This window comes from Pseudomonas sp. DWP2-2 (assembly GCF_049897065.1).
GTDB classification, from domain to species: Bacteria; Pseudomonadota; Gammaproteobacteria; order Pseudomonadales; family Pseudomonadaceae; genus Aquipseudomonas; species Aquipseudomonas paracarnis.
Map to the genome: position 1 here is coordinate 337,887 of NZ_JAFCVN010000004.1, position 115,343 is coordinate 453,229.

The following is a 115,343-nucleotide window of genomic DNA, read 5'->3' on the forward strand; positions in this document are numbered from 1 at the left end:
CCTTCGATAGTATCCAGCTGATTGTTCGAGTTATTTGTAGCGCTGCTCAAACACCCCCACCTGCTCAGGCGTGATCAGCTCGAAAGGCACCCACACCTGCGCGTCAACTTGCTCGCCCTTGATCATCCGCACCGCCGCTTGCACGGCCTGGGCAGCCTGGGCCTTGGGGTCCTGGAACACTGAGCCCGCCAGCAGCCCGCGCTTGATCGCTGCCAGGCCATCGGGCAAGCCGTCGATGCCGACAATCGCAATCTCGCCCTTGGCCTTGCCCGCTTGCTGCAAGGCCATGGCCGCGCCAATCGCCATTTCATCGTTGTTGGCGACAATGGCATTGAACGGGGTGCCGGCCAGCAACCAGTTGCTGGTCAGGTCCATCCCCTTGCTGCGCTGCCATTCGGCGCTTTGTTGCTCGACGATCTTGATCCCAGGAAAGTCCTTGAGCACCTGTTTGACCCCCTCGGTGCGGGCATGGGTGGCGTTCTGCGCAAGGTCGCCCATGACGATCGCCACGTTGCCCTTGCCACCCAGTTTTTGGGCGAGGTAACGCATCTGCAATTGCCCCGCTTCGATGTCGTTGGAGGCCACGGTGACCACGCCCTCAGGCAGCGTACGCTCATCCGGGTGGCGGTTGACGTACACCAGCGGTGTCTTCGCCGCCACGGCAGCGCGGGTGATGTTGGCGGTGGCGGCGGTGTCGACCGGCAGCACGATCACCGCATCGACCTTCTGGTTGAGAAAGCCTTCGACCTGATTGAGCTGGCGCACTACATCGCCCTGGGCGTCTTCGAATTGGATCTGCACGTCCTGGTGTTTCGCTGCCGCCTCCAGGCCGGTGCGCACATAGGTCATGAAGTTATCGTCCACCCGGGCAATGCTCACGCCGATGCGATAGGCAGCGAAGGTCCACTGGCTGAACACCAACAACAGCGCGGCCACTAGTAATGAATAACGGTGCATGAGGCTGTTCCTTTTATTGTTATAGGGTGAATGCCTGGCGGAAACGCTCCAGGGCCGACTCGCTGTGGCCGCTGGCCCAGCCCTCCAGGCCGACCACGCCGGTGTAACCCATGGCGTGCAAGGCCCGGGCAATCGCCGGGTAGTGGATTTCGCCCGTGCCGGGCTCCTTGCGTCCAGGCACATCAGCGACCTGGATTTCGCCGATGGCGCTGCCAGCGCGCTGGATCAATTCGATCAGGTTACCTTCGCCAATCTGCGCGTGGTACAGGTCCAGGTTCATCTTCAAATGCGGGCTGCCGACGGCTTCGATCAGGGCCAGGGTGTCGTCGGCACGTGCGAACGGTGTACCTGGGTGATCGACGGCGGTGTTGAGGTTTTCCAGCAGGAACACGCGGCCGGCGTCTTCTCCCAGGCGCGCGATTTTTTCCAGGCTCTTGCAAGCGCTCAGCCACATGCGCCCGGTGGTGTGGCTGACGGGCTGCACGGGCAGGCCGCCTTCACCCAGGCCCGTGCCATGCAGATTGAGGCTGGGACAATTGAGGCGCTCGGCAATGCCCAGGGACTCACGGGCGCTGTCGAGCAATTGGCGGATGCCGTCGGGCTCGGTGAGGGTGCCGGTGAGGTAGCCGGTCATCGAGGTGAAGTCCGCGCCGGTCGCCGCCAAGGCGTTGATGTCCTTGTCGGCCCAACTCCAGATTTCGGCGCTGAAGCCCAAGGCATGAATACGTTTGACCCGTTCGATGAAGGGCAGGTCGAGGAACACCATTTCGGCACTGACGGCCAATTTGAACGGCATCATCAGCGGGCTCCTTGAACGGCCTCGGCCTTGCCGGTTTGGTACGACTCAATGCAGGCACGGGCAATTGCCAGGGCTGCACGCGCATCTTCACCGCTGGCCAGGGGCTTGGCGCCGCTGCGCAGGCAGTCGACAAAGTGGTTGAGCTCGGCAATGTAGGCGTCGCGCAGCAGGTCGGTGTCCATCCGCTGGGTGTCTGCCTGGATGCCCTCGGCCAGGTAGCGCACCAGGTCGCAGTCGTTAAGGCTGCCCATGCTCAGCATGCCCTTGCTGCCGAACACTTCGCCGCGCACGTCGTAGCCATACACGGCCTGGAAGCTGGCTTCGGCGGTGGCAATGGCGCCGTTGTCAAAGCGCAGGGTGACCACGGCGGTGTCGAGCAAACCTTGGCTTTTGAATTGCGGGGCAATCAGTGCGTCGGCCATCACCTGCACCTGTACCACTTCGGCCCCAGGGTTGAGGTAGCGCAAGGTGTCGAAGTCGTGGATCAGGGTTTCGAGGAAGATCACCCATTGCGGTGAGTTGGCCGGGTTGTTCAGCGCCGGGTCGCGGGTCAGCGAGCGTAGCAGCTGCGGCGTGCCAATACGTCCGGCGACGACGTCGAGGTGCGCCGTGCGAAAGCTCTTGGCGAAGCGCCGATTGAAGCCGACCTGCAAGGGCACCCGTGCATCGGCAGCGGCGGCGATGGCGCGGTCGGCTTCGTCCAGGGTAATCGCCATGGGCTTTTCGCAGAAGATACCCTTGCCGGCGCGTGCGGCGTTGATCACCAGCTCCGTGTGGCTACGGGCAGGGGCGGCGATGAGCACGCCGTCGATGTCCGGGTCGTCCAGCAGCTGTTGCGGGTCGGTGTAGGCCTTGTCCACCCCCAGTTCTGCTGCCAGGCGAGCGGCCTGGCCTGGGACGGGATCGGCGATGGCGGCGAGGCAGGCACCGGGGATGTGGCGTGCGGCGGTAAGGCCATGGAAGCTGCCCATGCGGCCGGCACCGATCAAGCCCAGGCGGATGTTCTGTGTACTCATGAAACGACCCCTCTTGTTGTTGTGGGCCCCCAGGACCGTCCTGGGTGACATGGGGGCAGGAGCAAGGCCTGTGCCAATTTATAACTAACTGATTTATATCGGGTTATTATTTTAATTAAACAAAAAGTGTTCATGTTTGTGACATGTCTATACTGACATGTCGAAAATATGAACATGGATAACCGCAATGACCCAGGCGTTCAGTGTGCAAGACCTCGAATACCTCACGAACCTGGGGCCTGCCGCGCTGAACGACGGGCCCATTGCCGCGTTGGAACAGGCGTGGCGCCAATGCCTGGCTGGCCAAGTCGTGCGTCCCGACGGCGTACGCCAGGTCATCTGGGATTCCTGGCGACGCAGTGTCGAGGCGGGTATCGAGCCCGGTAACAGCGACTACCGCTTTGTTGCGCCTCATGCGCTGGCGGCGACCCTGGCCCACCATCGCGCCCTGATCGCCGCCGCCGCGCAGGTCATGCATGGATTGCTGGCTTACAACCCGCGGGGGCATATCAACCTCACGGATGCCGAGGGCACGACTCTGTATTTTTGCGGGCTGGACATCACCCCGGTGGGCAGTCGCTTGCTCGAATCGGTGCAAGGCACCAACTGCACCGGCTTGGCCCTGGCCGAAGATCGCCTGGTGTATGTGCTGGCTGAAGAAAATTTCGCCAGCGGCCTGCGCCAGCGCCACATGCACTGCGCCGCCGCGCCGATCAAAGATGCCCAAGGCCAGACCCTGGCCATGCTCACCCTGACCGCCGAGCCCGGCTGGTTTCATTTCCATACCCTGGGCACCGTTCAAGCGGCGGCCGAGGCGGTGTCGCGGCAGATGGCGCTGCAGGTGTTGCTGGAAGAGCAACAGGCCGTACTCGAAGTGCTCAACGAAGGCTTGGTGGTGCTCGATGAGCGTGGCTGCATCAAGGCACTCAACCGTTATGCGCGGCAACTGTTCGGGGTGGGGCGCGAGTTGATCGGCAGTCCTTTCCAGCGTTTGGGCCGCAGCGAATTGAGCGACGCGCTGGGTGAGCCTGTGCGCGACCGCGATTGCACCTTCTACTTGCACGACGGCAGCCAACTCGCCTGCCTGGTTTCGGTATGCCCACTGGAGCAGGGTGGGGTGATTGTGTCGGTGCGCGAAAACCGCCGTATCCGCGAGATTACCCGGCGCATTATCGGCACCCAGGCCCGCTATACCTTCGAGACCATCCTGGGCACCTCGCGGGCCATACAAGACGCACTGCACTTGGGGCGTATCGCCAGTCGCAGCGAGTCCACCACCTTGATCCTCGGCGAAAGCGGCACCGGCAAGGAACTGTTTGCCCAGGCCATTCATAACGGCAGCGAGCGTTGCAACGGCCCGTTTGTGGCGGTCAACTGCGGCGCGATCCCACGGGACCTGGTGCAGAGCGAACTGTTCGGCCACGTCGAAGGCGCGTTCACCGGCTCGGCGCGGGGTGGGGCGGCAGGCAAGTTCGAACTGGCGGATGGCGGCACCATCTTCCTGGATGAAATCGGCGACATGTCCTTCGATGCCCAGGTCAGTCTGCTACGGGTTTTGCAGGAGGGTGAAATCACCCGCGTCGGGGCCAAGCAATCGCGGCAAGTCGACGTGCGCATCATCGCCGCCACCCATCGCAACCTGAGCCAGGCGGTGGCCGAGGGTGCGTTTCGTGAAGACCTTTACTACCGACTCAACGTGCTGAACCTGAGCGTGCCGCCACTGCGCATGCGCCGTGACGATATCCCATTGCTGGCGCGGCACTTCCTGCAGCGCTGTGCCCGCTCGCTACGTAAAGCGGTGCAAGGTTTCGCGCCGGATGCGTTGGCGTTGCTGTCAGCCCATGGCTGGCCGGGCAACGTGCGTGAACTGGAGAACGTCATTGAGCGGGCGACCAACCTGGCGATGGGCGAGCTGATTCAACCGACCGACTTGCCGCTGGAAACCCCGCAACGCACCACGTTGCGCGCCTACCAGCCCCAGCCCGCGCAGGATTTGAGCAGCCATGAAATGCACGCCATCGTCGCCGCGCTCACCAGCACCCGCGGCAACATTCGTCTGGCCGCACAGCAACTGGATGTGTCGCGGGGCGGTCTGTACAACAAGATGAGTCGGTTTGGCTTGAGCGCCGCCGATTTCCGTGAGTGCTGAAACCTCAAGCCAAACCGATCAGCTGCACAGGTTTTCCGGGGTCACTATCTGCGGCGGTATATGCACGCGGTGCCTCAATGGGTCAAACCCCTCATCACTCTGCAAGCGCACCAGCAACTCCACCAGCGCCACGGCCGTCTGCCGTGGCTGCGAGTCCATCACCACATCAATCAAGCCGTTGCTCAATGCCTGACGCGACAAGGGCGTGGACTCTTGCAGGATGCAGCACAGCGTCGGGCGCTTGGGCAGTTGCGCCAGGGCGTTGATCACACCGTCGCCACCACCGCCCACCACGCATAACCCACGCAAATCGGTATGGCGGCTGAGCAGGTCGAGCGTGGCTTCTTCGGTGATGTCGCAGTTGTCCAGGTTGATCAGCGGCTCCAACGGCTTGAGCCCCGGCGCGTGTTCGGCCAGGTAGCTGTGCAAGCCCTCGACCCGGGCCTGATGCCCGAGAAAACGATGGCCGCCCAACAGGATGCCCACGCTGCCTTTGCGTGCGCCGCAAGTGCGCGCCAACAGCCAGCCCATGGTGCGCCCGACCACGTGGTTGTCCTGGCCCACATAGGGTTCGGCGGCGTGTTCATGGATGTCCGAGAGCAGGGCCACCACCGGCACGCCCGCTGTGCGGATCTGCGCCAGGCAGGCGTTGATCAACGGATGGGCGAAGCTGACTACCGCGAGGGCGTCGCACTGCACGGCCAGTTGTTCGATTTGCGCGACGATGGCGGAGGGCGTGCGGTCGTTGATGTAGTCGAACTGGCAGCTCAGGTTGGCGGTGGCGTGATGCTGCGCTGCCTCGCTGATGGCGTGGGCCAACTGCGCATAAAAGGCTTGGGCTGTGCCCAGCAACAGCACGCCGAAACGGTAGGTGGGCCGACGTTCGCGAATGCGCTGGCCGATCAACCGTGCGGCGAAATAGCCCACCGCTTCGGCGGCCTGGAACACCTGTTCGGCCGTGCCGGGGTTGACCGGCGCGCGGGCGTTCAGCACGCGGTCGACGGTGGCTACGCTGAGCCCCGCATGGGCGGCAACGGTGGCGATGGTTGGGCGTTTGTTGTTGTGCATGGCAGGCCCCTTGAGCGTCTTGATAGAAAACTATCAAGCCCCGCTGGGCCTGGATGATAGCTTGATAGGGAATGGATTCAAGGCCTTGAGGGTGATTTAACCGCGCTCTATCGTGGGTTTCGCAAAGCCCCTGAAACCCACGCTTGCGGAGAACAATAACAATGCCTGGACACACCGCTCACCGCGCTCGGCGCGACTACAGCCTCACCGGCCCCGAAGCGGCCCGCGCCGCCGACAAGGGCCTGGTCTCGGCCCGTTGGTACCAGTCGCCCATCCCGCGCAATCGCATGAAAGCCCTGATGCAACGCCGTGACGGCCCGGCCTTGCGCGACACCGCCCTGTGGTTCTCGACGTTGCTGGCCACCGGTGTCGGCGGCTACTGGTTCTGGGGCACTTGGGCCTGCGTGCCATTCTTTATCGCCTACGGTGTGCTCTACGGTACGGCCTCCAACCCGCGCTGGCACGAAACCGGCCACGGAACCGCCTTCAAGACCCGCTGGATGAACGATGCGCTGTATCAGGTGGCGAGCTTCATGTGCCTCTTCGAACCCCACGTGTGGCGCTGGAGCCATGCTCGTCATCACACCGACACCATCGTCGTCGGCCGTGACCCGGAGATCGTCGAACCGCGCCCGCCAAGCTTATGGATGATGGCCCTCAGCCTGTTCAACCTGCCTCTGGCCTGGAAGACTTTCAGCGGCGTGGCCCGCCATGCGCTCGGGCGAATGAGCGCCCAGGAGCAGGACTTCATCCCCGAATCAGAGTGGCCCAAGGTGTACCGAGATGCACGTATCTGGGTCGGCCTCTACGCCCTGATCATCGGCACCGCGCTGTACCTGCACAGCTGGTTGCCGCTGATGCTGGTGGGCCTGCCCAGCCTCTATGGCGCCTGGCTCGGTTACCTGTTTGGAATCAGCCAACACGTGGGCCTGGCCGAAGATGTGCTCGACCACCGCAGTAACTGCCGCACCATCTACATGAACCGCGTGCTGCGCTTTATCTACATGAACATGAACTACCACCTCGAACACCACATGTACCCGATGGTGCCTTACCACGCGCTCAGTCAACTGCACGAAGAGATCCGCAGCGACTGCCCGCCGCCGTATGCCAACTTGTGGCAGGCCTACCAGGAAATCATTCCGACGATCTGGCGCCAGCGCAGCGACCCCGGCTATTTCGTCCAACGCCCCACCCGTGGCGAGGGAGCTTGCTCCCGCTGGGCTGCGCAGCAGCCCCAATAACCCTTCAGACCTACACCGTACAGACGAATCCAGGGCCGCTTCGCAGCCCAGCGCGAGCAAGCTCCCCCCACAGAGTAAGAGCCAGTCATTGGAGATAAATGTATGAACGATCAATGGATCGACGTCTGCGCCGTGGGCGAAATAGAAGCAGAAGACGTGCTGCGCTTCGACCACGGCGCGCAGACCTACGCGGTGTTCCGTTCAGCCGATAACGAATTCTTCGCCACCGCCGGCCTGTGCACCCACGAGAAAATCCACCTGGCCGACGGCCTGGTGATGGACCATGTGATCGAGTGCCCCAAGCACAACGGGCGCTTTGATTACCGCTCCGGCAAGGCCTTGGGCGCGCCGGTGTGCGTCAACCTCAAGACCTACCCCGTGCGGGTGGATGCGGGGCGGGTGCTGCTCGCCGTCACGGCCGAAGGATGAACGCCCCCCTGATCATCGTCGGCGCCGGCCATGCTGGTGGCCGTGCGGCACTGACCCTGCGTGAAGAAGGCTACAGCGGGCGCCTGATCCTGATCGGCGATGAAGCGCATCTGCCCTACGAACGGCCACCGTTGTCCAAGGGCTTGCTGCAAGGTTCGAGCGACCTGGCGCAATGCAGCCTGTGCGACAGCCAGCAGTTGGCGGTGCTCGGGGTCGAGCATATCGCCGCCAACCCGGTCAGCCGCCTGGAGCCCCAGCACCACCGGCTGCAATTGGCCGATGGCCAATGGTTGACCTATGCCGGCCTGCTGCTGGCCACCGGAGGCCGGGCGCGACGCTTACCCCAGGAGCAGGCCAACGTGTTTTACCTGCGCACCCATGACGACGCGTTGGTCTTGCGCAATGAATTAAAGCCTGGCGCCAGGCTGGTGGTGGTCGGCGGTGGTTTTATCGGCTTGGAGGTGGCGGCGACCGCACGGGGCCTGGGCTGCGAGGTGACGCTACTGGAAGCCGGGCCACGGCTGGCAGGGCGGGTTTTGCCGTCGGTGATCAGTGACGCGTTGCTGGCCTTGCACCGTGAGCAGGGTGTGGATGTGCGTTTGAACGTCGCGCTGGAGTGCATCCACGCCGACGCCGTGCAACTGGTCGACGGGCAACGGCTGCCCTGCGACCTAGTGGTGGTCGGCATTGGCATGCAGCCTAACATCGAGTTGGCCGCGGCGGCGGGCTTGGAAGTCGGGCAGGGCATTCGTGTCGACGCGCAGTTGCGCACCAGTGCGGCGGATATCTACGCGGCGGGGGATGTGTGCGAGTTTCGCCTGGCGGGCCTTTATCAGCGCCAGGAAACCTGGCGCAACGCCGAAGCCCAGGGCCGTCTCGCGGCGTTGAACCTGCTAGGGCAGGAGTTGGCGTTCGAGACGATCCCGGGTTTCTGGTCCGATCAATACGCGTGGGGCTTGCACACCGTCGGGGTGATGACGGCGCTGATGGTTCGCCGGGAATTGCCAGACGGCGGCCAGCTGCTGTTCTACCTGGACGGCCATCACCGTTTGCAGGGCGCCTGCAGTTGGGCCTTGGGTAACCGCGCAGCCAAGGACATCAAGCTGTGCGAGCACTTGATTACTGCCCGAATCCCGCTCAACCCGGCCAGCCTGGCCGACCCTGAGGTATCCCTGAAGCTGTTATTGCGAGGCTGACCATGCACCAGTTGTTAGTATTCCAATCGATGTGGGCCATGCAAACCGAGCCCGGCAGCCTCGAAGCGCAACTGGACCGCATCGCCGCCGCCGGTTATGACGGCATCACCGACCATTACTGGGCACCTGCATCGGTGCAGCGCCTGCACGCGGCGGCCACGGCCAGGGGCTTGCAGATTGAAGGGCAACTGTTCCCGCAATCGGTGGAAGATCTAGCCAGGGCATTGGAGGTGATCAGCCGTCACGGCTGTCACCACCTCACCTTGCAAGCCGACGTGCGCCCGCGTACCCAGGCCGAGGCGGCCAGGCTGATCGACGGCTGGCAACGCCTGGCCGAACAGGTGGACTTCCCGATCCTGCTGGAAACCCACCGTTACCGGCTCACCAACGACCTATTGTTCACCCTCGACCTGCTGGCACAGATGCCCGATCTGAAACTGCTCGCAGACCTTTCCCACTACGTGGTTGGCCGCGAGTTGCCCGAGCCCGGCAGTGTGGAAGACGACGAACAGATACGCACCATCCTGCGTCACAGCTGGGGCTTTCATGGCCGCATTGCTAGCAGCGAACAGGTGCAGGTTTGTCTGGATTTTCCCCAGCACCAACAGTGGGTCGAGCGGTTTACCGGCTGGTGGCGCTACGGGATCGAACACTGGCTGGGCCGCGCTGACAGTCCGCAGAGCTTGTCCTTCACTTGCGAGTTGGGCCCGCCACCCTATGCGATTACCGACGCACAGGGCCGCGAACTCACCGATCGCTGGGCCGAGGCGCTCAAGCTCAAAGCCCTGATTCGCCTGGTGTGGGCCAGTTGCCATCGATGATCTGCTAATCTGCGCGGGTTCACCGCCCTCAGCCTGTGGAATGCCCATGAAAACCTGCCCCGTCCGTCCCCCGCTCGAACCACAATCGGTGTGCCACCCGATCACCAGCAGCGCGATCTTCATGGTCGCCACCCTGGCGCCCGATGCGGTTGAAAACGTGCGGGCCTGGTGCGCCGACATCGCAGGCCTGGTGCGCTCGGTAGGCAAGCGCGTGCCCTCGGGCAACCTGACTTGCGTTTGCGGGTTTGGCTCGGATGCCTGGGACCGCCTGTTCGGCGCGCCGCGCCCGGCGGCCTTGCATCCGTTTCGCGAGTTCGGTGTGCAAGGGCGCAAGGCAGTGTCGACCCCCGGCGACATCCTGCTGCACATCCGTGCCGAGCAGATGGACCTGTGTTTCGAGCTGGCGACCCAGCTGATGGCGGCCCTGGGTGATAGCGTGAAGGTGGTCGATGAGGTCCAGGGCTTTCGCTACTTCGATATGCGCAGCATCATCGGTTTCGTCGACGGCACCGAGAACCCGGTGGGGCGCAAGGCCGAGGCGTTTACCCTGGTGGGCGATGAAGACCCTGAGTTCGAAGGCGGCAGCTATGTGCTGGTGCAGAAATACCTGCACAACATGACCGCGTGGAATGGCTTGACGGTGGAGGCTCAAGAGAAGGTGATCGGGCGCACCAAATTATCGGACATCGAACTGGACGAAGACGCCAAGCCGAGCAACTCCCACAGCGCCCTGACAGTGATCACTGACCAGGACGGTGAAGAAGTGAAGATCCTGCGCGACAACATGCCCTTCGGCCGCCCAGGCGCGGGCGAATTCGGCACTTATTTCATCGGCTACGCACGCTCGCCTCAGCCTCTGGAACAGATGCTGGAAAACATGTTCGTCGGCCGCCCGGCCGGCAATTACGACCGCTTGCTCGACTTCAGCACGGCGGTGACCGGCGGCCTGTTCTTCGTGCCCTCGGCCGACTTGCTCGAAGCACTGGCCGACCGCCAATAACCTGTAGGAGCGAGCTTGCTCGCGAAAAAACCAAGGCCACCGCGAACATACAGAATGCCCGCGTTATCGTTGACGTTTTTCGCGAGCAAGCTCGCTCCTACAAGCGTCAGGTAAGCAGGCCGGTGCTGACGGCCACGATCAAAAACACCCCCAGCAGCGCACGGTAGATCACGAACGGCCAGGTGGAGAACCGTTCCAGAAACTTCATCAGGCCCCAGATCGCGAAGAACGCCGAGACGCTGGCCACCACCAGCCCGAACATCAAATGGGGCCAGGCGTGGGCGGGCAGGTCGGCGTGCAGCAATACCCACAGCTCTTTCAAACCGGCCAGGGCGATGGCCGGCAGGCCCAGCAGGAAGGAAAACCGCGCCGCTTCTTCGCGTTTGAAATTCAGGAACAGCGCCGCGGTCAACGTGGAGCCCGAACGCGATACGCCCGGTATCAACGCGCCAATCTGCGCAACTCCCACAATCAAGGCATCGCGCAGGCGCATTTGGCTCACGTCGCGTGTATGCCGGGCACGCAGTTCGGCCACTGCCAGCAGCACCGCCATCACCACGCAGGAAATGCCGATCACCATCAGCCCGCGCAAGGGTGAGTTGCAGGCATTCAAGGTCGACGACAACGCCAGCCCGGCAATGCCAATCGGTACGGTTGCCAGCACAATCGCCACGGCGAGCTTGAACCAGCGGTCGTTGTAGTCGCCCCGGCGCACCGCACTGATGCTGCCGGTGGTGACCTGACGCACATCGCGCCAGAAATAGCTGACTACCGCCGCCAGCGCCGCCAATTGCATGGCCGCGGAAAACGCCGAGCCGGGGTCTTGCCAGCCGAGCAGGGCGGGCACAACGCGCATATGGGCGGTGGACGACACCGGCAGCAATTCAGTAATGCCCTGGATCACCCCAAGGATGAAGATTTGCAGGTAATCCAGGGAGGCAAAGCCCAGATCCAGGCCGGCGGTACAGACGTTGGTCAAAATACGTGTCCTTGAGCAATAGGGGGAAACCGGCGAAGTTTATTCTAAATGTTTCAGGATTTCGGCCAGGGCAACCGCTATTTGCAATCGGTTCAGCTAATAGAAAGGATTCGGCAGGCCATTGGCGTGGGCAGCACTTTTGTGAACAATGGCGCCCTGCGTTTTTCCACCGAGAGCCCCATGCCTGAAACCACCGTCGAATTGATCCAGACCGGCCCTGAAGAAGCTGAACTGATCCGCAATCTTTACCAGTACTACGCCTATGAGTCTTCGGACTGGGAACAGGAAGATGTCGAGGCCGATGGGCGTTACTACATCCATGACGAACACCTGGCCCGCTACTGGAGCGACCCGCAATGGAGCGCCAACCTGTTGCTGGTAGACGGCTATATCGCCGGTTTCCTGTTGATCGAAAGCAGCGAACTGCCGGGCATCGACGCCCTGGAACTGGCTGACCTGTTCATCCTCAAGCGCTACCGCCGCAAAGGCATCGGCCGTGCCATTGCCAGCCAGGTGCTGTGCAGCGGCGCGGCCAATTGGTTGGTGCGTTTCTATGATCAGGACGAGGTGTCCCAGGCGTTCTGGCGCACCGTGCTGGATAACTTGCCGCGTCCGGTGCAGATGATTGAACTGGAGGATGATCCGCAGTTGGTGAGTTACCTGATTACCCGGGCTTCGTTGCATTGAGGGGCTGGGGCTTTCTCTCGATGAGCATCGATATCCTGCGGTAACCACGATGCGAAGCGAGCCGCTCTTGATCTTGCTCTTGATCTGCTTTTGATCTTGATCTTAAGCGCCCCGTCAAACCACGCTGGCCGAACGCAGGCTTGAATTCGTGGGTAACCCGGCAGGACGCCGGGTTAGCCGCCCCGCGCCATGGATGGCGCGTGGCGGCGGCCCACGGATTCAAGCCTGTGTTCGGGCACACCGAGCCTAGGCGAGGTGCCGAGTGGTGGGGCAAGAGCCCTTTTGGTTACTTTTGGGGCTCTTTTCCAAAAGTGACCCGCTGTAAAAGCGGAACCATAAGCAGCCGTTACCCAAATAACGGATATGTACACGGTCTGATCCAAGATTCTGGTCGGCTGTCAGGCCGCCTTCGCGAGCAAGCCCGCTCCCACAGTTTGATCGCGGGGTGTCAGGTAGGTAAGTGTCGGCTGGTAGGCCGCCATCGCAGGCAAGCCAGCTCCCACATTTGGATCATGGCACTTCAGGTAGATAGGAGTCGGCTGTCAGGCCGTCACGGGCCTAGCCCGGGTTGAACAGCACCTGCTGCATCGCCTGGGGCGGCTGCCCGAAGGCCCTGAGGAACGCCTGGCGCATGCGCTCGCGATCACCAAACCCGGTTTCGCGCGCCACCACTTCCACCGGGTGCCGGCTGGTTTCCATCATTGCCCGCGCAGCTTCCACCCGCAGGGCCTCAATGGCCTTGGCCGGGGTCTGCCCGGTTTCTTCGCGAAACACCCGGCTGAACTGGCGTGGGCTGAGCCGGGCGACGTCGGCCAGTGCGTCCACCGACAAATCATGGGTGAGGTTTTCACGGGCATAGGCCAGGGCCAGCTGCACGCGGTCGGACTTGGGGTCCAGCTCCAACAAGGCGGACAGTTGCGACTGCTCGCTGCCACGGCGCTGGGCAATCACCAGTTTGCGTGCGATGCGACGGGCCAGGTCGCTGCCCAGGTCGTCCTCCACCATCGCCAGCGCCAGGTCGACCCCGGCACTCATGCCCGCACCGGTCCACACCTGGCCGTCGACAATGAACAACTTATCTTCTTCCAGGCGAATATCCGGGTAACGCTTGCGAAACGCGGGTGCGTGGATCCAGTGGGTGGTGGTGCGCTTGCCAGCCAGCAGGCCAGCCTCGGCCAGCACAAAGATACCCATGCATAACGACGCCACCCGGCGCGACTGCGCGGACGCGGCCTTGACCAGTTCCAGCAGGTTGGCTTCCGGCAGGCGAAACTCCAGGTAGCCGCTGACAATCAAGGTGTCATAGCCCTCTGGGCGCAGCGCGCTGGTGTTCACCGAAAAGCCCTGGGAGGTCATCACGGCGCCGCCGCTTTCCGACACCAGGTGAAACTCATAGGCCGGCTCGCCGCGCAGCAGGTTGGCACACTCGAACACCGAGCCCAGGCTGAGGCTCAACGACTGGAAATTCGGGTAAACCATCAGCGCAACGCTGTGCATTGCATCTCTCCAAGGGGCAGGGGAGAGGCGATTGTCGGCGTGTGCCGGGCAAACGGCAACCGACTTTCGTGCGTGTCCGGAATCCTTGCGGATATGACATTGTGAGCCAATGCCGCGCTGCCTAACATGAGCCCAACGCACTAGACGACTGGTCTAATCGCAGAGGGGCAAGCATGAGCAACGCAAGCAGCAGTGCGCGGCAAGCGATTCTTGAACGGGCGCAATCCATTGTCGGGGCCAAGGGGTTTTCGGCGGTGGGCTTGAACGAGATCCTTCAAGCGGCGCAAGTGCCCAAGGGCTCGTTTTATCACTACTTCAACTCCAAAGATGCCTTTGGCGTGGTGTTACTCGATACCTATTTCGACCACTACGTCGAGGGCATGCAGCAGCTGTTCGATCAGCCGGGATTGACCCACCACGCCAAGCTGATGCGTTATTGGCAAGGCTGGATCGACAACCACACCGGCTGCACCGACGCCGGCAAATGCCTGGCCGTGAAGCTTGGGGCGGAGGTCTCCGATCTGTCAGAACCCATGCGGCTGGCGCTGCAACGCGGTACTTCGCGCACCATCGACTTGCTTGCCGTGGCCCTTCAACGCGGCGTCGAAGACGGCTCGCTCAGGTTCGAGCAGGCCCCCGAAAGCCTGGCCAGGCGTTTGTATGCGCTATGGTTGGGAACCAGCGTCATGGGCAAGATCACCCGTACCACCGCGCCGTTCACCGAGGCGCTGCTGCTGACCCAACAGTTGTTGGGCAGCCCTGAAAACCCTGTTATTCACATCGATCGAGGCACTGGAAAATGAAAGTATTAATGGTACTGACCTCTCACGACCAGCTTGGCGATACCGGGCGCAAGACCGGCTTCTGGCTCGAAGAATTCGCCGCACCTTATTACGCGTTCAAGGACGCTGGCGCCGAAGTGGTGCTGGCTTCTCCGGCCGGCGGCCAGCCGCCGTTGGACCCCAAGAGCGATGAACCGGATGCGCAAACCGAGCAGACCGAGCGCTTCGGCAAAGACCCGGCTGCGCAGCAAGCCCTGGCGACCACCGTGAAGCTGGACTCGGTCAATGCCGCCGACTTCGACACCGTGTTCTACCCAGGCGGCCACGGTCCGCTGTGGGACCTGGCGGAGTCGCCGGTGTCCATCGCGCTGATCGAAGCTTTCGAGCGGGCCGGCAAGCCCGTTGGCTTTGTGTGCCATGCACCGGGTGCCTTGCGTCACGTCAAGGCAGTTAACGGTGAGCCGTTGATCAAGGGCCGCCGCGTCACCGGGTTCTCCAATTCGGAAGAGGCCGCTGTGCAGTTGACCGAGGTCGTGCCGTTCCTGATTGAAGATGAATTCCGTAAATTGGGCGGCCTGTATGAGAAGGGCGCCGACTGGCAATCCTTCGTCATTGTCGACGGTTTGCTGGTGACTGGGCAAAACCCAGGCAGCTCCAGCGAAGTGGCCAAGGCCCTGCTGACACTCTGCGCTTAAATTAATCAACCGATCTACGCGGTGGCGACTCCCAGGAGTCGCCACGGTTTTCGTTCGTCCTGAATTTGGAATATCGCCGTGCCTGACTGCATCTTGAACACCCCGATCAAGCTGGGGCATCACCGCTTGAACAACCGTGTGGTACTGCCACCGCTGACCCGCCAGCGCAGCGCCCAGCCGGGTAATATCGCCACCGGCCTGATGGCCGAGTATTACCGTCAGCGGGCCAGTGCCGGGTTCATGGTCAGCGAGGGTACGCAGATCGAACCTCGGGGCCAGGGCTACGCCTGGACGCCCGGCATTCATACACCGGCGCAAATCGAGGGTTGGCGCAAAGTCACTGCAGCGGTGCATGCCGAGGGTGGTGTAATCTTCGCCCAGCTATGGCACGTGGGGCGGGTGTCCCATAACGCGCTGCAACCTGACGGTGGAGCCCCGGTGGGCCCGTCTGCGCTGCCGGCGTTGCAAGCCAAAGCCTTCATTGAAACCGGGCCGGGTAGGGGGGAACTGGTGCAGCCACCCGTCCCGCGTGCCTTGACCACGCTGGAAATCGAAGAGCTGGTCGGGCACTACGCCCAGGCTGCGCGCAATGCCCTGGACGCCGGGTTCGACGGCGTGGAAATTCACGCGGCCAACGGCTACCTCGTTAACCAGTTCATCTCGGCCCATTCCAACCTCCGTGAGGATGAGTACGGCGGCTCGCTGGACAATCGCCTGCGCTTGCTGCGCGAGATTGTCGAAGCGGTGTGCAAAGTGGTGGGGCCGGAACGCCTGGGCGTGCGCTTTTCGCCGCTGTTCAGTGGCACCGATCAGGACCGGGTCTACATCGGCCTGGTGGAAGAAGACCCGCACCTTACCTATATCGAAGCGATCAAAGTGCTGGAAGCGTCGGGCCTCGCCTATGTGTCCATTGCCGAGGCCGACTGGGACAACGCCCCCGACCTGCCCGACACATTTCGCCAGGCCGTGCGCGCCACCTTCAGCGGCAGGATCATCTACGCCGGGCGCTACACCGCCGAGCGCGGCACACGGCTGGTAGAGGCCGGGTTGGCGGACTTGATCGCCTTTGGACGGCCCTTCATTGCCAACCCGGACTTGCCCCAGCGGCTGTTCAATGGCTGGCCGTTGAATGCGTTGAAGGCCGAAGGCTTGTATGGCGGGACACAGGCGGGGTATGTGGATTATCCGGTGTATGCCCAACAGCCGTGATAGCCCATGATGGCCTGTGTTTTATCCAGGGTGGGAGGAGGCTTGCCCTAACGCCGGTCAGTTAAACGAACGCTATGCTCGAAGTAATGAAGATCAAATGTGGGAGCTGGCTTGCCTGCGAAAGCGGTCGTGCAGTAACAGATACAGTGACTGACACACCACCTTCGCGGGCAAGTCGAATCGCCTCACTCCACCCGCAACACAATCTTGCCGATATGATCCCCACCTTCCATCCGCGCATGGGCCTGGGCGGCGTCGGTGTAGGCGTAGACCTGGTCGATAATCGGCAGGCAGCGCCCGGCACTGAGTACCGGCCACACGTGTTCGCGCAGTTGCTGGGCAATCTCGGCCTTTTCTTCCCGCGTGCGGGCCCGCAGCAGCGAGCCGGTGATCACCGCGCGTTTGCCGAGGATGGTCAGCAGGTCAACGTCGTTGGCCTTGGCGCCACCGAGGAAACCGAGGATCACCAGGTGGCCGTCCATGCCCAGGGCCTTGAGGTTATTGTTCAGGTACGAGGCGCCCATGATGTCGAGGATCACGTTGACGCCTTTGCCATCGGTCTGTTTGGCGATGACCTCGGCAAATGCCTGTTCGCGGTAGTTGATCGGCTCGGCACCGAGCTTGGCAATCGCCGCGCATTTGTCGGCGCTGCCCGCCGTGGCGAATGCCTGGATGCCGAACTCCTGGCAAAGCATCAACGCGGTGGTGCCGATGCCGCTGGTGCCGCCGTGGATCAAGGCGCGCTGGCCTTTGCGGGCACCGCCGAGACCGAACAGGTTGGCCCAGACCGTAAAGAACGTTTCCGGCACGGCAGCGGCCTGAATCCAGTCCATGCCTGCGGGGATCGGCAGCGCCTGGCTGGCCGGCACCGCGCAATACTGCGCATAGCCGCCGCCATTGGTCAGGGCGCAAACCTTGTCGCCCAGGCTGTATTCGTTCACGCCAGTGCCCAGCGCCACCACTTCACCGGCCACTTCCAACCCCGGAATCGGGCTCATGCCGGGCTTCATCGGGTATTTACCCGCGCGCTGCAAGGCGTCTGGGCGGTTGACCCCGGCGGCGTGCACGCGAATCAGAATCTCGCCCGGCCCGGCCACTGGCACGTCGGCGCTGCGCGGCTGCAAGACCTCGGGCCCGCCAGGGGTGGTGATTTCGATCAGGTTCATTTCTTGTGGAAGCGTCATGGAAAAGTTCCTGTAGCGATGAGCGTATGGGTTGGGACCGTAGCGCGGGGTCGGCAGTTCAGCAAGATCATGCCGGGTTCTTCGGGCAATGCAAACGCAGGCTTTCAGCACAAGCCTGCAAGTGCGTCGGCGTGGCTTCGGACACACTGGCTGCCGCTCATTTTTGACGGACACAGGTGGCGTATGAACGAAGCGAGAAATCAGGATATCGGGTTGTTGTTCCTGCGGGTCAGCGGGGCGTTGTTCCTGCTGTGGGTGCATGGGTTGCCCAAGTTGCTCCACTACAGCGAGCAATTGAAGCTGATCGAGGACCCGTTTCACTTGGGCGCCCATGTCACGTTGCTGCTGGCGATCTTTGCCGAGGTGCTGTGCCCGCTGCTGATCGTCGCGGGCGTGCTGGTGCGCCTGGCGTGCCTGCCGATCCTGGCGGTGCTGGTCATCGCGTTGCTGGTGGTGCACCCGGAGTGGACGCTGTTCGAAGGGCAGTTCGGCTGGCTGCTGTTGATCATCTTTACCAGCGTGCTGATCGCAGGGCCGGGGCGGCTGGTGCTGAGCCAGCGCTTTGCCTGAACAAAAAAGGCCGGGCTCGCCCGGCCTTCTGCCTTCTGTAGGAGCGAGCTTGCTCGCGAAAAACGCATAGGCGCCGCGTTCATTCAGCAAGCACGCGTTATCGTTGACGTTCTTCGCGAGCAAGCTCGCTCCTACAGGGGCATCAAGATGTCAACGGTTCAGGAATCCCAACAGGTCTTCATTGAGCTGTTGAGCGTGGGTCACGGCAAACCCGTGAGGTGCATCCTTGTACACCTTCAGTTGCGCGCCCTTGATCATTTCAGCAGCCACCTTGCCGGTGGTTTCGAACGGCACGATCTGGTCGCCGTCGCCATGGATCACCAGGGTCGGCACGTCGATTTTGGCCATGTCCGCGCGGAAGTCGGTTTGCGAAAACGCGGTGACGCAATCCACGGTGGATTTGAGCGACGCGAGCATGGCGATCTGCAGGGTTTGGCTGAGCACACCCTCCGAAACGTGCTGGCCTTTATTGAGACCGAAGAACGGCGTGTTGAAGTCGCTGATGAACTGCGCACGATCCTTCAACAGGCCGGCCTTGATGCCATCGAACACCTCGCCTGGCACGCCTTGGGGGTAGTCGGCTTGCTGGCCGAAGATCGGCGTGACCGCGCCCAACAACACCAGGCCGGCGACACGGGCACTGCCGTGGCGGGCGATGTAGCGCGCCACGTCACCGCCACCCATGGAGAAGCCCACCAGGGTCACGTCCTGTAGGTCAAGGTGTTCGATCAACTGGGCGATATCGTCAGCGAAGGTGTCGTAGTCGTTACCGGTCCATGGCTGGTCCGAGCGGCCAAAACCACGACGGTCAAAGGCAATGGTGCGAAAGCCGCGGCTGCTCAGGTATTCCATCTGGTATTCCCACATGTCCGCATCCAGCGGCCAGCCGTGGCTGAACAGCACGGGCTTACCGCTGCCCCAGTCCTTGAAGTAGATCTGGGTACCGTCTTTGGCAACGAATGTGCTCATCTGAAACTCCTTGCAGGGCTGAAAAAGGGCGGTGAAAAAACCGCATCACTATTGCCGTAAACCTGAGCCCAGGCTTGTATGGGTGTGCTTGTCTCACCAACTGAACTTGAGCTCCATGTCCAGGTAATTGCTGTCGTGCCCACCGGCATCGCGCAGGGTCTGGCCGATCGCGTAGTGCACGGCCTCGACCGCACCGCTGAGGTTGGGCGTAAAGGCGTAGTCGGTGCGCAGTTGGCCGTAGGCGCCGGTCCAGCGCTCACCTTGGCCCGCCGTGCCAGCCACGGGCAGGTTGGGCTGGGTGTAGACGGCGTCTGCGGTGGTCTGCCGCCACAGCAGGCCGACAGCGGTTTGCACGCTGAGCTTGGCGAGGGGCTTGACGGTAATCGACGGCTTGACGTGGATCAGGTTGCTGTAGCCGGTATAGCCCGCCAGGGAAAAGTAATAGCCATTGGGGAACAGCGGGTTGAAGGTGCCGACCCGGCCGTCACCGGCCTGGCAGTCACCGGAAGCGATATCCAGTTGCAGGCCGATACGCGGCTTCCAGGCCAGCGTGTCAAAGGTGTAGCCGGTGCGGCTGCCACCGGCCCAGGCGCGAATCGTCTTGCTGCCCACCGAGCCGCGTTGCAGCATGGCTTCGACGTCCCAGTCGAAACCCTGGGCTGCGCCACCGAGGCGGGCGTCCAGCAACTGGCGCGTCTCTTCGCCATCGGCGTCCAGGTAATGGGCGGCACTGCGCTCGTACACGCCGTAATAGGCCGACAGCTCATTGGTGCCGCCCACCAGTCGCTCGACCCGTAGCATGTGGAAGCGCGCGTCGCTGTTGGACTTATCGTCGAAATGCCGGCCATCCTGGTACTGCACCGGTTGGCTGGCGATCCCGATGAAGCGCCATTGCGGCGTTTCCCAGTCCGCCCACAACGCATCGAAGGACTGCCGCACATTCGGGCCGTCCCGTGACGAGATGAAACGCTGCAAGTCGAAGGCGAAATCCTGGCGGCCAGCCCGTGCCTTGAAGGTGCCAGCGCTGAAGGTCTTCACGTATTCGGCAAAGGCCAGGCGCAGGTCGACGCGGTTCTGGTCGGCACCGCCAATGGTGGTCTTGTCATAGGCCCGCACATCTTCCAACTGGGTGAACAGCCGCCAGTGTTCGTTCAGGTGCAAGTCGGCGTGCACCTGAAAGCGCTGGATCAGGTAGCGGTCACGCGGTACATCCCGCACGCCGAACCCGCTGGCGTCGTTCATCTCGAAACGTTCACGCAAGGTTGCGCCCAACGACAAGTAGGTGAACGGGTTGGCGGCGGACAGTGGGATGTACTTGAGGTTGTCCAGCGGTTGCGTGCGCAATGCCGGGTCCTTGAGCACAGACCAGTCTTCCTGCCAGCGGTTGGCCTTGATCGCCGGGCGTACCAGCTGGTCGTCGGCCTGCACGCTGCCAGCAAGCAACGGCCACAGCACAGCCAGGCTCCAGCCTGCGTGACGAATCATTTTGCCGCGCTGAGTTGGTGGATTTCTGCGACATAACCGCCCGGGAACTCCACCAACGCACTGCGCCGACCTTTGCTGTCGAACGCCGGCACCAGCACTGTGGCGCCAGAGCCAGTGGCCTTGCCCAGGGTGGCGGCGAGGTCGTTGACCTGGTAACCGGTGGTGTCGTGGCCGAACGGGTAGGGCAGTTGGCCGTTGGTGACCAGCACCGCCATGCGCCCGAACGGCGATTCGATCTCGACGCGGCGGTAGTGGCCGCCGGCCTGGCCGACATCAACCCCAGGGGCGTGCTTGTCGTCGCTCACTACCTTGCCGTGGGAGAAACCCAGGAATGCCTTGATAAACCGCTCGGCGCTGTCGTTGGACACATACACACGGTTTTCCGGCACGGTGTCGAAGGCGGCGTAATCCGGGGTCTTGGTGTGCCAGTAGAGCTGCATGTTCACACCGCCCGGCCATTGCACCACGGCATCACGGCCGATGGGGTCGGGGAAATCGCTGACGATTACGTCGGCGCCATTTTCACGCGCGGCCTTGAGGGCCACGTCCATGTCCTTGACCAGATAGCCGTTGCGTTCCTGGCCGAACGGGTGAGGCACGGGGGTGGTAAAGCCGAACAACGACACGGTGCCCGCCGGGGTCTGGAGCAATTGCGAGGTGGTGCTGCTCGGCACCGGCAGCACGTTGACCACGACCTGGGGCGTGCTTTTGCCGCCGAAGGTGGCGAGGAAACTCTGGGCAAAACGGTCCACATCGGCCGGTGCCACATACACATGGCTGGTGTCGTACTGCGGCGCCACGGCCACGTTCGGGGTGGCGGCAAACGCGTTGCTCATCATCGCACTTGCCAGCAGCGTCAATGCCAGCGATACCTTGGTTGCTGTGTTACCCATGCCCGTTCTCCAGCGCTTCTGAGGGTTCGAAAGCCGTGAGGTTAGGGGGGCAGGGCGGTGGGGAATTGTATGGACGTGCTCGGTTGAACGTTTCAGCTAAGCGGCCCAGAAAGCCGACGCCTGTCTACCTGACGCCCCTCAATCCAAATATGGAAGCTGGCTTGCCTGAGATGACGGCCTGCCAGCCGACGCTTCTCTAGCTGATACCCCACGATCAAACTGTGGGAGCTGGCTTGCCTGCGAAGGCGGCCTGAGAGCCGACCATAATCTTGGATCAGACCGTGTACATATCCATTATTTAGGTCATGGCTGCTTATGGTTCCGCTTTTACAGCGGCTCACTTTTGAAAAGCGCAAAAGTAAGCAAAACGCTCTTGCCCCACCACTCGGCACCTCGCTTAGGCTCGGTGTGCCCTCACTCCGGCTTGAATCCGTGGGCCGCCGTCATGGGCCATCCTTGGCCCAGGACGGCTAACCCGGCGTCCTGCCGGGTTACCCACGAATTCAAGCCTGCGTTCGGCCAGCGTGGTTTAACGGGGCGCCTGAGATCAAGATCAAAAGCAGATCAAGAGCGGCTCGCTTCGCATCGTAGTTACCGGTGGCTGCGGCGAACTGCACAGTTGTGTAGATACCTATGCTGCGATGACGACGTTTCAGTCACTGCATCTATCACTGCACGACCGCTTTCGCAGGCAAGCCAGCTCCCACATTTGATCTTCGTTGCGTTGGGCATTGCGTTCGCTTGACTGTTCGGCATTGGAGCTGCCCACACATTTGGATGGCGGGGCATCGGTTAAACAGCCTTTATCTGTCAGGCCACCATAATGATCTTCGACACCAACTCCACCACCGTCTTGGCCTGCAGTTTCTTCATCAACCGCGCCCGGTGCACCTCAACGGTGCGGTGGGAGATCGCCAGGCACAGGGCAATTTCTTTGGATTTGAACCCGTTGACGATGTGCATGGCGATTTCCCGCTCCCGGGGCGTGAGGTCGCCGGTGCCCTGGTGCATGCGGTCCAGGCGTTCGAAGTGCCAGATCATCAGCTTGAACGGGTCTTTGGGGGTGAGGGTGTAGCCGTGGGACTTGGCCCAGAATACTTCGCCGTTGTGGTGCTGCATGAAGCGTTCATCGGAATAAAAGCCGTTGTCGCTGTCGAGCAGCCAGTCATGGCTGCGCTTGCCGATGGCGTGGTAGTCGGCCTGGGACGGGTAGATCAGCAGAGTCAGCTGGTTGACCAGTGCGTCGCGCGTATAGCCGAACAGCTTCAGGAAAGCGTCGTTGCAGTCCAGTATCACGCGGTCGCTGGTGACGATCTGCGGGGCAGGGGACAGCTTGAACGCCAGGCGTTCGAGGTCGGGAAATTGCTGGGCTAGCGCGGTCATGGGGCATCCTGCCTCGTTGTTCAATGCCCTGGGGCGCTACTTACCCGTGTAAGTAGTTACACGAATTGGCGCACGATCAGGGGTGGGTCATTGTAAGTAAAGTCCGAATCAAGAACAGAAGAAATTGATTATGCCTGCTGATTGCGTCTCCATTGTTGCCGCTGGTCACTCCCGCTTTGGTCGCCTGGAAGGCACGACGCTGGAAGACCTGATCGTCCAGGTTACCCGAGAAGCCCTGAGCGACGCCGAGATTGATGCGTCGCAAATCGATGCGTTGTTCCTCGGCCATTTCAACTCGGGGCTGGTGCCCGACGGGTTTGCCGCTTCATTGCTATTGCAAGCCGACCCCGGGCTGCGCTTCAAACCGGCTACTCGCTGTGAAAACGCCTGTGCGTCCGGCTCGGCAGCGATCCAGGCGGGGGTCAATGCGATCCTCTCCGGCAGCGCTGAGCTGGTGCTGGTGGTGGGCGCCGAGAAGATGACCCACACCAGCACTGCCGCGGTCACCCAAGCCTTGGCCGGGGCCGGCTACCAGAACGACCCGGCCGAAGCCGGCCTGAGTTTCCCCCAGTTGTTCGGCCGCGCCGCCCGCCAATACGCCGAGCGTTACCACTGCCCGCTGGGCTCGATGGCGGCCATCGCTACCAAAAACCACTCCAATGCCATGGCCAACCCGCTGGCGCAGATGCATCGGGAGATGAATTTCGAACACTGCAACAACGTGTCCCAAAGCAACCCGTTCGTGGCTGACTCCCTGCGCCTGACCGATTGCTCACTGATCAGCGATGGCGCAGCCGCGATCATCCTCGCCTCGCCCAAACGTGCGCGGGCGTTCCGTCGCGAGGTGCAAATCCGGGCGATGACCCAGGTCAACGACACCTTGCCCATCGCCCAGCGCGACATTCTGGCCTTTGAGGGCCCGCAACGCGCGATCCATGCAGCGCTGCGCGGGGCGAATGTGACCCTGGCTGACCTGAGCTTCGCCGAAGTGCACGACTGCTTCACCATTGCCGAGTTGCTGATCTATGAAGCCATGGGCCTGGCGCCCAAGGGCGAAGGCCATCGCGTGCTCGACAGCGGGGTGGTGCGCGCCGGCGGGCGCTTGCCGGTGAACCTTTCCGGCGGGCTCAAGGCCAAGGGGCACCCCGTCGGCGCCACGGGGGTGTCCATGCATGCCTTGGCGTTCCGGCAATTGACCGGCGAGCCGATTGGCCTGGCGGTGCCCAACCCGGAGTTCGGCCTGGTGTTCAACATGGGCGGCATGGCGGTGGCCAACTACGCCTCGGTCCTGCAGGCACGCCGGAGCTGAGTCATGAACATTGCCAACTGGCTGCACGACACCCAGCGTCGGGCCCCGCAACGCCCGGCATTGTTCGACGGCAGCGTGCAAGTGGCCGACTACGCCACCTTCGCCGCCCACGTGCGCCAACGCGCCGCGCACCTGGTGGAGCAGCATGGCCTGGTGCCGGGAGACGCGGTGGCGCTGCTGATGAAAAACAGCTGCGACTACCTGGAACTGCTCTACGCCATCTGGTGGATGGGCGGGGTGGCGGTGCCGATCAACGCCAAGCTGCACCCCAGCGAAGCGGCGTGGATTGCCGATAATGCCGAGGCGCGGTTGATCTTTACCGACGGCGGCCAGGTGTTTTCATCGCGGGATTTGCCCGCGCATTGCACGGAATTGGACGGCCACCCGCTGCCGCCCAGCCATGGTTGGCCCAGCCTGGAACAGCCGGTGCCCCGCCAGGATCACGACCTCGCCTGGCTGTTCTATACCTCTGGCACCACCGGGCGCTCCAAGGGCGTGATGCTGTCGCACGGCAACCTGATCGCCATGTCGCTGTGCTACGCCACGGATGTCGATCAAGTGAGCGCCGACGATGCGGCGCTGTATGCCGCGCCCATGTCCCACGGCGCCGGCCTGTACAACTTCATCCATGTGCGCTGCGGCGCCCGCCATATGGTGCCGGCCTCCCATGGCTTCGATGCCGCCGAGCTGTTCGGGCTGGCCGAGCACATGGGCCAGGTGTCGCTGTTTGCTGCGCCGACCATGGTCAAGCGCATGGTCGAACAGGCCCGGCGCCAGGATTATCACGGCGCCGGCATCAAGACCATCGTCTACGGCGGCGGCCCCATGTACCTCGCCGACCTGCGCGAAGCAGTCGACACCTTCGGCCCGCGCCTGGTGCAGATCTACGGCCAGGGCGAGAGCCCGATGACCATCAGCGTCTTGCCCCGCGCCTTGATCGCCGAGCGCCAGCGCCCCGACTGGGCCACCCTGGCCGCCTCGGTGGGCCACGCGCAAGCCTGTGTCGAGATCCGCATTCTCGATGCCGAGCACCAGCCACTGCCCACCGGCGAGCGCGGTGAAATCGCGGTGCGTGGCGCCACGGTGATGCAGGGCTACTGGCGCAACCCGCAGGCCACGCGCCAGACGCTGGTGGACGGTTGGCTGCTGACCGGCGACATCGGCTACCTCGACCCGGCCGGCTACCTGACCCTGACGGATCGCTCCAAGGACGTGATCATCAGTGGCGGCAGCAACGTGTACCCCCGTGAAGTCGAGGAAGTGCTGGCCCAGCATCCCGAGGTGTTCGAAGTGTGCGTGGTGGGCGAGCCCGACGCGCAATGGGGGGAGTCGGTGGTGGCCTTCGTGGTGACCCGCAGCGGCCAGCCGCTGGACGAAGGCGAGCTGACGGCGTGGTTCCTGGCGCGCATGGCCTCGTTCAAAAAGCCGAAAAAATATGTGTGGCGCAGCGATTTGCCGAAGAACAGCTACGGCAAGATTCTCAAGACCGACTTGCGGCATTGGCTGCAAACCGCGAGTATCGCCGCGCTTTAACATGGATCGATAATCAGACAAGGAGTCCCCACGATGGGCAATCCGCACAAGACACCGTCCGCAAGCGCCGCCGTGCGTTTCTGGGCGCCACCTCCGGCCACTTGATCGAGTGGTACGACTACGGCGTCTATGGCTTTCTCGCGGTCTATATCGGCCAGGCGTTCTTCGTCTCCGATGACCCCACCACCAGCCTGTTGGCCAGCTTTGCCGCGTTTGCGCTGAGCTTTTTTATCCGCCCTCTGGGTGGGCTGTTCTTCGGCCCGCTGGCAGACAAGATCGGCCGGCGCAAAACCCTGATCATGGCGCTGGTGATGATGACCGGCTCCACGGTGATGCTGGGCCTGTTGCCGACCTACGCCAGCCTGGGCATCGCCGCACCGATCCTGTTGATTCTGGTGCGCTGCGTGCAGGGCTTCTCGGCGGGCGGCGAAATCGGTACCGTCACCAGCTTCATCTCTGAATACGCCGGCCCCGGTCGCCGTGGCTTTGCCACCTGCTGGCTGATGGTTACCGCCGTGCTCGGCCTGCTGCTCGGTGGCGCCGTGGCCAACGGCATGACCTGGGTGCTGGGCGCCGAGGTCATGCAGGAATGGGCCTGGCGCGTACCGTTCCTGATCGCCGCGCCCCTGGGCTTTATTTCCATGTACATTCGCCTCAAGCTCGAAGACAGCCCCGAGTTCCTCGCCCTGCAACGCGCCGGGCAAACTTCGCGGGCGCCGCTGCGTGAGGTCTGGCAGTGGAAGCGGGCGATTGCCCTGGTGTTCTTTATCATCACCTTGCACAGCTCGATCTTTTACCTGGTGCTGACCTTCGCCTCGACCTACATGGCCAAGATCCTCAAGTTCGACAGCGGCACCACCTTGCTCTATGTGTTCGTCGCCAGCTTCTCGGCGGCTTTCGTGATGCCGTTTGGCGGGGCCTTTACCGATAAATACGGGCGCAAGCCGTTCCTGATGGTGATCGGCACGCTGGCGACCCTGGCGATGTTCTGGCTGTTCAAATCCGCCCCGACCGCCACCCCGGCGACCTTCTTCGCGCCGTTGATGGCGGTGGCGATTCTGTTCGGGCTGTACGCGTCGTCAACCTATGCGTTGATGAGTGAGCTGTTGCCGACGCGGATTCGCTCCACTGGGATTGCCGTGGCGTATAACGTGCCCGTCGCGGTGTTTGGCGGCAGTGCGCCGTTGATTTCCACTTGGTTGATCAAGGTGACAGGCGACATTACTTCGCCGTGGTATTTCTATGTAGCGACCGGGGTGGTGTCGTTGGTAGCGCTGGTGCTGTTGCGCAAGGAGGACTTCGTGGTCGGTGCCACGCCTAGGGTGGCGTCTGCGAAAACGGCGCTGGCCTGACGCCGTGTTTGCATCTTGGTAATCAAACGGCAGGGTTGTGTTGGCAAACCTGCCGCAACAGGCTACCGGGTTGAATTGGCTGGCAACACGTGGGCCGCGTGCAGGGCAGGGTAGGAGTAATGTGGCCGGTAATCGACAAGTTCTTGAACCATCTCAGGCTCTTTCTGGGTGCCAATATTGAATCGCAGCAGCGTTCCTGATGTCTTTTCCACCGTATTAAGGTGGTTGTTCTTGGCAAAATCCAACCTCACTTTCGAATCAGCGAGCAACTTTATGTCGCGTGGAGAAAGCGTGGGGTATTTCGCTTTGAATTCCCGATAGTACGTTTTGAACAGGCCTATTGGGTCTTTGCCCAAAAAATAATCCATGTGCACAGGACCTGCGAATGACTTGGTGGGTATGTTGGTCAGGTTGGAGATTTCATCACCCAGCGAGTTCGGGCCGTTTGCGCCGGAATAGCAGACGCGAAGCACAATGTTTTTATATTTGCTGAAGTCAATTTTTTCCGCACGAAGTTTATTGACGATGTCTTGCGCCGAATAGAACTTGCCGTTTGCGCCTACGACTTTCGCGGGCTCTCCGGTGGCCGGTTCAGTCCCATGTCCGAATATATTGAGTCGTGGGGCGCCTTTGTAAATATCCTCGAAGGTTTGTATGTCGCCATCGATGGCCTTGAAACCCCTCCATGGACCGCCCAACCGAATCACTTCACGTAATGCTGACTCAGGCGAAGGCGCCGCCGGTAAATCACCTACGCGTGTTTCCTGCGGTACCGTATGAATGGCCGCGACTCCAGTACGTGAGGAGGTTTGAGTGGGGTGTGCTCTTGCGAGGTGAAGCATTAACATCGCTATGTTGATAAATAAATCTGTTGCGGCTGCTTCTTTGTTTCCTTCCCTGCTCCCGGCAAGCGTCTTGATATCACTTATGATGCTGTCTGCCTGAAACGGCATACCGATTAAAAAGGCACTCTCTGGCATGAACAGAAATGCCGTATTGAGTAATAGGCCTGCCCCTTCTTTAATCCCTTCCCAGCGACTTTCCCCGTTGGATACGGCTTGGTGTTCGGCCAGCGATGTCAGCGCCCTTGAATTTGCTTCATACAAGTAGTTCATCAGTTGCCCGGTTTGCAGCTCGGACGACAGGTCGTGAGTCGCCAGTGTGGGCGGCGCAGGCGTGAACACGGGCGTATATGTCGGCATATGCGGTTCGCGAAAGCCATCGTGCCTGTAGACGGCGCGGGTTGTCTCATCAGGCAGCCAGGCAAGAATGTCTTTTTGTAGCTCCTTCTGTGTCTGGACAGACTCCATTAGCGCCTGGCGCGAAGGAAACTGCAGCAGGGGTGCGCTGGAATTCAACGGGCGATAAAGAATGTGCGGGCCGACTGTGGTGTCTTTGGGTTCGATCAGGAACATGTTTTCGACCACATCGGGCACCGCGCCGGGCAGGCGCATGAGCGCCAACGGGCGCACGGTGATTTCGTTGCCATTGACGAACTTCTTCCCTGGCGTTGGATCCAGTATTGCCTGGAGGTAACGAAAACCCATGGCGTTATCGAAGCCAGCCTCGCCTTTGGCCGTCAGTTCCAGGGCCCTCATTTTCAGTTCAATCGGGACTTGCTCGGCGAACAGCGCTTGGCGGCTGGTTTTTTTTTCAGGATCGTCGAGCAGCTCGCGCCTGACTAATTCGGGGTAGTTCTTGCCGGCATCGATTTGCTGAATCAGCTTACCCAGTTCGCCCTCTTTTCCGAGCTTGGCTAGATGAATGCCCGTCGGTTTGTGACGCACCTCCACCCGACCTTTTGGTAATCCTGAAAGGTTGCGTACAAAGGTTTCGGTGAAGGGCAGGGTGGTGGTTTGGGTTGATCCGAATCCGCTGGCCGGGGCGCCATAGGGAGTGTGAAAGATGACTTCCAGATCCTTGATGTCATAGTGAAAGGGTGGAGGGTTGAGGGCTTTGATCTGTTCCTGGATATAAGTGCTAATGTCCGGAATATCACTGCCAAAGCTCTTGCCCTTGTGCCGGCGCTCGAAGCCCGCCATCTCCAGAAGCAGGTCATGGTAAATAAAGCGATTGGCATCCGAGGCGGTTTTCGACCATTCGGGACGCTTGAGCCCGGACTCTTGGGATGGTCGCGCCACGATCAGCGCGGGATCAGTGTCGGCGTTGGCGTCCCCGTTGTTAATCATGACGTTCGCTTGCAGGTAGAACGCATCAGCGTCGAAGGCTTTCAGGCTGGGCTTGTTGGTGCGGGTCGGTGGTTGCGCCTCGGGGTTTTGCTGTTCCCAGGCCTGCTGGGCAGCATCCAGGGAAGCATAAGGGGTAACCTTTCCGCTGGGTTCGCACATCAGCACTGCGAGGGTGCGATCCCCAGCCTTGCGTTCGATGAACAGGTTAGGGGTTTGAACGTTCGGGCTGTCTGGGTTGGCCGGGTCAGTGCGGACCATGAAGTGAATGGTTGTCTTGGAGTTGTCTGTGGGGTTGAGGTACCCGTGGGGAAACCTTGCTACCGTATCCAGTGTTTCGCGCTGTATGTCATTGAGACCTGGAGATTTTAAACTGGCCAGGCGCAGGTTGCTGTGCAGCAGTTGGCCGAGCATTGACCGCCGACTACCCGCGTAAATCGGGGTGACACTGAGCGCTGTGTCGGCACTCAGCCCAGGGGCCGGCTCATTGAACGGCGGCTCATTCCAATACGTGATCTTTGCCGCTCGAAGCGTTTCGTTCAGCTTGCCGGGCAACTCGCTCATAGCCTTCTGTAGCGCTGACCTATCGATAGGAAGTGCAGTACCCGCAGGTTTGCCGGTACGGGCGATCACGTCCTCGCGCGTATCGACGAATTTGCCAGCGCTGTCGAAAACCGGCGCGGCGCCTCCAGCGACATGGCTGATGATCATTTCCATCAGCGGTGTTTCAATGTGCTCACCTGGATTGTCCGGATCGGGAACGGCGAACGCCAACTGCTCCACGTCGAGGTTCAATGACGCATCGATGGCGTCCTTGAGTAATCCCGATACGACCGATTGCAACCCGGGCTCTGCGTTAAACAGACGGTGGGCGATGTCGCTCACGGGGCTGGCGACGGGCGGCTTGGCGGTGGTTACCGGCGCAGGCGCTTGAACGACAGTAGGTGTTGGAGGGGTTGTGATGCCTGCAAGTGTTTGTAGGGCTGCCTGCTGCAGTTCGCGAATCCCACGCGAGGTGTCAGCAGAAGGGTTGTTTTTTTTCAAGGAGGGGAAGCCATCGCGGATGAGCCCTGCGACTTGTTCGAGCCACTTCTGCTCTGAGCCGGTTTCCCGAGTCACGCCGTAAAAGTCCAGCATCATAGAGAGATCCAGCGCTTGCTGGGTACGAACGGGCCCCTCGTAGACCGAGCCGCTTCTCCCATATTTGCGGGCCGCGCTTGAAATGTCGGGTTCGAGGGCCGCCCATTGGGGGCAAGTCGACGTGCGCAAAACAATCGATTTACGGCTGCCGTCAGGGTTTCGTACGTAGCCTTCCAACTGGCCTGTCGGCAAGTGGATAAACAAGGATGACACCTCGAGATTATGTTCTTTCGCAAACGCCAGGAAAGCGGGGCTGGAGAAGCATTTGCCGAACGCCTCGCGTGTGTGTGCGTAGGTTGAGTCGTCAGGCACATTCAAGAAGGGGAGAAAGGTTAGCGACTGATCATCGATGCGCCTTTGATAGCCGATCCTCGTGAGGATTCTGGCACACTCCCGTGCCACTTCCCGATCAGCCGTCTCGACGCGTTCGGCGGGCGTCGGTGTGCGACTGGAGTCGGCAAGTGTGCCGCTGCGTTCAAAGGTGGCTTGGGTGATCGTCTCCTTCACGCTGCGTTGTGCTTGCCTGGCACGCAAGGTCTGTTGCGAGATGTCCAATGGCAGGGGGCCGTTGGGGATGACCAGAGAGGGGAATGTATCGGCTTGCTGGAGTGCCGCGATCACGGCCCGCGGATTGCGCGTAAGCTCGGTTCTAGCGATAGCGTAGAAGTCTCCGACCAGGTAACTGGGAGGCGTGTGTTCGCCGGTGTAGCGGAACCAGGTCGTCGACGGGGCGCCCAGCTCTCTGGCCGCTGCGGCGACGTCCGCCGATGCCTGTGACCAGCCAGGGGTGAACTCCGTGAAGCTGTTGGGGGAGCCATTGATCATGCACGTCATGGTTCCCTCTTGAGGGTTCCAGCTGAAATTGGACAGGTCGATGTGATGGGCTTTGGCAAAGGTTGCAAACGGCTCTGCCCTGAGCGCCTGGTTAAAACGTGCCCACGCTTGGCCGAAGCTGGAAAAAGGCGGAACCTGGGTGAGGGTCGGGGCGGTGAGTGACTGTCTGTTGGTTGTGAGCTCCTCAGCGACCAGGCCCATCAATGCCGCGCTGAGCTGCTGTGCCAGCTCGGCATCACTCTTTTCCACCAACGTGCTGACGTGTCCTTGAGTGAGCAGAAATTGAGGCGAACTTGGTGCGCGTCTTGAAACGGGCTCGGATCGACCAGGATTTTCCGGCTGCTGAGCGATGTCATACTTCAGCCTTTCATCCGGGTTGACCGGCCACGCAAAGGTGCCTGTTGGCGTTTGTTGCGAAGATGAGGGTGGAACATGGTTCGTGGCTGCCGGGATCGTCATGGAAGTCTCCGTCTATCGTTATGAAAAGCGCGCCTTCTGTGGCGAATTTTCGTGGCTTTTCTGTACGAAGGTGTTCCGTATCCACTTAATATGAAGGGTTACAGCCGCTGATGCGGGGAGCCGTCATGTGTCACAGTCCTTTGCCTGTTCGTTGTGACAGGTTGAAATACGCCGCCGTTTTCTCCCCGCCGCGTCCCTGAGCAGAGTGAGGTGCCTATGCAAGCAACCCGATTGACTCTCGTATGTCATGCCGTGACCCCCATGCAAAAGCAGGGGCGGTTTCCCGATGACGAGTCGTTACTGATGGATTGGCAGAATGCGCGGCTGTCACTGACGGATCGGTTCCGCAAAAGTGTGCGCCTGATATGCGGGCCCGAAGCGCGGACTCGCCAGACGGCAACGCTGTTCGGTGACCACGCCGTGGTTGAGCCCGCGTTACGCGATGGCGATTTTGGCCATTGGAAGGGGCAGGACACTGCCCAGCTTGATCGCGATGAATTGATGACTTGGCTCACCGACAGCGCCAGCGCCCCCCATGGCGGCGAGTCGGTGGACCACATTTGCGCGCGCGTGGGCGAATGGATGAGGTCACTGGAGTGCCAACCCGGCCATGTGGTGGCCGTTACACATCCCTTAGTCATCCGCGCTGCAATGCTGTACGTCATGCAATTTCCAGTATCGATGTTCTACCTGATCGATGTCGAACCGCTGTCGCACACCGAGCTGCGTTTCAACGCGGTCTGGCGCCTGCGCCTGGAAACTCACGCCTGATGCGTTGATCATGGCAAAATCCACGCCCCGCACTGAGAGCAACCCATGAAACGCATCCTGATCATCGGCATTGGCGCCGGCAACCCCGACTACATCACGATGCAGGCCGTGAAGGCGCTGAACCGTACCGACGTGTTCTTCCTGATGGACAAGGGCCAGAGCAAGGACAAGCTGATCGACCTGCGCCGGGAAATCTGCGACACCTACATCACCGAGCCCGGCTACCGTTTTGTCGAGGCCGACTGCCCGGAGCGTGTGCGCGGTGAAATCGATTACACCACCGCTGTGCAGGACCTCAACCGGGATAAGCAGCAGACCTTCGAACGCATGATCAACGAAGAAATGGCTGACGGTGAGGTGGGTGCGTTCCTGGCCTGGGGCGACCCGGCGCTGTACGACAGCACCATCCGCATCTTGCAGGCGATTCTTGCCAGTGGTCGCTGTGTCTTCGAGTTTGAAGTGATCCCCGGCATCACCAGCGTGCAAGCCCTGGCGGCGCAGCACAAGGTGGCGCTCAACCGTATTGGCAAGTCCATCGAAATCACCACTGGGCGCCGGTTGGCGGCGGGGCAGGCGAGTGATGCCGATACCCTGGTGGTCATGCTCGACGCCGAAGATTCCTACCGCAGTGTGGCGGATCAGGACCTGGATATTTACTGGGGCGCCTACCTGGGCACCCCGGACGAGATCCTGATCAGCGGTAAAGTGGCGCATGTGGCAGAAGAGATCGAACGGGTACGCAAGGCGGCGCGCCTGGAAAACGGCTGGATCATGGACACCTATTTGTTGCGCAAACCCTGAGGTAAACCCGATGCTCAAACAACTTGCCCTCGCCTTGGCCCTGGTGGCCGGCGCCGCTCATGCCGACTCCGGCTTGCACGCCGACTTGCCTTTGTCCTACCTGGAACAGACCCAGGGTGATGCGCGCAACCAGCCGCTTGTGATCTTCCTGCATGGGTTTGGCAGCAACGAGGAAGATCTGTTTGGTATCAAGGACGCGTTGCCGTCCACCTGGACCTACCTGTCGGTGCGCGCGCCGCTGCCGGTGGAGCCGCAAGGTTATCGTTGGTTCACCAAGACCGATGAGCCTGAGTACAACGGCGAGACTGATGAACTGTTCAGCAGCGCCCGGCTGATCAAGGACTTTGTGCTCAAGGCTACCGCCAAGTACCACACCCAAAGTGATCGGGTGTTCCTGGTGGGGTTCAGCCAGGGCGCGATCATGTCTTACGAGGTGGCCTTGCGTGAACCCGAGTTGGTACGCGGTATCGCTGCGCTCAGTGGCAGCGTGCTACCGGTGCTCAGGTCTGCGCTGAAACCGGATGCGTCCATGGGCAAGCTGGCGATCTTTATCGGCCATGGCACCTTGGACCAGGCGCTGCCCTTTAGCTCGGCCACGCAGGCGAACAAGGTGCTGACGGGGTTGGGGCTCAAGCCGGAGTTTCATGAGTACCCGGGAATGAATCACACCATCAGCGAAGCGGAAATCCAGGACTTAAAAGCCTGGCTTGAGAAAAGCCTGAAGTGAAAATGCGGTTAAAAATGTGGGACCTGGCTTGCCTGCGATAGCCATAGGTATCTACACAACTTCGGCACGACGCTAAATCTGTGGCGAGGGAGCTTGCTCCCGTGACGGCCTGGCAGCCGACACAGATATAACTGATGCCCCGCGATCCAATGTGGGAGCTGGCTTGCCTGCGAAGACGGCCTGGCAGTCAACACAGTTGGACCGTGTACATATCCATTCCTGCGGTAACGGCCACTTAGGGTTCCGCCCTTACGGCGGCTCACTTTGCAAAAGCGGCAAAGTAAGCAAAACGCTCTTGCCCCACCACTCGGCACCTCGCCTAGGCTCGGTGTGCCCGTAATCCGCCAGTGATTTGGGGGGCCGCCGCCACGCGCCATCCATGGCGCGGGGCGGCTAAACCGGCATCCCTGCCGGTTTACCCCCCAAATCCCTGTCGAATTCCGGCCAGCGTGGTTTAACGGGGCGCCTGAGATCAAGAGCAGATCAAGAGCGGCTCGCTTCGCATCGTGGTTACCGTTGAGCTTACAGAGTTATGTAGATGCCTATGCTGCGATAGCGGTGGCTCAGTAAAAGATTCAGTGACTGACACACCGCCATCGTAGGCAAGCCCGCTCCCACATGGGTTTTGTGTTGGCTGGAAGAGGGGGCTACTTGCCGCCCGTAATCTGCTTCACCAACGCCGCATGCCCCTTCACATCATCCGCCCGGGAAATCGCCTGGATCACCAGCAAATGGTTGCCCGAACCACCCAGGAACGTGGAGTTCAGGGTCTTGCCACCGCCTTGGGTAGCGCTGCTGTCCACCTGGCGCAGGCCCAGGCCCTTGTAGGTGAGTTTCTTCTCCCCCAGTTTCTTGAAGTCGGGCATGGCGGCGCTCTGGTCTTTGACGAAATCAGCCACGGCGCCGTCGAGGAACTTCGGGTCGTTATCCTGGATAGTTGCTCCATCGTTGCGCACGGTTTCGGCGACGATCACCACACTTTTCGTCGTTGAGTTAGCGTACAGGGTGCCTTGGGTGTCAGCGGTGCCGTCTTGCGCCGTGCCGGAGGGCAGGGTGTCGGCGCTGTAGGCTTTGGGCAGTTTGAAGGTGAACTTGCCACCCAAGGTGGAGATTGTCTGTGTGGCGGGCTTGGTGGCAGCGAACACGCTGCCGGCGGTAAGCGCTAGGGCGAGCAGCATTGCGGTTTTGGTGAACGTGGCCATGAAGCACTCCGGGGTTGAACGAAATTGCGGCGTATTCTGTCAGAAAATTCGCAATTTCGTTCATCCAGCCCATCACAGCTTGTCGGAGGATTCCTCGTCAAGCCTGTCCATTTCAAACAAGCGCGCCAGTTCCGCACGGGCTTCCTGGGCAGTTTGCATGACCTTGGCCGCGTCGTCGTATACCGCGTGTTGGGCGGCAAGTACCTGCTGGTCGTGGGTCTTGAAGCGGTTGATGCGCGCATCGGCCTGGGCCTGGCTCAAACCGAGGCCGACCAGGGTACGGCGGCTCATTTCCAGGCTGGAGTAGAAGGTTTCGCGCACCGGTGAAGCGTCCAGGTCCACCAGGCGGTGTACGTGCTGGCGGTTACGCGCGCGGGCGATGATCTTCATGTGCGGGTAGAGGTTGCGCACCAGCTCGGCGGTCTTGATGTTGATCTCCGGGTCGTCCATGGCGATCACGAAGAATTCCGCTTGATCGACTTTGGCGGCGTGGAGGATTTCCGGGCGTTGGGGGTCGCCGTAGAACACCGGCATGCCGCCGAAACTGCGGGTCAGCTCGATGGTTTCCACCGAGGTGTCGAGGGCGATGAACGAGATGTTCTGCGCGCGCAGGATTCGCGCCACGATCTGGCCCATCCGGCCCATGCCGGCGATGACCACGCGAGGCGCATCGCTTTCGATGGCGCGGTATTCCTCGGGCACTTCCACCGGCTTGGCCTTGGGTTTGAACAGCTTCGGGCACACCAGCAACAGCAGCGGAGTCACGGCCATGGACAGGGTGATGGTGAGCACCAGCACGTCGTACAGCTGCGGTTCGAACAGGCCCTGGTCGCGGCCGATTTTGAACACCACAAAGGCGAACTCACCCCCCGCCGCCAGCACCACGCCCAGGCGCAGGGCACTTTCGCGATTGAGGTCGCCCACCATCCGCCCGACGGCGTACAACAGCGGCAGTTTCAAGCCGATCAGCAGCAGGGTCAGGCCGATCACCACCAGCGGCGTGCTGAGCAGCAAACTGAGGTTGGCGCCCATGCCCACGCTAATGAAAAACAGCCCCAGCAGCAGGCCCTTGAACGGCTCGATCTGGGATTCCAGTTCGTGGCGGTATTCCGAATCCGCCAGCAGCAGGCCGGCGAGGAAGGCCCCCAGGGCCATGGACACGCCCACCAACTCCATCAGCCAGGCGGTGCCGATCACCACCAGCAGCGCGGTGGCGGTGGACACTTCGCGCAGGCCGGTCTTGGCCACAATGCGAAACACCGGGCGCAACAGGTAGCGCCCGCCGATGATCACCACTGCGATGCTGCCGAGGATCTGCAACACATGTTGCAGGCCCTGGGCTTCGGTGGTCGGATGATCGCTGCCGGCCAGCAACGGCACCATGGCGATCAGCGGGATGGCGGCGATGTCCTGGAACAACAGGATGGCAAAGGCCAGACGCCCGTGGGGTTGGTTGAGCTCCTTGCGTTCGGCCAGGCTTTGCAGGCCAAACGCCGTAGACGACAGCGCCAGGCCCAGGCCCAGCACGATGGCGCTGTTCCACGACTGGCCAAACAGCCATAGCGCGACCGCGCCCATCACCACACCGGTGAGCAGGACCTGGGCCAGACCGACGCCGAACACCGCCTTGCGCATCACCCACAAGCGTTTGGGCGACAGCTCCAGGCCGATGATGAACAGTAACAGCACCACGCCCAGTTCAGAGAACTGCGCCACGCTTTGCGGGTTGCCGATCAGGCCGAGAACCGACGGGCCGATGATCACACCGGCAAACAGATAGCCCAGCACCGCGCCCAATTGCAGGCGCTTGGCCAGGGGCACGGCCAGCACGGCGGCGAACAGGAACACCACGGCTGCTTGTAACAGGTTGCCTTCATGGGGCATCACGAACTCCATCGTTTACGTAGATCAACTCGGGGGGCCATTGTGGCGAGGGAGCTTGCTCCCGCTGGGCTGCGAAGCGGCCCCAAAAAACTGCGGGCGCTGCGCACCCGAGCGGGAGCAATCTCTGGCCACAAAAATATTCCACAGCAGGGGAAATAGAGCGCTATTAGAGCGCTTTTTCACATTTTGAAACTTGTATTTTTGTCGCGACAGTCAATGGATGTTGGCTCTCATCCCATTCTTACGCCGGTTTTACGAAAGTATTAATACCATTTAATTCAATGGCTTTCGCGCAGGTCTACTAACGTTTCGAAAAACTGGATCAGTAGTCACCACGGTCAGGTGTTTCGAATTCGATGCGTGTGGATCGTTGAAACAAGGCGTGCACGCAGTCACGGATGAAAGGCTTGGACCACAAGGAGTAGAACGTGGATAGAAGACTTGCGACTGCCGCTTTACCTCGTATTTCTGCGCTTTCTCTTGCGATCCGCCTGGGAGTGGCCGGGCTGGTGATGGGGCTGGCGAGCCCGGATGTGTTTGCCGCCTGTAGCCCGGCAAGTCCTGCGGCCGGCGCGACGGTGACCTGTACGGGCGTGCCGTCATTGCCATTGTTCCTCAATACCTTCAGCAGCGCGGTCAACAACCTGACGGTCAACGTCAACGCCGGGGCGCAACTCAACGCAACGCTGGGCGGCAAAGCACTGACCCTGACCGGCAACAGCACCACGTTGAACAACTCCGGCACCATTGACCCGGCACTCCTCGGATTGGTTTCAGTGTTGAGCGGTGGTGTGGTGATCGGCAACACGGCAGCCAGCGTGTTGAACATCACCAACAGTGCCACCGGCATCATGCGCGGTACTGGCGCGTTGCTGGGGCTGAACCTGGCCTCGTTGGATGGCATGGCCCTCAACGCCACCAACGGCGCAGGCGGCACCACCACGATCGTCAACAACGGCGTCATTGGTTCTTCCTCCTTGCTCGGCCTGTCGCTGTTCACGTCCGATACCCCGGTGGTAGCCGTGCAGGGTGGCGGGCAGGTCAATATGACCAACAACGGCGCCCTGACCGGGCGCGTGGCGTTCGAGAGCTCCACTACAGGGAACACGTTCCGCAACACCGGCACTATCTCTGGCGGCGTGTCGATGGGGACCGCCAGTACCAACACGTTTACAGCGGTCACGGGGTCGCAGGTGACCAGTGGCGGCGGCCTCGGCTTAAGCCTGGGCGGACTGATCGGCGTGAACCTGACGTTCGCGCCCACCGGCCAGGTGGACGGCGGCGCAGGCGGCAGCAACTCGCTGATCCTTGAAAACACGACGGGTGTCGGTGGTGGCAGTACGGGCACCGGCACGGCTTCAAGCGCCAACTATGTCAACTTCAACAACCTGGCCATCAACAGTGGCACCTGGACGTTGCAGGGGCCGTTGGTCAGCGGCAGCACTACGCTCAATGGGGGTGTGGCGCAATTCAATAACAACGCGACATTTGGCAGCGGTGTGCTCACGTCTAACGGCGGTGCTATCGAGGCCACTGGCAACGGCTTGACGCTGGCTAACCTGATGACCCTCGGAACCGGTGGACTGACGGTGCAGGGGGCTGCTACCGGGCTGACCTTGAGCGGCCTGATCTCGGGCAATACTGGCTTGAACAAAGCCGGGACCGGCGAATTGATCCTCAGCGGCGCCAACACCTTCCAGGGTGGTACTACCTTGAGCGCCGGCACGCTCACGCTGGGCAATGCCACCGCGCTAGGCACCGGTGCCTTGACCGTGGCGGGTGCAGGTACTTTGCAAAGCAATGCTGCGCTGACAACCAGCAATGCGATTACCTTGAACGCGAATCTGACCGTAGACGGCGTGAACCCGCTGACCCTTGGCGGGGTTGTCAGCGGTGGTTCCGGGTTGATCAAGGAGGGCGTATCGAGCCTGGCGCTTACGGGCAACAATACTTACACCGGCGCCACGGCCCTCAACGCCGGTTCGCTGGTGGTTGGCTCCAATACTGCGCTCGGCGCCAGTGTGTTGAACGCCTCGGCGGGTACCACGCTGGATGCCAGTGCAGCAGTGAGCCTGGGCAATAACCTCAACCTGGGCGGTAACCTGACCCTTGGCGGCAGCAACGCGCTGACCCTTGGCGGTGTGGTGGCGGGCCTTGGTGGGTTGATCAAGAACGGCCCGGCGGATCTGATCCTCAATCAAGCGAACACTTACCTGGGCAACACTGCGCTGAACAGCGGTAAGCTGGTATTTGGCGCCAGTGGTGCCTTGGGCGCGGGTACGTTGAATGCAGCCGGGGGCACGACCCTGGACGCCAGTACCAGTACGACGCTGGCCAACGCGATCAACCTGGCCGGTAACCTTGGAATCGGTGGCAGCGCCAACCTGACCCTGGGCGGCACGGTCAACGGTGCAGGCAGCCTGACCAAAGACGGCGCGGCCGGCCTGACACTCAGCGGCAGCAATAATTTCCTGGGCGGCACTACTCTGAATGCGGGCAGCCTGACCGTCGGCAGCAATACGGCGCTTGGCCTGGGCAACTTGACCGTCGGCGGCGCCGCAACCCTGGACAGCAACTCGGCGGTGGCGCTGGGCAATGGCATTGTCCTCAACGCCGGGCTGACCGTCGGCGGCACCAATGGGCTGACCCTGGGCGGTGTGGTCAGCGGTGCGGGGGCGCTGATCAAGGATGGCCTGGCCAACCTGACCCTTGACGGCACCAACACGTTCACCGGTGGCACCAGCCTCAACGCCGGTACGCTGACCTTGGGCACGGCAGGCGCTTTGGGCGCAGGCCCCTTGACGGTCGGCGGTGCGGCAACCCTGGATAACAGTGCGGCCCTTACCCTGGGCAACGGGATTGCCTTGAATGGCGACCTGACGCTCGCGGGCAACAATGACCTGAATCTCAGCGGCGTGCTCAGCGGCGCCAGTGCGCTGATCAAAAATGGCTTGGCTGACCTGACCTTGAGCGGCAACAACACGTTTACCGGGCCATTGAATATTGTCTCCGGCAGCGTCACCACCGGCAGCACCGGTGCATTGGGCAACACCTCTGGCGTCAATGTCAGCACCGGCGCCGCACTGAACCTGGGCGTCGATTCCAGCCTGGCTGGCCTCAGCGGTGCGGGTGGCGTGGCAGTCGGCGGCGGTTTGGAACTCACCGTGGGTGGCGTGAACACCAGCAGTACCTTTGACGGTGACCTCAGCGGCGCGGGCAGCTTGATCAAGGTGGGTACCGGCACGCTCACGCTCAACGGAATCAATGGCATCACCGGTAACACGGCGATCAACGCGGGCACCCTGGATGTCGATGGTTCTCTGGGCAGCGCGTCGGTCAACGTGAATACCGGCGGCACCCTCACCGGCAGTGGCTCGCTATTGGGTACGGCGAATATCAACAACGGCGGGCACCTGGCGCTGGGCAGTGGCACGACCTTGTCGGCTGGCGGCCTGAACATGAGTGCCGGGGCCAGTCTGGATGTGGCGCTTGGCGCACCGTCGCTGACCTCGCTGATGAATGTCGGTGGCAACGTGAATCTGGCCGGCGACCTTAATGTGAGCGATGCCGGTGGCTTTGGCGCCGGCGTGTATCGCTTGATCAACTACACCGGCGGCTTGACCGGCGCATTGAACGTCAACACGGTGCCGCTGGGTTATGGCCTGGGTGATCTGCTGGTACAGACCTCAGTGGGCAGCCAGGTCAACCTGGTGGTAGCGGCGCCGAATATTCGTTTCTGGGACGGCAGCAACACCCTTGCCAACGGCACTGTCGACGGTGGCAACGGCACCTGGACAGCGGGGGGCACCAACTGGACCTCGGCCGACGGCCTTTCCAACCAGACCTGGGGCGGTGGCTTTGCGGTGTTCCAAGGTGCTGCGGGGACTGTCAGCGTGAATGGCGTACAAACCATCACCGGTCTGCAATTCGTCACCGATGGCTACAGCCTGGTCAATGGCACCGGTGGGCAGTTGAGCACCGGCAGCGGCAACTTCGCCGTGCGCGTCGACCCACTGGCGACTGCCACCCTCGGCGTCGATATCACCGGCGCGGGCGTTCTGAACAAACTCGATACCGGCACGCTGGTGCTCAATGGCGCCAACAGCTACACCGGTGGCACCTTGCTCAATGGCGGTACCTTGGTGGTCGGCAGCAACACCGCGCTGGGTACTGGCGCCCTGACTGCTGCGGCGGGCACCACACTGGACAGCAACGCCTCCGTAACCCTGGGCAATAATGCGGTACTCAGCGGCAGCCTGACGGTCGGCGGCAGCAACGCATTGGCGCTCAATGGCGCCATCAGTGGCATCGGTGGTCTGGTGAAGAACGGCACGGCAGACCTGACACTCGGCGGCACCAATACCTTCCTGGGCCCTGTGGCCTTGAACGCAGGCGGGCTGATCCTGGCCAGCAATACGGCGCTGGGCGCGGGCGTGTTGAGCGCCGCCGGCGGCACAACATTGGACGCCAGCACGGCGGTTACCACCACCAACGCGATCAATCTGGCTGGCAACCTGGGCATCGGCGGCACCGCTGACCTGACGCTCGGCGGCGCAATCAACGGTGCGGGCAGCCTGACCAAGGAGGGCGCGGCCAATCTGATCCTCAGCGGCGCCAACGCCTACCTGGGTGGCACCACCCTGAACGCCGGTACGCTGACCTTGGGCAGCGCCACCGCCCTTGGTCTGGGCAACCTCACCGTTGGCGGCGCGGCGACCCTGGATAACACGGCAGCGCTGAGTGTGGGCAATGGCGTCGTGCTTGACGCCAACCTCGCCGTCACCGGCAGCAATGACCTGACCCTGGGTGGCCTGGTCACCGGCACGGCTGGCCTGAGCAAAGACGGCACGGCCAACCTGACCCTCAATGGTGTCAACACCTTCCAAGGCGGCACCACCCTCAACGCCGGCACGCTGACCCTGGGCACGGCAGCGGCCCTGGGTACCGGCGCCTTGAACGTAAACGGCGCGGCCACGCTGGCTAACAGCACGCCGCTGGTATTGGCCAATGCGGTCAACCTCAACGCTGGGCTGACCGTGGGTGCTCTCAACAATAACCTGACCCTGGCCGGCGTGCTGGCCGGCAGCGGTAGCCTGGTCAAAACCGGCACGGCGGATGTGAGCCTGACCGGCACTAACACCTTCAACGGCCTGTTCGATGTGCAATCGGGCAGCCTCACCACGCTGGGCAACGGAGCACTGGGTGTCGGCGCCGGGGTCAACCTGGCGAGCGGTACGTCCTTGAACCTGGGCGGCAGCGCCAGCCTGGGCGCCCTCACGGGTACCGGGCTTGCCACAGTAGGGGCCGGCAGCACCTTGAGCGTCGGCAACAATAACCTCGACAGCACTTTCGACGGCGTCGTGGCAGGCCTCGGCAACCTGACCAAAGACGGCACAGGCGCCTTGACCCTCGGTGGCCTCAGCGTGGTGACCGGCGATGCCCAGGTCAACGCCGGCAGCTTGCTCGTCAATGGCTCACTGGCCAGCGCCAATGTGGCGGTGGGCAGTGGCGCCACCCTCGGCGGTACCGGCACCTTGCTGGGTAATGTGAGCATCGCCGACGGCGGCCACCTGGCCGTCAATTCCGGCGCGACCCTGACCACCGGTTCGCTGCTGCTCAATGCCAACTCCAACCTGGATGCGGGCCTCGGCGCGCCCGCCACGGGCGGCACCGCGCTGGTGCAGGTCAACGGCAACCTGACTCTGGACGGCACCCTCAACGTCACGGATATCGGCGGCTTCGGTGCGGGTATCTACCGCCTGATCGACTACACCGGCGGCCTGACCAACAACGGCCTGCTGCTGGGCAGCCTGCCGGTGAACATCCCGGCCAGCGGCCTGAACCTGCAAACCGCTATCGGTAACCAGGTCAACCTGCTGGTCAACGGCAGCACCAACGTGCAGTTCTGGGACGGCAGCCAAACCACGGGCAATGGCACCATCGAAGGCGGCAGCGGCACCTGGAGTGCAGGCGCCAGCCAATGGACCGGCGTCAACGGCGCATTCAATACAGCCTGGACCCCGAACAGCTTTGCCGTGTTCCAAGGCACGGCGGGCACTGTCACGGTTGACGGCGCGCAAGCAATCACTGGGTTGCAGTTCGTCACGGATGGCTACAACCTGGCGGGCGGCACGGCGGGGGCCTTGACCCTCTTCAATGGCACCGGTGGCAACACCGCTGTGCGTGTCGATCCTGGCGTCACCGCCACCCTGGGCGTCGCGCTCAACGGCGGTGGCACCCTGGCCAAGCTCGACACCGGCACCCTGGTGCTCAACGGCGCCAATAGCTACACCGGCGGCACCGCACTCAATGGCGGCACGCTGGTGGTCGGCAATGACAGTGCCCTGGGCAGCGGCGTATTGACCACCGCCAATGGCACCACTTTGGACAGCAACGCTGTGGTCAACCTGGCCAACAATGTGGACGTCAACGGTACGTTGACCGTCGGCGGCAGCAATGCCCTGACCCTGGCCGGCACCGTGGCGGGCACGGGCAGCCTGATCAAGAATGGCATCGCCAACCTGACCCTCAGTGGCAACAACACCTATGCCGGCCCAACCGCACTCAACGCAGGCGGCCTGATCCTGGCCTCCAACACGGCCCTGGGCAGTGGCGCCCTGAACGCGGCCGCCGGCACCACCCTCGACAGCAGCACGGCGGTCGCCCTGGCCAATACGGTCAATCTGGCCGGCAACCTGGGCATTCTAGGCACCGCCGACCTGAGCCTGAACGGCCTGGTCAGCGGTACCGGTGGGCTGACCAAAACCGGCGCGGGCGACCTCACGCTCAACGGCGCCAATGCCTACTTGGGCGGCACGCAGTTGAATGCCGGCTCCCTGACCCTGGGCAATGCGTCGGCCCTGGGCAGTGGTGCCTTGGCGGTCAATGGGGCAACCACCCTGGACACCAACACGGCGTTGGCCCTGGCCAATAACACCAGCCTGAATGCCGCGCTCACCGTCGGCGGCAGCAACGACCTGAGCCTCAACGGCGTGGTGGACGGCAGTGGTTCGTTGACCAAGGCCGGTGGCGCCAACCTGACCCTGAACGGCGCCAATACCTACAGCGGCGGCACGGCACTCAATGCCGGTACGCTGACCCTCGGCAGCACCACGGCCCTGGGCTCGGGCGCGTTGACCGTCGGCGGTGCGGCGACCCTGGCCAATAGCACGCCGCTGGTGCTGGCCAATGCGGTCAACCTCAATGGCGACCTTACTGTCGCTGGCAGCAACAACCTGACCCTGGGCGGTGTACTCGCTGGCAACGCGGCGCTGATCAAAAATGGCGCGGCGGACCTGCTGCTGACCGGCAACAACAGCTTCAGCGGCCCACTGACCGTGGCGGCCGGCAGCGTGACCACGGCGGGTAATGGTGCGCTGGGCACCACCTCCGGCGTCACTGTCGGCAGCGGCGCGAGCCTCAACCTGGGTGGCAATGCCAACCTCAACAGCCTGGCTGGCACCGGTACGGTGCAGGTGGCGGGCGGCGCTACGCTGGCGGTGGGAGGCAGCAACCTCGATAACAGCTTTGGCGGCGCGCTCAACGGTGCCGGAAACCTGGATAAAAACGGCAGCGGGGTGCTCAACCTGAGCGGCACCAATGCCCTCAGCGGCGCGGCCAACGTCAACGGCGGTACCTTGAATGTCACAGGTTCCCTGGCCAGCGGCACGGTGGCGGTGAACAGCGGCGCAACCCTGGCCGGCAGCGGTTCATTGGCCGGCGCTGTGTCCGTGGCCGACGGTGGGCACATCGGCCTGGCCTCCGGCAGCACACTGTCGGTGGGCTCGTTGGTGCTGGGTGGCAACTCGAACCTGGATGTTGGCCTCGGCACCCCGGTGCTGGGCGGCGGCACAGGCCTGCTGAATGTCGGCGGCGACCTGACTCTGGACGGTAACCTCAATGTCACCGATATCGGCGGCTTTGGCAGCGGCGTCTACAACCTCATCAACTACACCGGGGCCTTGACCGATAACGGCCTGGCGCTCGGCACACTGCCAGGCAGTGTGGTACCGGGTGATCTGCAAGTGCAGACCGCGATCACCAGCAAGGTCAACCTGCTGGTGACTGCGCCCAACACCACCGTACAGTTTTGGGATGGCAACAGCCTGATCGGCAACGGTGCGATTGACGGCGGCAACGGCACCTGGAACGCCGGCAATACCAACTGGACCAATGTCGACGGCACCCTCAACCAGGGCTGGGTCAACAGCTTCGCGGTGTTCCAAGGCGCGGCGGGCAACGTGACGGTGGACGGCACGCAAAACATCACCGGCATGCAGTTCGTCACTGATGGCTACACCCTGGGCTCCGGCACGGCGGGCGTGCTCAACCTGGTCAATGGCGGCACCGGCAACACCGCGGTGCGCGTCGACCCCAATGCCACCGCGACCCTGGGCGTGACCCTCAACGGCGCTGGCACCCTGGCCAAGCTCGACAGCGGCACCCTGGTACTCAACGGCAATAATGGCTACACCGGCGGTACCGCGCTGAATGGCGGCACCCTGGTGGTGGGTAACAACAGTGCCCTCGGCACAGGCGCTCTGACGGCGGCCGGCGGCACCACCCTGGACAGCAACGCGGCGGTCAGCCTGGCCAATGCGGCTGTACTCAACGGTGCCTTGGCGGTGGCAGGCAGCAATGCGCTGACCCTCGACGGGGTTATCAGCGGCAGCGGCAGCCTGGTGAAAAACGGTGCGGCAGCGCTGACGCTCAATGGCGTCAACAGCTACAGCGGCGGCACTGGCCTGAACGCCGGTCAATTGATCCTTGGCAATAATGCTGCCTTGGGCAGTGGTGCCTTGACGGTCGGCGGCGCGGCGCAACTGGATGGCAGCACCGACCTGCAACTGGCCAATACCCTCAACCTGGGTGGCCCGCTTACCCTGGCCGGCAGCCACGACCTGGCCCTCAACGGCGTGGTCAGCGGCAGCGGCGGCCTGGTGAAAAATGGCAACGGCGACTTGTTGCTGACCGCGGCCAACACCTACAGCGGCGGTACCACGCTCAACGGCGGCAGCACCACGGGCAACACCGCCAGCCTGCAAGGCGCTATCGTCAACAATGCGGCGTTGACCTTTGAGCAAGCCACCGACGGCACCTACACCGGCAACCTCACCGGTACCGGCGTGTTGAATAAAACCGGTACCGGTGCGTTGCTGCTCAGCGGCACTAACACCTTCACCGGCAACACCAACGTCAACACCGGCAGCCTGCTGGTCAACGGCACCTTGAACAGCGCCGCGGTACAAGTCGCCAGCGGCGCGACCCTCGGTGGCAGCGGCACCCTGGGCGGTGCGGTGAACATGGCAGACGGCTCGGTGCTCCAGGCCGGCGCCGCGACGCCGCTGTCGGTGGGTTCGCTGGCCTTGTCATCGGGCACCACCCTGGACTTCGCCCTCGGCGCACCGGGTGCTTCCAGTACGGCGGTGAACGTGGCGGGCAACCTGACCCTGGACGGCACTCTCAACGTCAGCGATACCGGCGGCTTCGGCGTCGGCGTGTACCAACTGTTCCGCTACGGCGGCAGCTTGACCGATAACGGCCTCACCTTTGGCACCTTGCCGGTGGCACTGGGCAACCTGAGCCTGCAAACGGCGCTGGCCAACCAGCTCAACCTGGTGGTGCAAACCGCGCCAGGGCAAATCCAGTTCTGGAACGGCGGCACCACCAACCCCGATGGCACCATTACCGGTGGCAGTGGTACCTGGGGCCCGGGCACCAACTGGACTGACCCGACCGGCACCCAGGGGCAGGCGTCCACCAACCAGTTCGCGGTATTTGGCGGGCAGGGCGGCACCGTGACCGTGGTTGGCAACCAAGGCTTCACCGGCCTGCAAGTGCTGGACGCCGGCTACGTGCTGACGGCCGGCGAAGGCGGCAGCTTGAGCCCGACCAATGCGGCGGATGGCAGCCTGGCGCCAGTGCGGGTCAATTCCGGCGTGACCGCTCAGATTGATGCTCCGCTGGTGGGGACCGGCGGCATCAACAAACTGGATGCCGGTACCTTGCTGCTGACTGGCGCGAATACCTACACCGGCGGCACTACCGTCAGTGGCGGTACGCTGGCGGGCACCACCACCAGCCTGCGTGGCAGGATCCTCAACAACGCGCGGTTGTTGTTTGCCCAACGCACCAATGGCCAATTCAGCGGCACCTTGAGCGGCACCGGTGCGCTGATCAAGCAAGGCGCAGGCGCGCTGTTGCTGACCGGCAACCAGCCGTTCAGCGGCACCGTGGCGGTGGAAGAGGGCGTGTTGCAAGTGGGCAACGCGGCCAACCCAGGCGCCGTGCTCGGCGGCCAAGTCACCGTGGCCAACGGTGCGGGGCTGACCGGTAACGGCAGTGTCGGTTCGCTGGTCAACAACGGCTCGGTGACACCCGACAGCGGCAAACTGACCGTGGCCGGCAACTTTACCAACGCCAGCACCGGTGCGCTGAACCTGGTGATCACCCCATCCACCACCGGCTCCCTGGCCGTGGGCGGTACCGCCAACCTGGGCGGCACCTTGAATGTGGTCAACCTGGCACCCTATGCCGGCGCCACCACCTACACCCTGCTGACGGCGGGCGCAGTCAACGGTACCTTTGCCACCACCAATCTGGAGAACTTGGCGTTCCTCACTTCCGCGTTGAACTACAGCCCAACCCAAGTGGCCCTGGCGGTCAGCCGCAACGACGTCAGTTACGCCAGTGTGGCGGCCACTGGTAACCAGCGCGGCGTGGCGGCGGCGTTGGGCACAGGCACCGGAGTCGGTGGCGCAGCGGTGCAAAACGCCCTGCTTAATGGTGATGTGGCAGCGGCACGCGCGGCCTTCGACAGCTTGTCCGGCGAAATCCACGCCAGCACCGCCAGCGCCATGCTTGAAGACTCGCGTTACGTGCGTGATGCGGTCAACGAGCGCCTGCGCCAACCCGGTTGCTACCGCGAGGACGACCCGCGCAATGCCCTGGCACCCAGCGAAAACCACCTGAGCAGCGCCGGTTGTCACGGTGAGATGGTCGGCTGGATGCGCGTGCTCGGCACCTGGGGCCATATGGGCGGTGACAGCAACAGCGCCAAGCTGGACCGCAACCTCAGCGGCTTCCTGCTCGGCACCGACAAGCAAGTGGACGACGCCTGGCGCGTCGGTGTGGCCGCCGGCTACACCCGCAGCGACCTGGACGCCAAGCGCCGCAATTCCAGCGCCGATGTGGACAGCTACCACCTGATGGCCTACACCGCCTACCAGCAGGAAGCCTTCGCCGCACGCATGGGCGTGGCGTACAGCTGGCATGACGTCGAAAGCAAACGCAACGTGGCCGTCGGTGCCGAGGGCCAACGCCTCAAAGCCGATTACAAGGCACGCAGTGCGCAGGTGTTCGGTGAAGTCGGCTACACCATCCAAACCCCTAGCGTGGCCCTGGAACCGTTCGCCGGCCTGGCCTACGTCAACTACGACAGCGACACCATCAAGGAAAAAGGCGGTTCGGCAGCCCTGCGTGGCGATGCCGACCAGGACATCACCTACTCGACCCTGGGCGTGCGCATTGGCCAGACCATCACCCTGGGCAACGGCTCGAAAATCACCCCACGGGGCAGCATCGGCTGGCGCCATGCCTTCGGTGATACCAAGCCCGACGCCGACCTGAGCTTTATCAATGGCGGTGGCTCGTTCAGCACCCAAGGCGTGCCGATTGCCAAGGACAGTGCAGTGGTGGAAGCGGGGCTGGATTACCAGATCAGCCAGAACGGCAGACTGGGCCTGGGCTATTCGGGCCAACTCTCGCGTAACGACAAGGACCACGCAGTGACCGTGAGTTTCTCCCTCGGTTTTTGATCACGGCCGAGTTTTTTGAACCGCCCGAAAGGGCGGTTTTTTTTGGAAGATTTTTTGAAGAAGTACGTTGGTTCATGAAAGCAGGGCATTTATTGCTCACCGGGCAGCCTGAAGGATGTGAATACAATTTCTTCCGGAACACGGCTGGCGACCAACCGACGCCGGCCTAAAGTTATGCACTTGAGTTTATATTCCTTGGGTGGCATATTTGCATGGTCTGGGACATTGAATACACGGATGAATTCGAAGAGTGGTGGGATGGCTTGGATGCAAAGGAGCAATCGTCGGTGGCTGCCAGTGTTGATTTGCTGGGGCTGTTCGGGCCTGGGCTGCGCTTTCCCCATAGCAGCGATATCAAGGGTGCTCGGCACGGCAACCTGCGAGAGTTGCGGGTATAGCATGCAGGGCGACCTTACAGGGTGTTGTATGCCTTCGATTTTCGGCGCTGTGCAGTGTTGCTGATAGGTGGCGATAAAACCGCACAGCACCGTTGGTACCACGAGTACGTACCCTTGGCAGAGAAGCTGTACGACGTACATTTAGACTCATTGCGTAAAGAGGGCCGTGACCATGGCTAAGAAATTCGCGGAACTGAAAGCTCGCATGACACCTGAGGCGCACGCCGATGCCGAGCAGATATTTCAGCAACACTTGAAAGAAATGCCGCTGCATGAGTTGCGCAAAGCCCAGCAACTGAGCCAGGCAAGCCTGGCAAAGGCATTGAATATCAACCAGGCAGCGGTTTCGAAGATGGAGCGTCGTACTGATATGTACATCAGCACGTTGCGTGACTACATACGTGCGATGGGGGGCGAGCTGGAAATCATCGCCACTTTTCCGGATGGCCAGGTCAAAATTGACAACTTTGCCTGTTGAAGTAGCTGGGCTCTTCGCCAGATTCAGGCTATTCCAATTGTCCTGAGCGTGGCGAACGCTGGTCAGGATTCACCTTCCTTGTCGGCTCTGTTTGTTACTATCGCCATCCCTTCCGCCAGGAGTCACCGCCCCATGCAACACCAGTGGGATGAAATGCACCGCACCCGCAAACCCACGTTCGTCTTGTGTGGCGAGCCCCAGGGGGATGTGCTCAATCTCTATGTTCACGGTTATTCGGCATTCTTCAACCGTCAGCAACTGGGCAGTTTCAAGGAGCAACTGGCCGGTATCGAAGGGTCGACCAACCTGATGTTGTTCTGGCCGGCGGGGCATTTTCTGGAAAACCTGTTTGCACCGTTCAAGGACGTGCTCGCCTCGCTGCTCGGCGGTGGCGGCCTGGGCGCGGCGACGGTGGGCGTGGGCAAGGCCATTGCCTATTTTCTCGACCATTACAAAAGTGTCGAGGCACGGGTCGATGAAGTGGCCAAGACGTTATTGCCAGAGCTGGCCGGCTACCTGCACGACCAGTCGCTGCCGGTACGGCGTATCAACCTGATCGGCCACTCCCTGGGCGCGCGTATCCTGGTCAAGAGCTTGCTGGCCAGCCCCGAGATTGCTCGCGAACTGCCGCTCGATAACCTGTTGTTGATGGGCGGGGCGATTTGTACATCGAGCCCCTGGGATGATGTGTCGGCGCCGCTCAAGGGGCGGTTGATCAACTGCCACTCCAGCAAGGACTGGGCGCTGGCCATGAAACCCGATACCGAGCGTTGCATTGGCCGCTATGCGATTGACGTAACGCCCGCGCTCAAGTCCAAGGTCACCAATGTGCACCTGGCCAGCTTCGATCATGCCGCCTATTGGCCGCAGTTGAAGACGGTGGTGCAGTACACCGATTTGCTGCAGGAGCGGCGCGGCATGATCCGTGTGGACTCGCGCAGCAGTGAAGTGCGTTTTGCCGAAGCGGACGTGGACCTGTACCCGGCATTGGTGCAAGCGCGGCCGGAGGAGCTGAAGTTTCTTGCCGAACTGATGGCGCAAAAGCGCAGTGCCGCGATTGATGCCAGTGTGCGCGAGCCGTTGAAACTGGCCATTGAATTGCAGCGCATGGGCGGTGATAGCTTTATGAACCTGGCCCGTGGCCATGGCGTGGGCTATCGCCAGATTGCCGAAGATGTGGCGCAACGCCTGGGCATCAAGTTCGACCAGCCACTTGAGCACGTGGCGCTGGCAGAGATCGAAGGGCAGGTCGCAGAAACACTGATCGAGCAGTACAAGGACAAACTCAGTCGCGCTGATCGCCAGGCGTTCGAGGCCGAGCTCAAGGCGGCTGCACAAAAAGAGCAGGGGCTGTTCAACCGTTTCGATCTGGGGCGTTCGGCCACCACCGCCTTGAGCGGCACGGCGTTGGCCGGGCTGACCGGGTTTATCCTGCGGCGCGGTGCGGCCACGGCGATTCCGGTGGTGGGCCAGGCGCTGGCTGCGGCGATGTTGCTGGTCAGCGGGGTGCGAGCGTTTTCCGGCCCGGCATATTCGATCACCACCCTGGCGGTACTGGTGATCGGCGTGATTCGCCAGCGCATGGAGCGCGAGGCGCTTAACCAGGAACTGGAGCTGGTGGTGCAAGTGGTGGAAGCGTTTGACCTGCCGCGAGACACGGTGATGCGCACGGTCGCGTCCGACTGATAAGCTGCTGCCCAAGTCTTGTGTATTTGCCTGGAATACCGCGTGAAATTCAGCCTGCCGAAAATCGCTACCGCCCCGTTCTGCCCGCCGGAAGTGGCCGGCTCTGTCGCTGTTGATCCCAAGGCCTCGTTTTTTAAACGGGTGCTGATGTTCGCTGGCCCCGGCCTGTTGATCTCCATCGGCTACATGGACCCCGGCAACTGGGCAACGGCCATTGAAGCCGGTTCACGCTACGGCTACAGCCTGTTGTTTGTGGTGCTGCTGGCCAGCCTGGCGGGGATGGCGGTGCAGTGCCTGTGTTCACGGCTGGGTATCGCCACTGGCAAGGACCTGGCGCAACTGTGCCGTGAGCGCTACAGCCAGCGCTCTGCTCGTACCCAGTGGGTGTTGGCGGAAATCTCCATCATCGCCACAGACCTTGCCGAAGTGCTCGGCTGCGCCCTGGCGTTTCACCTGTTGCTGGGCGTGTCGCTGACCACTGGTATTGTCATCACTGCCTTCGATACGCTGTTGATCCTGGCCCTGCAAAATCGTGGTTTTCGCCGCCTGGAAGCGATCATGCTGGCGCTGGTCGCCACCATCGGCGTGTGTTTTTTCATCGAACTGGTGCTGATCAAACCCTACTGGCCCGACGTGCTCAGTGGCTTCACTCCGTCACTGTCGGCTATCAGCGATGCGGCGCCGTTGTACTTGGCCATCGGTATTCTCGGCGCGACGGTCATGCCTCATAACCTCTACCTGCACACCTCCATCGTGCAGACCCGCCTGATCGGCAAGGACCTGGCGAGCAAACAGGACGCGGTCAAGCTGGCGCGTATCGACACCATCGGCTCCCTGGCCTTGGCGCTGTTGGTCAACGGCGCCATCCTGGTGCTGGCGGCTGCAGCCTTCTACAAGACCGGCCATACCGATGTGGTGGAGATCCAGGACGCCTATCACCTGCTCGATCCCTTGGTCGGCGGTGCTTTCGCCAGCATTCTGTTCGGTATCGCCTTGCTGGCTTCGGGTCAGAGTTCGACCTTTACCGGCACCATTGCCGGCCAAGTTATCATGGAGGGTTACCTCAACCTGCGCATACCCTGCTGGCAGCGCCGCCTGATTACCCGTGGGCTGGCGCTGATCCCGGCGTTTCTAGGTGTATGGCTGATGGGTGATGATGCCATCGGCAAGCTGCTGATTCTCAGCCAGGTGGTCCTGAGCCTGCAGTTGCCCTTTGCGCTGTACCCGCTGATCCGCATGACTGGCGACAAGCAATTGATGGGGCCATTCGTCAACCGGCTGCCCACGCGGCTGCTGGCGTGGTTTTTGTTCGCGGTGATCAGTGGGGCGAATGCGTGGTTGATCGGGCAGTGGTTGTTCTGAGCCAGGGTTGAGTCATGTGCTCGTTTTCTCAACACCGCCTTCGAACAGTTTGCGCTCCATCAGGGGGCGGTCACACTCACCGATCCCAATACGGCACCGTCCCAAAACACTCCACGAAATAGTCGATCACCGTGCGCACCTTCAATGAGAGCCTGCGGCTGCCCGGCCACAACGCGGCGATCTGTTGGGGCTCCAGGGTTGTCGCGACCTCATACTCACTCAGCACCGCCTGCAAGGTGCCGGCGCGCAGGCTTTCGCCAATCAGCCAGGACGGAAACACCACCAGGCCCAGGCCTTGTTCGGCGGCGTGGGTGAGTGTGTCGGCGTGGTTGCCAGTGATGGGGCCGCTGACGCTATAGGGGGTCCAATCGCCTTGGCCGCGGCGGAAGAACCAGCGCTGCTGACCGGTGATGCCTTTGTAGGCCAGGCAGTGGTGGTGGGCCAGTTCGTCGGGGTGGCGCGGCGTGCCATGCTGGGCCAGGTAGGCGGGGCTGGCTGCGATGCGAAAGCGTTGCGGCGCGAAGATGCGCGCCTGCATGCCCGAGTCATTGAGCACGCCGATACGAAACAGCAGGTCGGTGCCGTCTTGCAGCGGGTCGACGAAGGTGTCGGTCTGCTGGATATCCAGTTGCAGCTTCGGGTAGCGCCGGCACAGCCCTCCCAGCCAGGGTGAAAGGTGACGCTGGCCGAACGCCATGGGCGCGTTGATGCGCACCAGACCGCTGGGTTCGCTGTCTTGCTCCTGCAGGGCCTGGTTAGCCGTCTCCAATTGCTCGAGTAGCAAGCGTGCGTGACGGCCCAGCAGGCGGCCAGCTTCGGTGGGGCTGACGGCACGCGTATGGCGGTAGAGCAATTGCTGGCCGACGGCCTGTTCCATCAGTTGAATCTGCCGCGAAATGGAGGAGGGCGCCAGGCTTTCGCGGCGGGCCACTTCGGAAAAGCTGCCCTGGTCCAGCACGGCCACAAACAGGCGTAGCGCCTTGAAACTCAGTTCATTCAAGCCCTGCATCGTCTCTCCAGGCTGTGCGTTTTGCGCAAAGGTGTTGTCCGCATACTCCCATTTATCGCACAGTACGGCCACCGGATAATGCGCGCCATGTTTTTCCTTTCTTGATACACGGGTGATGTATGCAGGCACGTTCTACCGAAGGCCTGGCGCAGGCCAGGCCGAGCAATAACCTTTTACGGCTGCTGCTGTTGCCGTTGGTGATTCTGGCGGGCATGGGCCTGTCGGTGGAGGCCGGGTTGCTCGGGCCATTGGGCGCGCAGGTCGGGCATTTGTGGGCGACGTTGAGCATCTTTGGCGTTGGCACGGCGATTCTGTTTTTACTGCTGCTGTTCAGCGGCCCGCAAAAGGGTCCAGCATTCACGCAACTGCCACGCTGGCAGCTGATCGGCGGGTTTCTGGGGCCGATGTACGTGGTGGTGTTGACCCTGGCCACACCGCACATTGGCATCGCGATGACCATGATCGCGATCCTCTCGGGCCAGGTGGGCAAGAGTGTGTTGATCGACCACTTCGGCTGGTTCGGCACGGCGCGCAAACGGGTCAATGGCGAGCGCTGGATCGCGTTGGCGTTGATTGTGGCGGCTCTGGTTCTGATTGCACGAGGTTAAGACGATGAATCTGTTTATGTTGTTGGTGGTGGTGATTGCAGCGGGGGCGGTGCTGAGTGTGCAGGCCGCTATCAATGGGCGTCTGGGCCAGACGGTGGGGGTATTGCGCAGCAGTCTGTTGACCTTCGCGGTGGGCGCGCTGACCACGGCGCTGTTGATATTTTTCTTCGAACCGGCCCAGGCCGTCAGCCTGCTGGAGGTGCCAAAGTGGCAATTGACCGGTGCCCTGTTTGGCGTGGTGTACATGATGGTGATGGTCGGCGCAGTGCCTGTGGTCGGCACAGCCGTCGCCACGGTGGCGGTGATTGTCGGGCAACTGGGCATGGGCATGCTGATCGACAACTTTGGCTGGCTGGGCAACCCGGCGATCGAGCTGTCGGGCAGCCGTATCCTCGCCATGCTATTGCTTGCCCTGGCGTTGGTGTTCATGTACCGCAGTAATAGCCGCCGGGCCGACTGACGGCGCTGAACCATGCTTGCTTGCCCAGGGTCACTGCTTAAGGTGCGGCGCTCGCCGCATCGGACGACCATGAAAAAGGAGTCTGACCATGCCAGATCAAACCTGTGCTTGCCCTCACTGCAAATGTGTATTGGGCGCTGACGCAATAATGAAAGACGGCAAGGGCTATTGCTGCCAGGGCTGTGCCGAGCACCATGCTCATGGTGAACCCTGCGCGGCGGCGACGGGTTGCGAATGCGCCAAGTCAGCCCACGGTTGACAGGATTGACCTGCAGGCCCGGCCACCCGGTGCCTGCAGGATGAGTAAAAACAGTTCGTTTGCCGGCGACCAGTCTTTACCATGGTCACCCGACCCGATTGATGTGTACCCGCCATGGCCCTGGCAGCGCCCCCCGACCTCAGTGATCTCGCCGTTCCCGTGCAGCCGTTGGCGCGTACCTATCCGCGTGGGTTGTACGTAGAGCCGCACAGTCACGATTGGGGCCAGTTGCTCTACGCCATGAGCGGAGTGATGTGGGTCGAGACGCCCCGCGAAGCCCTGGTAGTGCCGCCCCAGCGTGCGGTGTGGTTGCCACCGGGGGTGGAGCACGGGATCCGCGTGGTCTCCGATTTGCAGATGCGCAATATCTACCTGCGCCCGGCGTTGGCGGCGACGCTGGACAGCCAGGTGCAGGTCATCGAAGTGGGCCGCTTGTTGCGTGAGTTGATCGTGACCTTGGTCGAGCAGGGTGATCACGGTGATGCGGCCTATTACGAGGCTGTCGTAGGCCTGGCCCTGTTGGAGTTGCAACGCGCACGGCGCTCGCCTATTCGCATCGCCATGCCGGTGGCGGCTGATCGTCGTCTGATCAATGCGTGCCAGGCGGTCATGGCGTCGCCCTCCCTGGACATCCCGTTCGAGCAGCACGCCGAGGCCGCGGGCGCCAGCGTGCGCACCCTGGCGCGGTTGTTCCAGCAGCACCTGGGCATGGGGTTTGCCCAGTGGCGCCGTCAGGTGCAGTTGGCTACGGCGGCGGCGGAGTTGATCCAGGGCCATTCGGTGAGCGGCATAGCGCGCACCCTGGGCTATTCGCCCAGTAGCTTCAGTGACATGTTCCGACGTGAACTGGGAGTATCGCCGTCGCAGTACAGGGGTTGGCCGAAATCCTGAAGCACTTGGCCGATACCCACGGTAGACGCGCCCTAGACTGAGCCCATCAATCAACCGGGCGCAGCGTTCATGAGCTATTTGATTTCCTTGGCCATCGGCCTGTTTGTCGGCGTGATCTACGGCGCGCTGGACTTCCGCTCGCCTGCACCGCCCGCTATCGCACTGGTCGGCCTGATGGGCATGCTGCTCGGCGAAAAGCTCTGGCCCATGGCGCGGCAGTTGGTCAGTGGTTGGTTGTCCTGATCCCTTTTTCCTTCCACGGATGCCCTCTATGAACGCACTGCAATTTACCGCCACCGGCGACCTCGCCCACCTGCGCCTGCTGGAGGTGCCCATGCCGGTACCGTCTGCCGGCGAAGTGCTGGTCAAGGTCAACGCGGCGGGCCTGAACCCCAGCGACGTCAAAAACGTGCTTGGCCGTTTCCCCTACACCACGCTGCCACGCATCCCTGGGCGTGACTTCGCAGGCGTGGTGGTGGAAGGCCCGCAGGCATTGCTCGGCCAGGAGGTCTGGGGCACCGGTCGTGACCTGGGTTTTTTCGCTGACGGTTCCCATGCCCAATACCTACGCGTGTCAGCCAAGGGCATGGCGTACAAACCTACGCACTTGAGCTTTGCCCAGGCGGCCAGCCTCGGTGTGCCCTATACCACCGCCTGGGATGCCCTGGAGCGCAGCGGCGTTGGCAAGGGCACGCGCTTGCTGGTGATCGGCGCCAACGGCGCGGTCGGCAGTGCGGCGTTGGCGCTGGCGAAGATACGCGGTGCGCAGGTATTGGCGGCCGTGCGCAAGGCCGATCAGCTCGAGATGTTGCAGGCCCAAGGGCTGGAGGCGATTGCCTTGGGCAAGCCGGAGGAATTGGGCGCGCAAGTGCAGGCCGTGTTCAAGGGCGGCGCCGACGTGATCTTTGACACTACCGGTTTCTGGCTGCCTGCCGCGGTGGCGGGGCTGGCACCGTTCGGCCGCATCGCCATCATCGCCGCACCCGTTGACGGCCATGTGCAGTTACCGGCCCTGGCGCTGTACCGTAAGGGCGGGTCGGTGGTTGGGATCAACTCTTTGCTCTATAGCTGCGAACAATGCGCGGTGATGCTGGAGGCGTTTGGGCGCTTCTTTGATGAAGGCCTGTTGCCGCTGCCTACAGGGTTGCGTGAAGTGGCGTTGGCGGAGGGTGTTCAGTGCTATGCAGAAGTGAACAACGGCAGCCCAGACAAAATCATCTTCCTGCCCTGATGGATAGAAATGTGGGAGCGGGCTTGCTGTGGCGAGGGAGCTTGCTCCCGCTCGATAGCGCAGCTGGAGCCGGCTTTTTTGGGGGCGCTACGCACCCCAGCGCAAGCAAGCTTGCTCGCCACAGCAAGCCCGCTCCCACCGTGTTGATCTTTATTCGGCTTCGGGAACGCCTTTTTCCCACGCCGACCAGTTCTTCACAATCGCTTGGACCAACGGGTTGCCCGTGCGGTACAGGTTTTCCAGCGCCGGTACAAACCCACCCTGGTCCGCATACTTGAGCAGGTTGTCCACTTCGCTGTAGCCAGGGTAAGGCCGGTCAAAGTCGGAACCTGCGCGCACCACGGCCAGACGCTGGATATCCACCAAGCCTTCGCGGCTGGCGCGCAGCAGCGCTTCGTAGGTGGAGTTGTCTTCCTGTTGGGTGGTGCAGTATTCGCCTTTGTTGTCGGTGAGCAACTTGGTCCAGACTTCGGCACGTTCGCTCAACCGGGTACCGGAAAACCAGGTGTTGCCCGCCAGGGTGTCGCAGCGGGTGACTTGCGGCGGCTGGTTGGCCGGGGCGGCGGGGTAGTGTTTGCGCCAAGCGGCGGACTCTGTGCTTTCTGTCAGCTCCACCTTGTGCGACAAGGCAAACGCCTTGGCTTGCAGCTTGGGGTTGAGCTCAAACACTTCGGTCTTGTAGTCCAACGGTGGTTTTTCGTTGGGGCCCTTGGTGTTGATCCCGATATAGCCCGTCGGCCAGTCCTTGGGTGCATCCCGTGAATCCAGCTCCCACTGCGTGCCGAACTCCACCAGGTAATGAGCCCAGGCGGCGGTGCCGATGGTGCCGTGCTTGGGGCTGATACCGGCGATTCCGGCGATCAGGAAGTAACTCTGGCGCAGGTCGAACTTAGGCGACAAGGCCAGGGCCAGGGTAGACGCGGCAGCGTTGGTCTGGCCCATGCCGGTCACCAGCAGGCACACGTCTTGGGTGTTGCAGCGAATCACGGGATATTCGGCGGACAAGCCCGGAACGCGTACTTCTTGTTTAAGCTCGAGGCGGTCGATCCAGGTTTGCGCCTCGGGGGCGAACATGGTGATCAGCATCACCTTGGGTTTGATCGGTGGCGGGTTATCCGCCAGCACCACGTGAGGCAATAGGGCCAGGCCGACGGCCAGCGAGATACGGGTCAATGCGTTCATCTACAGCTCCTTGATCAGAATTGATAGCCCACGCCAGCGTAGTAACCCCAGCCGTCTGAGCGTGCGCGGAAGTTGCCTTCGCCGAAATTCAACTCGCTGCCATCCTCCCAGTTGCCGCCGTTGTGAAAGTAACGGCCGACCAGGGTAAAGCGCAGGTGGGTAAACGAGTACAGCAATACGTTGGTGGCCACCAGGGAGTTGGCGGTGCGCGCCGGGTTGTCCTTGTGCAGGTCCGAGCCGAAATCGTAGTTGGTGAAACCGATGTAGGTCAGCGAGGCGCCGTTGTCGAACTTGCCGATGGGCACGATGTACTTCATCTGCGCTCGGTAGCCGTCCCAGGAATACTCATTGCTGGCGCCGTAGTTTTCCCACTGGTAGCGCCCGTAGAAATTGGCCGACAGGTTGACTCGCGAGTGGGTGTCGATATCGGTGCCCAGGCCGCTGTACAGGGTGTTGGCGCGGTTTTCCTTGCGGCTGCCGTGGTCATAGATCCAGTCAAAGGCCACATACCATTCCTTGAATGGGCCAATTGCCAGGCTGCGTCCTGCGAGGTAGTCGATGGAGATCCGCGGTTCATGCTCCATGAACACCGGCGAGCCATGGTCCCACACACCTTTGTCATTACTGTTACCGATGGTGAGGATCTTCGGCACATCGATATAGCCGTACAACTCAAAGGGGCCCTTGCGCCCGAAGTACTCGTATTCCAGGTAGACGTCATCTTGAGGCTTGGGGCCGAAACTGATGTCTTTGCTGCCAATCAGCGTGAGGTCCTGGTTAAACCACTCGGACAGATACACGCCTTTTTTCGCCGGGGGGTTGGCTTCAGGGCTGAGGGTTTCGCCCTGTGCTGAGTCATCCACGGGCTTTTCCTGCGCCAAAATGGGTGCACTGAGTACTCCCGTAACGGCAGCCAGTAGCAACGAAACGCCAAGACCAGCACGAGGCTTTGAGGTGGGGTGCATTGAAAGTCCTTATTCTTACGCGGTTTAAACCCGATTAGACGGGGAGGAGTGAACTTGGCGGTCAAGTTCGTTCCGCAAACGTTTGCACAGGTTGTACCAACTTGGGTCAATGGCTTGAACTATCTAGAAAAAAGAGCAATTAGCCGACGCTTTGGTCAGGAAAACAGTGGGATTTCTGTCATCCTGATGCGTCACCCCTGTGGAGGAATCTGATGTTCGAACACTACCTGCGTGCCTGGGAGCTGAGTGCCGATGGAGAGCCTATCGTCACACCCGGCAGCCACCTGTTGCCGGTCCGCTGGAAGGGCGTGCCGGCGATGTTGAAAATTGCTCATACCCCTGAGGAAAAACTCGGCGGCCGCCTGCTGAGTTGGTGGGCCGGTGACGGTGCGGCACGGGTGTTCGCCCATGACCACACTGCAGTGTTAATGGAACGCGCCACGGGCCCAGGTTCCTTGATGCGCATGGCCCTCAATGGTCAGGACGACGAAGCCAGCCAGATCGCCTGCGCAACCCTGGCCCGGCTGCATGCGCCTCGTGTGTCGCCGCCCGAAGGGTTGGTTGGGCTGGATGAGTGGTTCAGATCCTTGTGGCACGCCGCCGAACAGGAGGGCGGTGCCTTACGCGACTGCGCGGCGACGGCCCGGACATTGCTGGCTGCGCAACAGGAGGTTGTGGTACTGCACGGTGATTGCCATCACGACAATATCCTCGACTTTGGCCCTCGTGGCTGGCTGGCGATTGATCCAAAGCGGGTGATGGGCGAGCGCGGTTACGATTACGCTAATCTGATCTGCAATCCGGACTTGCCGACCAGTAGCGATCCACTGCGTTTCAGCCGCCAGGTTGGGGTTATCGCCCTGGCGGCCGGCCTCTCACGTCCGCGTTTGTTGCAATGGGTGGTGGCTCATGCCGGGTTGTCTGCCGCCTGGTTTCTGGAAGACCAGGAGCGCGAGCGTGCCATGATTGAGTTGCAGGTTGCCCGTCTGGCACAGCAGGCACTGGCTCAAGGGGCGGGCGAGTAAGGCGGCGGGTGATGGGTAACCGGGGTGAATAATTGAAGTGCGGCCTGCCGCCGGTACTCACTCGGCGTCTGGTGCATTTCGATACGAAAGTGGCGATTGAAATTCGACAGGTTGGCGTAGCCCACCTCAAAGCAGATGTCCGCCACTGACATCTGGCTGTGCAACAGCAAGCGGCAGGCACGCTGCACGCGGAACTTGCGCATCAGGTCGATAAAGCCGTGGCCGGTGTTGCGCTTGAAAAACCGCGAAAAGCCGGGTTCGCTCATGTCCAGTTGCCGGGCGATGTCCGACAGGCGTACATCGCCGGTCAGTTCCCGCATCAGGTAGTCAAGCGCCTTGTTGATACGTTCGGCGCTGCGCGCATCCAGCGTCGGTGCATAGCACGGGCTGGCCAGGGTATTGGCCTGTGCAGGCGGTGCGTTCTTCAGGGTGTCGAGCAATTGCAGGAACAGGGCCAGGCGTTGCAGCCCATGGGCGCAGCCGATGGCCTCCATCAGCCGTGCCGCGCTCGTTGCGGTCTCGCCGGTGAATTCGATGCCCCGTCGCGCCCGTGCAAACAGTGACTGTAAATCACCGAGCTCAGGCAGGGTGGTGCGCAGAGCGAGCAGGGCGGCGCCGTCGAATTGCAGCACCACATCACGCCCGTGCAGGTATTCGCCCGGGGCCAGGTCACCGATCCAGTCGTGGGGCAGGCCAGGGCCGATCAGCGCGACGTGCCCGGCGCTGAATGCACCGATATAGTCGCCCGCCACCAGCTTGCCGCTGCCTTGGCGGATCAGGTGGATTTCGAATTCAGGGTGGTGGTTCCAGCGTGCCAGTTCATAGGGATAGTCATGTTCGAACCAGCGAAAACCATGTTCCGGTTCGGTCAGGATCACCTCAAGCTCGGCAGGGCGATGCTCGAACAGGGTGGCGGGGCTGACGGGCATGGTGCTGCCTCTTGTGGCGGTGCAATTTTCCCAAAATACCCGCACTGGCAATCGCTGCGCTAGCCCTGGTTTCGCCTGAGGCTGATACTTTTTTGATCCTGTGCCTCAGGTTAAAAAAGTATCAGCCTCGCATTCGCCAGCCGTTTGTGAGGCGGCAGGTCAAGCTGCTGTAATCGAGGCTCCACAACAAAGGTCGGCAAGCTGTTCTCGGCGGTGTTCACCGGCTACCGGCAATAACCTTTACAGGACCCCCCATGAAACGACTCGAAGGCAAAAGCGCGCTGATCACTGGATCGGCGCGAGGCATTGGCCGTGCGTTCGCCCAGGCCTACATCGCTGAAGGCGCCACCGTGGCCATCGCCGACATCAACCTGCAGCAGGCCCAGGCCACCGCCGCCGAACTGGGGCCCAAGGCTTACGCGGTGTCGATGGATGTCACCGACCAAGCCTCCATCGACGCGGCGATCGCCACGGTGGTGAGCCACGCCGGCAAGCTCGATATCCTGATCAACAACGCCGCACTGTTCGACCTGGCGCCCATCGTCGACATCACCCGCGACAGCTTTGAACGACTGTTCTCGATCAACGTCGCCGGCACCCTGTTCACCCTGCAGGCCGCAGCCCGACAGATGATCAACCAAGGGCATGGCGGCAAGATCATCAACATGGCCAGCCAGGCCGGGCGGCGGGGCGAGCCGTTGGTGGCGGTCTATTGCGCGACCAAGGCGGCGGTGATCAGCCTGACGCAATCGGCGGGCTTGAACCTGATCAAGCAGGGCATCAACGTCAATGCCATCGCCCCCGGTGTGGTGGACGGCGAGCATTGGGATGGGGTGGATGCGCTGTTCGCCAGGCATGAAGGGCTGGCGCCTGGCGAGAAGAAAAAGCGCGTAGGGGATGAGGTGCCGTTTGGGCGGATGGGCACAGCTGAAGACCTGGCTGGCATGGCGATCTTCCTGGCGTCGACGGACGCCGACTATGTGGTGGCCCAGACCTATAACGTTGATGGCGGCAATTGGCTGAACTAGCAGTTAACGCTGACCCAACTGTGGGAGCTGGCTTGCCTGCGATAGCGTTGGTGGATTCACTCCCGTCATTGCAGGCGAGCCAGCTCCCACCTTTGAACTTCAGCGTGCTTGAGAATAGGGTAAGTCAGCAACGCATCGATCCCCGCAGTAAACTGTCCCATACTTCAAGATTTCTACGCTCGCCCGGAGGCGGTCGTACGTGCAGACCACCCGAGAACGACCATGAGCCTTTCGAAAGCCGCCATCGCTTCATTTGACGTCGACGCCCAGAAGAGCTTCACGCCCTTGTGTCCCAACGAGTTGCCAGTGGCCGGTGGCGACGGCATTGGTGCCGAACTCAATTACATGGCCAGTCTCGCCGGCCACCGCATCGGCAGCAAGGACGCCCACACCCCCCACGCACCCTGGGTGGTTGCGCAGCACAGCGAGATGCTGCAACCCACCGGCCTGGCCCATGCCGATGTGACCTGGGTCAGCCACTGCGTGCCGGGTACCGAAGGGTTCACCCTGCTCGATGAATTGCCCACGCCCTATGACTACGACTACTTCATCTGGAAAGGTGTCGAGCCCGACCTGCACCCCTACGGCGCCTGTTACCACGACCTGCACGACAAACTGTCCACCGGCGTCATCGAGTACCTCAAGGCCCACGGCGTGGCCCGCGTGATTGTGGGCGGGCTGGCGCTGGACTATTGCGTCAAGACCACCGCGTTGCAATTGCTCAAAGCCGGATTGCAAGTGGTCCTGCATTTGCCGGCGTGCCGCAGCATCAGCGAGGACGGGGGTGTACAGGCGGTGAATGAGTTGCTTAAGGCGGGTGCTGGCATTAGCAGCACCCGCGAAGAGCTGGCCGTGTTAGCCGCGCGTTAAGGAGACACGCCATGGAAAGTGCGCCCTGTGACGCTCCGCGTCACGATTGCGCTGGGCTCAAGCCTCAACGCTCAATCGACCGACCTCACCGCGCATTCCACTCCGGTCGCGCCTGGTTGACCTGGTCCCAATCAATCGAAATCGCTGTCTGCAAGTAACCCTGCATGGCTTTCACCTGCGCACGGGTCTTGTCGGTAGTGGGTGTTGTCGGGCTCTGGTCACCTTCTGTCGACTGGATTGGTAAGAGAATAACGCTGCATTACATAATTAAAAATGAACAGGGAGAGTCCCCCAAACTGACCTTGAAAATTGAAGCGTAATTGTAATGGCTTGCGTTTGAAAACACGTGGGCTCGCACTCAGCGAAATGTCTGGCTCCCATTAACTGCAACCAGGCAAAGCCATCGGCTCACATTGGCTGAAAATGCAAGCGCCCGAATAGAAATTATGTACGTTAGGCGGATCAGCATGTCAACTTAAGCCCTTGTACAAAATGGCCTCTCTAAAAGAATCTAGGTACTGAAAATGCCTGAAATTTTTCTTCGGGCACTTAATGTGATCCAGAAACGAGTGATGTAGTCGGGCCAAGCGGCCGATGTTGTCGAGCCGCTAGACTTATTAGCTGAAGCCGGAAGATGTGTTAACTAGTTGTGTCTTCCCGAGCCTTGATCAAGGCGCTGATCAATTAAAACTTTTACTTGATCTGCGGTTGCGTTAAGGAGAGTAATAGCGTTCCCGTTAATGTCAAAGCCCTGAAATGAATTCGCTTGATAGGCAGGATCATGTTGGCGAATGATAAAACCTCTATATGCAGTATCTGCTGGATAACCCATGATAAATTCTCTCTCGATTTGTGAGTAATGTTTTTATCTTGCAGCTTTAAGTTACAAGCTAATATCGAGCCACGTCTACTGTCATAGTTGACAGGTATTTGGGGTTGTAAGCCCAAGTCCCAGATTTTTCCGGCAGCGCGCCAAACTCAGTAATCGCGGGGCTGCCGGAAAAAAGTGACTTGCGACACCGCTTGCCAAACGCGAAAACGGCAACTTTTCAGGGGTGAAGCCGTCGTCAAGCAACATTACATGCATCTGCGGGTTGGCCTTGTTGGCCTGGACTTTGGCGAGGATGGCCGATCACCCAAGTAGCAGCATTCCCGCGGCTTGTCGGCGACTGGCCGAGACGATGGCCGCTTATCGGTTTCTTGATGATGAAAAGTCATGTTCCAAAAAGTGCTTCAGCCCAATCAGGACGCGACTCTTGAGAGAATGTAAAGCAGTCCCGTGGTGCTGTTGATTCAAGACGCAACCGAGATGGATAAATGGGTAAATCTTGGGCCAAAGGGATGGGGCCGAGCCGCTTGCCGATGGTGGTGGAGTTGCTCAAGCACGAATCAGCAGCCACCGCCCTGCGTTGCGCAGGTCCTCGCAGGCGTTTGGGGGTAGGGATTCGACAACCACTAATGTTCACGGAAAAATCTCTGTGTTGCAGCCTTGCAAGTCGGTAAATGTTGACTAATATGATCCGGGTAAAACAAATAAAATCCGGGTAATAAAAAATGCCTACGCAAATTTTCCCACTCTGCACGGCTTTCGCAGTTCATCAGCGCATTGCTGCCGGTACTTACCCCGCAGTCGCCGAGGCACTTGCCGATCAAGCGTTGCCCGCCGGTAGCTTCCTGGTCTTCGATGATGCCACCGGCAGGCAGGTCGACTACCCGTGGCCGGCGGGCTATGCGCCGCAGCAACCTGCCCAGGCCCACATCGAGGATGAGCCGCCCGCCACGCCCTCGGTGGGCCGCCCGAAGTTGGGCGTGGTCGCCCGCGAAGTCACCTTGTTGCCACGTCATTGGGAGTGGCTCGGCCAGCAGCGCGGTGGTGCCTCGGCCGCCTTACGCCGGTTAGTGGATGAGGCGCGTACCGGCCAGGCCGGCGCCGATAAGGCACGCCAGGCCAAGGAAGCCAGCTACCGCTTCATGAGCGCCATCGGCGGTAACCTGCCGGGTTTTGAAGACGCCTCGCGAGCGTTGTTTGCGCAAGACCAGGCCGACTTTTCCAGCAAGATCGCGCACTGGCCGCCGGACGTGCGGAGCTACCTGGCCTGGTTGTCGCGCAATGCCTTCTGTAGCTAAACATACCGGAACTCGACCCCTTATGGACGTTACCCAGCAACGCCCGCTGTGGCAGATCTACCTCATGTTCCTGGCACCGATGGTGCTGTCCAATTTCCTGCAAAGCTTTTCCGGCACCCTCAACGGCATTTACGTTGGCCAGATGCTGGGCACCCAGGCATTGGCCGCGGTGTCGGGGATGTTTCCCATCGTGTTTTTCTTTATCGCCCTGGTGATCGGCCTGGGGGCGGGCGCCTCGGTGTTGATCGGCCAGGCATGGGGCGCCCAGGAGACCGGAATGGTCAAGGTGATTACCGGTGCCACCCTGACCCTGGGCGCGTTGGTGGGCCTGGTGGCCGCCGTGCTGGGCAGCCTGTTTGCGCGCCCGGCATTGCAGGCGTTGGGCACGCCGGTGGATGTGCTCGACGACGCCGTGGGCTACGCCCAGATGATGATGTTGATCATGCCGTTGCTGCTGGTGTTCATCCTCTATACCCAACTGTTGCGTGGGGTCAGCGACACGATTTCGCCGTTGCTGGCATTGATGGTCTCCACCCTGGTGGGCTTGCTGCTGACGCCTGCGCTGATTCGCGGCTGGATCGGCCTGCCGCCCATGGGCATCCAGAGTGCGGTGTATGCGGGGCTGGTAGGTAACGCTTTGGCGATGCTGTTTCTGGTCCTGCGCCTGCGCCACAAAAAACACGTGATGGCACCAGACCGCGAGTTGCTTGCCGCCTTGCGCCTGGACCGCGTCATCCTCGGCAAAGTCCTGCGCATCGGCCTGCCGACGGGCTTGCAGATGGTGGTGCTATCGCTGTCGGAGCTGGTCATCCTGGCCCTGGTCAACGGCCACGGTTCCCAGGCCACGGCGGCCTATGGCGCGGTGACGCAGATCGTCAACTATGTGCAGTTCCCGGCGCTGTCGATTGCCATCACCGCCTCGATCCTCGGCGCCCAGGCGATTGGCGCCGGGCGCCTGGAGCGTATCGGGCCGATCCTGCGCACGGGGCTTGTGATCAACCTGTGCCTCACCGGTGGCTTGATCGTGCTCGGCTATGGGCTGTCCCACTGGTTGCTGGGCCTGTTCATCACCGACGACAGCGCACGGGTACGGGCCGAACACCTGCTGCACATCATGCTCTGGAGCATTCTGGTATTCGGCTTCCAGGCGGTGATCGGCGGCATCATGCGCGCCAGCGGCGTGGTGCTGATGCCGGTGGCGATCTCGATCTTCTGCGTGCTTGGCGTGGAACTGCCAATGGCCTATCTGTTCAACGCCCACTTCGGATTGGAAGGAGTGTGGATGGCATTTCCGGTGACCTACCTGGCGATGCTGGTGTTGCAGATCGCCTATTACCGCCTGGTGTGGCGGCATAAGCAGATCAAACGGTTGGTGTGAGGCTCAGCCCCTGCAGGAGCAGCTCCAGGCCTTGCAAGCCTTCCTCCAGTCGTGTGCCCGGGTGTTCATCCCGGGCAATCCACAACGCGGTATTGACCAGGCTGCCGTTGATCAACTGCGCCAGTGCGTGACTGGGTGCCGTAGGCATCAGGCCCGCTTGCATCAGGGCCTCCAGCAATTGACGCAAGGACTCCACGCAGTGTTGTTGGGAGCCGGTGTCGCCCAGTACCGCCGGTGCATCCTGCAATACAATGCGCTGGATTTCCGGGTCCTGGGCCATGCGCAGATAGGCCCGGCAGCGCTCGCAAAAACCACTCCAAGGCTCTACGGCCTGCTCCGAGATGCGTTGCAAGCGCGCGTCCATCTCGCTGTCGAGTTGAGCGACCACCGCCGCCAGCAGCCCTTTTTTGTCACCAAAGTGGTGATACAGCGCACCGCGCGTCAGGCCGGCGCGGGCAGTGAAGTCATCCATCGAGGTATTGGCATAGCCTTGGGTGGCGAAGGCCCGGCGCGCGCTCGCTATCAGGCGGGCGCGGGTGTCTTCGATCATTTCAGCTCGGGCTCGGCTCATGGGCGTCTCTTGGCTAAGTGATTGACATACGCTGCGTATGCGAAGCATGATTTGCCACATACGCACCGTATGTATTCTGCCCTGATGGTTTCAGATAGCAAGCCCAGGGCGTCGAGCAAGAGGTCAAGCAGGATGGCAAACCCCTACGCTGAATTATTCCAGGTCCCTGGTGCCCGGGCCTTTGTGCTCGCTGGCATGCTGGCACGCATGCCGATATCCATGACCGGCATCGGCCTGATCACCATGCTGTCCCAGGTGCATGGCGGCTATGGTCTGGCCGGTTCGGTGGCGGCAGTGTTTGCCCTGGCCACGGCGATTTGCGCGCCGCAAGTGTGACGTTGGGTGGACCGCTACAGCCAGGGCAGGGTGCTGCCGATTGCCGCGCTGATCGGCGGCGGGGCGCTATTGATGTTGCTGCTGTGTACGCGGTTGCAGGCGCCGAATTGGACGCTGTTTCTGTTCGCCGCGCTGGCGGGCTGCATACCCAATATGTCGGCCATGGTGCGAGCGCGCTGGACCGAGTTGTACCGTGGCCAGCCCAGGCTGCAAACCGCGTTTGCCCTGGAGTCGGTACTTGATGAGGTGTGCTTCATCATCGGCCCGCCCATTTCGGTGGGGTTGAGCGTGGCGGTGTTCCCAGAAGCCGGGCCCCTGGTGGCGGCGTTGTTGCTGGCGGTGGGCGTCACCACCTTTGTGCTGCAACGGCAAACCGAGCCACCGGTACACGCGCATCAGGGAGCACACGGTCGCTGGCTGATTGCGTCGCCGTCGGTATTGATCCTGATGATTTTGCTGCTGGCCATGGGCGTGATCGTCGGCGTGGTGGATGTGGTCAGCGTGGCCTTCGCCCAGCATCAAGGCCAGCCGGCGGCGGCGAGTATCGTGCTGTCGGTGTATGCCATTGGTTCGTGCCTGGCGGGGTTGGCCTTCGGTGCCCTCAAACTCAAGGCACCGTTGCCACGCCAGTTCCTGTACTGCGGCGTAGCCACGGCGTTGACCACCTTGCCCTTGCTGTTGGTGAGCAATATTCCCGGCTTGGCCGCTGCAATCTTTATCTCCGGGCTGTTCTTCGCGCCCACCTTGATTGTGTCGATGGCCATGGTGGAGCAGATCGTCCCGGCCAGCCGCCTTACCGAAGGCATGACCTGGCTGATCACCGGCCTGAGCATCGGCGTGGCCATTGGCGCCGCCAGTTCGGGGTGGATGATCGACCACTTTGGCGCCACCAGCGGGTTTTGGGTGGCGCTGGCGGCGGGGGCGGTGGTAGCGGGCTCGGCGGTAGTGGGTTACCGGCGGTTGGGATAGTCAGCCAATCGTCGGGCATGGCTCTGGGTAGTGATGCTGCAGAAATTCGTTCAGCGCCTGACGCGTGAGATCATTCAATGTCACTTTCTTACGGTTTGCCGCCAGGGCAGCGGCCAAATGCAAGTCATGCCCGACGCGTACGTTGAATGAACCTTTGCACGGTTTCTCCGGCGTGTGCCCCAGGCTCTGGCAGGTAGCGAGATAATCATCCACCGCGCCACGGAAGGCTGCGTCCAGTTCAGCCACAGTTTTGCCTTCATAGCTCACCAATGCCTTGATGAACAGGATTTTACCAAACAGGCAGTTGTCCTCGAGGCTGGCTTCGATGGAGCCGATGTAGCCTTTGTGTTTCAGTTGGTTGTTCACTGAATCAGTTCTCCTGATTTCAATTGTTCGATGATCTGGCGCCGAATGTAGTGTTTCAGTTCGTTGCCGGGGTGAGGCTTGTGCAGGGTGATCATTGCACTGGGGTCGCCCATGTCGAACTTGACCCGGCTTCCGGCCCCTTCAATCTGTGTGTATCCCAATCGGCGTAATAACGTGACGAGCTCAGACCAGGTAAATGCCATGTGCTCATTGAGCAGTTTGGCGAGCAGCTTTTCATTCTTGGACACGGCGTTCCCTGCGTGTAACTAAATGTAGTTGCAAAAAGTGGTGTTCGTCAATGCTAGCTCAGCTTCGTGCGGCTTCGCGGAGATTGATGTAACCCCCGATGACAGCCTGTGCGGCGCCCCCCATTCCCCCGCTAATTTTTCCCCGCCCGGTTCGTTTTATAGGGACGACGTGCCTTTGTGCTTCCCGCCTATTGCCCCGGATTCCAAGAAATGAATGCTGAAGACTCCTTGAAACTTGCTCGCCGGTTTATCGGGCTGCCCCTGGAAAAGCGCCAACTGTTCCTGCAAGCCTTGCAGAAAGAAGGCGTGGATTTTTCAAGGTTTCCGATTCCGGCAGGGGTGGAGGTGGAGGACCGTCAGGCGCTGTCCTACGCACAGCAGCGCATGTGGTTTCTATGGCAGTTGGACCCGGCCAGCGGCGCCTACAATTTGCCCGGCGCAGTGCGCCTGAGGGGGGCGCTGAGCCTGCCAGCGCTGGAGCAAGCGTTCGCCAACCTGGTGGCGCGTCACGAAACCTTGCGCACGGTGTTCCAGCGTCAGGCTGATGAGCGGCTGGTGCAGGTGGCGGTGGAGCCGTCGGTGACCGTCGAGCACCTGGACTTCACGGCCTTGGCCATCGACGCACGGGAGCAGGCCGTCAACGCCGCCGCCACCCGTCAATCGCTGTTGCCGTTCGACCTGGAACACGGGCCGCTGCTGCGCGTGCAACTGCTCAAGCTTGCCGAGCAGGAACACGTGCTGCTGCTGACCCTGCACCACATCGTTTCCGACGGTTGGTCGATGAATGTGCTGATTGACGAATTCATCCGTTGCTATGACGCCCATGAGCGCAACGAAGCGCCCCAACTGCCGGCGCTGCCCATCCAGTACAGTGACTACGCCCTGTGGCAGCGCCGCTGGCTGGAAGCGGGCGAGCAGGCCCGCCAGTTGGAGTACTGGCAGGCTCGCCTGGGCGATGAACATCCGGTTCTGGAGCTGCCCACCGACCACCCGCGCCCGGCCATGCCCAGCTACCAAGGCACACGGCACAACTTCGCGATTGAGCCGGCACTGGCCGCGCAACTGCGCAGCTGCGCGCAAAAACACAACGTCACCCTGTTCATGCTGCTGCTCGGTGCCTTCAATGTGCTGTTGCACCGCTATACCGGCCAGGGCGACATTCGCGTCGGTGTGCCGATTGCCAATCGCAATCGCACCGAAGTCGAGGGGCTGATCGGTTTCTTCGTCAACACCCAAGTGTTGCGCACCGAACTGACCGGGCAAACCCGGGTTGCCGAGTTGCTGCAAGGTATCAAGGAGCATGCCCTGGGCGCCCAGGCCCATCAGGAGTTGCCCTTCGAACGGCTGGTGGAAGCGCTGAAAATCGAGCGCAGCCTGAGCCACACGCCGCTGTTCCAGGTGATGTATAACCATCAGCCGGTAGTCGCCGACATCGCCTCGGTCAGCACCGCATCGGGCCTGGAATTGGCCCTGGTGGAATGGCAAGGCCGCACCACCCAGTTCGATCTGACACTGGACACCTATGAAAAGTCCGGCACCCTGCATGCCGCGCTGACCTACGCCAATGACTTGTTCGATACGCCCACCATCGAGCGCATGGCCCGGCATTGGATCGGCCTGTTGCAAGCCATGGTGCTCGATGGCGAACAGCGCATTGGCGAATTGCCCATGCTTGACGCGGCTGAACAGCAACGGCTGGTCCACAGCTGGAACCAGACCGCCGAGGCGTACCCGACCGAGCGCGGGATTCATCACCTCATCGAAGACCAGGCGCGGCGCAGCCCCGATGCACCGGCACTGGTGTTCGGTACCACCACCTTGACCTACGCCCAACTGGATGCGCGCGCCAACCAGTTGGCCCATGCCCTGGGCGAGCAGGGCGTGGGGCCCGACGTGCTGGTAGGTATCTGCATCGAGCGCTCCATCGAAATGGTGGTTGGCCTGCTGGCGATTCTCAAGGCCGGTGGCGCCTACGTGCCCCTCGACCCTGAGTACCCCCGGGAACGCCTGGCCTACATGATCGAAGACAGTGGCATTCAGTTGCTGCTCAGCCAGCAGAGCCTGCTGGCGTCGCTGCCCGTCGCCGGTATCCAGGTATTTGCCCTGGACCAGCCGGCGCTATTGCTCGACGGCTACAGCAGCGATTCACCGAACGTGGCCTTGCATGCCCTCAACCTGGCCTACGTGATCTACACCTCGGGCTCCACCGGCAAGCCCAAAGGCGCCGGCAATAGCCATCGCGCCTTGGTCAACCGCTTGAGCTGGATGCAACAGGCGTATGGCCTGGGCGCCAATGACGCGGTGTTGCAGAAAACCCCGTTCAGCTTTGACGTGTCGGTGTGGGAGTTCTTCTGGCCGCTGATGACCGGCGCCCGCCTGGTGGTCGCGGCGTCTGGCGAACACCGTGAACCGGCGCGCCTGATTGACACCATTGGCCGACACGTCATCACCACCTTGCACTTCGTGCCGTCGATGTTGCAGGCGTTTATCCATGAGCCGGGCGTACAGGCGTGCGCAAGCCTCACGCGCATTGTGTGCAGCGGCGAAGCCTTGCCCCTGGACGCGCAACAGCAAGTGTTCGCCAAGTTGCCCGCTGCGGCGCTGTACAACCTCTATGGCCCGACCGAGGCGGCCATCGACGTCACACACTGGACCTGCATTGACGAAGGCGCCGATAGCGTGCCCATCGGCCGCCCCATCGCCAACCTCGGCACCTACGTGCTGGACGCGCAACTCAACCCGGTGCCGGCCGGCGTCAGTGGCGAACTCTACCTGGGCGGCGTCGGCCTGGCGCGCAGTTACCATCGGCGCCCGGCGCTCACCGCCGAACGTTTTGTACCCAGCCCCTTTGTGACAGGCGAACGCCTGTATCGCACCGGTGACCGCGTGCGCCAACGTGCCGATGGGGTGATCGAATACCTCGGCCGTCTCGATCATCAAGTCAAGTTGCGCGGCTTACGTATCGAGCTGGGTGAAATCGAAGCACGCCTGATGCAGCATCCACACGTGCGCGAAGCCGTGGTACTGGTACAGGGCGGCAAGCAGTTGGTCGCCTATCTTGTACACGCAGGCGAGGCGCCAACGGGCCTCAAGGAATGGTTGCTCAGCAGCTTGCCGGAATACATGGTGCCGACGCATTTCATTGCGCTGCCCAAGCTGCCGGTGACCGCCAACGGCAAGCTCGACCGCAAGGCGTTGCCAGTGCCGGATGCGGCGCAGCAGCAGGCATTTGTCGCCCCCCAAGGCGACCTGCAAACAGCCCTGGCTGCCATCTGGAGCGACGTGCTGGGCGTTGAGCAGGTCGGCCAGGACGATAACTTCTTCGAGCTGGGCGGCGATTCGATCATCTCTATCCAGGTGGTCAGCCGCGCCCGTCAGGCCGGCATTCGCCTGAGCCCGCGTGACCTGTTCCAGTACCAGAACATCCGCAGCCTGGCTCTGGTGGCGCGCTTTGAGCAGGTCAGCCTGATCGACCAGGGCCCGGTCAGTGGCGAGGTGATGCTGACGCCCGTCCAACACAGTTTTTTCGACCAGCCGATCCCGGCGCGGCATCACTGGAATCAATCCTTGTTACTGGTGCCCGGTGAGGTGCTTGAGCCTGCACGGTTGGAGGCCGCGCTGGCGCGGTTGATCCAGCATCACGACGCTTTGCGCCTGCGCTTTGTGCAGCAGGCTGGCGGCTGGCAGCAGAGCCATGCTGCCTATGTCAGCGAACCGCTGTTGTGGCAATGCCAGGCCGGCACCGACGCTGAACTGGCGGCGCTGTGTGATGAAGCCCAGCGCAGCCTTGACCTTGCCCAAGGCCCGCTGCTGCGCGCCGCGTTGGTGAGCATGGCCGATGGCAGCCAGCGTGTGCTGTTGGTGATCCATCACTTGGTGGTGGATGGTGTGTCCTGGCGCATCCTGCTCGAAGACCTGCAACAGGCCTACCGCGAACAGGTGCTGCCGGCAAAAACCAGTGCCTACCAGCGCTGGGCGCAACAGTTGCACCGCCACGCGCAGACCGTCGAGGAGCAACTGCCGTACTGGCAAGCCCAATCCATCGGCGCCGAGCTGCCGTGTGATCACCCCGAAGGCGGCCTGCAAAACCGCCTGGGTGCCAAGCTGGAAACACGCCTCGACGTCGAGCACACCCGCCGACTGCTGCAAGACGCGCCAGCGGCCTATCGCACCCAGGTCAACGACCTGCTGTTGACCGCCCTGGCGCGGGTGATCAGCCGTTGGAGCGAGCAACCTGCTGCGCTCATTCAATTGGAAGGTCACGGCCGTGAAGATCTGTTTGACGACATCGACCTGAGCCGCACCGTCGGCTGGTTCACCAGCCTGTACCCGGTGCGTCTGCACGCCGAAGGCGAGTTGCCCGAGGCGATCAAGGCGGTGAAGGAACAACTGCGCGCCGTGCCCGACAAAGGCCTGGGCTACGGCCTGCTGCGCTACCTGGGCGCGCCACACGCGCAGGAAAGCCTTGCGAACCTTACCGCGCCGCGCATCACCTTCAACTACCTGGGCCAGTTCGACCGTCAGTTCAACGAGTCGGCACTGTTCGTGCCGGCCAGTCAGGGCAGTGGCCAGGCCCAGGATCCAGAGGCGCCGCTGGCCAACTGGCTGACGCTGGAAGGTCAGGTATATGGCGGCGAGCTGTCGTTGCAATGGGGGTTCAGCCGGGAGATGTTCGAGGCGGCAACTGTTCAAGGTCTGGCGGACGAGTACGCAACTGAACTCAGGGTGCTGATCGAGCATTGTTGTGCCACGCCGGCAGGCCAGGTGAGCCCGTCGGATTTCCCGCTGGCACGCCTCACCCAGCAGCAACTGGATGCCTTGCCCGTGGCCGGGCCGGCGATTGCCGACCTTTATCCGCTGTCGCCGATGCAGCAAGGCATGCTGTTCCACACCCTGTTGGAACCCGAGGCCCAGGCCTACATCAACCAGTTGCGCCTGGACATCGAGGGCCTCGATTTGCTCGCTTTCGGGCGTGCCTGGCAGGCTGCACTGGATCGTCACGACATCCTGCGCAGTAGCTTCCATTGGCTGGGCCTGGACAGTGCTCATCAGCTGATCCAGCGCCAGGTCGACCTGCAACTGCAAGTGATCGAAGACCCCGACGCCGATTTCGACACCCTGGCCCAGGCCGAACGCGAACGCGGTTTTGCCCTGAATGCCGCGCCGCTGTTTCGCCTGACGCTGGTGCGCGGTGCCGGTGCGGCCTGGCACTTTATCTTCACCAGCCACCACATCCTCATGGACGGCTGGAGTAACGCGCAGTTGCTCGGTGAAGTCATCGCTCACTATGCGGGGCAGGCAGTGCCGGCGCCGCTCGGGCAGTTCCGCGATTACCTCGCCTGGCTGCAACAACAGTCCTCGGGCGAAGCGTTCTGGAAAACCGCCGTGGCGGCATTGCCGGCGCCGACCCTGCTGGCGCAAGCGTTGCGCAAGCCGATGGACGCGGTTGGCATGGCTGACCATCACGTGGCACTGGACAGCGACTTTACCCGCCGCCTCGCTGAGTTCGTACGCCAGCACAAAGTCACCCTCAATACCCTGTTGCAAGGGGCTTGGAGCCTATTGCTGCAACGCTACACCGGCCAGGACTGCGTCGCCTTCGGTGCCACCGTGGCCGGGCGTTCCGCACCGCTGCCGGGGATCGAGCAGCAACTGGGCCTGTTCATCAACACCTTGCCGATCATCAGCACAGCCTCGCCAGCCCAGTCGGCCGCGACGTGGCTCAGCGAACTGCAAGCGCTCAACCTCAGCCTGCGCGACCATGAACATGTGCCGCTCTACGACATCCAGGGCTGGGCTGGCCAGCAGGGCGCGCTGTTCGACACCTTGCTGGTGTTCGAGAACTTCCCGGTCGCCGAGGCGCTCAAGCAAGGCGCGCCGGCCGGCCTGACCTTCGGTCGCCTGCACAACCATGAGCGCACGCACTATCCATTAACCCTGGGCATCGAACTGGGCGCCAGCCTGCGCCTGGAATTCAGTTATGACCGTGCCCAATTCAGCGAGGCGCACGTGGCGCAGTTGAGCGCCAACCTGCAACACCTGCTGGCGCAATTGCTCGCAGACGCTCACATGCCGCTGGGCAACCTGCGCCTTCTCGACGCCCCAGCGCAACGGCAGATGGTCGCTCTGAGCCGCTCAGCCGCAGCGCCCCAGGCCAACGAACGCGTGCATCAGCGTATCGCAGCCCAGGCCGAGGCGACGCCAGACGCTTTGGCTGTACAGGCCGGTGACGCCAGCTTGAGTTACGCCCAGTTGAACCAGCGCGCCAACCGCCTGGCCCATCGCCTGTTGGCGCTTGGTGTCGGCCCCGGCCAACGGGTGGGCCTGGCTTCGCGGCGTGGGCCGCAGTTGATCGTCAGCCTGCTGGCAGTGCTCAAAAGCGGGGCGGCCTACGTACCGCTGGACCCTGAATACCCGGCGGAACGTTTGGCCTACATGCTCGCCGACAGCCGCCTGGACGTGCTGCTCAGCGAAACCGGCTTGCTCGCCGACTTGCCTTTGCCCCGCGGCCTGACCCGCATGGATTTCAGTGCCAGTGGCGACGAACTGACCGGCTACCCGACAACCAATCCGCCTAATCACGCGGCGGCGGCTGACCTGGCCTATGTGATCTACACCTCTGGCTCCACCGGCCAGCCCAAAGGCGTGGCCATCGACCATGCCGCCCTCGGCCAGTTCTGTGACAGCGCCACGCTGTACAGCCGACTTTGCGCCGAGGACCGCGTGTTGCAGTTTGCGACCTTCAGTTTCGATGGTTTTGTCGAGCAATGCTTCCCGCCCCTGTGTGCGGGCGCGGCGTTGATCATGCGTGGCGATGAACTCTGGGATGCCGGCCAACTGGCGCAAGAGATTGTCGAGCAGGGCGTGACCCTGGCCGATTTGCCCGCCGCCTACTGGTACCTGTTGGCGCAAGAGTGCGCCGAGCACCGTCGCTCCCTGGGCAAGCTGCGCCAGGTGCATGTGGGGGGTGAAGCCATGTCAGTGGAGGGCGTGCGTGCGTGGTACGCCGCGGGCTTGGGCAATGTGCGCCTGGTCAACACCTACGGGCCGACCGAAGCCACAGTGGTCTCCAGCGTGCATGAGTGCCAATTGGCCGATGCCAACGACGCCTACGGCGTGCCAATCGGGCAGGCGATTGCCGGGCGCGGCCTGTATGTACTCGACAGCGGTTTCCAACTGTTGGCCACCGATGGCGTGGGCGAGCTGTGCATTGGTGCCGAGGTTGGCTTGGCGCAACTCTATTTCGACCGCCCGGCGCTGACCGCCGAGCGCTTCTTGCCGGACCCGTTTTCCGCCATGCCCGGTGCGCGGCTTTATCGCAGTGGCGACTTGGCCCGGTACAACCCGGCGGGTGCGCTGGAGTACGTTGGGCGTATCGACCATCAAGTGAAGATTCGTGGCCTGCGTATCGAAATGGGCGAAATCGAAGCCAGCCTGCAAGCCTTGCCCAACGTGCGAGAAGCCGCCGTGCTTGCGCAGCCGAGCGCTACCGGCGTGCAGTTGGTGGCGTACGTGGTGCCCGCCGAAGGCCAAGCGCTGGAGGCCCAGGCACTGGCGGCGCGCTTGCGCCAGACGTTGCCGGACTACATGGTGCCGGGCCATTGGGTGGTCCTCGATGCCTTGCCGTTGAACCACAACGGCAAGCTCGACCGCCGTGCGCTGCCCACACCCGACCTGAACCAGGCCAGCGCCGCCTACGTGGCGCCGCAAAGTCCATTGCAAATCCAGTTGGCGGCGATCTGGCAAGCAGTGTTGCAGGTCGAGCAGGTTGGCCTGGAAGATCACTTCTTCGAACGCGGCGGCCACTCCTTGCTGGCCACCCAAGTGATCTCCCGGGTGCGCCACGATCTCAAGCTGGAAGTGCCGTTGCGGGCCCTGTTCGAACAGCCGACGCTGGCCGCTTTCGCAGCGGCGTGCGCAGGCGTGCAGGCCGATACCGCGCCTGTGATGCAGGCGGTTGGCCGTGAGCAGCCGCTGGCGTTGTCCTTTGCCCAGGAACGGCAGTGGTTTCTCTGGCAATTGGATCCCACCAGCGCGGCCTATCATGTGCCCACCGCCTTGCACCTGCGCGGTGAACTCGACATCGCGGCGCTGGAGCGCGCCGTCGAGGCCCTGGTGCAGCGCCATGAACCACTGCGCACCACCTTCGTGGAGTCGGGCGAGCACATCGTGCAAGTCATCCACCCAAGCCTGGCAGTGCCGGTTGAACAACAAGAGGTCGACGCCGGCGCTATCGAGCAGGCTGTCACCGAAGAGATCCAGCGCCCGTTCGACCTGCGCAACGGCCCGCTGATGCGCGTCAAGTTGCTGATCGTCGCGCCTGATCACCATGTGCTGGTCATCACCCAGCACCACATCATCTCTGACGGCTGGTCGATGCAAGTGATGATCGACGAGTGGGTGGCGCTGTACCAAGGCGACGCAGGGTTGCCGGCCTTGCCGATCCAGTACGCCGACTACGCCCAGTGGCAGCGCGACTGGATGGCGGCTGGGGAACAACAACGCCAGCTCGATTACTGGTGCGCTCGTCTGGGGCACGAACATTCGTTGCTGGACCTGCCGCTGGACTATCCACGCCCCGCAGTGCAGAGCCATCGTGGCGCGCGCCGCCAGATTCATCTGGAGCGTGCGCTGCTGACTGAACTCAAGGCCCTGGCCCAGCGTCAGGACGTGACGCTGTTCATGCTGTTGCTGGCCTCGTTCCAGACCTTGCTGCACCGCTACAGCGGCCAGGCACAGGTGCGTGTCGGCGTACCGGTCGCCAACCGTAATCGCTTCGAAACCGAGCGACTGCTGGGCTTTTTCGTCAACACCCAGGTGCTGCAAGCTGACGTGCACGGGCAGATGCCGTTCGACCAGTTGCTGGCCCAGGTCAAGCAGCGTGCCCTGGAGGCGCAGGCCCATCAGGACCTGCCGTTCGAGCAGCTCGTGCAAGTGTTGCAGCCCGAGCGCAGCTTGAGCCATAACCCGCTGTTCCAGGTGATGTTCAACCATCAGGACAGCCTGCGTTCAGCCCCGGTGCAATTGCCCGGCCTGGATTTGCAGCCCGTGGATTGGGCCGGTCACAGCACGCAATTCGACCTGAACCTGGAAACCGAGGAATCGGTGGACGGTCTCTGGGCCTCGCTGACTTACGCCACGGATCTGTTTGACGCGGCGACCGTGGAGCGTTTGGCCGAGCATTGGCAAAACCTGCTGCGCGCGGTCCTGCAGGATGCCTCGGTGGCCTTGGACGACCTGGCGATGCTCAGCCCGTCGCAATGGCAGCACATGGTGCACGACTGGAACCGCAGCGACACCGACTACCCACGCGAACGCTGTGTACACCAGTTGTTTGAGGCCCAGGCCGCGGCGCAACCCGACGCTATCGCGCTGCATTTCAATGATGAGCGCCTGAGCTACGGCGAACTCAACCGTCGCGCCAATCGGCTCGCCCATCGTCTGATCGACATGGGCGTCGGCCCGGACGTGCTGGTTGCAGTACACGTGGAGCGTTCCCTGGACATGGTGGTTGGCTTGCTCGCGACCCTCAAGGCCGGTGGCGCCTATGTGCCGCTCGACCCGCAATTCCCGGCAGAGCGCCTGGCCTACATGCTTGAAGACAGCCGCGCCCGGGTATTGCTGACCCAACCGCACCTGCTGGGGCACCTGGCTCAGCCGCACGGCGTGCAGGTGCTGATGGTGGAGGAGGCCGGCACAGCGCAGCACAATCCCCAGGTTGCCGTGACACCGGAGCATCTGGCCTACGTGATCTACACCTCTGGCTCCACTGGCAAGCCCAAAGGGGTGATGGTTCGTCACAAGGCGCTGTGCAGCTTCACCAGCGGCATGGCCGGCACGTTGAGTATCGGCCAGGATGCGCGGCTGTTGTCGCTGACCACCTTCTCGTTCGACATCTTCGCCCTGGAGCTGTATGTGCCGCTGAGTGTCGGCGGTACCGTGGTGCTGAGCACCCAGGCAACGGCCCTCGACCCCGAGGCGATCCTCGATCTGGCCCAGCGTCAGGCGGCGAATGTGCTGCAAGCCACGCCTTCGACCTGGCGCATGTTGCTCGACAGCCCACGGGCTCATTCACTGCGTGGCATCGCCTGCCTGTGCGGTGGCGAAGCGCTGCCCGTCGATTTGGCCCAGCGCATGCTCGACCTGCAAGGCCCGTTGTGGAACCTCTATGGCCCGACGGAAACCACCATCTGGTCGGCGGCTCATCGTTTGCATCAGGCATTGCCGTTCGTTGGACGGCCCATCGCCAATACCGGCTTGTTCATCCTCAATGCCGGTCTCACGCCATGCCCCCAAGGTGTGTCCGGTGAGCTGCTGATCGGCGGTGTCGGCCTGGCGCGGGGTTACCACGGGCAGCCGGCGCTGACCGCCGAACGCTTCGTGCCCAACCCGTTTGGGGCTCCGGGCGAACGCCTGTACCGTACCGGCGACCTGGCACGCTATCGGGCCGACGGCGTGGTGGAATACATCGGCCGCGTCGACCATCAGGTCAAGGTCCGGGGTTTCCGTATCGAGCTGGGTGAAATCGAAGCCTGCTTGCGTGAGTTCGACGGCGTACGCGAAGCCGTGGTGCTGGCCGATAACGACCGGCTGATCGCTTACCTGGTCAGCGCCGCGCCGCAGGCGGCGCAGGTCTATAAAACCGCGCTGCGCGAGCGCTTGCCGGACTACATGGTGCCCGCGCAGTGGCTGTTCCTCGACAGCCTGCCGCTGACCCCCAACGGCAAGCTCGACCGCAAGGCATTGCCCAAACCGGATGCCAGCCTGTCGCTCAAGGGCCATGTAGCGCCCGTCACCCCGCGTGAGCAGCAGGTAGCGGCGATCTGGGCCGAGGTACTGGAATTGCCCCGGGTGGGCCTCGACGATCATTTCTTCGAGTTGGGCGGGCATTCATTGCTGGCCACGCGGGTGGTGTCACGGGTGCGTCAGGCCCTGGCGCTGGAAGTCCCACTCAAGGCCTTGTTCGAACAGCCGCTACTGGGTGATTTCGTGCGGGCCTTGGGCGAGGAGGGCGTCACCGCGCCGGCGTTGATCAAGGTCGACCGCACGCAGCCTCTGCCGCTGTCTTATGCCCAGGAGCGCCAGTGGTTCCTCTGGCAACTGGACCCGGCCGGCGCCGCGTATCACATCCCCAGCGCCTTGCGTTTGCAAGGGCCGTTGGACCTGACCGCGCTGCAAGAGAGCTTTGATAGCTTGCTGGCTCGCCATGAAAGCCTGCGCACGTATTTCCGTCAGGACGCCACCGGCGCGGTTCAAGTCATTGACGCCCAGGGCCGGGTCGATATCGAGCAGGTCGACAGCGACTATGCCGGCCTCAAGGCGCGGGTCGCGCAGGTGGTCGCCCAGCCTTTCGACCTGCTGCGTGGGCCGCTGCTGCGGGCCACCTTGCTGCGCCTGGCCGAGGACGACCACGTGCTGGTGCTGGTGCAGCATCACATCGTTTCTGACGGCTGGTCGATGCAGTTGATGGTCGAGGAGTTGGTGCAGGCGTATGCCGCTAACAGCCAAGGCCAAGACGTGCAATTGCCGGCGCTGCCGATCCAGTACGCCGATTATGCCGTGTGGCAGCGCGGTTGGATGGAGGCGGGGGAGCAGGCGCGTCAACTGGCCTACTGGCGCGAGCTGTTGAGCGGCGAGCAACCGGTGCTGGAGTTGCCGTTCGACCATCCGCGCCCGGCACAGCCAAGCCATCGTGGCGCACGCTTGGGTATCGAGTTGCATCCGGAGTTGTTGGGCAGTTTGCGCGCACTGGCGCAGCACGCTGGCGTCACGCTGCCGATGCTGCTGCTGGCGTCTTACCAGGCGTTGCTGCATCGCTACAGCGGCCAGGAAGATGTGCGCGTGGGCGTGCCGATTGCCAACCGCAATCGCCTGGAAACCGAGGGGTTGATCGGCTTCTTCGTCAACACCCAAGTGCTCAAGGCCGATATCCACGGGCAAATGAGCACCGAGCAACTGCTGCACCAGGTGCGTCAGCGTTCCCTGGAGGCCCAGGCTCACCAGGACCTGCCGTTCGAACAGCTTGTGCAGGCATTGCAACCGGAGCGCAGCCTTAGCCTGAGCCCGTTGTTCCAAGTGTTGTTCAACCACCGTGTGAGCGCTGCCGACAGCCATCTGCATCGCCTGGCCGACCTGCACGTCGAAGTCCTGGACCTGGACGAAGGCGTGGCCCAGTTCGACCTGGCGCTGGATGTGGAAGAAAGCCAGACGGCCCTGCGTGCCTCTCTGAGTTATGCCACCGATCTGTTCGCCGTGGCGACCATCGAGCGCATGGCCGGGCATTGGCAGAACCTCTTGCGGGCAATGGTGATCGACCCACAGCAACCCATCAGCCAATTGAGCTTGCTGGGCGAGGATGAGCAACAGCAGATTCTTGAGCTGTGGAATCAGGCCGACACCGGTTTTTCAGCCGAGCGCCTGGTGCATGAATTGGTCGGCGATTGCGCCCGGCAAACCCCGGACGCAGTGGCGGTTAAATTCGATACTCAAACCCTGACTTACGGTGAACTGGATCGCCAGGCCAATCGCCTGGCCCGTGCCCTGATCGCCCGTGGTGTCGGCGCGGAAGTGCGGGTGGCCATCGCCATGCCGCGCAGTGCCGAGATCATGGTGGCGTTCCTGGCGGTGATGAAAGCCGGTGGTGTGTATGTGCCGCTGGATATCGAATACCCACGTGATCGCCTGCTGTACATGATGCAAGACAGCCGTGCGCAACTGCTGCTGACTCACAGCCGGGCGTTGCAGCAACTGCCAGTCCCCGAGGGTCTGGATACCCTGGCGATTGATCGCACCGAAGAATGGGCCGGTTACAGCGATACGGCACCGGATGTGGCTCTGGACGGCGACAACCTTGCCTACGTGATCTACACCTCCGGCTCCACCGGTTTGCCCAAGGGCGTGGCGGTGGCTCATGGGCCGTTGGTGGCGCATATCATCGCCACTGGCGAGCGTTATGAGACCTCACCGGCCGATTGCGAACTGCACTTCATGTCCTTCGCCTTCGACGGTTCCCACGAAGGCTGGATGCACCCGCTGATCAACGGCGCCAGCGTGTTGATCCGTGATGACAGCCTGTGGCTGCCGGAATACACCTACGAGCAGATGCATCGCCACGACGTGACCATGGCTGTGTTCCCACCGGTGTACCTGCAACAGTTGGCCGAACATGCCGAGCGCGACGGCAACCCACCGGCGGTGCGGGTGTATTGCTTCGGTGGTGATGCCGTTGCTCAAGCCAGCTATGACCTGGCGTGGCGCGCGCTGAAGCCTGAATACCTGTTCAACGGCTACGGCCCGACCGAAACCGTGGTCACGCCGCTGCTGTGGAAGGCACGCAAGGGCGACCCTTGCGGAGCTGTCTACGCGCCCATCGGCACCTTGTTGGGCAACCGAAGTGGCTACGTGTTGGATGCGCAACTGAACCTGCAGCCCATCGGCGTAGCCGGCGAGTTGTACCTGGGCGGCGAGGGCGTGGCCCGGGGTTATCTGGAGCGCCCGGCACTGACTGCCGAGCGTTTCGTGCCGGACCCGTTCGGCAAGCCCGGCAGTCGCGTGTATCGCAGTGGTGACCTGACCCGCGGGCGTCCGGATGGCGTGGTGGATTACCTGGGGCGTGTCGACCATCAGGTGAAGATCCGCGGTTTCCGTATCGAACTGGGGGAAATCGAAGCGCGCTTGCGTGAGCAAGCCAGTGTCGGTGAAACCGTGGTGGTCGCCCAGGAGGGGCCGACCGGCAAACAACTGGTGGCCTATGTGGTACCGGCCGACGCCAGCCTGGCCGACCAGGTTGAGTTCCGTGACGCCCTGCGTCGTGCCCTGAAAGCCGACCTGCCGGACTACATGGTGCCCAGCCACTTCGTATTCCTGGCGCAGATGCCGCTGACCCCCAACGGCAAGCTCGACCGCAAAGGCCTGCCGGTGCCGGATACGAGCCAGATGCAGCAGGCGTATGTGGCGCCCCAGAGCGAGTTGGAGCAGCAGATCGCCACGATCTGGGCCGACATCCTGCACCTGCCGCAAGTGGGCCTGAACGACAACTTCTTTGATGTCGGTGGTCACTCCTTGCTGGCTATCCAGATTACCTCGCGGGTGCAGGCCGAGCTCGGCCTGGACGTACCGTTGATGGAACTGTTCCAGACCGAATCGCTGCGCGCCTACGTGCAGGCCGCAGCCACTTTCCGCGCCGGCAGCGTGGAAGATTTTGATGACCTTCGTGACTTTTTGAGCGAACTAGAGGCGATTTGAACCATGCTTTCCAACCCTAATACCGACCTGGTGTCGCGCTTTCTTCGCTTGCCTCTGGAGCAGCGCCAGCAGTTTTACCAGCGCCTGCAAAGCCGGGGCATGAGTTTCGCTCAACTGCCGATTGCTCCCACCCGCCACGACAGCGACACACCGACGTTGTCTTACGCCCAGGAACGCCAGTGGTTCCTTTGGCAACTGGACAAGGACAGCACCGCCTATCACATCCCAGGCGCCCTGCGTTTGCACGGGCACTTGGACCTGGCAGCGTTGCAACGCAGTTTCGACAGCCTGCTAGCCCGGCATGAAAGCTTGCGCACGCAATTGGTCGATGACGGTCAACGCCTGTGGCAGGCAGTGATGCCGCAGACACGGGTGCAGATCCAGCAGGCGCACGTCGACCAAGCGCAGTTGATGGCGCGGGTGGAAGAGGAGGTGGCGCGGCCGTTCGATTTGCACCAGGCGCCGTTGTTGCGTGTGACGCTGTTGCAACTGGCCGAGGATGAGCATGTGCTGGTGATGGTGCAGCACCACATCGTCTCCGATGGCTGGTCGATGCAGGTGATGGTGGAGGAACTGGTGCAGCTCTACGCCGCCCATAGCCAGGGCCATGACCTGCAACTCCCGGAACTGCCGATCCAGTACGCCGACTACGCGCTGTGGCAACGCGGCTGGATGGAAGCCGGGGAACAGGCGCGCCAACTCGCGTATTGGCAGGCCCTGCTGGGCGGCGAGCAACCGGTGCTGGAATTGCCGCTGGACCGTCCGCGCCCGGCGCAGCAAAGCCATCGCGGTGCAAGCCTGCAGGTGCATCTGCAACCGACGCTGGTGGCGGGGCTCAAGCGCCTGGCGCAGCAAGAGGGTGTGACCGCGTTCATGCTGCTGCTGGCGTCGTTCCAAGCCCTGTTGTATCGCTACAGCGGGCAGTCGGATATCCGCATTGGCGTGCCGAACGCCAACCGTAACCGTGTCGAAACCGAGCGGCTGATCGGCTTCTTCGTCAACACCCAGGTACTCAAGGCTGACCTTGACGGGCAGATGAGCTTTGCCGAGCTGCTGCAACAAACCAAACGCCGCGCCCTGGAGGCCCAGGCTCATCAGGACCTGCCGTTCGAGCAACTGGTGGTGGCATTGCAGCCTGAACGCAGCTTGAGCCATAACCCGTTGTTCCAGGTGATGTTCAACCACCAGACCGAGGCCCAGGCCGGCCGCGAAGGCCAACAGTTGCCGGGCCTGCGTGTGGTGGAACTGGACTGGGACAGCCAGACCACCCATTTTGACCTGAGCCTGGACACCCATGAATCCGCCGACGGGCTTTGGGCCGCGCTGACCTACGCCACCGACCTGTTCGATGCCGCCACCATCGAGCGCTTGGCGCAACATTGGCAGCACCTGCTGCAGGCGGTGGTGAGTGCACCCCGCAGCCGCCTCTGTGAACTGCCGATGGCGAGCGCCGCTGAGCAACACAGGATGCTCCAGGACTGGAACACCCCGGCGGGTGTCACCCCCGTTGAGGCTGTACACCGGCTGTTTGAAGCCCAGGCTGATCAGCAGCCGGAACGTCAGGCCCTGGCCCTGGATGAGCAGGCCCTCAGCTATGGAGAGCTGAACCGTCAGGCCAACCGCCTGGCGCATTACCTGCTGGCCCAGGGCGTCGGCCCCCAAGGGCTGGTGGGGATCGCCGTGGAGCGCTCTTTTGCCATGGTGGTCAGCTTGCTCGCGGTGCTCAAGACAGGAGCGGCCTATGTGCCGCTGGACCCTGAGTACCCCCGCGAACGCCTGGCGCATATGCTTGAGGACAGTGGTGTGGGCCTGGTGTTGACCCAATCCCACCTGCATGGGCGTCTGCCGTTGCCGGCCCGGGTGCTGGCAGTGGACATCGACCGGGTCCAGGCGCAGTTGGCGTTGTGTGCCGACAGTAATTTACCGGTTGATGTCGAGCCCCAGAGCCTGGCGTATGTGATCTACACCTCCGGCTCCACAGGCAAGCCCAAGGGGGTTGCCATCAGCCAGGCTGCACTGAGTGAGTTTGCTGGCATCGCGGCGGATTACTCGCAACTGGTTGCCCAGGACCGAGTGCTGCAGTTTGCCACCTTGAACTTCGACGGTTTCGTCGAGCAGCTATATCCAGCCCTGACCCTCGGCGCCACCGTGGTACTGCGTGGCCCGCAGTTATGGGACGGTGCCGAGCTGTATCGGCAGATCATCGCCCAGGGCATTACCCTGGCCGACTTGCCCACGGCCTACTGGAAGCTGTTCCTGCAAGATTGCCTGGCAGCAGGCCCAAGGACCTATGGTGCTTTGCGCCAGATCCATATCGGCGGCGAAGCCATGCCGTTGGACGGCCCACTATTGTGGCAGCGCGCCGGGCTCGGCCATGTGCGCTTGCTCAATACCTACGGGCCTACCGAGGCCACCGTGGTTTCCAGCGTGCTGGACTGCACTGACCCGAGCGCCGTCGGCGCCGGCGGTGCCAGCCCCATTGGCCGGGCGCTGCCAGGGCGTGGCCTGTATGTGCTGGACCGTGACCTGAACCTGCTACCGCTGGGCGCCGTGGGTGAACTCTATATCGCCAGCGCCAATGGCTTGGCCCGTGCGTATTTGCAACGGCCAGGCCTGACCGCCGAGCGCTTTGTCGCTGATCCGTTCAGCCCATCCGGCGAGCGCCTGTACCGCACCGGCGACCTGGCGCGTTATCGCGCCGATGGTGTGGTGGAATATGTCGGGCGGGTCGATCACCAGGTCAAGGTCCGTGGTTTCCGCATTGAACTGGGTGAAATCGAAACCGTGCTGCTGGCCCAGGACAGCGTGCGTGAAGCGCTGTTGCTGGCTGCCGACAACCAACTGCTGGCCTACCTGGTGCCTGCGCAGACGCTGTCTGAAACCGAGCGCGCCGAGGTGGGCGAACAGTTGATGGCCACCTTGCGCGACCATCTGCCGGACTACATGGTGCCGGCGCACCTGATCTTCCTCGACCGCATGCCGCTCAACCCCAACGGCAAGCTGGATCGCCAGGCCCTGCCCAAGCCAGATGCCAGCGTGGAACAACAGGATTGGCGAGCGCCGGTCACCCCGTTGCAACAACAGGTGGCGGCGATCTGGGCGGCTATTCTGGGGGCCGAACGGGTGGGCTTGAACCAGCACTTCTTCGAACTGGGAGGGCATTCCCTGTTGGCAATGCAGGTGGTGTCACGCATCCGCCAGACCCTGAGCCTGGAAGTGCCGCTCAAAGCCGTGTTCGAACACCCGCGGCTGGAGGCGTTTGTCGCGGCCTTGCAAACCCAGGAGAGCCTATTGCCAACGGCGCCGGCCCTACTGCCGGCGGGGCGCGTGCAGCCGTTGCCACTGTCTTACGCCCAGGAGCGACAATGGTTTCTCTGGCAACTGGAACCCCACAGCGCGGCGTATCACATTCCCAGCGCGCTGCGCCTGAAAGGGCAATTGGACCTGGCTGCGTTGCAACGCAGTTTCGATAGCTTGCTGGCGCGTCATGAAAGTCTGCGCACCCATATCCGCCAGGATCACGACGGCGCGGTGCAAGTGATTGAGCCGCCAATGTCCTTGCCGATCACCCAGGCTGATGTCGATGACGCCCAGCTCAAAGCCAGGGTGCAAGCGCTGATCGCCCAGCCGTTCGACCTGCAACAAGGCCCGTTGCTGCGCGTCACGCTGTTGCGCCTGGCCGCCGACGAGCATGTGTTGGTGTTGGTGCAGCATCACATCGTCTCCGATGGTTGGTCGATGCAGTTGGTGGTCGAGGAACTGGTGCAGTTGTATGCCGGTTACAGCCAAGGCCAGGACGTGCAGTTGCCGGCGCTGCCGATCCAGTATGCCGACTATGCCGTATGGCAGCGCAATTGGATGGACGCCGGTGAAAAGCAACGTCAACTGGCCTACTGGCGTGAACTGTTGGGCGGTGAGCAGAGCGTGCTGGAGTTGCCGTTCGATCATCAGCGCCCGGCTGTGCAGAGCCACCGCGGCGCGCGCCTGGCGTTCGAGCTGGCGCCCGAACTCACCCAGGGGCTCAAGGCTTTGGCCCAACAGCAGGGCGTGACCCTGTTCATGTTGTTGCTGGCATCGTTCCAGACCTTGTTGCACCGCTACAGCGGCCAGGAAGAAATACGTGTCGGCGTGCCGATTGCCAACCGCAATCGCAGCGAGACCGAGCGCTTGATTGGCTTCTTCGTCAACACTCAGGTGCTCAAGGCGGATGTGCATGGGCAGATGAGTGTCGAGCAGTTGCTGCAGCACGTTCGGCAACGCGCCCTGCAAGCCCAGGCCCACCAGGATTTGCCGTTCGAACAACTGGTGGAAGCCCTGCAACCTGAGCGTAGCCTGAGCCACAACCCGCTGTTCCAGGTCATGTTCAATCATCAGACTGACGTCGGCCAGGCTCAGGTTCAGCACCAATTGCCAGGGCTGCGGGTAGAAGGGCTGGACTGGGACAGCAAGACCGCACATTTCGACCTGGACCTGGATATTCAGGAGTCCACCGAAGGTATATGGGCCACCTTGGGTTATGCCCAGGACCTGTTCGAAGCCAGCACCGTGCAACGCATGGCGCGTCACTGGCAGAACCTGCTGCAAGGTATGGTCGCCAACCCACGACAGCAGCTCAGCCAGTTAAGCCTGCTGGACGCGACCGAACAACAACAGATCCTGCAACTGTGGAACCGCACGGAGTCTGGCTTTTCGGCCGAGCGCCTGGTGCATCAACTGTTTGCCGATCGCGCCCGGGCAAACCCGACTGCGGTGGCGGTGAAGTTCGACGCGCAAACCCTGAGCTACGGCGAACTGGATCGCCAGGCCAACCGCCTGGCCCATGCCCTGATCGCTCGTGGCGTCGGCCCGGAAGTGCGGGTGGCTATCGCCATGCCGCGCAGTGCCGAGATCATGGTGGCGTTCCTGGCGGTGATGAAAGCCGGCGGTGTGTACGTGCCGCTGGATATCGAATACCCACGTGATCGCCTGCTGTACATGATGCAAGACAGCCGCTCGAAATTGCTGTTGACCCATTCGGCCGTGCAACACCGGTTGCCGATCCCGGACGGCCTCGACGTCTTGGCGGTGGATCAGGTGCAAGCCAGGTCGGATTACAGCGATACGGCCCCGGATGTGGCGCTGGACGGCGACAACCTCGCCTACGTGATCTACACCTCCGGCTCCACCGGTTTGCCCAAGGGCGTGGCGGTGTCACACGGCCCGCTGGTGGCGCATATCATCGCTACCGGCGAGCGCTATGAAACCTCGCCGGCCGATTGCGAGCTGCACTTCATGTCGTTCGCTTTCGACGGCTCCCACGAAGGCTGGATGCACCCGCTGATCAACGGCGCCAGCGTGTTGATCCGTGACGACAGCCTGTGGCTGCCGGAATACACCTACGAGCAGATGCATCGCCATAACGTGACCATGGCGGTGTTCCCACCGGTGTACCTGCAACAGTTGGCCGAACATGCCGAGCGCGACGGCAACCCTCCTGCGGTGCGGGTGTACTGCTTTGGCGGTGATGCGGTGGCCCAGGCCAGCTATGACCTGGCGTGGCGCGCGCTGAAACCCAAGTACCTGTTCAACGGCTATGGCCCGACGGAAACCGTGGTCACACCGCTGTTGTGGAAGGCACGCAAGGGCGACCTATGTGGCGCCGTCTACGCGCCCATCGGCACTTTGTTGGGTAACCGCAGTGGCTACGTGTTGGATGCGCAACTGAACCTGCAACCCATCGGCGTAGCCGGCGAGTTGTACCTGGGCGGCGAGGGCGTGGCCCGGGGTTATCTGGAGCGTCCGGCGTTAACCGCCGAACGCTTCGTGCCGGACCCGTTCGGCAAGCCCGGCAGTCGCGTATATCGCAGCGGCGACCTGACCCGCGGGCGTCCGGATGGCGTGGTGGATTACTTGGGGCGTGTGGACCATCAGGTGAAGATTCGCGGTTTCCGTATCGAACTGGGGGAAATCGAAGCGCGCTTGCGTGAGCAAGCCAGTGTCGGTGAAACCGTGGTGGTGGCCCAGGAGGGGCCGACCGGCAAACAACTGGTGGCCTATGTCGTACCACTGGACCCGACGCTCCTGGGTGATGCTGTCGCTCAATCAAACGGTCGCGAAACCTTGCGGCGCGCCTTGAAAACCCGCTTGCCGGACTACATGGTGCCGACGCATTTGATGTTCCTTGAGCGTATGCCGCTGACCCCCAACGGCAAGCTCGACCGCAAGGGCTTGCCGCTGCCGGATGTGAGCCAGATGCAGCAGGTGTATGTGGCGCCCGAGAGCGAGTTGGAGCAGAAGATCGCCGCGATCTGGTCCGATGTGCTACGCCTGCCACAGGTGGGCCTGCATGATAATTTCTTCGAGCTGGGCGGCGATTCGATCATTTCGATTCAACTGGTCAGCCGCGCCCGCCAGGCGGGTGTGCGTTTCACGCCCAAGGAGTTGTTCCAGCATCAGACGGTGCAGAGCCTGGCGACGGTCGCGAGGGAAGGCGACGGTGTGGTGCAGATGGATCAGTCGCCGCTGACTGGCGATTTGCTGTTGTTGCCGGTGCAACACAGTTTTTTTGCCGATGAGATTCCCCAGCGTCATCACTGGAACCAATCTGCGGTGCTGCAACCGCACCAGCCGTTGCAGGTACCGCTGTTGTTGGCCGCACTGCAGGCGTTGATCGTGCATCACGATGCCTTGCGCAGCACCTTTGTCGAGGGCGCACAGGGCTGGAGCGCGGCCTACCGTGGTCCGGATCAGCACCAGGCTGAACAAGTGCTATGGCAAACCACATTGAACAGCGTCGAAGAACTTGAGGCTTTGGGCGAAGAGGCCCAACGCAGTCTCGACTTAGGCGCAGGCCCGTTATTGCGTGCGGTGTTGGCGCAGTTGGCCGACGGTTCACAGCGCTTGTTGCTGGTGATCCATCACTTGGTGGTGGACGGTGTGTCGTGGCGCATCCTGCTTGAAGACTTGCAAAGCACGTATCAGCAACTGGCCCAAGGCGCCCCTGTGACACTGCCAGCCAAGACCAGCGCCACCCGCGCCTGGGCTGCTCGCCTGCAGACCTACGCCCACAGCCCGGCGTTACAACACGAGCTGGCTTGGTGGCAGACGCAATTGCAGGGCAGTCCGGTCGGCTTGCCGGGCGCCGATCCACAGGCGAGCCTGAGCAACCAACTGGCCCTGAGTGTGAGCACACACCTGGATGCCACCTATACTCGGCGCTTGCTGCACGACGCGCCGAGTGCCTATCGCACCCAGATCAATGACCTGCTGTTGACTGCCCTGGCGCGAGTTATTACGCGCTGGAGCGGCGAGGCTTCGACGTTGATCCGGCTTGAAGGTCATGGCCGCGAAGATCTGTTCGATGACATCGATCTGACTCGCACTGTCGGTTGGTTCACCAGCCTTTACCCCGTGCAACTGGTACCGGCCGATTCCCTGGCTGCTTCCCTCAAGCGCATCAAGGAGCAGCTGCGAGCCGTACCCGACAAGGGCCTGGGGTTCGGTGCCCTGCGTTACCTGGGTAATGCCGCAACGCAACAGGCGTTGGCGGCCTTGCCGCAGCCACGTATCACCTTCAACTATCTGGGGCAGTTCGATGCCAGCTTCGACAGCGGCGAACAGCCAGGACTGTTCACGCCGACCGCTGATGCCAGCGGTGCCGAGCAAAGCCCGCAGGCACCTTTGGGCAACTGGCTGGAAATCAACGGTCAGGTCTATGGTGGCGAGCTGAAGTTGAACTGGAGTTTCAGCCAGGCGATGTTCGGTGAAGCAACCGTCAAATGCTTGGCCGACGACTATGCCTTGGAACTCAAGGCTCTGATTGATCATTGTTGTGAGTCGGCGCATCAGGGCGTGACGCCGTCGGACTTCCCGTTGGCGCGGTTGTCCCAGGACCAGTTGGATGGCTTGGCACTGAACGTGGCTGAGGTCGAAGACCTGTACCCATTGTCACCCATGCAGCAAGGCATGCTGTTCCAATCGCTGTACGGCGAAGGTTCGGGTGACTACATCAACCAGATGCGCATTGATGTGCAGGGCCTGGATGTGGCGCGCTTCCACCAGGCCTGGCAGGTGGCGGTGCAACGCCACGAGATCCTGCGTAGCGGTTTTGTCTGGCAGGCGGAACTTGAACAGCCTTTGCAGGTGGTCTACAAGCAGGTGCGCCTGCCGTTTATGGCGTTGGATTGGCAGACCCGTAAGGACTGCAACCAGGCCCTGGATGAGCTGGCCGAGTCGGCACGCACCCAGGGTTTTGTCCTGGAGCAGGCACCGCTGTTGAGCTTGACGCTAGTACGCACGGGGGCGACGAGCTACCACCTGATCTACACCAATCACCACATTTTGATGGATGGCTGGAGTGGTTCGCAGCTGTTCGGCGAGGTGTTGCAACAGTATGCCGGTGAGCCGCTGCCAGCGCCTACCGGGCGGTACCGCGACTACATCGCCTGGCTGCAGGCACAGGACAAAGCCGTCAGCCAGGCGTTCTGGCAGGCGCAACTGGTCAACTTGCAGGCGCCCACGCGCCTGGCCGATGCCATAGAGACTGAGGTGGATGCGGCCCAGGCGGTGAATGGCGAGCATCGCTTGAGCCTGGATGCTGCGCAAACCGAACACCTCAAAGCCTTCGCCCAACGTCACAAGGTGACCCTCAATACCCTGGTGCAAGGCGCCTGGTTGTTGCTGTTGCATCACCACACCGGGCAAGCCACCGTAGCATTCGGCGCCACGGTAGCAGGGCGTCCGGCGGAACTGCGTGGGATTGAACAGCAGGTCGGCTTGTTCATTAACACGCTGCCGGTGGTGGCGACGCCGGATGCGCAAATGTCGGTCAGCCATTGGCTGGAGCAACTTCAGCAACAGAACGTTGGCTTGCGTGAGCATGAACACACGCCGCTGTTCGAGATCCAGCGTTGGGCCGGGCTGGGTGGAGAGGCGCTGTTCGACAGTATCCTGGTGTTCGAGAACTACCCGGTGTCCGAGGCGCTGGAGCAGGGCGCACCGTCGGGGCTGCGTTTTGGCGCAGTGCACAGCCTGGAACAGACCCACTATCCATTGACCGTGTTGTTGGCTATTGGCCAGACACTGGGCTTGGAGTTCAATTACTCCCGCCACGCTTTCAGCGGCGCGCATATCCAGCGCTTGGCCGAGCACTTCCAGCAGTTGCTGCTGGCCCTGGCCAGCGACGGCAGTCAACGCCTTGGCGCGTTGCCCTCAGTGGCGCAGGCCGAGCGGCAGTGGGTATTGCATGATTGGAATGCGACTGCGGTGGATTACCCGCTGGATCAAGCGGTCCACACGCTGATCGAGGCTCAGGTGCTGCGTACACCGGATGCACCTGCCTTGATTTTCGCGGGGCAAGCCTTGAGTTACAGCGAGTTGAACGCCCGGGCCAATCGCCTGGCGCATCGCTTGATGGCTGCCGGGGTTGGCCCGGATGTGCTGGTGGGGCTGTCGGCAGAGCGCTCGGTGGAGATGGTGGTTGGCCTGTTGGCGGTGCTCAAGGCCGGTGGCGCTTATGTGCCGCTGGACCCCGAGTATCCTCGTGATCGCCTGGCCTACATGCTGCAGGACAGTGGTGTGCAACTGCTGTTGACCCAGGCTCATCTACTGGCGCAACTGCCGGTTCCCGCCGGTGTACAAACCCTGGTGCTGGAATGTGGCGATACCTGGCTGGAAACCTTCAGCAGCCACAACCCGAATATCCCGGTGCACGGCGAAAGCCTTGCCTATGTGATCTACACCTCCGGCTCCACCGGTCAGCCCAAGGGCGCTGGCAACCGCCATATCGCGCTGACCAACCGCCTGTGCTGGATGCAACAGGCATATGGGCTCACGCCGCACGACAGCGTGTTGCAGAAAACTCCGTTCAGCTTTGACGTGTCGGTGTGGGAGTTTTTCTGGCCGCTGATGACCGGCGCGCGTCTGGTAGTAGCGGCACCGGGCGATCATCGTGATCCAGCCAGGCTGGTACGGCTGATCAACGAGCAACAGGTCACCACCTTGCATTTCGTGCCTTCCATGTTGCAAGCGTTCTTGCAAGACGCGGCGGTTACTTCATGCCAGAGCCTGCAACACATCGTTTGCAGTGGGGAGGCGTTGCCTGCGGATGCCCAGCAACAGGTGTTCGCCAAATTGCCTCACGCCGGCTTGTACAACCTGTACGGCCCTACCGAAGCCGCTATCGACGTAACCCATTGGACCTGTGTCGAGGAAGGTCGCGACGCCGTGCCCATTGGCCGCCCCATTGCCAACCTGGGCTGCTACGTGCTGGACGACAACCTGGAACCTGCGCCAGTGGGTGTGCTGGGCGAACTGTATTTGAGCGGTATTGGCTTGGCGCGAGGTTATCACCGCCGTGCGGCGCTTACCGCCGAGCGGTTTGTGACCGACCCGTTCGGCAGCGGCACGCGTCTGTATCGCACCGGTGACCTGGCGCGTTATCGCGACGATGGCGTGATTGAATATGCCGGGCGCATCGATCACCAGGTCAAACTGCGCGGCCTGCGCATAGAGTTGGGCGAAATCGAAGCGCGCCTGCTGGAGCTCGACAATGTCCGCGAAGCCGCGGTGCTGGCGGTGGACGGTACCCACCTGGTGGGTTACCTGGTGCTGCAACAGCCCCTTGAAGAGTGGAAGGCAGGGGTAGTTGCACACCTGGCCGAGCAGTTGCCCGACTACATGGTCCCGGCGCAGTGGGTGGTACTGGCGCAGATGCCGTTGAGCCCGAACGGCAAGCTGGACCGTAAGGCGTTGCCCAAGCCAGAGGCTCACGGTGCCGCGCAATTCCAGGCGCCCGTTAGCGAGATCGAGCAGCAAATCGCAGCGGTCTGGAGCGAGGTGCTGGAGGTGGAGCGCGTAGGGCTCAACGACAACTTCTTCGAGCTCGGTGGCCATTCATTGCGAGTGTTGATGCTCAAGGAGCGAATTCGCAAGGTCAGCGGCGTGAACCTGTCTGTCAGCCAACTGATGCTTAACCCTACTGTGGCGGGACAGGTCAAATGCCTGCAGGGCAATAGCCGGTCTTCGTTGATCGTCAAGCTCAACCAGCAGACGCAAGGCACGCCGTTGTTCCTGTTCCACCCAAGCTTCGGCTCGGTGCATTGCTACACCGCGATTGCCCTGGCCTTGCGCGAGCAGCGCCCGGTGTTCGGGGTCATGTGTCGTGCCTTGGCCGAATTGGGCGCCACGGTGCCGCAATGGCAGGTAATGGTCGAGGACTACACCGCGCAATTGTTGGTGGCCCAACCCGAAGGCGCGTTCCGCGTGGGTGGCTGGTCATTGGGCGGCAACCTGGCGATGGAGGTCGCCTACGGCCTGGAGCAAGCCGGCCGAGAAGTGGAGTTTGTCGGCTGGATCGACGCTGCGCCGCCGCAATGGGTCACACCCTATTGGGACGCAGTGGTGGTCGAGGACGCTCGCGAGATCTCAGCCAATGAGCGCCGCGCAGCGTTGCTGGGGGTTATGTTTCCTGAGTTCGCCGAGTCCATCCAACACGCCTGGCAGCAATGCCAACGGGATAGCGAGGATGAAACGGGACAATGGCAGGAATTTGTGAATTGGGCTGAACAGTCTTTGGGCGAAGCCTTCACGGTGATCAAGGATGAATTACTGCGTGGCAATGAGGCGCAGATTTCCTGGGACGTTGACCGGGCACTCAGTGAGCATTTGCTGCAAGCTGACTTCAAGCCGATCAAGGCGCCCGTCACTTGTTGGTGGGCGTCCATGAGCCGGGCAGGGCGCTTCAAGGACCTGATCGAGCAGCAAATGGCAACGGTGATCAGCCAAGGGCGCATCGAGCGCTCAGTGATGATTGAGACCGATCATGACGGCATTATCGACAGCGCGGTGTTTATCAGCAGTTTGGTAGAGGCGTTGAGGTAAGCCGCCGCTCAATCACAAAAACCCGGATCCAGTGTCCGGGTTTTTTTATGCTCCAATCCCTCTTCGCCAGTATCTCTGCACGCCCAAAAAAAAGCCCGGTGAGCATGGGGTGCTCACCGGGCGTTTGATCGATCGACGCGTGGAATCAGAAGTCCCAGCGCGTGCTGACCATCACATTACGTGGCTCACCGTAGGCGGCCGAGTTATAGAAGCCCACGTTGGTGTAGTAAGACTTGTCGAAGATGTTATTGAAGTTGACGGTAGCCGACAGGTTCTTGGTGACCTGGTAGCGGGTCATCAAATCCACCAACCAGTAGGACTCCTGGGTGATGTCCTGGTTTTTCTCAAGTGGCCCGTTCCAGATCTCGTTCCAACCTTTGGTCTGCCAGCGTACACCGCCACCGATGGTGAACTTGTCCAGGTCGCCCTTGAGTTTGTAGGTGGTGTTCAGGTTGACCTGATGCTCGGGTTCGAAGGTGGAGAGTTTCTTGTCGTCTTCGTCTCGTACGATCTTGTGGGTGTAGCCACCTTGAAGTTGCCAGCCTGGGCTCAACTCACCGGAAATTTCCGCTTCGTAGCCTTTGGTGACGGCCTTGGAGCTCTTGAACGCCCAGTTGTTCGGGGCAGGTGTCTGGTTGTTGTAGGCGTCATCCGAGATGGGGCGATTAGTCTCATGCACTTCGAAGTAAGCGATGCTGGTGTTGAGGCGGCCATCGAAAAACTCGCCTTTCAGGCCCAACTCGTAATTCTGCCCTTCGTCTGGCTCCAGCAGCTTCTCGTTACGGTCCTTATAGGTGCTTTCCTGAGGTTGGAAGATATCGGTGTAGCTGGCGTATACCGAGAAGTTGTCATTGAGGTCGTAGATCACACCGGCGTAAGGAATGAACCGCCCGGTTTCCTTGTAGGAAGGGTTGTTGCCAGTCACGTGATAGTTGGCCACGCGCCCACCCAGGATCACGTTCAGGTCGTCAATCACGTTGAAACGCGCGGTCAGGTAATACCCGGTTTGACGGATAGTGTCGTCGATGTGCTGTTGGGCAGGACCGTAGATAGGCTTGGCGATATGGCCGTTCCAGTTATAGAAATCGACCTTGTTACCGCCAGGCCATTCCGGCGACCAGTACCCCTTGCCTTGCCAGCGTGAGGTGCCGATCGAGCCGCCCACCACCAGTTCATGCTCGCGGCCAAACAGGCTGAAAGGGCCGGTGGCGTAGAGGTCGGCCGAGGTGCTCTTGGTCTCGCCGGTGTATTTCTGCCCGTTGATCTCAGCGGTGCCATCGGCTGCCGGCTGGACGAATTGGATCGAACCCAGATCGGCGTGGTAGCCGTTGATCTTGTGGTCGAGCTGGAATTTGGTCACCCAGCCGTCGCCCAGGTCATGCTCGAGCATGGCAAAGGCGGTACGCGTGTTTTGCTCCCACGAGCTCCAGGTGGTGCCGTTGTTGTAGGAGCGCGGCATTTTGTTGATGCTGCCATTGGAGTTGACCAGCGGGAAGGAGCCGGACCAACTGGAACCCTGTGGAATGTTGTCCTGGTAATCGAAGCCCACCGTCAGCATGGTATCGGGAGACAGGTCGAACTCGGTGATGCCGTAGTAGGTTTCGGTCTTGCGCGAGTAGTGGTCCATAAAGGACTTCTTGTCCTGATACGCAGCCACCGCACGGCCACGGATATTGCCGCTGTCGGTCAAGGGGCCACTGACATCCACTTCGCTGCGGTAGTTGTCCCAGGAACCCGCCCCCAATTGCACATGGCCCTTGAATTCCGCGGTTGGCTTCTTGCGGATCAAGTTGATGGTCGCACCCAGGGAACCGGCACCGTTGAGCAGGCCGGTAGCGCCCTTGAGGACTTCAACACGGTCGTAGATCGCCATGTCGCTCAGGGTGTTGCCCGCCGAATAGCCGACGTTACGCACAGTCGATGGAATACCGTCGTACTGGAAACTATTGACCGAAAAACCACGGGAATAGTAGTTGGTGCGGTCGGAGTCGTAGGCGGAAACGGTGATGCCCGGCGTATGGCGCATCACGTCATCCATGTTGTTGAGGCCAAAATCCTCGATGTGCTGGCGAGTCACCACGGTGATCGACTGCGGAGTTTGCCGTGGGGTCAACGTCAAACGTGTAGCCGTGGCAATCGTGCCAGGCGTGTAGGAACCAGAACCTTCGGTGACGTTGCCCAAGTAGTTGGCGGTCACTTGCGTCGGGCTCAGCTCGAGCCCACCACCGCTGCCAGCAGCAGTGACGGTCAAGGTATTGCCGTTGAGGTTATAGGTAGTCTGGCTACCGGCCAGCAATGCAGCTATGGCCTGCTGCGGCTGCATCTTGCCCTTGACGGCGGGGCTGTTCTTGCCCTGCACATCGCCCGGGCTGTAGAGCACTTGCACATTGGTCTGGCGGCCAAATTCCTGCAGTGCGCTCCCCAGCGACTGCGCAGGAATATTCAACTCGATCTCCTGGGCCTGCACATAGCCTGCAATCGGCATCGACACAGCCAACGCCAAGGCACTGGGCAAGAGGTTGATGTTCAGGGCCCGGCGCATGGATAGCGCTTTGCTCAGGGGGCTGAGACCGAGTCGTGCTGGCATGGATGCTTTCTCTTCTATGTTTTAAGTGGGCAATTCTAAGTGTTTATTGAGGTTAGTTCTCATTACCACTAGTGAGACGTTCCTACTTCGCAAAACCGGAAAAAATTATTCCGGTACTTCATGCAGGCTCCATCTCATGCACCACCTGACCGGCACGCAGGCGCACCAGATGATCGGCGATGTCGAAATAACGATCATCGTGGCTGATCACGATGATGGTCTTGCCCAGGCGTTTGAGGTCCGGCAGCAGCTCGGTGTAGAAGATGCGGCGGAAGGCCGGGTCCTGGTCGGCGGCCCACTCGTCGAACACCAGTACCGGGCGCTCTTCCAGCCAGGCATTGACCAGGGCCAGGCGCTTGCGTTGGCCGGTGGACAGGTCAGTGGTGCTGAACACGCCGTCCTTGACGCTGACCTTGTGCGCGATTTCCAGGCGCTCAAGGTATTTGGTGGCGCTGTCCAGGGACTGGGTGGCGCTGCCTTGTACCAGGTCATCGAACAGGTAATAGTCGGAAAACACGGTGGTAAACAACTGGCGATAATCGTCGCGCTCTGGGTCGGTCACCGCTGTACCGTTGAGCAGGATCTCACCCGCCTGAGGTGGATACAGGCCCAGCAGCAGCTTGATCAGGGTGGTCTTGCCGCTACCATTCTCGCCCACGACAAACACGATATCGCCTTGCTTGATGCTCAGGTTGATCGGCCCCAGGTGGAACGGTTGGCTGCCTTCAACCGCTGGCGGGCTGTAGCTGACGCCGCTCAGTTCAAGGCTGTTGACCACAGGCTTCGGCGCTTCACTGTCGTCCATCAACAAGTGGGGCTCGGGCGAAGAAAAACGTTCCGACAGTTCGCTGATGCGCCCGAAGGCAATCTTCGCCTTGCCAACCACGGGCAAGTAACCCAGCAGGTGCTCCAACGGGCCTTTCATATACAGCAGTACCAGCACGAAGCCGGTAATCACCGTGGGGTCGGGGTTGGGGTTGTAGGCCTGCATCGCCAGGGCCAGGCCGATGACCACGAAGAACAGCATCGAGCCAAAGGTCTTGGCCAGGATATAGATGTTGACTGAACGCACCTGGATATCGCTGATGCGGTCTGCGGTTTCCTGGATGCGGTGGGTGTTCATGCGAAACCGCCGCGGACGGTGCATGCGCAGTTCCTTTGCTCCCGAAGCAATCGCATTGTAGTAACGCTGCAATTCATCTTCGTGGCTACGGGCCAGATCGAAGCCCTGGATGCCTTTGCCGCCCGCGATGAATTGCACGGCGCTGCCGATGATGATTGCGACCACCATCATCAGGAACATCGGCACGGACAGGTAAGCCAGGTAACCCAGGCATCCCAGGGTAACGGTGGCGGCGATGGCCAGGGGCGTGAAGGCAAAGGAAAAGTCGCTGATGGTGTCCACGTCGTGGGTCAGCACCGGGATCAGGCGGTGAGAGCGATATTGCTCGATCTGCCCGATGGGCGCTGACAGCACCTTTTCACCCAGGTCCTTGCGCAGGGCGGCAATGATCCGTTGCCCGACGTAGTTGGTGCCGATGTCGGAAATGATCGAGCTGACCAGCGCCACCACGCACAACGCGGCGAAGGTCAACACCACACCCTGAGTCATCCCCCCCGCCGAATGCAGGGCATTGTTAATCGTCGCCAACAGCAAGGTAATGGCCAGGCCACCCGCCATGCCAAGGGCGACGGAGACCGTCACGATGGTGCGAAAGGGCCTGAGCAATGCGAGCAAACCTTTGAAGGCGCCGCGCTTGGGGTCGGTCATAAATACTTCCCGGAAAGTGAAAAGAGGGGGCTGGGCACACAGACCCTTACCCATGACAAACGAAGCTGTGGCGTGACTATTTAGCGCGGCATGCCGGGCGGTGGCAGTGAGCGATAAATTGCCCGGGGCCTGGTTCGTTCTTGTTCTGTAGGCGCAGGTGTATCAATGCCGTGCGTGGCCCTTTGAGCGAGAGCGAAACACATGACGAAAAAGAACCTGGTGTATGTCTGGTCCCTGAGAAACGCCGCCGCCGATAAGGCGGGGCAGCCGGTGGCCTATAAAGACCACGAGCGCTATATGAAATCGGTGCTGGAGTTTCTGGTGGGCTCGCTCAACGACACGTCGCTGGGCGAGGCTTACAACCTCGTAGGCGTGGTGTATGACGACGATGAGCACAACCCGCGGGACCAGCAGTTGGTGGCGGACTACGGCTTCGCCTACCAGCCGGGTCGCCAGTGGCTGTACCCGGCGGACTTGCGTGTGCAGGGCACGTTGGTCAACGACCTGCTGCTCAGCGTGCCGTCGACCTATCGTCGCCTGCCACGAGGCAGCGCCGAACATGTCGCCGGCAAGCAGGATTTCGAGCGTCGCCTGCATGACACCCTGGTGGAGTTGAAGGCTGACATCGTGGTGCTGGATGGTTTGCTGGTGATCCTCGACGAACTGGTGCGCCCGGGTGCGACGTTTGCGCGGCGCATCATGAACATTCATCCGGGCATCACCCGTCTCGAGTCGCCTTACGAGCGCCGTGGGGCGTACGCCACCTGGAATGCGCTGTACGGCGCACGTGGGCAGGCGATCACCGACTGGGCAACCAAAGCGACTCAGGCGTGCGAGCCGTTGTATTGGACCGGTGCGTCATTCCACTACGTGGATAACGGCATCGACTCGGGAGAGGTGTTTCACGACGTGCTCAAGACCCAGATTTCGCCCGAAGACACCATCCTTGAGTTGCGCTGGAACAACTTCAACAACAGCCTGTTCCCGGCGCTGCATGAAGGCTTGGAGCTGTTGGCCAAACAAGGCTGAACCTGCGGACGCTAGCCCTGTAGGAGCGAGCTTGCTCGCGAAAAACGTCAACGATGACGCGTGCTTCCTGAGTACACGCGGCGTTTATGAGTTTTTCGCGAGCAAGAACTAGGCGTCCCCCTCGCTCCTACAAGGTATTAGAGCTCGCGCACGACCCGAAAGCCGATCCAGTCCCCGCGAGTCTGCGGGTAGATGTTGTTGCGATTGCCCGAGCGTGAAAACACCGGCGCCTCGCCCCAGTCATTACCACGGATCTGGTAGGCCTCGCAGTTGGGCTCCACCCAGGCGCTGCCATCAGTTGGCGCGCCGACGTAGTTCGGATGCTCGCAATCAGCCACCCGCTCATACACATTGCCGTGCATGTCATACATGCCAAAGGCATTCGGGGGGTAACTGCCCACGGGCGACGAATAGCTGTAGCCGTCCGCCGGGCCGTAGGTGTTGGCGTGCTGGGCGATGCTGTAGCCCTTGCCTTCGTCGAACGGGAAGGGGAACGGGCCGGTGGTGCCGGCGCGGGCGGCGTATTCGCGTTGGGCTTCGCTGACCATCTGGTACGTGTGCCCGGTCTTCTTCGACAGCCAGCTCACGTACTGCTTGATGTCGTCCATGTCCATGCACACCGCCGGCTGCCGTGGCCCCTGGGGATAGCGCGGCTTGCTGGCGATGCATTCGCGGCCGGGGCGGTCGTCGCCATTGGCGATCTTGACCCCGGTCTGGCGCACGTAGCTGTCCCATTCGCCGGCGGTGACATGGAAGCGGCTCATGGCGAACGGCTTGGCGAAGGTCACCTCGTGCATCGGGCCTTCGTCAGGCTCGCGGCCCACTTCGTCGTCCGGCGTACCCATGGTGAAGGTGCCGGCGGGAAGCACCACCATTTCCGGGCAGTCCTTGCAGTCTTTGAAGACCTTGCCCGGTTGTGGGGCAGCGGCCTGGGCCAGGCCGGGCAGCAGGGCGCCGCACAGGGCGGTGAGTGCCAATGCGGTGAGCGGTTTGAGTCGGGATGGCATCATGGAGGCGTCTCGTTCAAAGGGAAAAGGGGTCATAACCGCTGGCTCAGCAGGGTCATGAAGCGCTGGATCTCATCGGAGTTGTTAAGCAGGCCCGGCGAGGTGCGAATCACCGGGCCAACGTCACGGTCCACCGCGTCCACCACCACGCGGTTTTTCATCAGGTAGGCCGCGACGGCATCGCTGTTCTGATCCTTGACCCGAAAGAAAGTGAATCCGGCTGACAGGTCGGGGCTGCGCGGTGTCACCAGTTCGATCTGCGGGTGGGCCAGCAGTTGGTCCTTGAGTTCGGTGTTGAGGGCATGGATACGTGCCTGCACCGGCGCCTTGCCCAGTTGCAGGTGCAGCTTGAAGGCTTCGTCGGCGGCCCAGCGATGTTCGAAGGCGTGATAGCCGCCGGGCGTCATGGTCGTGGCGAAGTTTTTGTCTTCGGAGAAGGTCGGAATCATCGGTGTGACGAATTTGTTTTCGGTCTCGCGGGCGCACACCAGGCCGGTGCCCCGCGGGCCGAACATCCACTTGTGGGTGCCAGCGATGAAGAAGTCGCAGTGCATAGCGGGGAAGTCGAGGTCTTCCACGCCGAAGCCATGCACACCATCGACGATATAAAGCAGGCGGTCCGGCTCGTCGCGGTTGCGGTTGTGTTCGTCCACCAGCTTGCCGATCTCACCGATGGGCAGTTTTACGCCGCTGCCGGATTGCACCCAGGTCATGCCCAGCACGCGGGTGTTGGGGCGAATGTTGCGTTGGATGTTGCCCAGCACTTCATCGGCCGAGACCTGATTGGGGTTTTTGAACAGGCGTATCTTGCGAACCTGGGTGTGCTCCTTGCGTACCCGGAAGTCCAGGCTGAACGCGGTGGCGTAATGCTCATGCACCGTGGTCAGGATTTCCTGGTCGGCGCGCACCTTGATCCCGCCATAGATCATCGCCAGCCCTTCGGACGTGCTGCCGGTGAGGGCGATCTGCGCTGGCGTGGCGTTCAGGTAGCGGCCGGCCCACTCGCGTACCTGGCCCTCACGCTTCCAGGTTTCCTGCAGGTCCCAGTCCATGGCCAGGCCAGGGTTGCGGTCGATCTGTTGGCGGTAGCGTTCGATGGCCTCGCGCACGGGCCTGGGGTGCGAGGCCACCAGAAAGTTGGAAAAGTGCAGGTAATTGGGGTCTTGGTTGAACAGTTGCTTCAATCCCGTCCATGGGTCGTTCGTAACGGCGGCTACTGCCTGAGGCAGCAACGCGGTGCCCAGCGGCAGGCTCGCGGCAAAGACGCCGGCCTGCTTGAGAAATGTACGGCGGTCGGTCATGGACTTACTTCGTGAGTAGTTAGCGGTTGGCCAAGGGTTTGGCGGCTTTTTGTACCTGGTCCCACACCCGCAGGAAGTTGCCTCCCCACAGCTTGGCGATATCGGCTTCGGAGTAGCCGCGCTGGATCAGTTCGGCAGTGACGTTGCGCACCTCGCCGACGTTCTCCCAGCCCTGGAGGCCGCCGCCGTCGTTGAAGTCCGAGGCGATGCCGACGTGATCGATGCCGATCTTGCGCACGGTGTAGTCAATCGCATCCCCCAGGTCCTTGAGGGTGGCCTTGGGTTCTTCCTCGAGAATGCCGTACAGCGCGCTGGCATATTGGCCGAAGCGTTGCTCGGGCCAGGCGGCAATGATTGCATCGCCGGGCATCAAGGCCATGGCCAGGTTGGGCAGTGGCGGCAGGTCAAAGCGTGCGCGCAGAGCGTTGAGCTTGTCCTGAGTCGGCTGGCTCAAAGGGCGCAGGTAAGCGGGGAAGCCGACCACCTGCACCACGCCGCCGCTGTTCTTGATCAGTTGCAGTTCCTTGTCGCTGAGGTTGCGCGGGATATCCACTGACGCCCGAGGCGCCGAATGGGACGCCACCATCGGCGTGCGGCTCAACTGCGCGACCTGCTCCAGGGCCTTGGTCGACATCTGCGACACATCGATGATCACGCCCAGGTCATTGAGACGATGCACCGCCTGCTGGCCGATCGGCGACAGGCCTTCAAGGGCGTCGGGGGAGTCATTGAAAAACGGCAGCGGGCGTGACGAGTCGGACCAGGCGTTATTGCCGATGTAGCTGAACCCGAACATGCGCATGCCGCGTGCGGCCCACAGGTCCAGCTGGTTCAGGTCATTGCCCAGGGGGTAGGCGTTGAGCATGCTGATAAAAATCGCGAACTTGCCTTCGCCGTGCAGGCGGCGCATATCGTCCGGGGTGTAGGCAATGCCCACCTGGTTGGGAAAGTCACGCACCATGCCGGAGATGATCTTGTAGCGCACCTCCTGCTCGTGGCGGGCCTCTTCGACAAAACCATCGGTGGGTTTGTGCGGAGCGTTGGCGCCGTTCCAGATTTCCGGCCAGCCGAAGATCGTCAGCGCGGCGCCCGACAATCGACCGCGGGCGGCCTTGGCCAAGTCGAACTGGCCGCTGCCATCCTTGTCGGCCTCGTTGCCCGCCGTGCCGAAATCCAGGGGCAGGGTGATGTGGCTGTCAAATGACAACAGGCGATCCTGCATTTCATTGGCCTGCTTGATCACCTCCAGCGGGTAGCCGGCGTTGCCCTTGAACCACTGATCCCAGACCAGCAAGCCAGCCCCGGCGCCGATAGCCAGGGCCAGCGGCAGGCCGATATACAGCGCCTTTTTCGAACGTGATTTTGTCATTGCCATCTCAGTCAGTTGAGGCCTTTGCTATCAGGGAAGGACGAGCGATGACGGGGGAAATTTAGGTGGCGGGGGCAGGGCGGTAAATTTCATCGGGTTGCAAACGTTCTAGCTCTGATCAAGCCGTTTCCTAAGGTAGCCAATGACAATCTCTCGACGTGGGTTCATCGCAGGCCTGGCGCTGACCGGTGCAGCCGTGCCCGCGGCCTTTTATGCCCATCGCGAGTTGACACGGGAAGAAGAGTTTCCCATCACCCCCGGCGAAGCCACGGTCGACCTCGCTGACACCCAGGGCCAGCACCTGGCGAACACCCTGCGGGGCGTCTGGAGCCTGCGCCTGGAAGGCCGCGATGCTGGCCTTGCGGGCCTGCCGCTGCATGGCCTGGAGTTGCTGCTGGACATCGCTCCCCGTGGGCGTGGCCTGCGCGGTTACCTGGACACCGCCGAGCAGTTGCGCGCTGAAGGCGAGCCGCGCTACCGGGTCTTGGGTGATGTGCTGACGGGCGAGGGCGCCGTGCTCTATTGGCGCTTGATCGACCGCGATTCAGCCGGCGGCGTGCCGGCCTATGAATTCAAGATGACCCTGGATGAAGTCTGGGCCGATTTCGGCAATGCCGGCAGCGCCACCCTCAGCGGGCACATCCTCGACCTTGAGCGGCGCCTGGCGCTGACCGAACGCGACAACCGTTTTATCGCCCACAAACAACTGTTCCCCGAAGCCCGCCAGCGCATCGGCCTCAACCCGACCTTGCTGGCCTGGCTGATTTCTCCCGAGCACCGCCTGTTTCACCAACTGTGGCACGCCACCCGCGACCAATGGCACAAGCTCTCCGAAGAAAAACGCGAGGCCCTGCGCGGCATCGGCTGGCAACCGGGGCCCCGTGGTCAGGAACGCGACGCCCGCGGCAAGCGCAAGGACCGCAATGGTTCGGGCATCGACTTCTTCTTCATGCACCGCCACATGCTCGGCACCGCACGTTCCATGCAGGACTTGCCCTCCTGGCCGCAATTCCCCGAGCCGCAACCGCCGTTGGAGCGGGATCGCCCGGGCTTTGTGCGCTACTTCGACAACCACGACGGTTTCGCACTGCCGCCCTGTTGGTCAGCGCCAGATGACGCCGACTACACCCAGTGGGTCAGCGATATCAAGGCGGCCGAGACCTACCACAGCAACTTCCAGGTGTGGGAATCCCAATACCGCGACCCGCGCTACCTGGCCCAGTTGACCCTGGGCCAACTGGGCTCGGAAATGGAGCTGGGCCTGCACGATTGGCTGCATATGCGCTGGGCCTCGGTGCCCCGCGACCCGTCCAACGGCGCCCCGGTCCCCTTCGCCCGTGACCCCGCAGACTTTGCCGCACGTTGGTATGCGCCGGAGAACGACTTTCTGGGCGACCCGTTTTCATCCCATGTGAACCCGGTGTTCTGGCATTTCCACGGCTGGATCGATGACCGCATCGAAGACTGGTTTCGTGCCCACGAGCGCTTCAACCCAGGCGAGGTGAGCCGACTGGAAGTCAACGGCGTAGCCTGGTTTGCGCCAGGCCGCTGGGTGGAAATAGGTGACCCGTGGCTGGGCCCGGACACCCATGGCTGCAGTACCACACCGGGGCTGCAACAGGGGCGCTCGATGGAAATGGACCCGGAGATCATGAAGCTGGCCCTGCGCATTACCTTCGGTGCCGATGAAGAGCTGCTCAAGGGGCTGTTCAAACGTGTGCCGCAGCGGCCATGGTATGCGCGGCATCTGAAACTCAAACGCGAGGCTTAGCAGGTTTTTTTAAACCTGCTCTTCCTCGCGCAATTGCGCACTCATCTCATCGCAACTGCGTGCCCAGTCGCTCAACCATTGCGGCATCGGCGGTGAGGTGTCGTCCAAGCCCAACTCGCGGATGAATTCGGCCGGGGGCAGGGTGCCTTTGGCGGATCGAAACAGCCCACGCATCACCACCACGCCGACCACCCGCCCATTACTGACGAAGCGGTGCTCCATCAGGTTCCACTTGTGGTCCCAGCCGAGAATGCGGGTATGCACCTCGAATACCTCGAACAGCTTCAATTCCCGACGGAACTTGCCCCAGGTATCGCCGACTATCGGCATCGCCTTATGGCGCAACGCCACGCGAAAGGCGCCCGTGCGCAGCACAAAATCCATGCGAGCCACATCGGCCAGGGTGAAATACCGGCCATTGGTGACATGCCGGTTCAGGTCCAGGTCCAGCGGCCAGACACGCATGCGCACCACCGTGGTAGCCAGGCCGTGAACCGGTTTGCGCCAGGGGCGGCGCAACAGCATGTGCAGTAATCGAAACCAGAGATTCATAAAAACGCCAGGCAGTTGATCAATGGCCGCACTGTACGGGGGTGGGATCGGCTAAGGTAGATGCGTAAATGACTTATTACATGCGAAAAGTGCAAGCCGGAGTTTTTACATGCATGTCACCTTGCTCCTGGCGGATCAATGTTCCGCTGCCAGTGCCACCCTGGCCATGGAAATGCTCAGTGCGGCCAATCTGTTCGCTGACAGCCCGCCGTTTGAGGTGATGCTCGCGTCTATGGACGGCCAGCCGGTGACAGCATGGGGCGGGCAGCGCTTGCAGGTGCAGGGCTCACTGGCGCAGATCGCGCACACCGACCTGGTGCTGATTCCCGGGTTTCTCTTTACCCTCAAGGAGGCTATGCCGACGTTTGCTGCCTACGGCCCCTGGTTGCGTGAGCAGCATGGGCAGGGCGCCGTGTTGGCTTCCATGTGCACGGCGGCCTTCATGCTGGCCGAGACCGGCTTATTGCACGGCTTGCGTGCGACGACTCACTGGGCATTTGCCGGGTTCTTCCGGCGTCGATATGCCCAGGTCAGCCTGGATGAGGGGCAGATCCTTTGCGAAGACAATCGCCTGATCACGTGCGGGGGCGCTACGGCGGCGATGGACTTGATGCTGCACCTGATCCGCCGTTTCGGCTCGCCGGAGTTGGCTCATACCTGCGGCAAGTACTTGCTGATCGATGCCGGCCGCACCGAGCAGTCGGCCTACGCGATGTGGTCGCTGCCCAAAAGCCACGGTGATGCGCAGATTTTGCGTGTGCAGCATTGGTTGGAGCAGCACTTTGCGCAGTCAATGGTGATCGATGAGGTGGCCCGGCGCTTTGGTTTTGGCGTGCGTAATTTCAAGCGGCGTTTCAAGGATGCCACTGGTTGTACGCCGATTGGCTACCTGCAAACCCTGCGCCTGGAACGAGCCAAGCAGATGCTGGAGTCAACACGCATGACCCTCGCCAGCATCACGTATGCCGTGGGCTATGAGGACAGCAACTCGTTTCGGCGTCTGTTCCAGCAACGGGTGGGGATGCTGCCGGCGGCGTATCGCAAGAAGTTCCTGGTTGCCCAGGGCGACGCCTATGTACCTGAGGCACCGAGGTCCTGACCTGCCTTGATGCCGGTCAGGTAGGCAGGCGCGCTGCACCAGGGTCGTGTATCACTTTTTTGCGCGGGGATTGCTCTGTGCAACACCGTGCAGCAATAGCGCCTCAAACACCCGCTGTACCCGTGGTTCGTCGCTGTGGGCCACATTGAAGCGCATTGAGTCGCGGTGGGCCGGGTCGTAGCCGAAGAGCGCGCCAGGTGCCAGTACCATGCTGCGTTTCAGGGCTTCTTGGGCCAGGAGTTCGCCGTTCACGCCAGGCGGCAGGCGTGCCCAGATGAACATCCCGCCTTCATACGCCATGGGCAGTTCGCACCCGCAGCGCTTGAGCCATTGTTCGACGCGCCCACCGGCTTCCATCAGGCGCTGCACCATGCGTTTGCGGTGCTTGGCGTAACTGCCTTCGCTGAGCATGCGGTAGACGATCTGTTCGAACAGTTCCGAGGTGACGCCGCCGCTCATCAATTTCATGTTGGTCAGGTTGGCGGCCAGTTGCGGGGCGGCCACCACATAGCTGACGCGGGTGTTGGCACTCAGGATCTTCGAGAACCCCGACAGGTAGGTGACCTGGTCCAGCCCGGCGACGGCGGCCAGGCGTGGGGGAGGGTTGGGGTGCAGGTCGCCGTAGAGGTCATCCTCGACGATGTGGCAGTGGTACTGCTGGGTCAATTGCAACAGGCGAAACGCTTGGCTGGGGCTGAAGGAGTGGCCGGTGGGGTTGTGCAACACACTGGTGGTCAGATACAGGCTGGGGCGGTGTTCGGCCAGCAGCTGTTCGAGGGCGCTGAAGTCAAAGCCGTCGGGGCGGCGTGCAATGGTGATGACTTTGACGCCGTGCAGCGCCAGGTTGGCGTGGAAGTTGAAGTAGCACGGCGCGTCGAGCAGCACCGTGTCGCCGGGGCGTGCGAGCAGGCGCATGAGCATGTCCAGGCCCTGCACGGTATTGGGTGTGGTGATGATCTGTTCCACCGGTACCGACAAGCCTTCGCCGTGCAGTTTCTGTTGCAGCGCCTGGCGCAACGGCAACAGCCCCGCCGGCGTGCCCAGCCCGGCGATACGCAGTGACGGCGCACGCACTACGCTGCGCATGGCCTGGCGGATCGCTTCGCCATTGAGCCAATCCTCCGGCAAGTGCCCGCCACCGGGGCGCAGTTCGCCACTGGCGGTGGCCAAGGGCCGGCGCAATACGCTGAGCAGGTCTTGGGGCAATAGGTCCACCCAGGTCGCCGAGGCAGGGCGGGTGCTGTCCATCGCCACGAAGTAGCCGCGGCCCTGGCTCGAGGTGAGCAGGTGGCGACCGCGCAGGCGGTCCAGTGCCTCATTGAGGGTGAACTTGCTGACGCCGAGGATCTGGGTCAGTTCACGCACGGATGGCAGTTTGCTGCCCGGTGCCCATTCGCCATTTTCGATGGCCAGGCTGAACGCCTCGACGATCTGCTGGACCTTGGGCGTGCCTTCTACGAAAGCGATGGCGGATACAAACATGACGCGTCCTTGTGTTTGCCGGTGCTTTTACCGGTGAAGTTAGGCCGGATTAGGCACCACTTTACCTGCCTTGCGCAATGCCACTCCCCTAGACTGCGCGGCATCTCGCCAGGAGATGGCGATATTTCCTACACCTGAGCAATGGATTTTGCATTTCCATGAAGACTTATATGTGCGCACCCTGCGGTTTTATGTACGTAGAAGAACTGGGTATTCCGGAGGACGGAATTCCCGCAGGCACCCCTTGGGAAGAGGTGCCTGAAGATTGGACATGCCCGGATTGCGGCGTGACCAAGGCCGATTTCATGGCCATCAATCTTCCTGAACGTCAATTCGCCTGACACTCCATCAACGAAAGGAATCGTCCCATGAACAGCAAACTGATCAACGCCACCGTCCCGTTCTGCACCGGTGTGGCCCACCAGAAATACCTGGGCGCCGAAAAGGGCCTGCAAACCGCCATCGAAGGTGACTGCACCCACTGGTACATCGACGGCAGCCTGTTCGGCGAAATGGTCGATGACTGGACCGAGGCGCGTATCGAGAGCCTGCAGGCGCAAATCGCGGCCACGGGGGTCAAGCCGGTTTTCCATGGCAACTTCAAGGCGCCGTTGGGCAGTGATGTCGAAGCCTTCCGTAGTGCGGCCGTGGAGTACGTCAAAAAAGAAATCGATATCGCCAGCCGCCTGGGCGCGCCGTTGATCATTCACGGTGGTTGCATCGTCGAGCCGAAAATGGTGCTGATGGCCAAGAAGGTTGCCCTGGAGCATTATCTCAAGTCGGTGCAGGAACTGGCGCGCTATGCCGAGGCCAAGGGCACGGATATCTACCTGGAGAACCTGTCCAACTACGTCAACTATCGGCCGTTCCACTACATCTTTACCCATGAAGCCGAATACGCCTTTGTGTTCGAGCGCCTGCAAGCCCATAGCAATGTGTATTTCTTCCTCGATGCCGGCCACGCCAACATCGAGAACGGCCTGCCGGCAGAAGTGGTGCGCAAATACCACCACTTGATCAAGGGCATTTCCTTCAGCAACAACAACGGCGTGCAAGACCAGCACTTCGGCATCCATGACGGCAACTGCGATTACGCCGATGTGCTGCAGGCCATTGTCGAGACCAACTGGAAGGGGCTGGTCGCGTTTGAAACCCGCAACCAGACCGCCAAGGCTGCCCTGGCTGACCTGGCGGTGATGTACCGCGACTCCCTGACCACCGAAATCGCTGTCGCCTGATCGGCCGGGGGCGAGCGCTGGCCGCGTTCGCCCTGTTGCTGCTGTTTCTTTTTATTCAAGGTGCTGGCCATGACAAGTGCGTTAACCCTGTCTTCATTTCTCTACTTTCTGTTGTTTTGCGCCACCATGACCTTCAGTCCGGGCCCGATGACGTTGCTGTTGTTGAGCCTGGGCTTGAAGGACGGCCTGCGCAGTTCGATCCCGGCGCAGGTCGGCGCCACTGTGTCGTACCTGATTTCGATCCTGATCTTTGCCGTCGGCTTCTCGGAATTGATCAAGGGCAACCTCGCCATTACCCAGACCATCCAGTTTGTCGGGGTGGCCTACATTCTTTACCTGGCCTACAAGCAGTGGACCAGCAGCGGCGTGTCGATCAACAACGCCGACAAGGTCGAGGGGGCGCGCAGCCTGTTTGGCAAAGGGCTGTTGACCGGGTTTTCCAACCCCAAGACCATCATCATGTTCAGCGCCGTGTTCCCGCAGTTTGCCGGCGCCGGTGAACACAGTTCGGCGGCGGACATCGCCATCCTTGGCCTGACCTTCCTGCTGCTGCAATTTGCCAGCGGCTGCCTGTATTGCTATTTCGGCCAGCGCATCAAACACGTGCTGGAAAACCCCAAGCGGCGGGTGTTGTTGCAGCGAATCACGGCCGTGTTGCTGCTGGGCGTCGCCTTGATGCTGGCGCGTGGGTTTTCGCACTGAAGTATTAGCCAATAAGCGGTAGTGGCGATTTGACGTCGCCCTGATAGACTCCAGGCATTCACCCAGGATCGCCCCCACCATGCCAGCCGTCGGAGGAAAAGGACTTCCGCTCGCTTTGCGCTTGTACAAATCTCGCGTGCTGGGGCTGACGCTCGGCTTTGTGTGCGTGGCGTTCGGCATGTATCCGTTGAATCCGTCCCTGTGGGTGTGGGCCTGGATGCTGATCAATGCCTTTGCGTGGCCGCACCTGGCTTTTCAATGTTCTTTGCGCTCGGCCAATACCTTGCGCAGCGAACGCCGCAGCCTGCTGTTCGATTCCTTTTGCGGTGGGTTCTGGGTTGGCGCGATGCACTTCAACCCGCTGCCCAGCGTCACCACCCTGTCGATGATGAGCATGAACAAAGTCGCCATCGGCGGGCCTCGTTTCCTGTTCGCGGGTTGGGTGGCGCAGGCACTGGGGCTGGGCACCGCGTTGCTGCTGTTCACACCAGGATTTATCGCCGTGACCACCCAGGCCCAGCTGTATGCCTGCCTGCCGATCCTGATGCTGTATCCCCTGGCCCTGGGCTGGATCTGCTACCGCCAGGCCGTCACCTTGGCCCGCCACAAACGTGAACTGCTGGCCTTGAGCCGCACCGACAGCCTGTCGGGCCTGCTCAACCACGGCGCCTGGAAGGACCATCTGGACCTCGAGTTTCAACGCTGCCGCCGTGGCCCGGGCGGTGCCGCCATCGCGTTGATCGACATCGACCACTTCAAGACCATCAACGATACCTACGGCCATGTGACTGGCGATATCGTCCTGCGCCAACTGAGCAAGGTGCTGCGCCAGAACCTGCGCACCAACGACCTGGCCGGGCGCTATGGCGGTGATGAGTTCTGCGTGATCCTGCCAGACATGCCCCTCAACCGTGCCACCGAGGTGATGGAGGCCTTGCGCGGTCGCTTCAACGCCTTGGCCTACGCCCAGGACCCGACACTGCGAGTGAGCCTGAGTATCGGCCTGGCGCCGTACCAGCCTAGCCACGCCGACTCCATCAGTTGGCTCAACGATGCCGACCAGGCGCTGTACGAAGCCAAGAGCAGCGGGCGCAACCGGGTCAGTTCGGTACAGGGCAGTTGGTTGCGGTCAGTTTAGTGGGGTAGGGTGGCGGGGCACCCTCCAACAAAAAACAAGGATCGGTCCATGCTCTTCACCTTCCCGCGTACCCTGTTGGCCGCTACCCTGGCCTTGTCTTTCAGCCTGCCGGCCTACAGCGCCGAGCCTCATAAACAGATCCAGCAACAGGCCGAACAATACAAGGCCGAAGCCTTGAACCTGCTGGAGCGCCTGGTGAATATCGACTCGGGTTCAGGCTACGAGCCGGGCCTGACCCAAGTGCGCGATATCGCCGTGGATGAGTTGAAACAGTTGGGTTTCACCATCGAATTGGTGCCGGATAAAGCCGCCAACAATAGCCATGTGGTCGCCACCCTCAAAGGCACCGGCGAGGCCAAGATCCTGCTGATGGCCCATATGGACACCGTATTCAAGGAAGGCTCGGCTGCCGAGCGCCCCTTCCACATCAAGGACGGCCGCGCCTACGGCCCCGGCGTGATGGATGACAAGGGCGGCATCGTTGCGGGCATCTATGCGCTCAAGGTCCTCAAAAGCCAGGGCTTCAAGGATTACGCGCAGATCACCTTCCTGCTCGACGCCAGCGAAGAAACCGGCTCCGACGCCGCCTCCGAACTGATCCGCAACACTGCCAAAGGCCACGACGTGACCCTGAACCTGGAACCCGGCCGCCCCGCCGACGGCCTGGTGGTGTGGCGCAAAGGCAGCGCCACCGCGGTGGTCGAAGTCAAAGGCAAGGCCGCCCACGCCGGCGTCGCCCCGGAACTGGGACGCAACGCCGCCATGGAAGCCGCGCACCAGATCCTGCAACTGGGCAAACTCGGCGATGAAGACAAGAAAACCACCATCAACTTCACCGTGCTCAAGGCCGGTGACCGCACCAACGTTATCCCTGACCAAGCCACCGCCAAGGCCGACGTGCGTGCGGCCTTGCCGGAAGAGTTCGACCGGATCGAGAAAGACCTGGCCCGGGTTTCAGCCAACAAATTGATCCCGGAAACCGAAGTGAACACCAGCCTGCAGCGGGGCCTGCCACCGATGCCGCAGACCGCCGAGTCGGATAAGTTGGTAGCGATAGCCCAAGGGATTTATGGCGAACTGGGACGCAAGTTGACTATCGAAGGCAGCGGCGGCGCGGCGGATGCCAGCTTGTCCGCCGGTGTAGGCACGCCGACGCTGGATGGGTTTGGGATAGTGGGGGGCAATATTCACACGGCGGAGGAATATGCCGAGGTGGAGAGTGTGGTGCCGCGGGTTTATTTGTTGAGTCGGATGATCATGGAGCTTTCCAAGCGCTGATCAGAACACTGGATTGCAGAACGAATCGGGTTTGAATGGGGGAGGAGTGCCCGTCCGGCAAACGCAGATCCCCTGTGGGAGCGGGCTTGCCCGCGAAGGCGGTGTGTCAGTCGCTGCATGTGTTACTGCACTACCGCTTTCGCAGGCAAGCCAGCTCCCACATTTGATCTTTGTTGATTTGAGCGTTGTGTTTGCTTGGTTTTGTCGGATTACTTATCTGTTGTCGCTTCAGTGTGATAACGAATTAGGCATTCAAGTAATGTTTTCATAAAGGCCCTGTTGTCGATGATTTCATCTTCGAAGTAAGTGTCAAATAGATAAAATACGGACTCAAAATTTTCGTCCGTGCTGAGAAAATGCTGCAGTGTGTTGATGTGCCACTCTCTTTCATCTTGCTTATATTTGATGAATTCAGGCTTAGTTAGCTTGTTGAATAACCATGTGAGTTCCTCGTGATGGTTAACGTTTATAGAGGTAATTAGCTCTTCTCGGTCCGCATCTCTGGTGTTTTCGATGCAGTAGGTAAATAATAATCCTTTAAGTATTGATAGCTGTGGTTGTCTTTTCATTTTTAAAAGTCCATATGAGCAGTAAAGAGGTTTCTGTCTTCATTCAAATGCACAAAGGCTTATCTCTGTTTTCCATATTCTAATTCATCCCTTTTATACCCTTCACCTATAAACTTCTCCATACAGATCATTGGATTGCAAAGCGAAGCGGGTTTGAATGTGGGAGGAGTTCCAGGTAAGCGCAGATCCCCCTGTGGGAGCGGGCTTGCCCGCGAAGGCGGCGCGTCAGTCGCTGCATGTGTTACTGCAGTACCGCTTTCGCAGGCAAGCCAGCTCACACACTTGGTATTTGTTGATTTGAGCGTTGTGTTCGCTTGACTGATTGGCATTAGGACTTGCCCCGTCCCACATTGAGTACTCGGTATATTCAATGTGGAAGTCACCATGTGGCAGGGTCTTCGAGGCTGGCTTTTTGGAGGTCTTCTTTCCACCATTCATTAGTTAATCTATAAATTTCTTCGAAAAAACCTTTTGGATTGTCCATTTCACTCCATCCCCACGGCAGGGTGCAATAATAGCCGGGAGCCTGTCTCAATAAGTGTGAGAAATCAAAGGCTTCGTCGCTAAGTGCAGCCCCCAATTTGTCGCATAAAACCTTGCGATGTCGATAGCTTAGATCTGAAGATTTCTCAATTATGTGTTTTTTGATCAGTCGCCTTCTGTCTGTGTCAAGGTTGATGTCGTAACGTGCAAACTCTTCGCCTAAAGTCTCTTCGCGATCATAAATATCGAACGGGCCGAGTAGGTGCCGAAGTTTCGGTGCGTACGGGATATCTAGAAAAGGGTGTTTCAGCATTGGTCATTACTCACAGGGAATACGGTATAAAGCTCTTTGGTTTCGCGATCAAATTTTGCGATCGCTGCATCCATGTTTTCATCAAGTATTGGATTGTTTCGGTCAGAAGGGTTTGGTATGTATCCTCTTCCGCAACCCTGCATTTCGAT

Annotated in this window: 73 protein-coding genes and 4 pseudogenes (1 of these 77 only partly in view); 45 read left to right on the plus strand and 32 right to left on the minus strand. The window is 61.7% G+C overall.

All coding sequences use genetic code 11. From position 1 onward, the window contains the following. Nucleotides 1-30 precede the first annotated feature (30 nt). From ACP7CZ_RS11905 to ACP7CZ_RS11915, 3 genes are read right to left on the minus strand one after another with little or no spacing between them, the layout of a single operon-like run. Nucleotides 31-957: a sugar ABC transporter substrate-binding protein gene (locus ACP7CZ_RS11905; RefSeq protein ID WP_034127281.1), complete on the minus strand. Its 927-nt coding sequence runs from the start codon at nucleotides 955-957 to the stop codon at nucleotides 31-33. Nucleotides 958-976: 19 nt separating this feature from the next. Beyond that, nucleotides 977-1,756, minus strand: a complete 780-nt coding sequence (locus tag ACP7CZ_RS11910; protein WP_294138201.1) for a TIM barrel protein — start codon at nucleotides 1,754-1,756, stop codon at nucleotides 977-979. Next, nucleotides 1,756-2,772, minus strand: coding sequence for a Gfo/Idh/MocA family oxidoreductase (locus tag ACP7CZ_RS11915; RefSeq protein ID WP_294138202.1), 1,017 nt, complete (start codon nucleotides 2,770-2,772; stop codon nucleotides 1,756-1,758). The genes ACP7CZ_RS11910 and ACP7CZ_RS11915 overlap by 1 nt, the downstream gene beginning before the upstream one ends. Before the next feature lie 187 nt (nucleotides 2,773-2,959). Between ACP7CZ_RS11915 and ACP7CZ_RS11920 the strand changes: the two genes are divergently transcribed. Continuing rightward, nucleotides 2,960-4,921, plus strand: a complete 1,962-nt coding sequence (locus tag ACP7CZ_RS11920) for a sigma-54 interaction domain-containing protein (protein ID WP_294138203.1) — start codon at nucleotides 2,960-2,962, stop codon at nucleotides 4,919-4,921. An 18-nt stretch (nucleotides 4,922-4,939) separates the two neighbouring features. Here the strand turns inward: ACP7CZ_RS11920 and ACP7CZ_RS11925 are convergent, their stop codons facing one another. Next, nucleotides 4,940-5,989, minus strand: coding sequence for a LacI family DNA-binding transcriptional regulator (locus ACP7CZ_RS11925; protein WP_054898559.1), 1,050 nt, complete (start codon nucleotides 5,987-5,989; stop codon nucleotides 4,940-4,942). 161 nt (nucleotides 5,990-6,150) lie between these two features. Between ACP7CZ_RS11925 and ACP7CZ_RS11930 the strand changes: the two genes are divergently transcribed. The 5 genes from ACP7CZ_RS11930 (at nucleotide 6,151) to ACP7CZ_RS11950 (ending at nucleotide 10,679) form a co-directional block, all read left to right on the plus strand. Beyond that, nucleotides 6,151-7,233: a fatty acid desaturase family protein gene (locus tag ACP7CZ_RS11930; protein WP_054898558.1), complete on the plus strand. Its 1,083-nt coding sequence runs from the start codon at nucleotides 6,151-6,153 to the stop codon at nucleotides 7,231-7,233. A 102-nt stretch (nucleotides 7,234-7,335) separates the two neighbouring features. Further along, nucleotides 7,336-7,662, plus strand: coding sequence for a MocE family 2Fe-2S type ferredoxin (locus tag ACP7CZ_RS11935; RefSeq protein WP_034127287.1), 327 nt, complete (start codon nucleotides 7,336-7,338; stop codon nucleotides 7,660-7,662). Beyond that, a complete protein-coding gene (locus ACP7CZ_RS11940; protein WP_294138204.1) occupies nucleotides 7,659-8,858 on the plus strand; it encodes an NAD(P)/FAD-dependent oxidoreductase in 1,200 nt (399 codons plus the stop codon). The genes ACP7CZ_RS11935 and ACP7CZ_RS11940 overlap by 4 nt, the downstream gene beginning before the upstream one ends. 2 nt (nucleotides 8,859-8,860) lie before the next feature. After that, nucleotides 8,861-9,679: a sugar phosphate isomerase/epimerase family protein gene (locus tag ACP7CZ_RS11945; protein ID WP_054898556.1), complete on the plus strand. Its 819-nt coding sequence runs from the start codon at nucleotides 8,861-8,863 to the stop codon at nucleotides 9,677-9,679. A gap of 46 nt (nucleotides 9,680-9,725) precedes the next feature. Then, entirely contained in the window at nucleotides 9,726-10,679 is a 954-nt protein-coding gene (locus ACP7CZ_RS11950) for a Dyp-type peroxidase (RefSeq protein WP_054918716.1), read from the plus strand. A 106-nt stretch (nucleotides 10,680-10,785) separates the two neighbouring features. Here the strand turns inward: ACP7CZ_RS11950 and ACP7CZ_RS11955 are convergent, their stop codons facing one another. Beyond that, nucleotides 10,786-11,658, minus strand: a complete 873-nt coding sequence (locus ACP7CZ_RS11955) for an undecaprenyl-diphosphate phosphatase (protein ID WP_294138205.1) — start codon at nucleotides 11,656-11,658, stop codon at nucleotides 10,786-10,788. 48 nt (nucleotides 11,659-11,706) lie between these two features. Here ACP7CZ_RS11955 and ACP7CZ_RS11960 point away from each other — a divergent pair, with 48 nt between their 5' ends. Continuing rightward, complete coding sequence (locus ACP7CZ_RS11960) at nucleotides 11,707-12,345, plus strand: GNAT family N-acetyltransferase (RefSeq protein ID WP_054898553.1); 639 nt, start codon at nucleotides 11,707-11,709, stop codon at nucleotides 12,343-12,345. Between the two features lie 558 nt (nucleotides 12,346-12,903). On the opposite strand, the gene ACP7CZ_RS11965 is transcribed toward ACP7CZ_RS11960, so the two are convergent. Continuing rightward, nucleotides 12,904-13,842: a GlxA family transcriptional regulator gene (locus ACP7CZ_RS11965; RefSeq protein ID WP_034127293.1), complete on the minus strand. Its 939-nt coding sequence runs from the start codon at nucleotides 13,840-13,842 to the stop codon at nucleotides 12,904-12,906. Between the two features lie 173 nt (nucleotides 13,843-14,015). Between ACP7CZ_RS11965 and ACP7CZ_RS11970 the strand changes: the two genes are divergently transcribed. The 3 genes from ACP7CZ_RS11970 (at nucleotide 14,016) to ACP7CZ_RS11980 (ending at nucleotide 16,528) form a co-directional block, all read left to right on the plus strand. Continuing rightward, entirely contained in the window at nucleotides 14,016-14,645 is a 630-nt protein-coding gene (locus tag ACP7CZ_RS11970) for a TetR/AcrR family transcriptional regulator (RefSeq protein WP_054898552.1), read from the plus strand. Continuing rightward, on the plus strand, nucleotides 14,642-15,319 hold the full coding sequence (locus tag ACP7CZ_RS11975; RefSeq protein WP_054898551.1) for a type 1 glutamine amidotransferase domain-containing protein: 678 nt from the start codon (nucleotides 14,642-14,644) through the stop codon (nucleotides 15,317-15,319). Before ACP7CZ_RS11970 ends, ACP7CZ_RS11975 begins: the two co-directional genes overlap by 4 nt. 78 nt (nucleotides 15,320-15,397) lie before the next feature. Then, the gene (locus tag ACP7CZ_RS11980; protein ID WP_181124192.1) at nucleotides 15,398-16,528 is read left to right on the plus strand and encodes an alkene reductase; all 1,131 of its coding nucleotides are present in this window, start codon (nucleotides 15,398-15,400) and stop codon (nucleotides 16,526-16,528) included. Between the two features lie 185 nt (nucleotides 16,529-16,713). On the opposite strand, the gene ACP7CZ_RS11985 is transcribed toward ACP7CZ_RS11980, so the two are convergent. Beyond that, on the minus strand, nucleotides 16,714-17,712 hold the full coding sequence (locus ACP7CZ_RS11985) for an NAD(P)H-quinone oxidoreductase (RefSeq protein ID WP_294164638.1): 999 nt from the start codon (nucleotides 17,710-17,712) through the stop codon (nucleotides 16,714-16,716). 183 nt (nucleotides 17,713-17,895) lie between these two features. Between ACP7CZ_RS11985 and ACP7CZ_RS11990 the strand changes: the two genes are divergently transcribed. Next, entirely contained in the window at nucleotides 17,896-18,282 is a 387-nt protein-coding gene (locus tag ACP7CZ_RS11990) for a DoxX family protein (protein WP_034127298.1), read from the plus strand. 150 nt (nucleotides 18,283-18,432) lie between these two features. Here ACP7CZ_RS11990 and ACP7CZ_RS11995 read toward each other — a convergent pair whose 3' ends face one another. From ACP7CZ_RS11995 to ACP7CZ_RS12010, 4 genes are all read right to left on the minus strand, one after another. After that, entirely contained in the window at nucleotides 18,433-19,251 is an 819-nt protein-coding gene (locus tag ACP7CZ_RS11995) for an alpha/beta fold hydrolase (RefSeq protein WP_060765224.1), read from the minus strand. A gap of 93 nt (nucleotides 19,252-19,344) precedes the next feature. Further along, on the minus strand, nucleotides 19,345-20,736 hold the full coding sequence (locus ACP7CZ_RS12000; protein WP_294164634.1) for an alginate export family protein: 1,392 nt from the start codon (nucleotides 20,734-20,736) through the stop codon (nucleotides 19,345-19,347). Beyond that, nucleotides 20,733-21,629: a VOC family protein gene (locus ACP7CZ_RS12005; RefSeq protein ID WP_054918704.1), complete on the minus strand. Its 897-nt coding sequence runs from the start codon at nucleotides 21,627-21,629 to the stop codon at nucleotides 20,733-20,735. Before ACP7CZ_RS12005 ends, ACP7CZ_RS12000 begins: the two co-directional genes overlap by 4 nt. A gap of 810 nt (nucleotides 21,630-22,439) precedes the next feature. Next, on the minus strand, nucleotides 22,440-23,012 hold the full coding sequence (locus tag ACP7CZ_RS12010) for a LuxR C-terminal-related transcriptional regulator (RefSeq protein ID WP_294170596.1): 573 nt from the start codon (nucleotides 23,010-23,012) through the stop codon (nucleotides 22,440-22,442). Between the two features lie 130 nt (nucleotides 23,013-23,142). Between ACP7CZ_RS12010 and ACP7CZ_RS12015 the strand changes: the two genes are divergently transcribed. From ACP7CZ_RS12015 to ACP7CZ_RS12025, 3 genes are read left to right on the plus strand one after another with little or no spacing between them, the layout of a single operon-like run. Further along, complete coding sequence (locus tag ACP7CZ_RS12015) at nucleotides 23,143-24,321, plus strand: acetyl-CoA acetyltransferase (RefSeq protein WP_054898545.1); 1,179 nt, start codon at nucleotides 23,143-23,145, stop codon at nucleotides 24,319-24,321. Nucleotides 24,322-24,324: 3 nt separating this feature from the next. After that, the gene (locus tag ACP7CZ_RS12020; protein ID WP_294170594.1) at nucleotides 24,325-25,854 is read left to right on the plus strand and encodes a class I adenylate-forming enzyme family protein; all 1,530 of its coding nucleotides are present in this window, start codon (nucleotides 24,325-24,327) and stop codon (nucleotides 25,852-25,854) included. Between the two features lie 5 nt (nucleotides 25,855-25,859). Continuing rightward, the gene (locus ACP7CZ_RS12025) at nucleotides 25,860-27,206 is read left to right on the plus strand and encodes an MFS transporter (protein ID WP_426174391.1); all 1,347 of its coding nucleotides are present in this window, start codon (nucleotides 25,860-25,862) and stop codon (nucleotides 27,204-27,206) included. A gap of 62 nt (nucleotides 27,207-27,268) precedes the next feature. On the opposite strand, the gene ACP7CZ_RS12030 is transcribed toward ACP7CZ_RS12025, so the two are convergent. Then, nucleotides 27,269-31,825: a DUF6543 domain-containing protein gene (locus ACP7CZ_RS12030; RefSeq protein WP_294170591.1), complete on the minus strand. Its 4,557-nt coding sequence runs from the start codon at nucleotides 31,823-31,825 to the stop codon at nucleotides 27,269-27,271. 216 nt (nucleotides 31,826-32,041) lie between these two features. Between ACP7CZ_RS12030 and ACP7CZ_RS12035 the strand changes: the two genes are divergently transcribed. The 3 genes from ACP7CZ_RS12035 to ACP7CZ_RS12045 are packed head-to-tail and all read left to right on the plus strand — an operon-like array spanning nucleotide 32,042 to nucleotide 34,124. After that, nucleotides 32,042-32,596, plus strand: coding sequence for a histidine phosphatase family protein (locus ACP7CZ_RS12035; RefSeq protein ID WP_197901136.1), 555 nt, complete (start codon nucleotides 32,042-32,044; stop codon nucleotides 32,594-32,596). Nucleotides 32,597-32,641: 45 nt separating this feature from the next. After that, on the plus strand, nucleotides 32,642-33,397 hold the full coding sequence (gene cobF / locus ACP7CZ_RS12040) for a precorrin-6A synthase (deacetylating) (protein ID WP_054898541.1): 756 nt from the start codon (nucleotides 32,642-32,644) through the stop codon (nucleotides 33,395-33,397). A 10-nt stretch (nucleotides 33,398-33,407) separates the two neighbouring features. Continuing rightward, on the plus strand, nucleotides 33,408-34,124 hold the full coding sequence (locus ACP7CZ_RS12045; protein ID WP_294170585.1) for an alpha/beta hydrolase: 717 nt from the start codon (nucleotides 33,408-33,410) through the stop codon (nucleotides 34,122-34,124). Nucleotides 34,125-34,771: 647 nt separating this feature from the next. Here ACP7CZ_RS12045 and ACP7CZ_RS12050 read toward each other — a convergent pair. Together ACP7CZ_RS12050 and ACP7CZ_RS12055 are read right to left on the minus strand one after the other, a co-directional pair. Further along, nucleotides 34,772-35,326 (minus strand): hypothetical protein, encoded by a 555-nt coding sequence (locus ACP7CZ_RS12050; RefSeq protein ID WP_054897036.1) that lies wholly within the window; start codon nucleotides 35,324-35,326, stop codon nucleotides 34,772-34,774. A 72-nt stretch (nucleotides 35,327-35,398) separates the two neighbouring features. After that, nucleotides 35,399-37,210 (minus strand): monovalent cation:proton antiporter-2 (CPA2) family protein, encoded by a 1,812-nt coding sequence (locus ACP7CZ_RS12055; protein WP_034127310.1) that lies wholly within the window; start codon nucleotides 37,208-37,210, stop codon nucleotides 35,399-35,401. Between the two features lie 428 nt (nucleotides 37,211-37,638). Between ACP7CZ_RS12055 and ACP7CZ_RS12060 the strand changes: the two genes are divergently transcribed. The 5 genes and pseudogenes from ACP7CZ_RS12060 to ACP7CZ_RS12080 all read left to right on the plus strand — a co-directional run bounded on the left by ACP7CZ_RS12060 (nucleotide 37,639) and on the right by ACP7CZ_RS12080 (nucleotide 52,950). After that, nucleotides 37,639-49,026 (plus strand): autotransporter-associated beta strand repeat-containing protein, encoded by an 11,388-nt coding sequence (locus ACP7CZ_RS12060; protein ID WP_294170581.1) that lies wholly within the window; start codon nucleotides 37,639-37,641, stop codon nucleotides 49,024-49,026. Nucleotides 49,027-49,238: 212 nt separating this feature from the next. Then, nucleotides 49,239-49,604: pseudogene (locus ACP7CZ_RS12065) on the plus strand (type II toxin-antitoxin system RelE/ParE family toxin). Next, nucleotides 49,597-49,902 carry an XRE family transcriptional regulator gene (locus tag ACP7CZ_RS12070; protein WP_057977105.1) on the plus strand — a complete coding sequence of 102 codons (306 nt, stop codon included), beginning with the start codon at nucleotides 49,597-49,599 and terminating at the stop codon, nucleotides 49,900-49,902. Before ACP7CZ_RS12065 ends, ACP7CZ_RS12070 begins: the two are co-directional and overlap by 8 nt. Before the next feature lie 132 nt (nucleotides 49,903-50,034). Further along, entirely contained in the window at nucleotides 50,035-51,588 is a 1,554-nt protein-coding gene (locus ACP7CZ_RS12075) for a DUF726 domain-containing protein (protein WP_054897040.1), read from the plus strand. 42 nt (nucleotides 51,589-51,630) lie between these two features. After that, nucleotides 51,631-52,950 (plus strand): Nramp family divalent metal transporter, encoded by a 1,320-nt coding sequence (locus tag ACP7CZ_RS12080; RefSeq protein WP_072448638.1) that lies wholly within the window; start codon nucleotides 51,631-51,633, stop codon nucleotides 52,948-52,950. Nucleotides 52,951-53,026: 76 nt separating this feature from the next. Here the strand turns inward: ACP7CZ_RS12080 and ACP7CZ_RS12085 are convergent, their stop codons facing one another. Continuing rightward, nucleotides 53,027-53,959 carry a LysR family transcriptional regulator gene (locus tag ACP7CZ_RS12085; RefSeq protein ID WP_054918678.1) on the minus strand — a complete coding sequence of 311 codons (933 nt, stop codon included), beginning with the start codon at nucleotides 53,957-53,959 and terminating at the stop codon, nucleotides 53,027-53,029. 119 nt (nucleotides 53,960-54,078) lie between these two features. Here ACP7CZ_RS12085 and ACP7CZ_RS12090 point away from each other — a divergent pair, with 119 nt between their 5' ends. From ACP7CZ_RS12090 to ACP7CZ_RS12115, 6 genes are all read left to right on the plus strand, one after another. After that, entirely contained in the window at nucleotides 54,079-54,567 is a 489-nt protein-coding gene (locus tag ACP7CZ_RS12090; RefSeq protein WP_014718846.1) for a DMT family transporter, read from the plus strand. Between the two features lie 4 nt (nucleotides 54,568-54,571). Further along, the gene (locus tag ACP7CZ_RS12095; RefSeq protein ID WP_003191976.1) at nucleotides 54,572-55,027 is read left to right on the plus strand and encodes a DMT family transporter; all 456 of its coding nucleotides are present in this window, start codon (nucleotides 54,572-54,574) and stop codon (nucleotides 55,025-55,027) included. 88 nt (nucleotides 55,028-55,115) lie between these two features. After that, nucleotides 55,116-55,286, plus strand: coding sequence for a putative metallothionein (locus ACP7CZ_RS12100; RefSeq protein WP_019816816.1), 171 nt, complete (start codon nucleotides 55,116-55,118; stop codon nucleotides 55,284-55,286). A gap of 114 nt (nucleotides 55,287-55,400) precedes the next feature. After that, nucleotides 55,401-56,177: an AraC family transcriptional regulator gene (locus tag ACP7CZ_RS12105; protein ID WP_294170555.1), complete on the plus strand. Its 777-nt coding sequence runs from the start codon at nucleotides 55,401-55,403 to the stop codon at nucleotides 56,175-56,177. A 69-nt stretch (nucleotides 56,178-56,246) separates the two neighbouring features. After that, nucleotides 56,247-56,420 (plus strand): DUF1427 family protein, encoded by a 174-nt coding sequence (locus tag ACP7CZ_RS12110; RefSeq protein WP_014718843.1) that lies wholly within the window; start codon nucleotides 56,247-56,249, stop codon nucleotides 56,418-56,420. Between the two features lie 28 nt (nucleotides 56,421-56,448). Further along, nucleotides 56,449-57,408 carry a quinone oxidoreductase family protein gene (locus ACP7CZ_RS12115; protein ID WP_294170548.1) on the plus strand — a complete coding sequence of 320 codons (960 nt, stop codon included), beginning with the start codon at nucleotides 56,449-56,451 and terminating at the stop codon, nucleotides 57,406-57,408. 150 nt (nucleotides 57,409-57,558) lie between these two features. On the opposite strand, the gene ACP7CZ_RS12120 is transcribed toward ACP7CZ_RS12115, so the two are convergent. Together ACP7CZ_RS12120 and ACP7CZ_RS12125 are read right to left on the minus strand one after the other, a co-directional pair. Further along, nucleotides 57,559-58,590, minus strand: coding sequence for a purine-nucleoside phosphorylase (locus ACP7CZ_RS12120; protein ID WP_236455294.1), 1,032 nt, complete (start codon nucleotides 58,588-58,590; stop codon nucleotides 57,559-57,561). 14 nt (nucleotides 58,591-58,604) lie between these two features. Next, complete coding sequence (locus tag ACP7CZ_RS12125; protein ID WP_032872109.1) at nucleotides 58,605-59,555, minus strand: nucleoside-specific channel-forming protein Tsx; 951 nt, start codon at nucleotides 59,553-59,555, stop codon at nucleotides 58,605-58,607. Between the two features lie 212 nt (nucleotides 59,556-59,767). On the opposite strand from ACP7CZ_RS12125, the gene ACP7CZ_RS12130 reads away from it, so the two are divergent. Continuing rightward, complete coding sequence (locus tag ACP7CZ_RS12130; RefSeq protein WP_054897045.1) at nucleotides 59,768-60,580, plus strand: aminoglycoside phosphotransferase family protein; 813 nt, start codon at nucleotides 59,768-59,770, stop codon at nucleotides 60,578-60,580. Here the strand turns inward: ACP7CZ_RS12130 and ACP7CZ_RS12135 are convergent. Continuing rightward, on the minus strand, nucleotides 60,562-61,509 hold the full coding sequence (locus ACP7CZ_RS12135) for an AraC family transcriptional regulator (RefSeq protein WP_054918667.1): 948 nt from the start codon (nucleotides 61,507-61,509) through the stop codon (nucleotides 60,562-60,564). The two genes, ACP7CZ_RS12130 and ACP7CZ_RS12135, sit on opposite strands and share 19 nt — an antisense overlap. Before the next feature lie 254 nt (nucleotides 61,510-61,763). On the opposite strand from ACP7CZ_RS12135, the gene ACP7CZ_RS12140 reads away from it, so the two are divergent. Both ACP7CZ_RS12140 and ACP7CZ_RS12145 read left to right on the plus strand, forming a co-directional pair. Continuing rightward, on the plus strand, nucleotides 61,764-62,537 hold the full coding sequence (locus ACP7CZ_RS12140) for an L-iditol 2-dehydrogenase (RefSeq protein ID WP_054918665.1): 774 nt from the start codon (nucleotides 61,764-61,766) through the stop codon (nucleotides 62,535-62,537). 222 nt (nucleotides 62,538-62,759) lie between these two features. Further along, nucleotides 62,760-63,407 carry an isochorismatase family protein gene (locus tag ACP7CZ_RS12145; RefSeq protein WP_060765234.1) on the plus strand — a complete coding sequence of 216 codons (648 nt, stop codon included), beginning with the start codon at nucleotides 62,760-62,762 and terminating at the stop codon, nucleotides 63,405-63,407. A gap of 85 nt (nucleotides 63,408-63,492) precedes the next feature. Here the strand turns inward: ACP7CZ_RS12145 and ACP7CZ_RS12150 are convergent. Then, nucleotides 63,493-63,618 (minus strand): annotated as a pseudogene (locus tag ACP7CZ_RS12150) (ABC transporter substrate-binding protein); the annotation flags it as partial. A gap of 892 nt (nucleotides 63,619-64,510) precedes the next feature. Here ACP7CZ_RS12150 and ACP7CZ_RS12155 point away from each other — a divergent pair. The 3 genes and pseudogenes from ACP7CZ_RS12155 to ACP7CZ_RS12165 form a co-directional block, all read left to right on the plus strand. Further along, nucleotides 64,511-64,755: pseudogene (locus ACP7CZ_RS12155) on the plus strand (transposase DNA-binding-containing protein); the annotation flags it as partial. A 206-nt stretch (nucleotides 64,756-64,961) separates the two neighbouring features. Continuing rightward, nucleotides 64,962-65,534, plus strand: coding sequence for a DUF2239 family protein (locus ACP7CZ_RS12160; RefSeq protein ID WP_096144851.1), 573 nt, complete (start codon nucleotides 64,962-64,964; stop codon nucleotides 65,532-65,534). Between the two features lie 22 nt (nucleotides 65,535-65,556). Beyond that, nucleotides 65,557-66,912: an MATE family efflux transporter gene (locus ACP7CZ_RS12165; protein WP_197900983.1), complete on the plus strand. Its 1,356-nt coding sequence runs from the start codon at nucleotides 65,557-65,559 to the stop codon at nucleotides 66,910-66,912. On the opposite strand, the gene ACP7CZ_RS12170 is transcribed toward ACP7CZ_RS12165, so the two are convergent. Next, entirely contained in the window at nucleotides 66,896-67,483 is a 588-nt protein-coding gene (locus ACP7CZ_RS12170; protein WP_054918657.1) for a TetR/AcrR family transcriptional regulator, read from the minus strand. The two genes, ACP7CZ_RS12165 and ACP7CZ_RS12170, sit on opposite strands and share 17 nt — an antisense overlap. Before the next feature lie 132 nt (nucleotides 67,484-67,615). On the opposite strand from ACP7CZ_RS12170, the pseudogene ACP7CZ_RS12175 reads away from it, so the two are divergent. Beyond that, nucleotides 67,616-68,788, plus strand: a pseudogene (locus ACP7CZ_RS12175) (MFS transporter). Here ACP7CZ_RS12175 and ACP7CZ_RS12180 read toward each other — a convergent pair. Together ACP7CZ_RS12180 and ACP7CZ_RS12185 are read right to left on the minus strand one after the other, a co-directional pair. Beyond that, complete coding sequence (locus tag ACP7CZ_RS12180) at nucleotides 68,789-69,154, minus strand: type II toxin-antitoxin system HicB family antitoxin (protein ID WP_014718824.1); 366 nt, start codon at nucleotides 69,152-69,154, stop codon at nucleotides 68,789-68,791. Continuing rightward, nucleotides 69,151-69,402: a type II toxin-antitoxin system HicA family toxin gene (locus tag ACP7CZ_RS12185; RefSeq protein ID WP_014718823.1), complete on the minus strand. Its 252-nt coding sequence runs from the start codon at nucleotides 69,400-69,402 to the stop codon at nucleotides 69,151-69,153. The genes ACP7CZ_RS12180 and ACP7CZ_RS12185 overlap by 4 nt, the downstream gene beginning before the upstream one ends. Before the next feature lie 210 nt (nucleotides 69,403-69,612). Here ACP7CZ_RS12185 and ACP7CZ_RS12190 point away from each other — a divergent pair, with 210 nt between their 5' ends. Together ACP7CZ_RS12190 and ACP7CZ_RS12195 are read left to right on the plus strand one after the other, a co-directional pair. Continuing rightward, on the plus strand, nucleotides 69,613-83,646 hold the full coding sequence (locus tag ACP7CZ_RS12190; RefSeq protein ID WP_426174343.1) for a non-ribosomal peptide synthase/polyketide synthase: 14,034 nt from the start codon (nucleotides 69,613-69,615) through the stop codon (nucleotides 83,644-83,646). Nucleotides 83,647-83,649: 3 nt separating this feature from the next. Next, the gene (locus ACP7CZ_RS12195; RefSeq protein WP_426174345.1) at nucleotides 83,650-95,505 is read left to right on the plus strand and encodes an amino acid adenylation domain-containing protein; all 11,856 of its coding nucleotides are present in this window, start codon (nucleotides 83,650-83,652) and stop codon (nucleotides 95,503-95,505) included. 145 nt (nucleotides 95,506-95,650) lie between these two features. Here ACP7CZ_RS12195 and ACP7CZ_RS12200 read toward each other — a convergent pair whose 3' ends face one another. Together ACP7CZ_RS12200 and ACP7CZ_RS12205 are read right to left on the minus strand one after the other, a co-directional pair. Further along, nucleotides 95,651-98,092, minus strand: coding sequence for a TonB-dependent siderophore receptor (locus tag ACP7CZ_RS12200; protein WP_080757696.1), 2,442 nt, complete (start codon nucleotides 98,090-98,092; stop codon nucleotides 95,651-95,653). 118 nt (nucleotides 98,093-98,210) lie between these two features. Continuing rightward, nucleotides 98,211-99,863 (minus strand): cyclic peptide export ABC transporter, encoded by a 1,653-nt coding sequence (locus tag ACP7CZ_RS12205; RefSeq protein ID WP_294173443.1) that lies wholly within the window; start codon nucleotides 99,861-99,863, stop codon nucleotides 98,211-98,213. A gap of 201 nt (nucleotides 99,864-100,064) precedes the next feature. Here ACP7CZ_RS12205 and ACP7CZ_RS12210 point away from each other — a divergent pair, with 201 nt between their 5' ends. Next, the gene (locus ACP7CZ_RS12210) at nucleotides 100,065-100,892 is read left to right on the plus strand and encodes a formyltransferase family protein (RefSeq protein ID WP_054897058.1); all 828 of its coding nucleotides are present in this window, start codon (nucleotides 100,065-100,067) and stop codon (nucleotides 100,890-100,892) included. 137 nt (nucleotides 100,893-101,029) lie between these two features. On the opposite strand, the gene ACP7CZ_RS12215 is transcribed toward ACP7CZ_RS12210, so the two are convergent. Genes ACP7CZ_RS12215 through pvdM form a run of 3 tightly spaced genes read right to left on the minus strand, consistent with a single transcriptional unit; the run spans nucleotide 101,030 to nucleotide 104,569 of the window. Further along, complete coding sequence (locus tag ACP7CZ_RS12215) at nucleotides 101,030-101,902, minus strand: formylglycine-generating enzyme family protein (RefSeq protein WP_034127738.1); 873 nt, start codon at nucleotides 101,900-101,902, stop codon at nucleotides 101,030-101,032. 29 nt (nucleotides 101,903-101,931) lie between these two features. Continuing rightward, nucleotides 101,932-103,200 (minus strand): aminotransferase class V-fold PLP-dependent enzyme, encoded by a 1,269-nt coding sequence (locus tag ACP7CZ_RS12220; RefSeq protein WP_294173447.1) that lies wholly within the window; start codon nucleotides 103,198-103,200, stop codon nucleotides 101,932-101,934. Nucleotides 103,201-103,219: 19 nt separating this feature from the next. Beyond that, nucleotides 103,220-104,569, minus strand: a complete 1,350-nt coding sequence (gene pvdM, locus ACP7CZ_RS12225) for a pyoverdine-tailoring dipeptidase-like protein PvdM (protein WP_072448866.1) — start codon at nucleotides 104,567-104,569, stop codon at nucleotides 103,220-103,222. Nucleotides 104,570-104,711: 142 nt separating this feature from the next. Here pvdM and ACP7CZ_RS12230 point away from each other — a divergent pair, with 142 nt between their 5' ends. Further along, nucleotides 104,712-106,340 (plus strand): PvdJ/PvdD/PvdP-like protein, encoded by a 1,629-nt coding sequence (locus ACP7CZ_RS12230; RefSeq protein WP_294173452.1) that lies wholly within the window; start codon nucleotides 104,712-104,714, stop codon nucleotides 106,338-106,340. A 9-nt stretch (nucleotides 106,341-106,349) separates the two neighbouring features. Here the strand turns inward: ACP7CZ_RS12230 and ACP7CZ_RS12235 are convergent, their stop codons facing one another. Further along, a complete protein-coding gene (locus tag ACP7CZ_RS12235; protein ID WP_054897062.1) occupies nucleotides 106,350-106,892 on the minus strand; it encodes a thioesterase family protein in 543 nt (180 codons plus the stop codon). 109 nt (nucleotides 106,893-107,001) lie between these two features. Between ACP7CZ_RS12235 and ACP7CZ_RS12240 the strand changes: the two genes are divergently transcribed. Then, nucleotides 107,002-107,991 (plus strand): GlxA family transcriptional regulator, encoded by a 990-nt coding sequence (locus tag ACP7CZ_RS12240; RefSeq protein WP_072448864.1) that lies wholly within the window; start codon nucleotides 107,002-107,004, stop codon nucleotides 107,989-107,991. Between the two features lie 51 nt (nucleotides 107,992-108,042). On the opposite strand, the gene ACP7CZ_RS12245 is transcribed toward ACP7CZ_RS12240, so the two are convergent. Next, the gene (locus ACP7CZ_RS12245) at nucleotides 108,043-109,473 is read right to left on the minus strand and encodes a PLP-dependent aminotransferase family protein (RefSeq protein ID WP_197901339.1); all 1,431 of its coding nucleotides are present in this window, start codon (nucleotides 109,471-109,473) and stop codon (nucleotides 108,043-108,045) included. A 158-nt stretch (nucleotides 109,474-109,631) separates the two neighbouring features. On the opposite strand from ACP7CZ_RS12245, the gene ACP7CZ_RS12250 reads away from it, so the two are divergent. The 5 genes from ACP7CZ_RS12250 (at nucleotide 109,632) to ACP7CZ_RS12270 (ending at nucleotide 113,829) form a co-directional block, all read left to right on the plus strand. After that, complete coding sequence (locus ACP7CZ_RS12250; RefSeq protein ID WP_014718115.1) at nucleotides 109,632-109,814, plus strand: rubredoxin; 183 nt, start codon at nucleotides 109,632-109,634, stop codon at nucleotides 109,812-109,814. A gap of 27 nt (nucleotides 109,815-109,841) precedes the next feature. Beyond that, nucleotides 109,842-110,711, plus strand: a complete 870-nt coding sequence (locus tag ACP7CZ_RS12255) for a sugar phosphate isomerase/epimerase family protein (RefSeq protein ID WP_034127732.1) — start codon at nucleotides 109,842-109,844, stop codon at nucleotides 110,709-110,711. Nucleotides 110,712-110,780: 69 nt separating this feature from the next. Further along, nucleotides 110,781-111,413 carry a LysE family translocator gene (locus ACP7CZ_RS12260; protein WP_054918636.1) on the plus strand — a complete coding sequence of 211 codons (633 nt, stop codon included), beginning with the start codon at nucleotides 110,781-110,783 and terminating at the stop codon, nucleotides 111,411-111,413. A 79-nt stretch (nucleotides 111,414-111,492) separates the two neighbouring features. Further along, the gene (locus ACP7CZ_RS12265) at nucleotides 111,493-112,551 is read left to right on the plus strand and encodes a diguanylate cyclase (protein ID WP_294173459.1); all 1,059 of its coding nucleotides are present in this window, start codon (nucleotides 111,493-111,495) and stop codon (nucleotides 112,549-112,551) included. A 48-nt stretch (nucleotides 112,552-112,599) separates the two neighbouring features. Next, nucleotides 112,600-113,829 carry a M20/M25/M40 family metallo-hydrolase gene (locus ACP7CZ_RS12270; RefSeq protein ID WP_262020297.1) on the plus strand — a complete coding sequence of 410 codons (1,230 nt, stop codon included), beginning with the start codon at nucleotides 112,600-112,602 and terminating at the stop codon, nucleotides 113,827-113,829. A 209-nt stretch (nucleotides 113,830-114,038) separates the two neighbouring features. On the opposite strand, the gene ACP7CZ_RS12275 is transcribed toward ACP7CZ_RS12270, so the two are convergent. From ACP7CZ_RS12275 to ACP7CZ_RS12285, 3 genes are all read right to left on the minus strand, one after another. Continuing rightward, the gene (locus tag ACP7CZ_RS12275) at nucleotides 114,039-114,398 is read right to left on the minus strand and encodes a hypothetical protein (protein WP_236455192.1); all 360 of its coding nucleotides are present in this window, start codon (nucleotides 114,396-114,398) and stop codon (nucleotides 114,039-114,041) included. Between the two features lie 379 nt (nucleotides 114,399-114,777). After that, nucleotides 114,778-115,194 (minus strand): hypothetical protein, encoded by a 417-nt coding sequence (locus ACP7CZ_RS12280; RefSeq protein ID WP_236455187.1) that lies wholly within the window; start codon nucleotides 115,192-115,194, stop codon nucleotides 114,778-114,780. Beyond that, a protein-coding gene (locus tag ACP7CZ_RS12285) for a hypothetical protein (RefSeq protein WP_236455184.1) crosses the window boundary here: on the minus strand, nucleotides 115,188-115,343 show its 3' portion. The gene runs 129 nt beyond the window's last position; the window shows 156 of its 285 coding nt (coding positions 130-285); its start codon lies beyond the right edge, outside the window — the gene reads right to left on this strand; its stop codon occupies nucleotides 115,188-115,190. The genes ACP7CZ_RS12280 and ACP7CZ_RS12285 overlap by 7 nt, the downstream gene beginning before the upstream one ends.

What these genes read in the sequence shown, in the direction of transcription:
- ACP7CZ_RS12210 (WP_054897058.1), top strand. Translation starts at nt 100,065, where the DNA reads ATGACGAAAAAGAACCTGGTGTATGTCTGGTCCCTGAGAAACGCCGCC.
- ACP7CZ_RS11950 (WP_054918716.1), top strand. Translation starts at nt 9,726, where the DNA reads ATGAAAACCTGCCCCGTCCGTCCCCCGCTCGAACCACAATCGGTGTGC.
- ACP7CZ_RS11905 (WP_034127281.1), bottom strand. Translation starts at nt 957, where the DNA reads ATGCACCGTTATTCATTACTAGTGGCCGCGCTGTTGTTGGTGTTCAGC.
- ACP7CZ_RS11970 (WP_054898552.1), top strand. Translation starts at nt 14,016, where the DNA reads ATGAGCAACGCAAGCAGCAGTGCGCGGCAAGCGATTCTTGAACGGGCG.
- ACP7CZ_RS11915 (WP_294138202.1), bottom strand. Translation starts at nt 2,772, where the DNA reads ATGAGTACACAGAACATCCGCCTGGGCTTGATCGGTGCCGGCCGCATG.
- ACP7CZ_RS12085 (WP_054918678.1), bottom strand. Translation starts at nt 53,959, where the DNA reads ATGCAGGGCTTGAATGAACTGAGTTTCAAGGCGCTACGCCTGTTTGTG.
- ACP7CZ_RS12230 (WP_294173452.1), top strand. Translation starts at nt 104,712, where the DNA reads ATGACAATCTCTCGACGTGGGTTCATCGCAGGCCTGGCGCTGACCGGT.
- ACP7CZ_RS12010 (WP_294170596.1), bottom strand. Translation starts at nt 23,012, where the DNA reads ATGACCGCGCTAGCCCAGCAATTTCCCGACCTCGAACGCCTGGCGTTC.
- ACP7CZ_RS12195 (WP_426174345.1), top strand. Translation starts at nt 83,650, where the DNA reads ATGCTTTCCAACCCTAATACCGACCTGGTGTCGCGCTTTCTTCGCTTG.
- ACP7CZ_RS12160 (WP_096144851.1), top strand. Translation starts at nt 64,962, where the DNA reads ATGCCTACGCAAATTTTCCCACTCTGCACGGCTTTCGCAGTTCATCAG.
- ACP7CZ_RS12035 (WP_197901136.1), top strand. Translation starts at nt 32,042, where the DNA reads ATGCAAGCAACCCGATTGACTCTCGTATGTCATGCCGTGACCCCCATG.
- ACP7CZ_RS12215 (WP_034127738.1), bottom strand. Translation starts at nt 101,902, where the DNA reads ATGATGCCATCCCGACTCAAACCGCTCACCGCATTGGCACTCACCGCC.
- ACP7CZ_RS12050 (WP_054897036.1), bottom strand. Translation starts at nt 35,326, where the DNA reads ATGGCCACGTTCACCAAAACCGCAATGCTGCTCGCCCTAGCGCTTACC.
- ACP7CZ_RS12125 (WP_032872109.1), bottom strand. Translation starts at nt 59,555, where the DNA reads ATGCACCCCACCTCAAAGCCTCGTGCTGGTCTTGGCGTTTCGTTGCTA.
- ACP7CZ_RS12165 (WP_197900983.1), top strand. Translation starts at nt 65,557, where the DNA reads ATGGACGTTACCCAGCAACGCCCGCTGTGGCAGATCTACCTCATGTTC.
- ACP7CZ_RS12200 (WP_080757696.1), bottom strand. Translation starts at nt 98,092, where the DNA reads ATGCCAGCACGACTCGGTCTCAGCCCCCTGAGCAAAGCGCTATCCATG.
- ACP7CZ_RS11995 (WP_060765224.1), bottom strand. Translation starts at nt 19,251, where the DNA reads ATGAGCACATTCGTTGCCAAAGACGGTACCCAGATCTACTTCAAGGAC.
- ACP7CZ_RS12000 (WP_294164634.1), bottom strand. Translation starts at nt 20,736, where the DNA reads ATGATTCGTCACGCAGGCTGGAGCCTGGCTGTGCTGTGGCCGTTGCTT.
- ACP7CZ_RS12030 (WP_294170591.1), bottom strand. Translation starts at nt 31,825, where the DNA reads ATGACGATCCCGGCAGCCACGAACCATGTTCCACCCTCATCTTCGCAA.
- ACP7CZ_RS12115 (WP_294170548.1), top strand. Translation starts at nt 56,449, where the DNA reads ATGAACGCACTGCAATTTACCGCCACCGGCGACCTCGCCCACCTGCGC.
- ACP7CZ_RS12255 (WP_034127732.1), top strand. Translation starts at nt 109,842, where the DNA reads ATGAACAGCAAACTGATCAACGCCACCGTCCCGTTCTGCACCGGTGTG.
- ACP7CZ_RS12005 (WP_054918704.1), bottom strand. Translation starts at nt 21,629, where the DNA reads ATGGGTAACACAGCAACCAAGGTATCGCTGGCATTGACGCTGCTGGCA.
- ACP7CZ_RS12205 (WP_294173443.1), bottom strand. Translation starts at nt 99,863, where the DNA reads ATGACCGACCCCAAGCGCGGCGCCTTCAAAGGTTTGCTCGCATTGCTC.
- pvdM (WP_072448866.1), bottom strand. Translation starts at nt 104,569, where the DNA reads ATGACAAAATCACGTTCGAAAAAGGCGCTGTATATCGGCCTGCCGCTG.
- ACP7CZ_RS11945 (WP_054898556.1), top strand. Translation starts at nt 8,861, where the DNA reads ATGCACCAGTTGTTAGTATTCCAATCGATGTGGGCCATGCAAACCGAG.
- ACP7CZ_RS11920 (WP_294138203.1), top strand. Translation starts at nt 2,960, where the DNA reads ATGACCCAGGCGTTCAGTGTGCAAGACCTCGAATACCTCACGAACCTG.
- ACP7CZ_RS12015 (WP_054898545.1), top strand. Translation starts at nt 23,143, where the DNA reads ATGCCTGCTGATTGCGTCTCCATTGTTGCCGCTGGTCACTCCCGCTTT.
- ACP7CZ_RS12145 (WP_060765234.1), top strand. Translation starts at nt 62,760, where the DNA reads ATGAGCCTTTCGAAAGCCGCCATCGCTTCATTTGACGTCGACGCCCAG.
- ACP7CZ_RS12130 (WP_054897045.1), top strand. Translation starts at nt 59,768, where the DNA reads ATGTTCGAACACTACCTGCGTGCCTGGGAGCTGAGTGCCGATGGAGAG.
- ACP7CZ_RS12055 (WP_034127310.1), bottom strand. Translation starts at nt 37,210, where the DNA reads ATGCCCCATGAAGGCAACCTGTTACAAGCAGCCGTGGTGTTCCTGTTC.
- ACP7CZ_RS12190 (WP_426174343.1), top strand. Translation starts at nt 69,613, where the DNA reads ATGAATGCTGAAGACTCCTTGAAACTTGCTCGCCGGTTTATCGGGCTG.
- ACP7CZ_RS12020 (WP_294170594.1), top strand. Translation starts at nt 24,325, where the DNA reads ATGAACATTGCCAACTGGCTGCACGACACCCAGCGTCGGGCCCCGCAA.
- ACP7CZ_RS12110 (WP_014718843.1), top strand. Translation starts at nt 56,247, where the DNA reads ATGAGCTATTTGATTTCCTTGGCCATCGGCCTGTTTGTCGGCGTGATC.
- ACP7CZ_RS11935 (WP_034127287.1), top strand. Translation starts at nt 7,336, where the DNA reads ATGAACGATCAATGGATCGACGTCTGCGCCGTGGGCGAAATAGAAGCA.
- ACP7CZ_RS12245 (WP_197901339.1), bottom strand. Translation starts at nt 109,473, where the DNA reads ATGTTTGTATCCGCCATCGCTTTCGTAGAAGGCACGCCCAAGGTCCAG.
- ACP7CZ_RS11990 (WP_034127298.1), top strand. Translation starts at nt 17,896, where the DNA reads ATGAACGAAGCGAGAAATCAGGATATCGGGTTGTTGTTCCTGCGGGTC.
- ACP7CZ_RS12045 (WP_294170585.1), top strand. Translation starts at nt 33,408, where the DNA reads ATGCTCAAACAACTTGCCCTCGCCTTGGCCCTGGTGGCCGGCGCCGCT.
- ACP7CZ_RS12090 (WP_014718846.1), top strand. Translation starts at nt 54,079, where the DNA reads ATGCAGGCACGTTCTACCGAAGGCCTGGCGCAGGCCAGGCCGAGCAAT.
- ACP7CZ_RS12170 (WP_054918657.1), bottom strand. Translation starts at nt 67,483, where the DNA reads ATGAGCCGAGCCCGAGCTGAAATGATCGAAGACACCCGCGCCCGCCTG.
- ACP7CZ_RS12270 (WP_262020297.1), top strand. Translation starts at nt 112,600, where the DNA reads ATGCTCTTCACCTTCCCGCGTACCCTGTTGGCCGCTACCCTGGCCTTG.
- ACP7CZ_RS12105 (WP_294170555.1), top strand. Translation starts at nt 55,401, where the DNA reads ATGGCCCTGGCAGCGCCCCCCGACCTCAGTGATCTCGCCGTTCCCGTG.
- ACP7CZ_RS11940 (WP_294138204.1), top strand. Translation starts at nt 7,659, where the DNA reads ATGAACGCCCCCCTGATCATCGTCGGCGCCGGCCATGCTGGTGGCCGT.
- ACP7CZ_RS12250 (WP_014718115.1), top strand. Translation starts at nt 109,632, where the DNA reads ATGAAGACTTATATGTGCGCACCCTGCGGTTTTATGTACGTAGAAGAA.
- ACP7CZ_RS12235 (WP_054897062.1), bottom strand. Translation starts at nt 106,892, where the DNA reads ATGAATCTCTGGTTTCGATTACTGCACATGCTGTTGCGCCGCCCCTGG.
- ACP7CZ_RS11910 (WP_294138201.1), bottom strand. Translation starts at nt 1,756, where the DNA reads ATGATGCCGTTCAAATTGGCCGTCAGTGCCGAAATGGTGTTCCTCGAC.
- ACP7CZ_RS11930 (WP_054898558.1), top strand. Translation starts at nt 6,151, where the DNA reads ATGCCTGGACACACCGCTCACCGCGCTCGGCGCGACTACAGCCTCACC.
- ACP7CZ_RS11925 (WP_054898559.1), bottom strand. Translation starts at nt 5,989, where the DNA reads ATGCACAACAACAAACGCCCAACCATCGCCACCGTTGCCGCCCATGCG.
- ACP7CZ_RS12095 (WP_003191976.1), top strand. Translation starts at nt 54,572, where the DNA reads ATGAATCTGTTTATGTTGTTGGTGGTGGTGATTGCAGCGGGGGCGGTG.
- ACP7CZ_RS12075 (WP_054897040.1), top strand. Translation starts at nt 50,035, where the DNA reads ATGCAACACCAGTGGGATGAAATGCACCGCACCCGCAAACCCACGTTC.
- ACP7CZ_RS11960 (WP_054898553.1), top strand. Translation starts at nt 11,707, where the DNA reads ATGTTTCAGGATTTCGGCCAGGGCAACCGCTATTTGCAATCGGTTCAG.
- ACP7CZ_RS12100 (WP_019816816.1), top strand. Translation starts at nt 55,116, where the DNA reads ATGCCAGATCAAACCTGTGCTTGCCCTCACTGCAAATGTGTATTGGGC.
- ACP7CZ_RS12220 (WP_294173447.1), bottom strand. Translation starts at nt 103,200, where the DNA reads ATGACCGACCGCCGTACATTTCTCAAGCAGGCCGGCGTCTTTGCCGCG.
- ACP7CZ_RS12135 (WP_054918667.1), bottom strand. Translation starts at nt 61,509, where the DNA reads ATGCCCGTCAGCCCCGCCACCCTGTTCGAGCATCGCCCTGCCGAGCTT.
- ACP7CZ_RS12070 (WP_057977105.1), top strand. Translation starts at nt 49,597, where the DNA reads ATGGCTAAGAAATTCGCGGAACTGAAAGCTCGCATGACACCTGAGGCG.
- ACP7CZ_RS12275 (WP_236455192.1), bottom strand. Translation starts at nt 114,398, where the DNA reads ATGAAAAGACAACCACAGCTATCAATACTTAAAGGATTATTATTTACC.
- ACP7CZ_RS12280 (WP_236455187.1), bottom strand. Translation starts at nt 115,194, where the DNA reads ATGCTGAAACACCCTTTTCTAGATATCCCGTACGCACCGAAACTTCGG.
- ACP7CZ_RS12140 (WP_054918665.1), top strand. Translation starts at nt 61,764, where the DNA reads ATGAAACGACTCGAAGGCAAAAGCGCGCTGATCACTGGATCGGCGCGA.
- cobF (WP_054898541.1), top strand. Translation starts at nt 32,642, where the DNA reads ATGAAACGCATCCTGATCATCGGCATTGGCGCCGGCAACCCCGACTAC.
- ACP7CZ_RS11985 (WP_294164638.1), bottom strand. Translation starts at nt 17,712, where the DNA reads ATGACGCTTCCACAAGAAATGAACCTGATCGAAATCACCACCCCTGGC.
- ACP7CZ_RS11965 (WP_034127293.1), bottom strand. Translation starts at nt 13,842, where the DNA reads ATGCACAGCGTTGCGCTGATGGTTTACCCGAATTTCCAGTCGTTGAGC.
- ACP7CZ_RS12265 (WP_294173459.1), top strand. Translation starts at nt 111,493, where the DNA reads ATGCCAGCCGTCGGAGGAAAAGGACTTCCGCTCGCTTTGCGCTTGTAC.
- ACP7CZ_RS12240 (WP_072448864.1), top strand. Translation starts at nt 107,002, where the DNA reads ATGCATGTCACCTTGCTCCTGGCGGATCAATGTTCCGCTGCCAGTGCC.
- ACP7CZ_RS12260 (WP_054918636.1), top strand. Translation starts at nt 110,781, where the DNA reads ATGACAAGTGCGTTAACCCTGTCTTCATTTCTCTACTTTCTGTTGTTT.
- ACP7CZ_RS11975 (WP_054898551.1), top strand. Translation starts at nt 14,642, where the DNA reads ATGAAAGTATTAATGGTACTGACCTCTCACGACCAGCTTGGCGATACC.
- ACP7CZ_RS12120 (WP_236455294.1), bottom strand. Translation starts at nt 58,590, where the DNA reads ATGAACGCATTGACCCGTATCTCGCTGGCCGTCGGCCTGGCCCTATTG.